The sequence below is a fragment of the Pseudomonas wadenswilerensis genome (assembly GCF_900497695.1).
GTDB classification, from domain to species: Bacteria; Pseudomonadota; Gammaproteobacteria; order Pseudomonadales; family Pseudomonadaceae; genus Aquipseudomonas; species Aquipseudomonas wadenswilerensis.
The window spans coordinates 115343-230685 of record NZ_UIDD01000006.1 but is presented as its reverse complement, the minus strand read 5'-3'; the positions used below and the strand labels follow the sequence as shown (position 1 = coordinate 230685).

The window sequence follows — 115343 nt, the reverse complement described above, 5'->3', positions numbered from 1 at the left end:
ATGCAGTACCTGTGGGAGCTGGCTTGCCAGCGATGGGCTGCACAGCAGCCCCAGATCAACCTGACCTCCCAATCTTGTGGTGCCTTCTCCGTTGTCGATAACCGATGCATCTTCTTTGCCCTTGGTACTGGCCGGCCCGTTGCTGCGCCGCCTCGAACCCACGCGAATCGTGTTCTGGCTGGTAGCCTCCGAGCCCCTGCAAGCCGAGCTGCAACTGAGCTGCGCAGGCGTTAGCGCCGATATCAACTGCACGGTTATGCCGATCGGTCGCCACGCTTTTGTCCATCTGCTCGACATCACCCTCGACAACCCGCTGCCGCGCGATGAGCAGATCGACTACGACCTGATCCTCAACACCCAAGGCATCGCCCAGTACGCCCCGCACCTGCTATATCCGGGTGCGCAACGGCCGAACTTCGTGTTGTGTTCGCAGCTGGAGCAATTGCTCCACGGCTCATGCCGTAAACCCCATCACCCGGCAGCAGACGGCCTGCTGTGCGCCGACCGCCTGTTGCTGGAAAACCCCGCGCCATTGCAGCGCCCTGCCCTGCTGATGATGAGCGGCGACCAGGTGTATGCCGACGATGTCGCCGGCCCCATGCTGCGGGCCATTCATGCGCTGATCGAGCGCCTGGGGCTGTTTGGCGAGCACCTGCAAGGGGCGGTGGTGGACAACAGCGCTGCGCTTTACCAGCATCCGGCCAGCTATTACCACCGCGCCGACCTGTTGCCCGCACTGGAGAGCAACGAAACCCTGCGCGAGCGATTTTTCGGCGGCACGCGCAAGCCGATTTTCACCAGCAGCAACGCCGACAACCACCTGGTGACCTTCGCCGAAGTCATGGCCATGTACCTGCTGGTCTGGTCACCGGTGCCCTGGGGCCTGATCGAGCCGCAGATGCCGCCCGGCCTCAGCACCGAGCGCCAGGCGCGCTATCGCCAGGAACAACAGCTGATCAACGGCTTTACCAGCGGCCTTGGCGGGGTTGCCCGGGTGTTGGCACACTTGCCGAGCCTGATGATCTTCGACGATAATCCGAACTAACGAGAATAGACATCTTAATCCGCACTCATTAGCATATGGACAAATAGGAGTTTTGTGAGCGGACGGGAAGAATGCGATATCGGGTCAGGAGCAAAACAGGCCAAGGACGCTATGACTCCAAAGCGCGGCGAATCCTCATTCCTGAGTTCCGCCTGCTCAGCCTAAAATTCCTCGAAAATGATCAAGACGGGAACTCTGAGAGTCTCCCTAGTCATGAATTCAATCCGATAGAACCTAGATACTTTCCAAACTTTCCAGTACTAATTCAAAGCGACGGCGAGCCCTGGACCATCGGGAACCTGTACCTGACCGCGAAGCTCCAGCGTGAGGTAGGCTACGAGTCAAGGACATTCCGGGGGATTGCAGATCATCTGCTCGACTTCCTGCGTTTTGTCGAAGAAGAAGGCCTCGATTATCTCTATTTTCCTACAAATGACCGTCTAAAAGTCACCTACCGCTACCGTCAGCGTTTGATTGATTTTGTATCGAGCGGCCAGCTTTCTGCAAGCACAGCCAGCGCCCGAATCAATGCCGTGGTCAATTTTTATCGAGGGATAGTGCATTGGTATCTCGTCGATGATGCTCATATAGAGAACGTCGCATTTACCGAGATCAAGAAATATGTCAGCGTCACCACAGCATATGGCATCCCGAAAAACCTGAGGATCAATTCGCATAATCTTGCCATTCAAAATCCGAAAAATCAGCGACAGGCCGAATACATCAATGACGGTGGTGATCTGCGCCCTCTTACTCTTGATGAGCAATCAAGTATTTTGAAAGTGCTTCTTGAGTCACCACGCGAATATCAACTGATGTTCTATTTATCCCTATTCACAGGCGCGCGAGTTCAGACGATTGGGACTCTCAGGCTTAAGCATCTAGATGGCGTACTAGACAGCAACGGCTACCTGCGACTTCCCATAGGTGCCGGCACACAAGTTGATACGAAGCGTGGCAAGTGCATGACGCTGCTTGTTCCCGGGTGGCTTGTCCAAGACCTGCGAATTTATGTCAACAGTAAAGAGGCTAAAAAGCGCCGTGCGCGGTCTTTTTACCGTGAGTCCGCCGATAACTATGTGTTTCTGAGCAATAACGGTGTTCCCTACTACACGAGCAAGCAGGAGCTGTTTGATCGCCGCAATGAAAACGTAAATGAGTATGCCAGGCTTGTTACCCGAGCCGAAGGCGTTGCAATTCAGGATGGTGGCTCTCTGCGCAAGCACATCAGAGAGATGCTCGTACCGCGCACTCGAAGGGAAATTCAAGATTTTCAAGATTTTACGTTCCATGACCTGCGTGCAACCTTCGGCATGAACCTACTCGAAAGCCAGTTGCGCCACTTAGGCGAGCAACAAATTACTGCCGCATTGGAGTATGTTCGGCAGCGCATGGGGCATGCAAATATAAAAACGACCATGCAGTACTTACAGTACAAGTCGCGCCTAAAATGGAAGAATAGTGTTCAGCATGAGTTTGAAAGAAAGCTATTCGAGCATGTAAACACATCAGCCAATGTGGACAGACTTGCATGAAAAATGATTTTACTCAGCGACAGATCGTGATTATCGACGCAAAGGACGAAAATTTTTTGATCATCCAACCGCAACTCGCGGTACTGATGATTGATAATCCGAGCAATGTGGGCAAACGATACCTAGATGTAGGGTCGCTGTGCTATAGGCGCCGGGGTAAGTCAGACCCTCATAATGTTGGCTGTCCGGTCGATCTGTCCTCGCTCGACAAAGCAAGAAATCCTTTCGTGCAGACACTAGTCGAGATCTTAAGAGAAAAACGCAGCGCGTCGTCTGCAATTCAAGCGTTTAGGAATATAAACGCTTTTATTAGTTGGATTGACGCTCAAAAGCAGCCCTACGCTTTTGATGACATGCCGGCCCTTAAACAAGCCTATAGCGAATACACCCGATATTTGCTGCATCGCTTGAGTAGCTCGGGCATCCGTGGCCAGCGAATTAAACAAAGCACTGCATGCGGCTATCAAGCTGCCGCGCGAATAGCGGTAATGTGCGCAACTGGCCTCAGTGAAGCCGAAGCCAGAAGCGTCGCCACATATATTCCTCATAAAATCAATAACGCGAACCACGTAAACCTGAATTTCCCGAATACCGATATCCAAGCACGAACATTTGCCGCACTTATTTATTACATTGATGAAGCATATCGCATCCTGATTGGGGGGCGGTTCGCTTCCGCTGCATTTCGTTTCACCCAACGGTGAGTCATGTTATCAGTACTCAAAGCTAATTTTTAGCGAGAAGTGCAAAGCCGCAAACTTTAAACTTTCGTCCATGCTGATTCAGTCGCCGGAATTCCCTGACTGGGGTAAGGTAAAGGCACACTTCGGCCTGGTGGGTGATAGTGCTGCGTTGGAAATCGAAAGAGCCATTTACGACAACACAAGAAAACGTCTTAAAAAAAACGACAAGGACTTGCGATCTGCTCTGAGGCAATGGATCGGTGCTCAGGCTGTGGTAGCGGGCATGCTGGCATTCATCGCCGCTACGGGCTGCAATCTTAGTGTCGCTCAAAATCTTGAAGTCGATACGCTTAAATTCATACCCAGCACACAGGGTAAGCGCTTCTCAGGAACCAAGGCGCGGGCGGGCGGAAAAACCGTTAACCCAGAGTTCGGCGTAAGGTTCACACCCGTATTCAAGAAATATCTTGAGTTGCGCAAGTGGGTTTTGAATGGCAGCGATAGTGCACTGGTGTTTCCGATTTACTCACAGGAATATGGGAAGTCGTCAGTGGGCAGCCAGCAGATTGCTCGCTTGAAGACATACTTCGCTAAAGCGTTACCCAAGACGGCTTGGGTAACTCCAACGCAGTGGCGGAAAAACGTCAGTTATCAATATGTGAAGCTCAGTGGCGGCGACATGGCGTTGACCGCCGAAAAGCTGGGCAATACCGAAGATACGGTTCGCCAATCGTATAGCCGACCAGCACTGGAAGACTTCGCAGCGGAAATGGCCGGCTTCTTTGAGTTGATGCACCAGGCGGCGATTGATCGCACGCGCTCTAAAGAGCGAATTCCAGTGCGTATTATCGAAGAAAGGAGGCTGGAGGCCACCACTGGTACAGGGTTGTGTGAAAAAACGCCTGAAGCGGAGCCTGAGCGTGCACAGGGGTTTACTGCACTGGCCCCTGCACCCGCTTGCCGTGACCCAGAAACCTGCCTGTTTTGCGCGCACTACGCCGTTCACGCCGATGAAGAGGATATTCGTCGCTTGCTCTCGTTACGCTATCTAATTCATGCGACAAAAGCAAAACAGCCGATTGACCATTGGCAAAACAAATTCAGCCCGACGGTCCATCGTATTGACGAAGTGCTATCAGCCATACGAGACGCCGACCCCGGCAGCGCGGAAACTATTAACCGGGTGCGAATTGAGGTCGAATGCGGTGAGCTTGATGATTTCTGGGCTATTCACTTCGATACATTCGTTACGCTTGGAGCGGTATCGTGAGCCTTATTGCCCATCTGCAGCTCAACCAGTGGCAAGAGCATCAGTTGCCCGATAGCTGCGCCAGTCCATCGCACTACCTCTCTGTTGAAGGCGACTTTGTCATTTCGCGCACGACGGATGGATCGGTCGCTTCGTATTATAAACATAACTCGTGGAATATGAAACCGTACGACGCGCAAGGGAGATGCGTCTATAACTTCGTTAGGTGGACCGAGGATTCGACGAATAATCAGCTAGCAACATTAATTATCGAGGAAATGAAGCGAACTCAACTGGCGCGAATGTATTTATATCGCAGACCACGCAAGCCCAACTCCATTAAAATTTCAGCAATTAATAATCTGGCACGCCTAGCGTTCAATAACAACCTGTCACTGAGCGAGCTATTCGAGGACGCAAACTTAAATCAATTGCTGCTGCCAAGCTTTGCCGAGCTAGGCCGAGGCCAGATGCGCGATATACTGAAGCTGTTCAAAGAACTCTTTGATGTGCGACTAAAGCACCGGGAGTTTAACCTTGCGCCGGCAGAATATGTGCTTATCGAGCGTATGCAAGCCCTATACGATGAGTATCCTAAAACACAAAGAGATGAGCCTAAACAAACGAAGCTTATTCCGTCGCGCCTCTACGCTGCGCTTATTTCTGCGCTTGATGCTGAACTCGATGCCTTCAATGACAATGGCAAAGCAATAGTTGAGTTTTGCCGGCGGAGAAAGGACAACCCACATTTCGGCATGTCTATGCATGACAACGCTCGTTACAAAGACACTATTCACTGGGCTAAGGCAGTTTCACAAACGATGTTGGGTTCGATTTTTGAGAGATTTTCAGTTAAGGACTGGCGTGGACTATTTGGATATCTTGGTCAAATTCAACTAGCCGCAAAATACTGGATTCATTTGTTCTCAGGCATGCGAGATAATGAAGCCCTGCATCTGCCTGCCGACACGTTTACAAAAATATGCGCAGCTGGCGTGGATATTACTATTTTGCGCGGTTATACGTCGAAGATCGCCGGTGAAAATCAAACAGAAACATTTTGGATTACGACCCCCATTGTTGAGAAAGGCGTCATCGCGGCCCGATATGTTGGTAAGGTCGCAGCACTGCGACACGAGTTTGATGAATCTGATTTGAGCCAGTACCCGCTCTTTCCGACGCTCGGTCGACCCGGTGACTATCAAGTATTTAGTGGCGCCGCTATTGCGGGGGGCAGCCCAACTTACCGCCTAAATACTATCATGGCCCGATTGCCTGATATGGTTATTCAGGAAGCAGATATTCGTGAGTTGGAGCAGTTTGACGGCTTTCGGAATTGGCGTAATGATCCTGACGTTAAAGTCGGCCAAGCGTGGCCGCTGGCAACTCACCAGTGCCGGCGCTCGCTGGCCGTTTATTCAGCGCGCTCGGGAATGGTTTCCGTGGGCTCGTTAGGGCTGCAATTTAAGCAACTGACTGAGGTTATGGCCTCGTACTATCGCAGGGGGAATGCCTTTGCCGTTAACTTCCTCCAGACCGAAGAGTCGCAGCTTTGGTTGGATGAATTGGAGTACGAGCGCCGCAAAGCCCAGTTTATCGACTACGAAGTAAATGTCATCAACAGCACGAGCCGGCTTTGGGGTGGCGAAGGTAGTCGTATTCAGGCAGCACGCGATAAGGGTCGGCCGCTCATTATCACAACAGATCGGGGAGCCACACAAAAGAAGTTCGAAAAGGGTGAGATGGTTTACAAGCCTGGCCCGAATGGTGGCTGTACGAGTCTAGAACCGTGCGACAAGCTTTCGTTCACCAGTATCTTTGCTTGTCTGGATTGTGAGAAATCTATTCTCGATGATGACCGCAGCCTGAAGAATATCAAGCGTGGACTGAACAACCTGAAGCGTGGACAATCCCTGTTCGTTCCAGAGAACCCGCAGCATAAACAGATTGAATCCGAGATCAGGGCGATATATGAAAAACTGGAAAAGTACGGTCTACTGGGGAAGGTCAGGGAGTTGGCATGAGCGCTCTTGAAAACTATCGTGCGGCACTGTGCCGGCTGATTGAAAATAAACCGCAGATTGTCCCGAAAGGCTCGGCGATCAACAAGGATACGGTGGCTCTTGAAGCCGGCCGCAAGCGCGGCTCAATTAAAAATAGCCGCGTTTCAAACGCGTCACTAATCGCTGAAATCGAAGCTGCCGCCGTCGTTCAGCAGGCACAATCAAAGCCAACGTCTGCCCAAGAAGTCAAAAAGCAAAAAAGCCTTAAGAAAGCTGCTCAAGAGCGTTTGGACAACATTAGAGATGACTACAACATAGCGTTGATGAAAATAGTTTCACTAGCACATGAAAACCATGCTCTACAGCAAGAGATCAAACACCTGAAGAAAGAACTCCAAAGAAGAAATGTTATTAAAATCCGATAGTAATGATGGAAGATTTTCACCAAGAAGCGGAAGATCGACTTCGACGGTTATTTCAAGACGCTAAATACAAAGCTCAGTTAGTGTTGCTCAGTAACACCTGCGACATGTTTTGGGACAGCTCGCGACACGAACCAACCACTCAAGCCCTACTTGATAAACTCGAGCGCAGGGAGAGCCTAGATGCTTTGGCAGCGCTGATTGCGATAGTGGTCGAAGCTCATCATCTGGGTCGAAGATCTCTTGCTGTAAAAGCAGCAAGCTCGCTGCATAAAGTCCTTCTAATGCTAGCAATGGAGCTCCGGTGGCGTGGGATTGCCGTCGGCTTGATCGATGGTTCCACCCGCCTGTTCCGAGACTACTACCGAGGCGATCGAGGCAAAAGCGTATGAGGCTGGCACTTGAGTTGAAAGTAAGCGCTCCATAAACTCCACCGGCTTCAGGCTGGTTGGCGCGCTTAATCAGGCGATACTCAGATTCACCCAGCATGGCCGTAGTACTAAGTCAGGTATCAGGATTGGATGCATGCCCCCACTTGAGCTCTCACCCCAAATAACTGGTCGGCTATCTGTCGACCCCGCTCCAGCCGTTCCTCCGTCAACCAGATCGATTTCTTCTTATTCACCGGGTCACTGATGAAACCATGTTCATGCAATCGATTCATGGTCTCGAAGTCGAACCCTTTCCAGGCATTGCCTTTGTCGGAACTGAAGGTTGCCAACAGGGCAAGCACGGCGTCTTCAATCAGTTTATCGTCGTATTCCATGATCGTTGCTCCGCTCATATTTGACAGGCATCGTCGAGTTTGTGATGGACAGTCCATAATCCCACCGACGCCCATCTGAGTAGTGCGCTCAGCTAGGCGATATCGGCGAGCAGTTCCATGGCAACAAAGCTTCGTAATCTTCAACCGAAGCCGCCATTGGCAGGCGCTCAAGTGCGTGGCGCAGCCACGCATAGGGCTCTTGGCCGTTGGCTTTAGCAATCTCGACCAAACTGTAAATTTGAGCACTGGCCGTCGCGCCTTTGGGTGTGTCGCTGAACAACCAGTTCTTTCTTCCGATAACAAAGGGGCGGATTGCACGTTCGGCGGCGTTGTTATCGATCGGCAAGTAGCCTTCCTCGATATACCGTTCCAGCTTGTACCAGTTGCTCGCTAGATAGCTGATGGCTTTGCCCAAGGCGTTCTGAGCAGTGACCTGCGGTTGTGTCTTTTCAATCCAGCTCTTCAACTGAGCCAGGATCGGCAGGCTTTGTTCGTGACGCCCGGTTTTACGTTCAGCGTCGCCGCTAGCCTTGAGGTCGCGTTCGATCCCATACAGCTTGTTGATCAGGTTTAGCACGATATCAGCGCGCCCGGTCTTGCCTTTGGGCTGCACTTTTTGTGCTTCAACGAACTTGCGCCGTGCGTGAGCCCAGCAGCCTAGGCGATAAACTCCAGCCAGCGCGTTGTAACCGGCGTAATCATCGGTCATCACATAGCCGCAATAGCCATCGAGCAGGCGCGGCGGTACCTCCTGCGCTCTGCTGGTGGAGTAGTCGAAAAGGATTACGGGCTTGTCGGGCGGGCCGGTTTGCACCCACATCCAGGACTGGCTGCTCGGCTCTCGGTCGGGCTCCTTCAGCACCTGCACACGTGTTTCATCGCAGTGGATGACGAGACTGGTCAACAGGCTATCGCGCATTAAATTCAGCAGCGGTTGGAAGTGCTCGCCGCACTGGATAACCCATCGAGCCAGGGTCTGGCGCGGGATATCGATGCCATGCCGGCCCAGTACTTTTTCAAAGCGGTGAAGGGGCAAGCCATCCACGTACTTGGTGGTCAGCAGCATCGCCAGAACACTGGGGCTTGCCATACTTTTTTCAATCAGTCGAGCCGGCTTGTCCGCAGTGACTGGTGCCGTTTCGCAGTCGCGGCAACCGTAGGCTTTACGAACGTGTTTGATCACCCGGATCTGCATCGGCACGATTTCAAGTTGCTCGCTGACTTCCTCGCCAATGGCGTGTTTGCGGCAGCCGCAGACGCAAGTCAGTTCGTGCTCGGGAAGCTCGTGGATAACTTCGATACGTGGCAGGTCGGCAGGTAGCGGTTTGCGTTTGCCGCGGCGCTTGGCGGGTGCGACGACCTCTTCTTCAGCGTCTTCGCCGACAGGCTCGGCGATGCTTTCCGCTTCGTTGAAAAGGGCTAGCTGCGGTGTGGTCGGATCGGCTGTTTGCTCGGACTTGCCTCCGAACAAACGCTGGCGCAGCAGCGCCTTTTCTTCTTCAAGATGAACAATGCGGCCCTTATTAGACTCGCGCTCAAGCAGCATTTGCTCTAGCAGTTGCTTGAGCAGCACAGGGTCGTCAGGAAGATCTTTGGGCATTGAAATCATGCCCTGGATTATACCGAATCAGGCCACGAATCGCGGTGTCAAAACCTGATGAGGGCGGTTTCGCCAGAGGTCGAAACCGTCAAGCATCCAGTTGAGTTCCTGCACAGTCAGAACAATCGCCTCGTCGGTGACATCAGGCGGTGTTTTGAATCGCTCAGATTCCAGGCGCTTGAGCCAAAGGCAGAAGCCGTTGCGTTCCCAGTACAAACTCTTCACCCGGTTGCGCGACTTGTTGAGGAAAACGAAAAGTACGGGGTCGAACACGGCGACCTTGATATCCAACTCGACCAGCGCAGCCAGGCCATCAATGGATTTTCGGAAGTCGACAGGTTTGGGATAGAGATACACTTTTTCGACTTTGGCGTCGAGTCGCATCATGGCGAGCTGGCTCCTGAGAGAAATCGGGAGCACAGCTTCGGGGATGAGGTGTCAGCTTTGAATGTGGGGTTAATGGAGCGGTTACGCTGTTCTTTACCAGCCACCCGTGCCAAGGGCGGGGTCACGCCGAAGGGTACGGAGGTCGCATCGGGGGCGTCGCTATCAACCCATGACTGGATCAACACGTCTTCACCGCTGTAACGCACAGTGATGCTGGCTTCCTTGTGCTTTCCATCAAAGTCAAGACGGCTAGCGCTCAAGGAAATGCTGGCATTGGCCTGAGTGGCGATGAGTACACGGAGGATGTCCAGGCAAAACGAAATGGAGTGACGACGGGACATGGTGCTTACCGCTTGATTTCAAAGGAGATGTCGAGGCCTGCAAGCCCCGCACATCGTCAGATCCGACCCTGTGGTTATTCGTATTGCAGGGTGAACGCCAGGGTGGCGTCACCGCGACCGGCGGCGGCGGTGCCCGTTGCGCCAGTGGTGACGTAAGCGGCCGAGAATTTCAGCGAGGTACCACCATCTTACAAGGTGTTCTCGACTTTGGCAGTGGAGGGCGAGTTCAGGTCGATCAGTGCGCCATTAGCGTCGAGCAGAGCGATACCTATGTTTTTTGCTGCACCAAGGCCGTCGATAAACTTCAGTACGCCGGTGCCGTCGACGATGCCCGAACCTGCACCTTGATGTGACCCCATAAAGGCTAATTTTCAAATTCCAAATAGTGACCACTTTAAGAATCGTCTTAGATAACTTGATAGAGCTCTTTGCTATAAATGGCTAGGTGCCGCGTACGACTCCCCATCCTAGCTTTCTGTGCGCAGCCCTAACTCAACTTTTTATAAAGAAGGATCAAGATCATGAGTCTTAACAAGACTGCTTTAGCTATTATTGGCGCACTGGCTCTGGGTAGCACTGCTGTTCAGGCCGCGCCAGGTGGTGGGAAAGTAAACTTCGAAGGCTCCATCATTGATGCGCCCTGTTCTCTGGATGCAAAGAGCGTAGATCAGACCGTTCGGCTGGACCAGATTTCCAACAAGGTTCTGGCTAATAATGGCATGTCCGACACTGCAAACTTCAACATTGAACTGCGGCAGTGCGATATTACTACAATGAAAAAAGTCAAAATCACATTTGGCGGCGACATTGACACTACCGACCCAACACTGCTGGCCATCGCGGGCACTGCGCGTGGCGCAGGCATTGAGTTGAGCAAGGGTAACCAAAAGGTCAAGCTCGGCGAGACACTGCCTGCGCACACACTGATTGAGGGTGACAACTCGCTCTTGTTTGGCGCACGTCTGAAAGGCACTACCGCCAAAGATGTTGCCGTTACCCCAGGTGAATTTAATGCGGTTGCCAACTTCCAGCTTGCATATGAATAACGTCCAAGAGCACCATTAGCTACTTCTTGGCCTTCCATAAGTGCGCGTTGGCAGAGCATGCCGGCGCGCCAGAGAAGCGAGCGCGACTCAACAACACTTATGCGTCTCGCTCTCCAAAAAGCCATGCTCAACTTTAAACGGGAATCAAGAATCAGCCTGAACAAAAGAAATTAAATTCTTTCGCTTGCGGCTTGATCCTCACGCTATTTATTTCACCAGCCACAACTATTGCCACATTCAGAAAAGAACGCAAATACTTTTCAAATCTGCACCATATCTAACGAGACCCACAGAAATCTCTATCTATTGGCAGCGCATGAAAACTATGAGATTGATCTTATTTGTAGTTATTCTGATAAATCTACTCAGTCATTCCGAGACTTCGTACGCTGTCGTTTTTAACCTCGACGTGATGGATGTTGAAGACCGTGGAAAAATCGACTTAACACACTTCAGTACGGCGCATTACATCGTACCCGGAGAGTATTTAATGAACGCGCGGATCAATGATCGGCATCTTGCGGAGCAAAGCTTCAATTTTTATGCCACTGATGAGGATGAAAGTCAGGTGCGTGCGTGCGTTCCCTTTGAATTGGTCCGCAAGTTTGGCCTCAAGCAGGAGGCTCTGGAGATGCTGGGTCGCTGGCACCAACAGGAGTGCGTAGCTATGGAAAGCGTGTCCGGCATCACGGTTAGGCCGGACATGGAAAGCACCACCCTGATTGTCACTATTCCACAGGCCTGGATGGAGTACAGCGACCCGAATTGGAGCTCGATCGAGGAGTGGGACCATGGCATTCCCGGTTTCCTGCTGGATTACAACGTCAATACCTCTGTTAGCAAATACCGGAATTCTGGGCGCTCCCAGCAAACAAGCGGCAATGGAACGGCCGGTTTCAACGTCGGCGCTTGGCGAATTCGGAGTGACTTTCAGGGCAGCAATCAACGCCGCAGTGGTTACTCTGGGAGTAATTTCTCCTGGAACAACCTCAATGCCTTTCGCCCCATCCCTAGCCTGGGAGCCAAACTCCAGGTCGGCGAGAACCAACTGAACTCCAGCTTATTCGATTCATTTCGCTACATCGGTCTCAACTTGGCTAGCGACGATCAGATGATGCCGCCCAACCTGCGCGGCTATGCACCTGAAGTGACCGGTGTAGCAGACAGCACCGCGCGCGTTACGGTACGCCAGGGAGAACGGGTGCTGTATGAAACCATGGTGCCACCTGGACCGTTTCGAATTCGCGACCTCAACAGTGCGGTGAGCGGCAAGCTGGATGTGGAAATAACCCAGGACAACGGCCAAGTTCAGAAATACCAGATGGAAACGGCCAACATTCCCTACCTGAGCCGCCCTGGCCGTTTTCGCTACAACATGACAATCGGGCGCCCGTCGAGCTATGACCGGAAGATGACCGATCCAATGTTTGCCAGCAGCGAATTATCCTGGGGAGTTAACAGCGATTGGTCGGTATATGGTGGCAACCTGATGGCTAATGGTTACACCGCGATGGCCGCGGGCATAGGTCGAAACCTGCACCAATTTGGGGTTATTTCGACGGATGTTACCCACGCCCGTGCTGAAGTCTCTAACCAGGGACGCTACAAAGGCAGTTCGCTGAGGCTCAACTATGCAAAGCGATTTGACGAGTACAACAGCGAGATCACCTTTGCCGGCTACCGTTTTTCGCAGCGTGATTTCTTGACCATGGATGAATTCCTGCAGTCTCGGGATGAGCACACAACGACGCGCAACAGCAAAGCGGTATACACCGTGCTCGCCAACAAATCCTTTATTGACCTGGGGTTTAGTGGCCATCTTTCTTACACGCGCGAGGATTACTGGGATCAGAAACCTACCGAACGCTTCAGTACTTTTCTAAGCCGCTACTTTGAAGTAGGCGGCCTGAAGGGGGTGTCTGCAACGTTGTCACTCAACCACACCCGCTCCTATCGGAAGCAGGACAAAAGTCTGTCATTGTCGATCTCCGTGCCGTTCGGCGACGGTCGACGCGTCAGTTACGACACGTTTGCCAACGGAAAAGGTATTCGCCACGGTGCGAGCTACTCGATGTATGAACAGGACCAGAGCTATCTGCTCAGTGCCAATACAGGGCGAGGGGGAGACGGGGTCCAGGGCTACTTCAATCGGAGAACGTCGATGGCGGATATCAGCATGAACGGGTATCAGGCCGCAGATGGGCAAAGCGTGGGCGTCTCCCTTCAAGGCGGAGCCACAGTCACCGCCGAGGGGGCAGCGTTGCACCAATCAGCGTTCAATGGCGGCACACGGATCATGGTTGATACCGACGGTGTTGCGGGTGTGCCGTTGCAGAACAGCTCGGCACGCACTAACACCATGGGTATTGCAGTACTACCCGCGGTAAACAACTACTACCGCACAGACGTGCGGATCGATGTGAACACGCTGGCTGACGACATGGAAGCGGTGAAGTCCGTCACCGAAGCCACCTTGACCGAGGGCGCGATCGGCTATCGAAAACTCTCCATCATCCAGGGTAGCAAAGCCATGATCACCCTGAAGATGCCGGATGGCAGCTACCCGCCGTTCGGTGCAAGCGTCTACGACGCCTCGGCCCGGGAAGTGGCCATCGTCGCCGAAAGCGGCTTCGCCTACCTGACCGGCATCAATCCTGATGCGGTATTCGACGTCAGATGGGAAGGCAAAAAACAATGCACGGTGACGCTGCCAAAAAAACTGAAATCCGAACAGCGCTATGCGTTGTTATGCGAGCCATTAAGTAAATAGAGAACTCATTATGCGTATTGATATATTCCGGCTTACCCCCTTGTTCTTGGCAGGTCTTTTCATGCTGCCCTTCTCCCTGGCACAGGCTGCAATATCCTTGGATCGCACGCGTGTCATTTTTGGCGGGGATAATAAGTCGGTCAGCTTGAATATCCGCAACGACAATAAGGAATTGCCCTACCTGGCTCAAGCGTGGGTGGAGAACGAGCAATCCCAAAAAGTGTCGGGGCCGATAGTCGTACTGCCGCCTCTACAACGCGTAGAACCCGGCGCAGGCGGTCAGGTAAAGTTAGTAAAAACTCCTGAAGTTGCGAGCCTGCCCGAGGACCGGGAGTCGCTGTTCTATTTCAACTTGCGAGAAGTGCCGCCGCGCAGCGAACAAGCGAACACCATGCAGATTGCACTACAGACAAAGATAAAACTGTTCTACCGGCCCAAGGCAATCACGCCCAACACGGGAGATGTATGGCAGGAAAGGCTCGCCGTAAGCATCGCGGGGCATGGTTTTCAAATCGAAAATCCAACGCCTTACTACGTGACCATCAGTGACATGCAAGACAGTTCCGACAAACGTGAAAGTAGCGAATTCACGCCTGTGATGCTGCCCCCGTTTTCCTCCCGGCAGATCGCCCTCACAGCGGGGATTATCACAAGCCCGGTGCTAACATTTATCAATGACTACGGCGGTTATCAGAAGCAGAAGTACGCCTGTGAGGCGACACGCTGTCAGATTAAAAAGAGTCGGTGAGAAGCGATCGCGATAGCGAACATATTAGAGAGCCCATCAAATGAAGACGTCTTCCCTGCGCGCCCTTACCTTTTTTACTGGCCTGTACGTATGCAGCCTTTCGTCTTTGGCTGAGGATTTAAAAATCAACTTTTCCGGAGCTCTGGTGGTGCCGACATGTGAACTGGTCATTGAGAAGTCAGAGCAGACCGTCAACCTTGGCGACTACAACAAGAAAGACTTGTCGCGCATGGAAAAAACACCGGGTAAGGCGTTCTATATCGATATCGTTACCTGTGCAACAGCCAATAAAGTGAGCTTTGTCTTCACGGGACAGGAAGCGGCGGGTTTATCAGGAATGCTCGCGATTGAAGGTGACACGTCCGGAGTTGCCATTGGCATCGAGAACGAATCCGGCAAACAGATAAAAATCAACGGCGACGCCCTTCAGTACGACGTAACAGGTGGTGAACATAAACGTTTGCCCTTCAAGGCCTATCTGCAGCTGCTCAAGGGGCAAGATCTTCAGGCCGGCAGGTTCAATTCTGTCGTCAACTTTGAAGTGGCATACCCATGAGCAACAACCTCAAGCTGTGTGTCCGCCTAGGCATCAGTTCCTTGATCATTATCCTATGGCTGCTAGCCCCCCCAGCTTGGTCTGCCGAGTTGGGCAGGGCAACAGTGACAATTTCGGGGTCTGTTATGAAGCCCACCTGCAAGATTAATTCAGGCGGAAAGGTCGATGTGAGTTTCGATAATGTCGATACATCCCGGATTTCTGATGGGCATTATAAAAAACTAATTGGTCTGGATGTAAAATGCGGCACGCAAGATACGTCGATTTTACTGACAATTAAAGGCGCAACTGGGTTCAGTGCAGACATTGTAAAGACTAGTGTAAGTGGACTGGGAATTAAGGTGCTACGCCTTAAAACAGGGGAGGTGTGGAAACCTAATAGCAGCGTTAAATCTCACACCTCATACAATAATGATGTCGCGGCCGAGTTGGTTGCTCAGCCCGGGATTGAACTGCAAGCCGGAGGTTTTACTTCAACCATAACAATTTCCGTTGCTTATAACTAAAGAAGGGTAGTTGATGGTCAGCCCAATCCTCCGCCAAATTCAAAAATTGCTAAAGGCTGCGCCTTTGCTTTCGTTTTTTCTTTTTAACATTAATGCCAATGCCGAAATACGAATTGGCAAGGACCAGACCACTAATAATTACTTCATTTATGGTGATATTTATAGGGGGCGCATAGGTCTAACCAGTAGCAAAAACAGTATACCCAACTCCCGAAATATGAACTGGCCAGCAAAAAGCGGAATATATTTATTTGTGACATACAAAAGCCTGTACGGGGATCCATTTAATCCAACTCTTTTGCGGGATAAAAATCTCGACCCCTCAAGTGAAAATGAACGCGATATATTAGCGAGAATACTTGATCAGCATGGAACTCTTCTAAGATACTATATCCGAGATATTGATGACACTGCATTGGATAGTGTATCGGTGCTCGTTTGTGACTATAAGGTAAATAAACCTACTTGGCGTTGTGACGGCGCTGAAGAGGGGGACGGTCAAATAGTCGCGCCCCCCCCTGTCGAACCACCGTTAGCCTGCAGCATCTCAAACGCCATTGACCTGCGCCATGGCAGCGTTTCCATGGAAGCATTGGACGGTAATCGCGCCATCACAACGGCGTACGTTTCTTGCAATCGGCGCGCGACGGTTAACGTCGCAGTGGCACCAAATACGCAGGGGCGCGTGCAACTGAGTGGCATCAGCGGATTGCACTCCGAACTCAGCGTCAATGGCAAGGGGGGGGGCAACGCTGTTTCGATTTCCGCCAGCACGGTTTCACAGCCTCTCATTATTCAATCAGTGTTACGTACCGATGGTGCTATCACGGCCGGGGCATTCCGGGGAAGTTCATATGCGCTACTTTCAATTCCCTAAACTGGCCAGCAAATGCATGAATACTTGTCTGATGTTTTCCAAACGCATCCAATGCCGACGGTAAGCTGTCGCTGACAGGCCAAGAAACACCCGACTATCGCTAATTACCACTATCACTATATTAGTCCCGACGATAGCAATTATAGGATCTATCAAATGAGCACTTCAAACAAGCAAAATCGAATGCGCACTTGTCTTAGCATCGCTTGTGTAATGACACTTGCATGCGGTCCAAGCGCAATGGGCAAATACTTTAGCAATATCCCTCCCAAATCGTACACATAGGAAGATACCTGGCCAATACCGGCATGCCCCTCCCCTCCCCGAAAGATACGCCCATCAATACAATTGTATACCAAGAAAACGTTCCGTTGCTAAAGCTTGACGTCGTTTGCCCTAAAGATTATTGGTTTCCATTTGGCTTAGTCACCAGTCCGGCATTTGGTATTTCCGATAAGGTAGGACCTACTACGTCCCCACTAGGAAAGATAGGGTTCTCCTACCGAGTTCACTATTCTTTCGGAGGGAGTACGGGTTGCTTATACAAAACAACGATGACTTATGCATCTTCTAGGGCCATAACCTATAAGCCAGGAACCTAACGGCTTGAAATTGGCATCGGGGGAGCAGTCCTTACAAAATCAAATTCCCATCGGCAACCTAGATAAGTTTCACGTCGATGAGGTGATGGTTACAGAATTCAATCTGATCAGCCCCACCGTAGTGATCCCTCCCTCCTGGCAAGCCTCCTTCGTCAGGGTAGCCATGGTCGACGACTAGCGTCTCGAAGAGTTTAACAAAAGCGGCGATACCCCTTGCGCGATCAAATTCAATATCGCCATCAACCAATGCCAAGGCGACATCCAGAAGATGACCTATCAGCTCTAGGCCACTACCCGGGTGACAGACCAAGAGAAGTGTACCGTGGTGTTCAACACCGGCTCGACAGCCAAAGGCATCGGCCTGCAGTTGATGAACGGCGCAGGGAAACCTAGGAAACTAGACACCGTCTATCGGCTCCTTGATTTCAACCCCTCTGAAACTAACTTCAACATTCCATTGTCTGCGGCCTACTACCGTCTGACCAACGAGAAACTTCAAGCCGGCACCGCGAACACTGAAGTCACGTTCACCATGAATTACCTCCAACCAATTAAGGATCGTCTTATATCGCGCGCGCGCGGCCCCGCCTAAAGTGCGCGAATGAGATTGAAAACGCGCCTGCATCAAATCAACCCAGTCCTTTCCACACCCACTGCCGCCCGACGCTTGCTGCGCATCTTTGCCTTGGTGTTGCTGATCGGCATCCTGGGCGGCGTCTATAACTTCCTGCTGTATACGTTCAACAATGAGATCTCCCAGCGCCGCGGCTACATGAGCAGCGCGATCGCCGAAGCTCATACCTTTTTCACCACCCGTGAAGCCTTGCTGGAAAGCCTGAGCCTGTCGGCCATCCGTAAGCCCAAATTCGCCCCGAAGGTTGCTGACGAAGAAGTTTACCTGTCACTGGGCCATACACCCGGCCGGCAATGGGGCATTTGGCTGAGCCAACGCATGCGCGACTTCCTGAAGGCCAAACAAGTCAACCTGTTGTACGTGAGCAACGGGATCAATGACCAAGTGTCACGTTTGTATAGCGCTACACCTGTGGTCGGCGCGCTGTCCAAAACGATCTTGAGTCATCTGGAAGCCTTGAAACACAACGACGCCCCAGCGCTTGAAGAGTTATGGCTGACCGAGCAATCGAGCCTCCACCCGCGACTCTACATTTTCATTCGACTGGATGAGCGCGACCGAGAGTCCGGCTGGCTGGGCCTGGAAATGGACAGTCAGGAAGTCTCCACCGCCCTGAGCGATCAAAGCGCCGGTGAGTTCATGATGCTTAATTCCCAGGGCATGCTGGTGTTCACCAACAGTCATGTGACGCCACTGAGCGAGAAACTGTTGCAGCTTCAGGGTCAGAACTTTTTCGGTTTTTTAGGCGCTGGTTGGTGGCCCGATCATTTGGTGATCCGCAAGCAATTGAAATCTTCGGACTGGCAGTTGGTGTACTCCATCGATTTGCGGGCCGTCATTTCGGCGTTATGGCGGCAATTGAGCGGCGCATTGTTGTTCTGCCTGCTCAGCATCAGTCTGGTGTGGGTGCTGACCCGTCGTATGGAACAACGCTTCATCACCCCGGCAATCCATCGTATTCAGGCGTTGGTCGAAAGCGAGCTGTTCAGCCGCGATGTTATCCAGACCGCGCCGGTGGCCCTGTGCGTATTACGCCGCACCGATGGCCAGGTAGTACTGGAAAATACCTTGTCCCTACAATGGCTGGGCCAAGGACACGAACGTGAACAACTATGCCCTGGCTGGATCCGCCGCGCCTTTGATTCGGTCGATCCGATTCTCACCGATTACTTTGAAACCGCCGATGACCGGCATCTTTACCTGAGCTGCGCGCCTACACGCTACAAGGGCGAAGACGTCTTGCTGTGTGCCTTCAGCGACATCAGCATCCGCACCCAGATCGAAGATACACTGGAACAGGCACGGCAGCTGGCCGATGCTGCCAATGAGGCCAAAACCTTGTTTCTGGCCACCATGAGCCATGAAATTCGCACGCCGCTGTATGGTGTACTCGGCACTCTGGAGCTGCTGGCACGCACTCACCTGGATGCCCAGCAGAAAGGCTATCTGCAAGCTATTGAAGGTTCTTCGGCCACTTTGCTTCAACTGATTTGTGATGTGCTGGATGTATCGAAAATCGAAGCCGGGCAACTGGAGCTGGAGTTGAGCGGGTTTTCTGTACTGGAACTGGTGCAGGAGGTGGTCCAGGGCTATGCGGCCGCGGCGCAGAGCAAGGGTTTGCAACTGTACGCTTGCCTGGCCCCGCAGTTGCCGGATTGGGTTATCGGCGATGTCACCCGAATCCGTCAGATTCTCAACAACCTGCTGAGTAACGCCGTAAAATTCACCGACTCCGGGCGGGTAGTGGTGCGAGCCAAACTGCTGAGCTGCGAAGGCGAGCGTGTGAGCCTGCAGTGGCAAGTCTCGGACACCGGAAAAGGCATCGCACAGGACGATCAACCGTTCCTGTTCGAGCCCTTCTACCAGACCGAAGGCAACGCCCACGTGGTGGCCGGTACCGGTCTGGGCCTGCCCATCTGCCAGCGCCTGACCCATCTGATGAATGGGGATATTCGCATGGTCAGTGAACTGGGACTGGGCAGCAGCTTTTCCCTGACCCTGCCGCTCGAAAAGCCCTCAACCGGCTCTCGGCCTACCGCCATGACGAAACTGTTGCCGGAAGTCGTCTACGTGGTCTCGCCGATTCGGGAACTGGCCGAAGTTATCAGCGGCTGGTTGCGTCGCTGGGGGGGCCGTCCGCACGTCGGCCGTCCGTCACACTTGGACCTCACCTCGCAAAAGGTATTGATTGAGCTGCATCCTGGCATTCTCGACCAGCGTCTGGTACCCGAGTGGAGCGGCCCGCTGGTGCTGGCCACCGGTGATGGCTGCAACGAGCCGCAGATCATGTCCGGCGGCTGGAAGGTCAACCTAAACCACCTGCAAGCCATTCATGAGGCAGTCTGCCAGGCTCAAGGCCTGTGGGTAACCAAGCCCAACGAGCACGGAGAGTCACAACAATTGGAAAAGCTTCACCTGCACATCCTGGTCGCCGAAGACAACGTCATCAACCAGTTGATCCTGTGCGATCAACTGGAAGAGCTCGGCTGCACTGTGAAACTCGCGTCCAATGGTGAAGAGGCGCTGGCGATCTGGCGCAGCGAACAATTCGACATTGTTCTGAGCGACGTGAACATGCCCAGACTCAATGGCTACGAACTGGCTCGAGAACTGCGCCGACAAGGTTGTACAACTCCGATCATCGGGGCTACCGCCAACGCCATGCGCGGTGAAGAAGCGTTGTGCCTGGCGGCAGGAATGAATCACTGCCTGGTCAAGCCCTTTACGTTGCGGGCCTTGTTCAATTGCCTGGTGCCTTATGAAAGAGCAGTCCATGAAGCTGTGTAGCATTTTGATTGTTGAAGACCATCCCTTCCAGCATTTGCACTTGCAGCACCTGTTCAGTGAACTGGGGAATTTCCATCTGGAATGCGCGCGAGACGGCGAGGAAGCCCTTGCCCGTTTGAAAAACCGTGAGTTCGACTTGGTACTCACCGACCTGCTGATGCCCGGCATGGATGGCGTGCAGTTCATCCAGGGGCTGGCCGGCCTACACTCCAGGCCTGCTCTCGCCATCATGAGCGCCACCTCGCGGCGCATGCTGATGGGGGCAAGCCTGGTAGCCCGTAACCTGGGGGTGAAAGTGATCGGTTTAATCTCCAAACCGGTGCGGGCCACCGCACTGCGCAGCCTGACCGATCAACTCATCGGCCTGCAACATGCCGCCCTACCCGCTCCCGAGCCGGGCATTGACCATCAGGCAATCCTCAAGGCTCTGGACAACGGTGAACTGCAGGCCTGGTTTCAACCCAAGAAAGCCTTGGTCAATGGTCGCATTGTTGCTGCCGAAGCGCTCGTGCGCTGGATACATCCCGAGCACGGAATGCTGCTACCGGGAATTTTTCTGCCAGTACTCAAGGCATTCGATCTGGAGGAACCCCTGTTATGGCGAGTACTGGAGTACGCGATCAACTCCCAGGCGCAGTGGCGTCGACAGGGCTATGACATTCCAGTGTCGATCAACCTGCCGACTCACCTGCTTAACAGCTATGATCTGGCTGACCGTATTCTTGAATTTGTCCTTCAGCATCAAGGGATCCCCGGGAAAATTTGCTTCGAACTGATGGAGTGCTCGGTGCCTCAGGACATCAGCAATTTCTACGCTGGAGCCTGCCGTTTGCGGATCAAGGGCTTCGGCCTGTCGCAAGATGATTTCGGCAAGGGCTACAGTTCTTACATGAACCTGGTGTCGACTCCGTTTACCGAGCTGAAGATCGACCGGGCGCTGGTGCAGGGTTGCAACGATAACGCGGAACTGGCTCAGGCATTGACCAGCATTGTCACCCTTGGTCGGCAATTGGGGTTGACGGTAGTGGCCGAAGGTGTGGAAACCGCGCAAGAACTTGCTCTATTGCGTAAAATCGACTGCACTCAGGTTCAGGGTTTCCTGATATCCCGCGCCGTGTCTTCGGATCAGTTCCAGCAGTTGCTAACCTATGACGGTCCGGCAGGCGCGTATTAATCCGCAAACGTGCTTTTGAACATGTCTTGCTTCAGAGGTCACAGTGCACAACCGCTATCAACTCTCCACTTGCGTGGCTGCACGATGAATCATTCCCACGTCTTTTTTGAGAAACTGGCCAACAGTTCCCTGCGCGTAAGCAAGAGCCTGATGGTGCTCTGCGCGATAGTGTTGCTGTTGATTGGTATCAGCTACTGGGGTATGCAGCGCATGCTCGACGAACAGTACGATACGGTGAGGTTTCACTTTACGAGGCTGATGGAGAATATCCGCGAACAGGAGAGTTTTCTCAACACGCTATCCAGGCAAAGTGCCCAGGGCGACCTGCTGGACTCGCAGAGTTCACGGTTACTGATGCAAAAACCGCTGCCCAACGAAGGGCCGGATATCTATGAAGCGCTGGAGTTCTCGTACTCTTTGCCGTTCAGTGTGAAAATCAGTCCAACCAGGATCGCCGCCAGCCAACGCGCCAAAGTCTTTGCCGTTGGCGCGCACCTGGCCAATTACTACAGCGCGTTCTGGTCCGCATCACACTATCAGTCACCGCAGGTTTTACTGTTCAACGTCCCGGATAATTTCGACATTAGTGTGCCCTCCGCCGGGCGACTGCGTGGCGCAGGACAGATACAGGGCGGGGAGTTTGTCGAGGTAGTGAAGCAGGTACTGAAACGACTGCACGACAAAAACCCGAAGCCGTTGGACGGTCAGGTTCACTGGGACAAATACAGCGCTGCGTTCGATAACACTACGCCCCCAACCATCCTCGCGTACGTCAATATTGATATGCCAGAGGAACGGTTGAACATTCAAGGGGCCAGCCGCTGGGTGGTGGTCGCCTCACTGTTGAACCTTTCTCAGGTGAACAACATCGAGCGCATCATGCAATGGTCGATCTACGATCATTTCAGCCTGATTGCACCGTCCGGTGTGCCGTTAGTCGGTTCCATCAAGCCTGAGTTTATCTTGAGTGAAGGGTTGAACTTCAACAGTGACGGACTGGTTTTCAAAGTAACGAGCTCAGGTGAGAAACCCTGGACGGCCATTTACGTCATCAGTCTCAAGAGCTTTCTGGATTACGCCTTATGGCCCTTGCTCAGCCTGCTTGCGTTAGTGCTCGCGGGGCTGGGTTGTGGCTTGACTTTTAATCGCTGGTACAAAACCCAAGTGGTACTCCCCGCGCATCGGGCCCATAAGAGCATTGCCGAAAGCGAGGCGTTCAGCCGTGCAGTTATCGACACTGCGCCGACCGGCCTATGCGTCATACGCCGCAGCGACCATAAAGTGCTGCTGGAAAACCAACACGCCCAACAATGGCAAGACACCGCCAAATTGGTTGCCGCCCTCGACCTGCAGCATGACCTCATCGAGTCTGGGCAGACCGACCTGGAGATCGACGGTCGCCACCTGCACATCGGGTTCATTTCCACCCGCTACCAAGACCAGGATGCCTGGCTCTGTGCCTTCCATGATGTCACTCGCCATATCGAAGACGCTGCAGTACTTGAAGAAGCCCGCCGGGCCGCCGATTCGGCCAACGAAGCCAAGACCCGGTTTCTGGCGACCATGAGCCATGAAATCCGCACTCCGCTGTACGGTGTACTCGGTACCCTGGAATTGCTGGGGTTGACGTCTCTCGAGCCGCGGCAGCAAGCATACCTGCACACCATCCAACGCTCCTCTGCGACCCTGTTTCAGTTGATCAGCGATGTGCTGGACGTATCGAAGATAGAAGCCGGGCAGATGACTATCGAAACCCAGGAGTTTTGCCCCCTGGAACTGACAGAGGACACCCTGCGCACCTACAGTGCCTTTGCCCAGGCCAAGGGGTTGCAACTCTATGCCTGTATCGACGCTGCGCTACCTGGCCGGGTGCGTGGTGATCCGCTGCGCATCCGACAAATCCTTAACAATCTACTGAGCAACGCTATCAAGTTCACCGACAACGGAAGGGTTGTACTACGGTTGCGAGTACCGGAAAAAGGCGCCGGGAAAGCCAGTCTGGAATGGCAGGTCAGTGACTCGGGCATCGGCATTTCCCAAGCCCAGCAAGCGCAACTGTTCGACCCGTTTTATCAGGTCCGCGACGCCTCCAGTGAAGCCGGTGCGGGGTTGGGGCTGGCGATTTGCTGGTGGCTGTGTGAACTGATGGCTGGCCAATTGAAGGTGGTCAGCGAACCAGGCCTGGGCAGCAGCTTTTCTCTGCAGTTGACGCTTGAGCACTTTGCGGGAGAATTGGCCGACTGCCCTGAATTTGAGCCAGGAACGCCAGCTGTTTATGTCCAGGCGCCGGCTCTCGAGTTAACGCAAAGCATCTGTGCCTGGCTCAACCGCCTGGGTGTGGAGGCCAGGACGGTAAGCGCCGATATGAAGCAAGCACATGTTTCGGCATTGCTGGTGGATGTGTTGCCGTCCGGCAACAACGCGCCCTGGCCCGGCCCACGGATAATCGCCACGACAGAAGGGCCTAACCCGGCAGAGTACTCAAACGATGGTTGGAACGTCGACGCCCATGATGTCCGTGCAATTGCCTGGGCCGTCTACCTCGCGCAGCAAGATGCCAGAGGACCACACCACCGCGCATTACCCAAGAAAATCCGCAGCCTGAACCTGCATATCCTGGTGGCCGAAGACAACCCCATTAATTCGGCGATCATCAAGGAGCAGCTGGAAGCGTTGGGCTGCTCGGTAGTGGTCGCGGCCAATGGCCAGCAGGCACTTGCCTTGTGGCAGCCTGGACTGTTCGACCTGGTGCTGACCGATGTCAACATGCCGATCATGAATGGCTATGAATTGGCGGAGGCCTTGCGCCAACACGACCTGGGCTTGCCCATTATTGGCGTGACCGCGAACGCGTTACGCGAAGACGGTGAACGTTGCGTCGCCGTAGGCATGAACGCCTGGATCGTCAAACCGCTGACCCTGCACACCTTACGCACGCAGTTGTTGAAACACTGCAAAATAGCCGTGCCCGCGCCAACGATTACCACTGATGAAAGCCTTGCGACTGGGGGCGCCGCCGACCAGATTCAGCTATCGCCTAAAATGCGTGAGTTGTTTATCAGCACCATGCAACAGGATAGACAAGCCACACTTGCCGCGCTAGACAGTGGCGATGCCAGTGCCGTTGCGCGCCAACTGCACAGTATGGCCGGTGCATTGGGTGCTGTGCAGGCCAGCGCCATGGCCACGGCCTTCACCGAGCTGGAGTGTCGGTTGATGGGGTTGACGGTCACTCCAGCCCTGGGGCTGGAGGTCAGGCAAAAACTGGAACGGCTGACGATTTTACTGCATACCCTTGAATAGCTCAACTTTCCCCAACGACACACTACGGATAGCCAGCCATGAAAAAACTAAACGTTGTCATCGCTGACGATCACCCCATCGTGCTGCTGGGGGTACGTGAGCTGATAGAACGTGATGAGCGCTTTACCGTGGTGGGAGAAGCCGTCTGCTCAAACGAGCTGATCGACCTGCTTGAGCGCCAACCTATTGACCTGGTCATCACCGACTTCAACATGCCCGCGGACTCGCCCTACGGTGATGGCATCAAGCTTGTGGGGTATCTGAAACGGCAATTCCCGTCGGTGAAAATCCTGGTACTGACCATGATTTCCAACCCCTTGATTCTGACCCGACTGTATCAACTGGGTGTGGTCGGGGTCATTCAGAAAAACCAGTTGCACAACGACATTCAAGTTGCGCTCAAGGCTGTTGCCGGTGGTAATCCGATAAAAAGTACTGGACAGAAACCAACTTCGGTGACAGCCGCTCTAGACGAACGGTTCGCTAAACTATCACCCAAAGAGCACGAAATACTGCGCCTGTTCGTGGCTGGACAAAGTGTCAGCGATATTGCCCGCAGTCAGAATAGAAGTGCCAAGACGATCAGCACACAAAAAACATCAGTAATGCGCAAGCTGGAGGTTAATAGTGACCAAGACTTACTGACTTACTGCATAGAGCGAAAACTTTTCAACTAAACAGGCTATTCCCATCGGCACCACCACAACGAAGCATAGGCGCAACCGTTACTCTGTTTCGCACCTAGCTGCAAAAAGCCTATCCGAACAATAGGGTAAAGGTTTCGCCCAACAGAAGCGCACAGGTCCGCGTTAAGGACCTCACTGCCGCGGGAGGGGGCACGGGGAACTGGCGGCATAAGAGAGTTGAGGTGGTGATTCAGCTCTTTCTGCCAGATTTTCAAGAAGAGACCCTTAAGGCACTTCCTAACGGTTCACTCTACGCACCCATCAGCAACGAAGAAACAGACCACACTCCCAAGCCATTTCAATCAATGGACCTCCCTGAGCAAGCCCGAGAGTGACAGCAAGCAACGCAAGGTATCTGTAGGTAGCCCGGTGTGTCACCAGTACTTAGTGACTGAGGCAAAGGTCTGCCAACGTGTTGCATGTCATCGTATAGCCCTTCTTTGAGCTGGGTAGTGGATTGCTGCGATGTTGCCAATACTGAATTTTAAGAATCGTCTGAAGGACGCAACGATGAAGATCGATTATTATTTTAGGACATATGTTTTTCTTTTGAGTTAAGTGCAATGTCAATTCGTCCGATTAGACTTTTTGTGTTCTGGCTATTGCTTCAGCTCTGTTCTAACGAGGCAATGGCAGCCCTTTGCAAAGGAGTAGGTACTGGTGCTGTAAATTTTCCTGCGCGCAATCTGGTTGTTGGTAAAGATATACCAATTAATACGGTTATTTATGAGAGTGAAGTGACTATTCCTGACGTTTACATTCAGTGTAACAGCCAACAACCTTTCGGACTAAAGCCCAACGTTAAGTTCGGTGCCCATCCGACTCACGGGACCACGGTCTTTCCCATAAATGATACAGGCTTGGGGTTTTCGGTGAGTTACATTGGTCAGCACGCGACCCAGGATAGAACATTCTCTAGTTATGGCTCAACACTCTACGGCCCTAATACAAGTCCTGGTCAATGGCTTGGGCGGAGGGCACGTTTATCGATCATAAAGATCTCTGACTCTCATGAAGGAAGACCGATCATACCCGGCGGCCATTTAGGGAAGGTGATGGCTGGCGACTTCGTGGCGTTTGATTTTTATCTTTCAGGTGATGTGCAAATGGTTTACGGGAGCTGTGAAACTCCTGATGTTAGAGTGCGCATGGGGGATGACTACAAACTATCTGACTTTGATGGTGAGAATGAGCTTTCTTCGGTAAGCTTTAGTATTGGTTTGCTTGAATGCCCTAAAGGATTAAAGTCTGTAAGTTATCGAATAGAAAATGCACCTGGAACTCCTGTTGTTAGTGGTGTCAGTGGAGTGATTGGTTTAAATAATGGATCTGGTGCAAAAGGTGTGGCTTTAAAAATAATGGATCATTTAGGACAAGCAGTTATTTTGGGTAAAACCTACAAGGTCAGTGGTTATCAAGGTGGTGCCGGTGATTTTGAAATTCCGCTCAATGCTTCATATGTCAGATTGCCAGGAAAAGCTTTAGAGGCAGGTAGTGCTAATGCGGAAGCCATCTTCATTATGAGCTATCTGTAAGTTGCGACCAGCTAAACAGATGCAGCTTTCATTTTGTGATAGCTCTGTAGTCATGAGCGTTTTGGTTGTTTCTTCTGTGTTGGTAGGTCCTTAAAGAACCTCTGAAGAAGACCTCCAAATCTGGTAAAATACCCGCCTGACACGAACACGACAGTTGAGCCCTATCAAACAGATGTCCTTCGCCGATGCCGAGTACGCCGGCGAACGTAAGCATACACACACGCCGCGAGCGCTTCCTGATCGAGAGATCAGGTAGTGCCCTGGAGGGGTTTGATTACCTTGATCGAACTACATTATCCAAAGGGCGGAGGTTGCCGTCTGGCGTATCCGCTGATGGCGATGTTGCGGGCTCATCTGATGCAGAAATGGTTTGGCTATAGCGATCCGGCTATGGAAGAAGCACTTTACGAGACCAGGATCCTGCGCCAGTTTTCCGGGCTGCATCTGGATCGGATATCCCGATAAACCACAATCCTCAACTTCCGCCGCTTGCTGGAAAAATGTGAACTGGCGGGCGGAATTTTTCAGGTAATCAACGGCTATCTGGGTGCCCGTTGTTTGTAAGCGCTCCAGAAACCCCACCGGCTTCAGGCTGGTTGGCGCGCTTAATCAGGCGATACTCAGATGCACCCAGCATGGCCGTAGTACTAAGTCAGGTATCAGGATTGGATGCATGCCCCCACTTGAGCTCTCACCCCAAATAACTGGTCGGCTATCTGTCGACCCCGCTCCAGCCGTTCCTCCGTCAACCAGATCGATTTCTTCTTATTCACCGGGTCACTGATGAAACCATGTTCATGCAATCGATTCATGGTCTCGAAGTCGAACCCTTTCCAGGCATTGCCTTTGTCGGAACTGAAGGTTGCCAACAGGGCAAGCACGGCGTCTTCAATCAGTTTATCGTCGTATTCCATGATCGTTGCTCCGCTCATATTTGACAGGCATCGTCGAGTTTGTGATGGACAGTCCATAATCCCACCGACGCCCATCTGAGTAGTGCGCTCAGCTAGGCGATATCGGCGAGCAGTTCCATGGCAACAAAGCTTCGTAATCTTCAACCGAAGCCGCCATTGGCAGGCGCTCAAGTGCGTGGCGCAGCCACGCATAGGGCTCTTGGCCGTTGGCTTTAGCAATCTCGACCAAACTGTAAATTTGAGCACTGGCCGTCGCGCCTTTGGGTGTGTCGCTGAACAACCAGTTCTTTCTTCCGATAACAAAGGGGCGGATTGCACGTTCGGCGGCGTTGTTACCGATCGGCAAGTAGCCTTCCTCGATATACCGTTCCAGCTTGTACCAGTTGCTCGCTAGATAGCTGATGGCTTTGCCCAAGGCGTTCTGAGCAGTGACCTGTGGTTGTGTCTTTTCAATCCAGCTCTTCAACTGAGCCAGGGTCGGCAGGCTTTGTTCGTGACGCCCGGTTTTACGCTCAGCGTCGCCGCTAGCCTTGAGGTCGCGTTCGATCCCATACAGCTTGTTGATCAGGTTTAGCACGATATCAGCGCGCCCGGTCTTGCCTTTGGGCTGCACTTTTTGTGCTTCAACGAACTTGCGCCGTGCGTGAGCCCAGCAGCCTAGGCGATAAACTCCAGCCAGCGCGCCCAGCGCGTTGTAAACGCATGAAACGAAGCCCGATGCCGACCTGGTGATCAAGGCCTTGGACATGGCCTATGAGCAGCGTGCTCGGCCTCAGAACGTTCTGTTTCAAAGCGACCAAGGAAGCCAATACGGCAGCCGAAGCTTCCGTCAGCGACTGTGGCGCTATGGTTTCAAGCAGAGCATGAGCCGACGTGGAAACTGCCACGACAACGCGCCGATGGAACGGTTGTTTCGCAGTTTGAAAACGGAATGGGTACCGACCGTGGGTTACATGAGCGCTTCGCTGGCACAGCAGGATATCGGCCGGTTTTTGATGCAGCGCTACAACTGGCAACGTCCACATCAATTTAACAGCGGGCTCGCGCCCGCTGTGGCCGAGGAAAAACTTAACGCAGTGTCCGGGATTAGTTGACCACTACATAGGCCTAAAAATGAATTTTAGGAATTTTCCTATATATCTGCGCATTGCCTCCCAGCTAGCATTCGCTGAGAACCACACTAGGTTCGGAATTATAAACTTAAGGATTCAATATGATGAAGCTCAAGACCACCTTGGCTATTGTTGCAATTTCCGGGGCGGCTTTTCTTGCTGGCTGCACAGGCCAAGTATACAATCAGCAAAAAAACTGTTCTTATGACTATCTTTTCACACCATCAGTTTCCATCTCAAAAATTATTGGTGGCTGCGGCCCTATTGACAAGCTGTCTCCGCAGCAGTAATTATATAGTTTAACAGCGGCCTTTTCTATGGCATTAGGAAACACCCGCCAAGATAGTCTTGCAATCTGGTTCTCTTCGCAGAACGAGGCATCCAAGCGGAATCGATCGACTACGCACCTGTGAAAGAGGGTATGTTGTCGAACGGCGAAACAGCAATAGAGTTTTTAGATAGTCTAGGTGTATCCCTAGGGTGAAACAAAACCGGGCCTCCTTCCGGAGGCTCGGCTTACTGCCCAGGCTCAAACGCATTTATAAAGTCACGTTTGATAATTTCAACGGCAGCGTCGTTATCTAGAAGCTCATACCGAGTTACCACATTCTCGGGTTAGCCAAGACTTGAGCAATCCATTTTGCTGACCAGATGTTGAGCCAAAAAATTCATAGCCTCCGTATCGGCTGGATCAATATCTAGTTCGCTGATCAGCTTTGCAATCACCGGTCTTGGCTTATTCTTTGTAAATTGGAACGAAGGGTAGTATTTACGGCGATTGCTTTTGTTTGTATACGCCAACACGAAGCCAGCTTTAGCTTTTTGGCTCAGCGCTTATTTAGTGATGCCAAGAATATCGTGGGCTTCTTGGGAAGTAAGCAATTCACAACGACCGCCAATTCGTTCAAACGCACGAGCCCGCATATTAGCCGCAGCCGTTTGATTGCGTGCTTCGATGCTTAGCTTCTTGTCAGTGTCCGCTTTGGGTACTGCGGTATAGGCTTTTTCATCGGGCAGAGTAACAGCCTTCAATACAATGGCTTCCGAAGCTAGCTCGAGTATTTTCTCAAAGCGTCTGCGCAGGTCGGCCTTGGCGGCTTCGATTCTGGCTGTGGACTGAGTTCTCTCGGGGGTTGCAACTGACATGGCTCCTCCTCACGGGCTAGGCTCTGTACGAAATCAGCCGAAACCAATTTGAATTCCATGAGCGTTGAGATTCAGTAAAGTCCGCGACCATCAAAGGCAGGAGCCCACGATGGCCAAACGGTACGAACTCCCCGACGCAGCCTGGGATTTGGTTGCAGACATCTTCTATGAACCTCGCCGCAGCGGGCGCCCACGAACAGATGACCGCTTGATGCTCAACGGCGTCCTTTGGGTGCTCTGCTCTGGCGCTGCCTGGCGAGATATGCCTGAGCGCTTTGGCCCGTGGTCGACGGTTTATCAGCGCTTTCGTGAGTGCTACACCTGCGGGGCATGAGATTTTTGATGCGCTCATAAAGCGATTCGAGAACCGGTACCCGCAGCACAAGCTGCTCGCACACTTTCTCACGAGCGCAGAACACCTGGAGATGGACGCAGAAGATTTCGAGGAATGACGAAAAGGTCGTTGCGTTCGCTTCTCGCTGCTTGTGTCAAACTATGTTGCTGAACGTCGAGGTGCTTTTTTGCGTGCTCAGTAGGTTGTATCAATCTATGTTGTAGTTAAGATAATCGGCTTGCGAGCTAGAACCCGCTGTTTCCGCGGCCCGCTGTGTCAAACTATATTGTGAGATCCCAATACGCCGGACGCCCCCCCTTCGCCCTTCGGGTAATGCGGCTCGATCAAAGCAATCAAGCCCTTCCAGGGCACGACCTGATCCATCTCGATCAGGAAGCGCTCGCGGCGGGTCTGCTTACGTTTGCCGGCGTACTCGGCATCGGCGAAGGACATCTGTTTCATGGGGCTCAACCGTCGTGTTCGTGTCTGGCGGGTATTTCACCAGAGAGGGGAGTCTTTTTCAGAGTTTTCTTAGGAAGCTTTGCCAATCTGAGCTGCTGAACTGACTACCTTGGTATGAGTGAATCATCACTTCTTGCTTCGGTTTACGCCGCCATCCCGAAATGCACCAAACCAAGAAAGGAAACCAATACTTTTTTGGAATGAAATCGCACATTGGCGTCGATGCCGAATCCGGCCTGGTGCATAGCCTGGTGGGCACAGCGGCGAATGTGGCGGACATCACTCAAGTCGATCAATTGCTGCATGGCGAGGAAACTTACGTCTGCGGCGATGCCGGTTACACCGGGGTGGACAAACGCCCGAGCATCAGAACCGAACCATGATCTGGTCAATTGCCGCACGGCCCAGCACCTATAAGAAGCATGGCAAGAAGAACTTGATCGCTCAGGTGCGCCGAAAAATCGAATACGCCAAGACCCAGGTACGAGCCAAGGTTGAACACCCGTTTCGAGTGATCAAGTGCCAGTTTGGTTATACAAAAGTGCGCTTTCGCGGCCTGATGAAAAACACCGCGCATCAGACCACGCTCTTTGTGCTGTCGAACCTGTGGATGATACGAAAACGGCTGCTGGTGGCGGGAGAGGTGCGCCTGTGATGCGCGAGATGCGCGGAAAAAAGGTGCTGCACAAGGAAAAGTCATGAATTAAGAAGAAACAGCGCCTGATTTTTGGCAGGACACCGATTTTTTGAATTCCAGATGGCTGGAGGGTCAAAAAAACGGTGGGTACTTCAGACCGTCCCTAAATCTCTAAGTTGATAATCCGCTACAGCTTGTAATAGCGCCTCTGCCAACAGCCGAAGACGTGTTCAGGTGCGACAGCAGCGGTTTCAAAGGATTTCGTACGGAACCTAGACGAACGGGGTTTGGGACAATTGGGCTGGGCGAGGCTCGACGTGCGGGAGCCGTACGCTGGCCGAGATGCTTGAGGGCGGAAACAAAATTTAGCAGGCGGGAAGGATGAGTTGAACTTGACCTAACAGCTACGGTTGACATCCCGGCAACTGTCGGATCAAGTCTGAACTTCTACAAAGTAACAGCGCCCGCGCGACGAGGCAGGCAGTGAGGAGGACGCTTCAGAGCACCCAATTTAAATTGAGCCCTGTGCCATGGGTCTTCTCATCACTCGACAATTGGCCATTGTAACTCAGGCTAATGCTGACATCCTTCGTCAGCGCCATACTGGCTTGAGCGCCAACCACCGCAGTATTTCGCTCCATCGGCATGCTCCGTACTGAAAAAGAGGGGCCACCTGTGGCAAACTCGAGGTTATTTTCAGAGTTGATCCCGCTCAGGTTTCGTTGCCAGCCCAGCGTCGCAAAAAGGTCAACTTTCTGATGCTCCGTAAGGTTGACCGTCTTTTTCATCCGTGCCCCCAAGGTACTAGCGACTGCCTCACGGCTATGGTTACGGCTCTTTAACGCCGCCGCCGAACCTGTTTCGGTCAGGCCATCCAAGTTTATGTTCACATACGACAAATTGGCGAATGGCTCCAGCACTGCAGCCTGCAGATCCAGGTTATAGGCGGCTTCGCTGAAAAGCTGAGTGGTACTCCCTGTAACCTTAGCCTTAGGTCTGGCAGAGACGGCATCGTACTGCAGATTCCTTTTAACGTCGCCTCGGTTCCAACTATGGGCCACCCCAGCGCTCATTTGCAGAGCCCCTAGGTCATGCTTTGCATAGATGCCCAAATGATAGCTATTGATCGAAGCTGAAGAATGAGTACTGCCGCTCATGTTCAACGATGAACGGTGATACCCCGTCAATACACCAACCTGAGTGTTGTCGGTCAGTTGAGCATCGACGCCTGCCAGCAGGCCACGGACGGAATGGGTATTACCGGCATTGTCGCTATTGCCGTCCGACTTGCCCCAGGCGCCGAGTGTCTTGAGCCAGGCGTTACTGTCAGCGGCAGCATCACTTATTTCGTTGCGCAAACGCTCACCTACTGTGTCTCGAACATAGCGGCTGTCTTTGAGCAGCAAAGTATCAACTGCCGGATAGATTTCACCTGACAGCTGCTGAAAAGCCTGACGGGCTGAAGCGACTGATTGCGTGAGCAAGATACTTTCATGCACCGGATTACTGGCATTAAACTGGTCTATTGCCCTCGCCACTGCGCGCTGATTGGGGGTTGCTGCAGTGCTGGCGAAGGAGGTGCCGTTGCGCCCGACATTCAGTTGGATGTCAAAGGGAGCATAGTTAAGGGTACCACCGAGGAAAAGGTAGTCAGGTAATACCGATTCGAAGTGCCCGCTGATACCGCCTGTCGCAGACAGGATATTGTACTGTCGGCCAATCAGGCTCAATACTTGTTGTTGGTCGAGCAGTGTCGGAGAGTGTTCCATCGCCAGCTTCACCGTACCGCCAGTGAGACTGGCCCTGCCATCTGCCACAATCTGATCGTTGCTGTTGGCCGACAACTCCACTTCATAGATTGAACCGCTGTCGAAGGCCACATCACCTGCTACCCGCAGTGTGCCAATTGAGTTTCCAGGAGCAACGGTTCCTCCACGGGAAGCCGCCAGAGAGCCCACGTACCCCGATCCCGCCAAGGTTCCTTGATCGATAACTGTAACGTCCGAAGCGAGAGAGCCGTCGACAGTCAATAGGCCGGCTTTGACCAGTGTGGACCCACGATAGGTATTGTTCCCTGTCAGCGTCAGGCTACCAGCCCCGATCTTGACCAGGCTGCCTTCGTATTCTCGTTGTTGCATGGCCCGCTCACGGGCCGTGCCCACTTGGTAAGTAACTTTATCCTCGTCACTCGCCCCCTCGGGCAAGCCCTGCTCCCAACCCCTGGCAAGCAGTGTTTGTTGCCATTGAACCTGTTCCGCGGCCTCTTCGCGCTGGCGTTGAGTTAAGGCGACGTCGGAAATATCGTTCGACCAAACGTCGTTGATACCTTGGCCCAGATTGGCGTCAAAACGCCCTAACAGCTGTCCAGGCCCACCGAGGGCTGCGCCGAGGTCAAGCCGCCCCCAACCATAAACATCATCAACACCGACCTGTTCTTCAACCTGGGAAGCAGTCGTTAGCATGAGCTCACGAATTTGAGCCATGCTCATATAAGGAAAACGTTGTTTGAGCAAAGCCGAAGAGCCGCTGACCAATGGCGCGGCATAGGAGGTTCCTTGGCCAGTTGACAGGCCATAGATGACCGGGCCGTCTTGGACGTCGTTAGCCGCGCCAGCGACCATCGCGGTACCAGGCGCAGCAAGGCACCAATGTTTGCTGATACCACACTGGTTCGAATAGCTATCATCGAAAGTGTTATTCCTGTCCAGGGCAACAACCGAGATGACGTGGTTCCCCAGCTCGGGCACGTAATGAGGCAACGCGGCCATCAGCCCAGGTTGCGAGCTCTCTTCGTTACCTGCTGCAAAGACAAGCAGTACATCCTTGGCAGCCGCCTCACGCAAACTTTCAACAAGTGGAGATTTCCCCTGACTCAAGCGCATAGCTCTTTGAAAGGTAAAGTCGACGTCTGCTTTATCTGGTCCCGCAGGGTCTTCATTCCAGCTGTTGTTGATCACCCGAAGATCTGGAACTGTTTGAGTAAGGGTTTGAATATTTTGGCCGATGAATGTCTGTACTTCTCTTTGGAATACGCTCGCATCATCGCTTTTAACATCAATGCCGGAGGCGTCCGGGTCATAAGGTGTGGGTAGTGTGTTTAAAGGTTTGATCAAAGTTTGATAAAGGTGCGCTCCGGGGGCAACCCCGCCAGCATAGTTGTAATTTGGGTTTTTGGAACCGACCAGTATGGAGCTAACCTCAGAACCATGAGTCGAATATCTCTCGACCTCAGAATCATCACCCTCGTCTTCGAGCAGTTCCATCTCTGTCTGTATGCGTTCGGCGCCGTTTAGGGGCGTGATTTTACTCGTCGACAACACACTATGCTGGTTCAGGTATCCTACGTCGAGCATGCCAATGTTCACATTTGTTCCATCAATCCCCAATGAGTGTGCGGCAGGCGCGTTAATCAACGCCAGTGAGTTGTCTGGGAGCTCTGTGTTTGTATCTGCTGCAAAAGCATTAAAAGAGTATATGCATATGAGTGAGGTGCACGCTTTATTGCGTGCCAGAAAACGAAATATGGCACGTGTAAACTTGATATCCATGTAAATCCTAGATTATTTCCCGGTTACTCGGTCAGAGGGGCGCCCTTGAAGCATTAATAGGGGCAGTGGGCTTGGGTGCAAATCGCGCTGCCTGCTATTCTGTCTGCTCTTCATTTTTTATCAGGCAGCGAGCGTTCCAAAGGGAAAGAACGGCAACGCATCTAAATGTGCAGCTGTTTAATCAAGAAGGTATCAGCCCTCCGATAACGCATATTCTTATTTTTTATTCGCCTTATTCCCCCCAAAAAAGGAATACGTATTCTGCTGGTGGTCGTCGTTATTTGTCTTTAGGGATTTTCCTAAAGATGGTGCTCCCGGGGGAAGCTCCGTGTACTGCCTAGATGAGGCTTCATAATCATGCCGTTAAGCAGCGTGTAGCCGATATGGGCATGCTAAGCCTATAGCGGAAGCGCCTTGGCACTTAAATGTGCCGGTGGGTGGGCACCGGCGAATCCGCTGCATCCGCCAGGGCAACTACTATGAGGAGAACCGAACGGAGGCATTCAGCTGCGACGGCATGGTGATCCAGGAGCCGGATCGCCTTCGAGTCGTGCTGCGCACCTCAGGTGAGCTGGGGGTGATCCAGGGACTGCAGCTGGTTGGTGCCGACGGCAGGGTCTACCGCCTGGTTGAGACCACGAGGATGATTGAAGGCAGGATGCTGCAGGGTGTTGATGCCCCTGATGCATACCGGATACTGATTGATTCAGCGCAGGAAGCGTTTGAGGAGAAAGAGTGGGCGCGGTACCGCCTGTTGCGGGACCGGGTGAGGTACATACCGTTCGAATGTTGTTCGGCGTACTGTGATTCGTTCGCTCAGCGCGAAGACTGTGAGACCTGCCAAGGGCAGGGATTTGTTGCGAATAACCTCAGAGAACCGGGATGTGCGGAAGACTGAGCCAGTACCGTGGCATTCATGATTTCGTAGACGCCTTGAGCATGAGCCACCCGCTGGCCAACTCTGCCGGCGAGCGGCCACTCGGTCGATACAATGCTGCCCCAACCACCCGTGTTGCTTTGCTGCTGGGTGATGGTGTGCTTCATGCTGACTTGGTGCGATGGGGCTGGCGGCCACACTGGGCAAAAGGACCGCGCAGTGCCGATCAATGCTCGAGTAGAGAAGGTGGCCCACGGCCCCTTCTTCCGATCGATCTGGCCGCACCGAGCTATCGTGCCGATAGACAACTGGTTCGAATGGGTCGATGAAGACGGACCGAAAAAGCAGCCCTACCTGATTAGGCGAAAGGATGGCCACCCTTCCCTGTGCGCGGGTACCGCCGTTGATTTTCTTGGTGATGGCGAGAAATTCGTCCTTGTCGGCCAGGGAGTTGAGCCCCGCCCGCTGCCAGAACCAACCCGCAGACATCGCGGCATAGACCGGTTGTTCGAGCAGTTCAGGCGTGTTGAGCAATCGGCTGTCGCCGAACAGAGCTTCACTACAGGCTTCGTAGCTGGCACGCCCGGTAACTTGAATCAACCCACGCCCGCGATACTTCTGGCCGTCGCCGTCAGCCTCAGGCGTGTTTCCCAAGTGCTGGGACAGCTTGCCGGTTTCGTACTTCGACAGGTAAGCGAGCTGGATGGGATCATGAGACCGCCTCAAGCGCAGGCGTTTGGTGCCCCAAAGCTTTTAGGAGAAAGCACAGGGACTGGCGAGTCATACTCCAATGTGAAGCACATCCCTACGCGCGCGTGGCGAGGATGTAACGAAAGCTGTGCTCGTGACTCACGAAGCTTTTCCTACCAGAGAGCCGCCACTCCAGCAACATGAGGGCAGGCCATGTTGGTTCCTCCAATCGCTTGGAGCTGGTCTCCCTGAGCTGGATTACAGCACCCATAGACAAATATGGGTTACTGAAGCCTCCGACGCCTTTCAGTTGGACTGGACGACGGTAGACAAGCGTACCAAGGGAAGTGATGGCGCTGCAGCAGATCTGGACCATTCCGGCCAGGTGACATCAATCCACAAGTCATTCCGGTGCTCGCTAGATAAACTTCCGCTCTCAACCGCGAGGATACGCTTGTACTCGCCACCTTTCACGTCACGAAAAAACCTGCAAAAAAATCTGCAAAATTATGACGCCTCCCCCACTGCAGCCCAAGCACATCAGGGCTTTCAGAGTTTCAAAATATGTGCAACAACGGTAAGCGCACCCAGAGTGGGATGGCAGGGTAAGCATGCGCCCAACTCACCTTGCGTAAGTCATGCAGGCAACCATTGATGTAGGAGCACTATCTCCATGCATAATTTTTGTAGGTGGAACCTTCCACCGCGCACAGGTTATGGCCAATTGCCTTCATCCGACAAGAATTTGCGGACTCGGTTATGGGTAAGCCGATGAAAGGCATTTTTGTGCCTCACAGACACAAACGAAGGGCTTGCAACGCAACCAAGTGCCCAGGATAGAACCAATACCCCCACTGGCGAACCGGTTGCACATTGAAATGCAGGCTCTGACGTAGCAGCCACAGTCCTAGAAACGGAGCAGTAAAAGCAGTGCCCAAGGCTAAAATCGACGGAGGGTCGAGATCTAGAGCCTTGGCAACGATGCTGCTGCGCGTATTGATCAACACACACAGGAGCGCAGGCAGTAACCACAGTATGCCTGGCCGCCTAATCGAAATGAGCACTGCCGCAGGTACAAGGACGCCGTAGAGCCCGTACATCAGCGTATCGTCAAGCAGGTAAGCAAACACGCCCGCGGTTATAGCCATGGCTCCGGCCAGCCATGTGCGGTGGTGAATTCCCCAGGTGACCAGCAGTCCCAATGTCAGGGTAACCAGAACATTGAACAAGCCAGACGTGCTGATGTAGCGATATGGCATCTCGGAGATGATCGCGAACAAGACCATCAAAATGAGGTATCGGCCGTTGGCTGCTGTCAGTAACTCACCGGGTGTCGTACGCGCCACATTGGCAGCAATCGCTACGCAAAACAGTGGAAAAGCGAGCCGTCCAACGATAAACAGGTCGCCCATTTCAGGCCATACCAAGCGCAGGTGATCGATGACCATTGTGGACATTGCCAACCACTTGATCAGGTCCTGGCCAGCATTGCGATGTTTGATGAGCGGTGCTGTTGGCTCATATGCGCTCATCACGAGCCTCCCAGAACCAGTACAGTTAGCAGTAGGTACCGCCCGCCCTTGGCCAGGGTGACAATCAGAAGGAAACGCCACAAAGGCTCACGCATGATGCCTGCGACCAATGTCAGTGGATCACCAATGATGGGGGCCCAGCTGAGTAGCAAGGACCAGTGGCCGTAGCGCTGATAGGACTGTTGGGCTTTTTCGAGCTTGCTCTCACTGACCGGAAACCAACGCTTATGCCGAAAGTGCTCGATGCTGCGCCCAAGTATCCAGTTCAGCAACGAGCCCAGGACGTTGCCAGCAGTAGCCACCAGTAGCAGTGTCAAGGGCACGTATTTGTCGGAGACCAGCATGCCGACAAGCACTGCCTCTGACTGCATGGGCAGCAGGGTGGCGGCCCCGAGTGCCGCCAGAAACAGGCCGATGTAGCTGGTCAGTTCGAACACTGTGCAGCCCCCTCAGCTGTTCAGACCGATCCAGCCATGGAAGCCCACATAGAGGCCGACACCGATGATCAGGACGCTGGAGAGGTAGGGCGCACGCCGCGCCACGGTACCCAGCCATGGCCAGCGATTGGAGGCTTGTCTTGCGCCAATTGCTGCTGCGCTTCCTACGACCACTAGGGTAAGCGCCAAGCCAATGCTGAAGCACAGAACCAGCATGCCGCCCAGTGCGACCTCTTTAACCTGAAGGCAGAGCAGCAGTACTGTGATGGCTGCGGGGCATGGAATAAGGCCACCGGTCAGGCCAAACATGATGATCTGACCTGTTGTCACATCCCGATTGGTAAAGCGCTTACGAATGTCGTTGGCATGGCCACGTTCATGCGTGTCCTGGTAGCCATCGACTGACAGTTCTAAACCCTCAAGCTCGGAATGGGCGTGGCCATGATCGTGCTCGCGGTAATCGAGATCATAGTCATGCGAGTGACCTGAATGGCCGAGGCTGAGTCGTGCGCTGAATTCATGGGGTTCAGGAATATCAACCGTGGACTGGAGGTACCCCTCTCGTTCGACGAAGGCAAATTGCTGGGTCTTCCCATCTGGCCGAGTGGTGGTTAATTGAACTTGGGCAGCCGGCCAAGCATGGCCGCTGAGCACTTTCATCCGCCAGTGCGGGGGTACACCGTCTTCGAAGATGAAAAGCTCAATCCGGCCATGTCCGGTATCAATACGGTGAGTCTCATCATGATGGCCGTGATCATGATCGCCATGATGGTGATCATCGCCTTGCTCGAACTTGAACATCTGCTCGCCATGCCACGTCCGCCAGAGCATCCACAGGGCAATCACAATGATCAGGGCAGAAGACGCGAGCTGGAAGTAAGGCTCAGTAGTCTGTGCATCCAACCCCTTACCCAGGTACATCCCTCCGATTGCAACCAGCCATACCACCAACGTGTGGGAGATCGTGGCGGCAAGGCCCAACAGAATCGCCTGTTTCACCGATCCATGAATAGCAACGATGAACGCGGCCATCATGGTTTTAGAGTGACCAGGCTCAAGCCCGTGGAGTGCACCAAGTAGGATGGCACTGGGGAAATAAAGCCAGGCGTGGGCTCCGCCCTGCTGTAGCAACTCTGCGAAACTCGGCATGAGGAACCTAAAGGTACTTAGTGATTTGCTTGAATTCTTCAAGCGAGGAGCGATCACCGTTACTCAATGCCGCAACGGTGTCTTCCAGACAGTGGTCGATGTGATCCTGAATGAGTGTCCGCTTGGCTTGGCAAACCGCTTTTTCAACAGCATGCAACTGCTGTGCGATGTCGACGCACTCCCGGCCCTCCTCGATCATCGTGATGATGCTTCGCAGGTGGCCGTCCGCACGCTTGAGGCGCTTGATGATTGCTTCGTGGCTTTGGTGAGTATGTGTATGACCATGCGGGTGGTCATGGGCATGGAGGTGCTCATGCTCAGTCATGACTTGAGTCTCTGGTTCCGATGAATTGCGCTGGCATCGTATCCCCCCTGGGGGGATAGGTCAAACAAGCTTCACATTCTATGGAATTGGCCTGAAAGGCACCTGTGATGTTTAGTCGCTCTCTCTCAACGATGGTGATTCTTGCTCTCGCTCTGGCCGTTATCACGGCTTGGGCGGGGCATGCCTATTCGCTGTCAGTGCCCGGCAAGCATCCTGCGCCAGAGGTGGTGCAAGGAGCGGAGCATGATCACAGTCATGGAGCATCGTCCTGTGCCCAATGTGCCGACCATTACCACTCGCCACTAACCCCTGACCACCAGCACGAGCCCCCTCAGCTGAGCTCTACGGTGCAACTTGCTGCACAGCAGAAGCCATTCGTGCGCCTCGCCGCGCCAGGGCATTCACTTCCCCGATCGCCAATATTCCTGATCGAGCGCCCCCCCGTCCTCCGATTGCATCCTGACCATGGCCGCACAGCGGCTCACGATCATTGCAACGTAGGATTGATCCATGCAATTGCACCCAACGAGTGGCGGGGATGTGTTCGCTATGCGCTCACGCCGACCGCTATTGCTGCTCTTTTTACTTATCTCATCGCTTTGTTTAGGCATGCCCGAGACGTTGGCTCATGCCGTCGCCGAGGGGAATAAAGGCTTTATCCAGGAAAGCTCAGGCGTGATGTTGTTGCCGTTCATCTACATGGGCGCCAAGCACATGATGACGGGGTACGACCACCTGCTCTTCCTCTTCGGAGTGATCTTCTTCCTGTACCGAATGAAGGATGTCGGGCTCTACATCACCCTATTTGCCGCTGGGCATTCGATCACCCTGTTACTGGGCGTATTCACCGAAATCAGCATTAGCTCGTACGTGATTGACGCCATCATCGGTTTCTCTGTGGTGTACAAGGCGCTCGACAACCTTGGCGCGTTTCAACGCTGGTTTGGCTTCCAGCCAAATACCAAGGTGGCCACGCTGGTGTTTGGCCTGCTGCATGGCTTCGGCCTGGCGACCAAGATCCAGGAGTACGAAATCTCTGCGGATGGCCTGACCCCCAATCAGGTGCATCTCACGCGTAGAAGGTCGAATGATCGTCCGATACTAGAAATCTGGATCCATGGGGTTCACACCTATAGCGTTTGGGAAAAATACAAGCGGGTAATCAACCAAACGAAACGGTGCTTTTGTGGAGCATCTGGTTTGCGCCGCCCAAAAAGACTTCGTCGATGTATTGACCATACAAGACAAGCGTCCGAACTGGCTCTTGCTATGCGTGACTGGGAAGATGAGGAGAAACGTTTTTGGGATAGCATGCAAGGCCTAACGTGTTGCGGAACGTGCGATAGCTGCCCTCTTCTACGTGCACGTTGAGCTGTTCCAAGCAACTGACTTTTTAGAGAAGTTGCAGGGGCATGTTAATGCACCGCACGTCACTCCGGAGGAAGTTGTTCAGCACTAGAAGTCAAAGCAAGCGAAATGGTTGCTGGGCGAAAAGCCGTAGGGCGTCTAGGGCAGGCACCTGTTGAATCTCAAGTTGGGGCGGCGCCGAGTCCAGTTCACGCGCCACCTCAGCATCGCTGCTTCAGAGCGCGGGTGCTGCTCATTCAACTGATCCCGATAACAAGCCTAACCGTCGCCGCCAACTAGGCCTCAACAAGCCAGGAAGCCATGGCAACCGACTTCATGCTGTACTTGATTGAACCGGCCTCAAGGTGTCATTTTCGAAAAGTCCGCTTTGGGTTGTGGATTCAACCGGTGGATGCAACACATTGCCCACTCGTTTGCCTGGCCCGAGTCTATTTTTGCCGGTTTTCTACCTGTCACCTGTGGTTAGGAGCGATAAAAGCAGTCCGGAGTGATTGTTTTGGCCGCTTGCTGTCCTCCGCCAAGGGCCGCTATGGGTCCACAACTGACGGTCACGAAAGGCAGGCCGGCGGCCGGTTCGCCGCCCTCTTCGGCTGCGCCAGGGGGACCGCAAGCGTCGGCTCGCCGGCGCCTCTCCCCGCGAACACCTCATGCCCACAGTCGCCAGTGAAGCCCGAATCTCCATCACCCTGTCCATCGGACTGGGACGGCGAACCCGCCGTGTACCTGCCCGGACGTTCTGCAACGCAACGATCTCCAAGTTGGGAATACGCTGTACCTGTTCGTGGCTTGGGTCGGCTACGGGGTAAGTCTGGTTCTGTCGAAGACACCGCTGCCCCCGGCTGAGTCGACGTCCTAGTCACCCACTGGAAGCGCGAGCGCGCAGAGGAACAGGACCGGGCCGCCACGCCACAGTCTCCCAAGGATGAAGAGCAGGGGCGCATAGGATATGGACATTGATCGCGTTTCTGTCCACATCCTTCTCATGTCCATATGGATTTGTATGGCGGGTATCAAAAACCGCGCGTATTCGGGCCCAGAGGCGATGTCCATACGTCCGTCCATATCGACTGCTTCTGCCACGACATCACCGATGACTGGAACCTGTCAGCGCAATGGGAAGAAACCGCCTACGGCCACCCTTTCTCCAAGCGCATCATCGGCAACGCCCTGCTCGGCTACCTGCTGTGCCAGGGCTGGGGCAACAACCCGGATGCCTTTACCAGGCTGCTGGAGCACTGCCAGGCCTTCAGCCACAGTGCCGACGCCGACGACTACCTCGACACGCCGCTGCAGGATGCGCTGATCAACGAGGTGCTGCGCTTTCAGGGCTGGCAGTTCGTCCTGCCCAGCAGCCCGGCGCTGCTGGTGCTCGATACACGCACCCGGCGCTGGCGCAGTGAAAGCAACTTCAACAAACCCTCAGGCCTGCTCGACTGGGAAGCCCTCAGCGAGCTGCAACAGGCGCTGCTCGACCATCCTTCGGCGATCATCGTCTCGCCGGCACCGATCTTCGGCGTCAAGCTGATCGAGAGCGTGCAACGGGTGTTCAGCTGGCTGGGCTATCCGCTATTGGTGGATGCCGAGAACTGGATGGCCCATCGCGGTGCGGCGCAGGTGATTCTGAACATCTTCCGCCACTCGCGCACACCGGGGCACTACGTGATTCTCTCCGGTGACGTGCACTACTCGTTCGTCTATGAGGTGCTGATTCGCCACCGCCAACGCGCCCCGCACCTGTGGCAGATCACCAGCAGCGGCATCAAGAACCAGTTCCCCAAGCGCCTGCTGGACACCTTCGACCGCCTCAACCGCTGGCTGTACTCGCCCCGCTCACCGCTCAACTGGTTTACCAAGCGCCGGCAGATGCAAGTGATCCCGCGTACACCCGCCCACAGCAAGGCCGGCGAGCGGCTGTGGAACAGCGCGGGCCTTGGCCAGGTGTTTTTCAATGAACAGGGGCAACCGGCGCGGATTTTCCAGCTCAACGCCGATGGCAGCGAGGCAACGGAATTTCCACCACGGCAAGCTGACTGCAAAGAGGTTTGACCGGCACCAGAACGGCGCCCTGGTCGGTGATCAGGTGCGCTCGAGGGCGTTGACCAGGTCGTGGAAGGCTTCGCGGTTGGAGTCGTTCAGACCCATGAGGATCTTGTGCGCTTCCAGTACCTTGGAACGCACCACGTCTTCGTTCTGGTCCTGGGACGGCAGGTCGGTCAGGCACTCCGGGCACGGGATTGGCCGGTCAACGATGTTGAACACCTGGTCGAAGCCCATCGACTGCAGCAAGCGGGTGATGTCGGCGTGGGTGGTGACCACCGTTGGCAACAGCCCGACCTTTTGCCGCGACAGGATCGAGAGCTTGGCCAGCAAGCCCAGGGTGGTGCTGTCGATGCTGTTGGTTTCTGTCAGATCGATGACGATCGCCGAGAAATTTAGCGCCGTGAAGATCTTTTCAATCGTCGCATCCAGCGCCGAACACAAGGTCAGGCGCACTTCACCGACAAACTTCAGCACGAAGGTGCCATTCTGCTCGGCGAACTGGATTCTACCCGTACTCATTGAAGGTTCCTGCTCAACACCAATAGGGCGATATCATCCGGCATCTCCCCAAGCGTAGCTAATCCGAATCGTTGGCGCAGCCCATCCAGACTACCGCCTGCGGCCTTGATGATTTCAGGCAGGGCCGCCTCTTTATCTTTGAGTGTTTCACCCGGCAAAAGGTCCAGAATGCCATCAGATAGCAGGGTCAGGCTGAACTGCGGCGGCAACTCCAGGATATGGTCCTGGTAGACAGCCTCCTCGAACAACCCGACCGGCAACCCACGGCCCTCCAGATAACGGCTCTGGCCCGGGGTATAAAGCACTGGCAACGGCAGGTGACCGCCGATGCTGTAGGTCATGATACCCGTATCTTCATCGATAACACCGCCGACCATGGTCACATGCTTGCCCAGCTTGCAGTTGATCAAGCCGCGGTTGATGTGCCCGAGTACTTCGGAAGGCTTGAAATCGCGCAACTTGCCGCCGCGCTTGAATTCAAACAGCAGGCGCGTGGTCATGAACTTCAGCAGCACGGTGACGAAGGCCGAAGAAGCGCCATGCCCGGAAACGTCTGCCAGATAAAAGGCGATTCGCCTTTCATCGACACGGAAATAGTCGGCAAAGTCGCCCGACAGGTACAACGACGGAATGATCTGGTGCTCGAACGACAGGTCGTCGGCCACCCAGGGGCTTTCCGGCAGCATGTTCATCTGCACCTGACGCCCGGCAGTCTGGTCCTCCTGCAGCAGGTGCAGGCTGGCCTCGAGCTCGCGGTTGGCGGTTTCGAGCTTTTCCCGGTAGCGCTGGTTTTCCAGCACCAGTCGCGCGCGGTCCAAGGCCCGGCGAACCGAATGCTCGAGTACCGCGAGGTCTTCCAGCGGTTTGATCAGGTAGTCGGCCGCACCCAGGCGCAGGGCTTCGACGGCGTCGTTCATCACCCCGGCACCCGAAACCACGATTACCGGTAATTCCGGCGCGCGCTCGGTCACCTGGCGAATCAGCTCCAGGCCGCCCATTTGCGGCATGCGCAGATCGCAGATCACAAGATCAGGGTGTTCCTGTTCGAAGACCTGGAGGCCCTGCTGGCCATTGGCTGCCTGCAGGACGCTGAAACCGCTGTCTTCCAGGTAGGCGGCAAGACTCGCACGTACGACGTCGTCGTCATCGATTATCAGCAGCGTTGCACTGGTTTTCTGCATGTGGGCAAACGGCGCCAGGAATAAGTTGGGCGTAGGTGAGCATCGGCCCACGTACTGGATTCACTTCGAGCTACTCTTCTATGAGTTGTAGGACATGAAAACCTGTCCGGCAAATAGCAGAGGTGCCTTGTAAGGCGCAGACGGTACTCCCATCCGCCGGGCGTTTCAAGGGCACACCGATGGTCGCCGATGCTCTTTACAGCCGAAAGCACCGGGAGTTATAAAAACCTCTCCAACCGCAACGCAATGAAAGGATGCAGACATGAGTTCAGTGCACATGGACTACAGCGAGAAGCGCGATTTCATTCGCATGCGGGTGGATGCAGATGTCAGCCTGATCCACGCAGGCCAAGTCATCACTGCGGTCTGCCTGGACCTCTCCAGCAGCGGCATGCAGGTCCAGTCGCCGCGCCAGTTCAAGGTCGGCGATAACCTCGAGGTGCGTATCGATTCCGAGCACACGGCGCTGAAAGGCCTGGAAGCAAGCACCGAAGTGGTGTGGATCGCCGACCATGCAGACGGCGGACAGAAGCTCGGCTTGCGCATCCTCAGCATGAAATAAATGCAGACACAAAAAAGGCGACCTGAAGGTCGCCTTTTGCTTGCCCGCCCGGATCAGAAGTCGTCGACGACTTCGCCATCCTTGACCTTGAATTCGCGATTCTGCAGATAAGCGTTGCGAATGAAGATGTATTTGTCGCCATTGATCAGCTTTTCTGCCGACAGCAGGCTCGCGCGGGTGTCGACCACATCGACGGCGGCGGCGGTGTTGCGGGTCGGTACGTGGTCGATGTAGCGGTAGGGTTCGGTGTAGGTGTCCGGGTACTTGGCGATGGCATCACGCACGGTGCTCGGGCCGAGCAACGGCAGCATCACGTACGGACCACTGCCCACGCCCCAGTAGCCGAGGGTCTGGCCGAAGTCTTCGTCGTTGCGCTGCAGGCCCATCTTGGTGCCGACATCGAAGAAGCCGCCGATGCCGAAGGTGGTGTTGACGATCAGCCGCGCAGTGTCGACGCCGGCCGCGTGCGGCTTGAGCTGCAGCACGTTGTTGGCCAGGTTGGTGACATCGCCCAGGTTACGGAACATGTTGTGGATGCCGTCTTCGAGGAACTGCGGGGTGACCGCCTGGTAACCCTGCGCCAGCGGCTTGAGGGCATAGGTGTCGACCGTGTCGTTGAAGCGGAAGATCGGCCGGTTGATGCTTTCCCATGGATCTTCCTCAGTCGCCGCCTGGGCCGCGACTACAGGCGCCAAAAGCAGGCCGGCACAGACACAGGCCCGGGTCATCCGATCGATCAGGCCGATCCTAAGCATAGAGTTACTCCTCGAACTGGGGCAGACGCTGCGCGTCCTACGCCGAAAAATGAAGCCAGTATAAAGCCTCCGCTGCCGTTAAACAGCTTGGCATAAACAGCGTCGCAAAAATGTGAACAACTGTGTATCGGCAGCGTCACCAAAAGGTCACAACCCCAGCGTAGCCTGCAAGTTATTTCAGGGACGTTGCCATGTCAGACTCCCCCGCCATCACTGCCCTGCTGTTCGGCTTGCGCGGCTGCCTTGTCGAAGTGAATCCGGGTCCTGATGCTCGAACCCCCTGCCCGACTCCCGGCGCGCTACCCACCCTTGACTGGCTGTACCAGCAAAAGGTTCCTTGCGCCTGGCTCGATGAGCTGCCGGCAGCGGATGGCAACCATCTGGCAAGCCCCTTGCCCGCCTGGCTCAGTGGCTACCCCGATTGCCAAACACCCTGGCCTGCTCCAGATGCCTGCTGGCGGGCGCTCATGCAGCTGAAGGCGAGCAAACTCGACGGTTGCGTGCTGGTCAGTGACGAACCGCGCCTGTTGCAATCAGGCCTCAATGCCGGATTGTGGACCATCGGCCTGGCGTCCTGCGGGCCCAGCAGCCAGTGGCAGGCCCTGAGCCCCAAGGAGCAGGAACGCCAGCGCGGCCAGGCCACCTTGCAGTTGTTTGCCCTGGGCGTGCATTCAGTGGTCGACCACCTTGAAGCCCTGGCCGATTGCCTGGCGGATATCGGCCAGCGCCGGCGCAAAGGCGAAAAACCCTGAAACAGCGCCATTGATCAGGGTCATGCAAAGCGCTGGCCGGTGGATTACTCTAGTAGACAGGGCATGGACCTTTCACCCACTGCCGGGGTCCATGACTGTGCCTATTCATAGAGGGAGAACACCCATGCCTGCCCGCGAACTGCAAGAGCAACTTGACGCCCTGCGCGAGCAACTGGAGCAAAATCCACCGCTCTCGCTGGAAGAGCGTGATCATCTGCAAGAACTGATGCAAAAGATCGAGGCCGAGATGAAACTTGAGGCCGCGACCCCGGACAACAACCTGGTCGATGGCGTCAACCTCGCAGTGGAGCGCTTTGAAGTCGAGCACCCGGGCCTGACTGCTACCTTGCGCAATATCGTTCAGAGTCTGCAAAGCATGGGCATCTAAGCCCACCTGAATAAAAAAGCCCCGTCATCGAACGGGGCTTTTTCGTTACTGGCGAACCAGTCGCAGGTTCGCCAGGGTCACCTGCCCGGTGCTGCGGTACGGGTTGATGTCCAGCCCGCCGCGGCGCACGTAACGGGCATAGACCGTCAGGTGCTCGGGGTTGAGCAGGCGCTTGAGGTCGAGGTAGATACGCTCGACGCACTGCTCATGGAAGTCGGCATGCTGACGGAAGCTGATCAGGTAGGTCAGCAGGCTGGCATGATCCAGCGCCGCGCCGCGGTAATGCACAGTGACACTGCCCCAGTCCGGCTGGCCAGTGACCGGGCAGTTGGACTTGAGCAAATGGCTGTGCAGGGTTTCTTCCACAATGTTGCTGCTGTCGCAACGCAGCAGCTCCGGTTGTGGCTGCTCGTAATTGCTGATGCTGACATCCAGCTCATCGATGCACACACCTGGCAAGCCGACCACGCCCTGCCCTTCGACCTCGGCCAGGCTGCGGATCTGCACGCCCACCGGCTTGCCGGCAGCAGCGGACAGGTCCTTGACCAGGCACGCCTGCAACGCCGCTGGCGACTCGAACACGGTCTGGTTCAGCGAATTGAGGTACAGCTTGAAGGACTTCGACTCGATGATGTTCGGCGAATCGGCCGGGATGGCGAACTCGCCAATGGCCACCACCGGCTTGCCCGACGGCAGCAGCCAGGACAGCTCGAAGCAGTTCCAGAAGTCGACACCCAGCCATGGCAGGGTCTCGGCGCTGACGCCCAGCTCGGCCCATTTCGCCGCCCGCGGGATCGGGAACAGCAGCGAGGGTGTGTAAGTGGCGACGTATTCGCTGGATTTACCCAGCGGAGAATGTTCGGCGGCAGGATGCATGGCTAAAACCTGTAGGAGCAAATGCGCCTAGTTTATCGGTTTTAGACCATGCATTGGGCAATCGGCTGTTATTGGCCGATGGTCAGCTTGCCGACCATGCCCGCCTGGTAGTGGCCGGGCACGTTGCAGGCGAACTCGATCGGCGTCGACTGGCTGAAGGTCCAGGTCAGCTCAGCGCTTTTGCCGGGCTCGACCATCACCGTGTTCGGATCGTCATGCTGCATGCTTGCGCCATGGTCCATACCGCCGTGCCCCATGGCGGAATGGTCCATCTGGCCTTGCATGGCGAGCATTTCTTTCTGGTGCCTGGCATGCATTACAGCATCGCCCAGGCTGAATTCATGGACGACCGCCCCCTTGTTGACCAGTACGAAACGCACGGTCTCCCCGGCCTTGACCTCAAGGCTGCGCGGCGCGTAGTACATGTCGCCCATCACCACCTCGACGGTGCGAGTCGCCTTGCTCGCTGGCGCAGGCTGCCCGAAGGCGTAGGAATGCGCGGGTGATGCCAGGACCGGAAGGCTGAACAGCGCCAGAGCGCCAACAATAAAAAGGTGTTTCATTTCAAGCCCACTCCAGGGTTGCGACGATTCAGCCTTCACTGTAGAAAACCGCCGCTGGCAGTCACCTGACAAAAAGATTACAACTTTGTCAGCTTGGCCACCCGGCACACCCGGCGCGGTATAACCCTCCGGCAATTCACGCTAAAGAGCCAGCCGATGAAACTGTTGATCGTCGAAGACCAAACCAAGACCGGCCAGTACCTGTGCCAGGGCCTCAGTGAAGCGGGCTTCGCCACCGAGCTTGCCAGCGACGGCAATACCGGCCAGCACCTGGCCCTGACCGGCGACTACGATTTACTGATCCTCGATGTCATGCTGCCCGGCCGCGATGGCTGGCAGATCCTCCAGGCCGTGCGCGCCGCCGGCCTGGAAATCCCGGTGCTGTTCCTCACTGCCCGCGACGCCGTGGAAGACCGCGTGCACGGCCTGGAACTGGGCGCCGACGATTACCTGGTCAAGCCTTTCGCCTTTTCCGAGCTGCTGGCGCGGGTGCGCAGCCTGCTGCGCCGTGGCAGCAGCCCGGCACAGGAAACCACCCTGGGCCTGGCCGACCTGCGCCTGGACCTGATCCGCCGCCGGGTCGAACGCGCAGGCCAGCGCATCGACCTGACCGCCAAGGAGTTCGCCCTGCTCGAACTGCTGTTGCGCCGCCAGGGCGAGGTGCTGCCCAAGTCGCTGATCGCCTCGCAAGTGTGGGACATGAACTTTGACAGCGACACCAACGTCATCGAAGTGGCGATCCGCCGCCTGCGCCTGAAGATCGACGACGCCCATGACAACAAGCTGATCCATACCGTGCGCGGCATGGGTTATGTGCTTGAAGAGCGCGGCGCCTGATGCGTCGCTTGTCCCTCGGGAGCCGCCTGGCGTTGCTGTTTGCCGCCTGCACTGCAGTGGTGTCGCTGACCGCCGGCATCCTCTTCAGCCGCGCCAGCGCCACTCACTTCATCGAACTCGACCAGCAATTGCTCAACAGCCGCCTGTCGCTGTTGCGCCAGATGCTCGAAGGCGTAGATAGCCCAGCCAGCCTCGCCCCGCGCCTGCCCGCTCTGCAGACCGAACTCAGCCACCAGGCCGACCTTGCCGTGCGCATTGGTGGCCGTGACGGGCGCATCTGGTTCGACAGCCAGGCCGGCCTGCCCGACTCGCCGCAGGTGGTCGGGCTCAGCACCTTGCACGCCAGTGGCGTCGACTACCGCAGCCTGTGCGTCAACCTCAACGACGGCGACGCACAGCTGACGCTGTTTCTCGACATCACCCACCACCAGCATTTTCTCCAGCGCATGCAGCAGTTGATCTGGCTCACCGTCGGCCTCTCGGCCCTGGCCACCGCACTGCTCGGTGCCTGGGCAGCGCGCAGCGGGCTACGGCCATTGCGCCAGATGGGTGAAGTGGCCTCCGGGGTTTCGGCGCGTTCGCTGACCACGCGCCTGCCGGAGGGGCAGATGCCAGTAGAGCTGGCGGAGCTGGCGCAGACCGTCAATGCCATGCTCGAACGCCTGGACGATGCCTTTCAGCGCCTCTCGGCGTTCTCCGCCGACATTGCCCATGAGCTGCGCACGCCACTGTCCAACCTGCTGACCCACACCCAGGTGACCCTGACCCGGCCGCGCAGCCTGGATGAATACCGCGAGGCGCTGCACAGCAACCTCGAAGAACTGCAATGGATGGCGCAACTGGTCAACGACATGCTTTACCTGGCCAAGGCCGACCACGGTTTGTTGATGCCCAGCCGCCAACAGCTGGCGCTTGAGGACGAGGCCGATGCCTTGCTCGAGTACTACGCCCCCTTGGCCGAAGATGCCGAAGTGAAGTTGAGCCGTGAGGGGCAAGCACCCTTGGCAGGCGATCGGCATATGCTGCGCCGGGCCCTGTCCAACCTGCTGGACAATGCCTTGCGCTTCACCCCGGCCGGTGGCGAGATTCGCGTGACGATTGAACAACGGGAAGGCCTGGTGCGGCTGCAGGTGGCCAACCGTGGCGAGCCGATTGACCCGGCGCTGCTGCCGAAGTTGTTTGACCGCTTCTACCGGGCGGATCCGGCGCGGCGCGAAGGCAGCAGTGAACATGCGGGATTGGGACTGGCGATTACCCGCTCGATCGTGCAGGCGCACGGGGGGAGTATTCGTGGGGAGTCGGCTGGGGGCTGGACGCGGTTCGTGATCGACTTGCCGACGGTGTAACCCTTATCGCCGGCAAGGCCGGCTCCCACAATGGCTCTTGTGGGAGCTGGCCTTGCCAGCGATCGGCCGCAGTGCGGCCGTAACGGCCATCACTCGTAACGCAAGGCGTACGCCGGTTCCACCTGCGATGCCCGCCACGCCGGGTACAGCGTCGCCAGGAAGCTCATGATCAAGCCGGCACTGCAGATCAGCGCCACGTCGCCCCACTGCAGCTCCGACGGCAAGGTGCTGATGAAGTACACGTCCGAGGTGAAGATATGCTGGCCGCTGACCCGCTCCAGCCAGCCGACGATCTGGCTGACGTTCAGCGCCGCGACCACCCCGAGCACGCCGCCAATCAAGGTACCGACGATACCGATCAGGCTGCCCTGCACCATGAAGGTGCCCATGATCTGCGCCGGCGTGGCGCCGATGGTGCGCAGGATGGCGATGTCGGCACCTTTGTCGTTGACCACCATGATCAGCGTGGCAATGATGTTGAACGCCGCCACGGCGATGATCAGCAGCAGCAACAGGCCGATCATGGTCTTTTCCATCTTCATCGCGCTGAACAGGCTGCCCTGGGTGTGGGTCCAGTCATCGGCGCGGTACTGCTCGCCGAGGCTCGCGGTAATCGCCTTGGACACCTGCGGCGCCGCATACAGGTCCTTGACCTTCAGGCGCACGCCCTGCACCTGGTTCGGCGCCCAGCGCTGCATCTGCGCGGCGTCAGCCATGTGCATCAGGCCCAGCGAGCCATCCAGCTCGGCGCCCACCTTGAATACTCCGACCACGTTCAGGCGCTGCATGCGCGGGGTGATGCCACCTGGCGCGCTGCTGACTTCCGGCACGATCAGGGTCAGCTTGTCGCCGACGTTGAGGCGAAAACGCCGCGCGGTGATTTCGCCGATGACCACGCCGAACTCGCCCGGCTTGAGGTCTTCGAGGCGGCCCTGAACGATATGCTGGGCGACGATCGAGACCTTGCCCTCCTCGGCCGGGTCGATGCCGCTGACCTGGATCGGCTGCATCGAGCCTTTGTAGGAAAGCATGCCTTCCATCTCGGTCAGTGGCGCGGCGGCGATCACTTCAGGGTTCTTCAAGGCTTCGGCCGCCACCGGCCGCCAGTCGTCCAGCGGCTGGGCACCGAGCACGCTGGCGTGCGGCACCATGCCGAGGATGCGCGAACTCATTTCGCGCTGAAAGCCGTTCATCACCGACAGCACCACGATCATCGCCAACACGCCCAGGGACAGGCCGATCATCGAGGTCATGGAGATGAACGAAATGAAATGGTTGCGGCGCTTGGCGCGGGTGTAGCGCGCGCCGATGAAAATAGACAAGGGTCTGAACATGAACGAAGCACCCGGGTAAAGAAAAGAAACCAGGTGCCCGCCTAACCCGGCGGGCACATTGCGCGGGCCGTCAGATCGGGACCAGGTGCCCGTCTTCCAGACGCAGCACACGGTCCATCTGCCGCGCCAGGTTGAGATCGTGGGTCACCACCAGGAAGGCCGTCTGCGAAGCGCTGCTCAGCTCCTGCATGAGGTCCTGGATGCCCTGGGCGGTGTGGTGATCGAGGTTGCCGGTCGGCTCGTCAAGCATTACCAGCCCCGGACGGTTGACCAGCGCCCGGGCGATGGCCACGCGCTGGCGCTCACCACCGGACAACTCGGCCGGCTTGTGGCTCAGGCGATGGCCCAGGCCGACGCGCTTGAGCAACGCTTCGGCGCGCTCGCGAGCTTCAGGGATGGCGGTGCGGCCGATCAGCAGCGGCATGCACACGTTCTCCAGCGCGGTGAACTCCGGCAGCAGGTGGTGGAACTGGTAGACAAAGCCCAGGGCGCGGTTGCGCAGCAGGCCACGGGCGCGTTCGCCCAGCGCCGAGAGCTCTTCGCCGGCCAGCCAGACGCTGCCTTCGGAAGGCGTGTCGAGGCCGCCGAGCAGGTTGAGCAAGGTACTCTTGCCCGAACCCGAACTACCGACGATCGCCACCCGCTCGCCCGGGTGCAGCTCCAGCTGCAAACCGGACAACACCTGGACCTTCTCCGGGCCTTCCTCGTAGGACTTGCCCAGGTTGCGGCAACTCAGCACTGCTTTATCACTCATGCCCAACTCACTCATAACGTAGCGCCTCCGCAGGCTGGGTGCGTGCCGCACGCCAGGCCGGATACAGGGTGGCGAGGAAACTCAGGACCAATGCCGCGCCGCAGACCATCCACACGTCCTCGGCCATGATCTGCGAAGGCAGGTAGTCGATGAAGTAGACGTCGGCATTGAGGAACTTGTGCCCGATCAGGGTCTCGATGCCGGCAATCGCGGCGCTGACATTGAGCGCGGCAAAAATGCCCACCAACGCGCCGATCAGGGTGCCGACCACGCCGATCACCGTGCCCTGGACCATGAAGATGGCCATGATCTGCCCAGGCGTCGAACCCAGGGTGCGCAAGATGGCGATATCGCCCTTCTTGTCGTTGACCACCATCACCAGGGTGGAAATGATGTTGAACGCCGCCACCGCGACGATCAGCAGCAACAGCAGGCCGATCATGGCTTTTTCCATGCGGATCGCCTGGTACAGGTTGCCGTGGCTGCGGGTCCAGTCGCGGGCGTAGAACTCCTGCTCGCCGAGTTTCTGCGCAATGTCCCAGGCAACTCGCGGGGCCTGGAACAGGTCGTCGAACTTCAGGCGCAGGCCCTGGACCTGGTCGGACTTCCAGCGGTGCAGGCGGGACAGGTCCGACAGGTTGGTCAGGCCCAGGTAGCCGTCGATTTCGCCGGCGCCGACATGGAAGATGCCGACCACGGTGAAACGCTTCATGCGCGGGAACATGCCGGCCGGGGTCACGGTGACCTCCGGGGCGACGAAGGTCAGCTTGTCGCCGATGCCAACGCCCAGCTTGGTCGCCGCCTTGTCGCCGATCATGATGCCGAACTCGCCGGGAGCCAGGTCATCGAGCTTACCCTCGCGGATAAAGTCGTCGATGATCGAGACCTTGCGTTCCTGGGCCGGGTCGATGCCATTGAGCAGCACCTTCTGCACCTTGCCGTCATGGGTCAGCAGGCCCTGCATCTGGGTGAAGGGCGCCACCGCCAGAACCTGCGGGTTCTGCTTTACTTGACTGGCAAGGGCGGGCCAGTCGTTGATCGGCTGGCCGGTTTCCAGTGTGGCGTGGGGCACCATGCCCAACACCCGGGTGCGCATCTCGTGATCGAAGCCATTCATGACCGACAACACCACGATCATCACGACAACGCCCAGGGCGAGGCCGATCATCGAGGTCAGGGAAATGAACGAGACGAAGTGGTTGCGACGCTTGGCACGGGTATAACGCGTGCCGATGAATACGAAGAGAGGTCTGAACATGTCGGGGCTTGTTCGGATGAAAGAGGAACGTCCTTGTGGCGGGGCTTGAATAGCAGCTTTACACTCAGACCACCGCCGCTACCATGGGTTCGCCATGTCGACATTAGATGAAGAAGATCGCCGCGAATACTACCGTATCGAGGATCAGATCGCACTGGAAATTAGCCCGTTGAGCGCCACCGAAGCGCCTGGCGCGGACTTGTTGCAAGATACTTCGCCGCTGTTCAACCTGCTCAGCGAACTGCACCTGAGCGAGTTCGAATCCCAGCACCTGCTGCGCCAGCTCAGTGACAAGGACCGCACCCTGGCCGCCTTTCTCAAGGCTCAGAACAAGCGCATCGACCTGCTTAGCGCGGTGGTCGCGCAGACCTTGCTCGGGCAACTGAGCGCGCCACAGACGGTGGTGCTGTCCGAGGGCGGCATCGAGTTCAGCCAGGCCGAGCCGGTGGCTGCCGGCGCACGTATCGCGGTGAAGATGGTGCTGATGCCCCAGGCCCTGGGCCTGTTGCTGCGCGCCAAGGTTACCCATTGCGATCGCAACGCCGATGGCCTCTACGAGATCGGCACCGAATTCGTCGACACCACCGATGCCCAGCGCCAGCTGCTGGCCCGCTACATCCTGCAACGCCAAGCGCAACAACGACGCCAGGCCCTGGAGCAGAACGAGCCAAGCGCCTCCTGAGTTTCACTTATTTGTTGAAGGAACAAACGTGACCACGATTTACGGCCACCGCGGCGCCAAGGGCGAAGCCCCCGAAAACACCCTCGCCAGCTTCCAGCAGTGCCTTGGGCACGGCGTGCGTCGCTGCGAACTCGACCTGCACCTGTCAGCCGACAACCAGCTGATGGTGATCCACGACCCCAGCCTCAAGCGCACCACCGGCCGGCGCGGCAAGGTCGTCGAACACAGCGCGGCAGACCTTGCCACCTATGACGCGCGCAAGGGCGGCCCGGGCTGGGTCTCGCCCTGCCCTGTCCCGCGCCTTGAGGAACTGTTCGAGAAGTGCGATTTCGAGCACTGGCAGCTGGAAGTCAAGAGTGCCTCGCGCACCCGCGCCGCCACCACCGTGCTGGCAATCCGCGAAATGGCCCAGCAGTTCGGCCTGCTCGACAAGATCACCATCACCTCGAGCTCACGGGAAGTGCTGGGCGCAGCGCTTGAGCTGACACCGGATATTTCCAGGGGGCTGGTCGCCGAATACGCCTGGCTCGACCCGCTGAAGGTCGCCCAGAACTATGACTGCAACTTGCTGGCGTTGAACTGGACACTGTGCACCCCCGAGCGCCTGATCAAGGCCCAGCGCCAGGGGTTGCACGTGTCGGTGTGGACAGTCAACGAGCCGGCGCTGATGCGCAGGCTCGCCGACTTCGGCGTAGACAGCCTGATTACAGACTTTCCCGGTTTGGCCAGCGCCACCCTCGAGAATCGCTGAAATCGGTCTCCCCGGCCGGCTCAGGCCACCGGCCGGAGCCGCTCAAAAAAGCCGGTTGAGGCCGTCGTAAGCCGCTACCCGATAGGCTTCGGCCATGGTCGGATAGTTGAAGGTGGTGTTGACGAAGTACTTCAGAGTGTTGTGCTCACCCGGCTGATCCATGATCGCCTGGCCGATGTGGACGATCTCCGACGCCTGGTAACCGAAGCAGTGCACGCCGAGGATTTCCAGGGTTTCGCGGTGGAACAGGATCTTCAGCATGCCTTGTGGCTCACCGGCGATCTGCGCCCGGGCCATGCCCTTGAAGAAGGCCTTGCCCACTTCATACGGCACCTTGGCCTGGGTCAGCTCCTGCTCGTTCTTGCCGATCGAGCTGATCTCCGGAATGGTGTAGATACCGGTCGGCACATCGTTGACGAAGCGCCAGCTGCCGTTGTCGACGATGCTGCCAGCGGCCGAGCGGCCCTGGTCGTGGGCGGCGCTGGCCAGGCTCGGCCAGCCGATCACGTCACCGGCACCGTAGATGTTCGGCACATGGGTGCGGTAGTTCTCGTCGACTTCGATCTGGCCACGGCTGTTGACCTTGATGCCGATGTTTTCCAGGCCCAGCTTGTCGGTGTTGCCCGTACGGCCGTTGCACCAGAGCAAGGCGTCGGCCTTGATCTTCTTGCCGGACTTGAGGTGCAGGATCACACCGTTGTCCAGGCCTTCGACACGCTCGTACTCTTCGTTGTGGCGCACGGTGATGTTGTTGTTGCTGAAGTGGTAGCTCAACGCCTGGGAGATTTCCGAGTCGAGGAAGCTCAGCAACTGGCCGCGGTTGTCCACCAGCTCTACCAGCACACCCAGACCACTGAAGATCGAGGCGTATTCACAGCCAATCACGCCAGCGCCGTAGACGATCAGTTTGCGCGGGGTGTGGCCGAGGCTGAGGATGGTGTCGCTATCGTAGATTCGCGGGTGGTGGAAATCGATATCGGCCGGGCGATACGGACGCGAACCGGTGGCGATGATGATGTGCTTGGCCACCAGCTTCTCGACCACGCCGTTGGCGCAGACCACTTCGATGGTCTGCTCGTCGGCGAAGCTGCCGGTGCCGAAGAATACGTCGACGCGGTTGCGCGCGTAGTAGCCGGTGCGCGAGGCGACCTGCTTGGAGATCACCTTCTCGGCGCTTTTCAGAACGTCAGGGAACGAGAACCAGCGCGGCTCACCAATGGCCCGGAACATCGGGTTGGTGTTGAACTGCATGATCTGGCGCACCGAGTGACGCAAGGCCTTGGACGGGATGGTGCCCAGGTGGGTGCAGTTGCCGCCGACCTGGCGACGGCTATCGACCATCGCCACCTTGCGTCCTGCTTTGGCAGCATTCATTGCCGCCCCTTCTCCTGCGGGGCCGGAACCCAGCACCACTACGTCGTAGTTGTAGACAGCCATGCGTACTCCTTCAGAACAGGCCCGCGCGCCACATCGGCGGGCGGGGCTACCTCATGTCGCCAGCGGCGCCATGAAAAAATTCGGGTGCAGTCTAATCAAGCTTGAACGCCGCGCACATTAACCCTTGGTCGCGTCGTAGGCTATTTTTCTCTGCACTACATGTCATTTACACAAACCCTGTGGGAGCCGGCCTTGCCGGCGATGGCATCAGCGCAGTGTCAGCGATTGCGCGTCGCCTGCATCGCTGGCAAGGCCAGCTCCCACAAAAACTGGTTACTGCTTGTTCACCTGGGCAAACGCCGGCGTACTGCGGGAGACGAAACCATCGGCAACCCGGGTCACGAACACTGCAGCAATCTCGTGCTGGAGGGCAAATTCCCAGCCCCGCTCAGGCCCGAGGATAAACAACAAGGTCGAATACCCATCGGCCATCAGCGTCGATCGGTCAAACACCGTCACCGCCGCCAGGTCGTGTTTCACCGGTTTACCCAGACGCGCATCGAAGGTGTGCGAATAGCGCTGGCCATTCTCCTCGAAATAATTGCGATAGTCACCGGAGGTAGACACACCAAAACCGTCCACCGCCAGCACTTGCTGGGCAATCTGACGATCATCGCGGGGCAATTCCAGGGCCACGTTCCAGTGACTGCCGTCCGGTTTGCGCCCGATGGCCTTGAGCTCGCCTGTGGCTTCGACCAGCAAATCCGCGACACCCAGGGCTTTTAGCCGCTCCACCAGCAAGTCCACCGCATGCCCGGCAGCGATGCTGTTGAAGTCCACTTCCACCGGCGCATCCTTGCACAACTGCTCGCCAACTATGCGCAAATGCCCATGCCCGACCCGCTGGCGAGTGGCTGCCAGGGCCTGGGCATCCGGTACTTTTTCACTGCGCGACTGCGGGCCGAAGCCCCACAGGTCGAGCAACGGCTCCACGGTCAGGTCAAACGCGCCGTCACTCTGCTGCGCCAGTTGCTCGCCAACCCGCACCAGCTCAAGCACATCAGCCGGCATTGGCTGGCAACTGTTCGCTGGCAGTCTGTTAAAGGCTTCGGTCAACGAATCACTGCGGTAGGTGGAAAAGCGCTTATCGATGCCCTCGAGAATCCGCTCCACCTCGCGCCTGACCTGCTCCGGCGCCGGCCCCCAGGGTGTACGCACATACTGCACGGTATAGCTGCTGCCCATGGTCGGGCCACTGATGCGCTCGAGACTGTCGCCTTGCCCGCATCCGGCCAGGCTCAGCAACACGCCTGTCAACACTGCCTTGCGCATCCAACCTCCTGGAGAAATTCAGGCAAAAAAAACGGGAACCCTGAGGTTCCCGTCTTTCACGACCAAGCCAAGCTTAGCGTGGGAAAGCAGGCGGATTGACGCCAGCCATGTCTTCCATCACGCGCACTACCTGGCAGCTGTAACCGAATTCGTTGTCGTACCAGACGTACAGGACAACACGGTTATCGTTGCAGATGGTGGCTTCGGCATCGACCACACCGGCGTGGCGCGAGCCGACGAAGTCGGTGGAGACCACTTCCTGGGAGCTCACGTAGTCGATCTGCTTGTGCAGGTCCGAGTGCATGGCCATCTGGCGCAGGTACTCGTTGATCTCTTCGCGGTTGGTGGCTTTTTCCAGGTTCAGGTTCAGGATGGCCATCGACACGTTCGGCGTAGGTACGCGGATCGCATTGCCGGTCAGCTTGCCCTTGAGCACTGGCAGTGCCTTGGCGGCTGCAGTGGCGGCACCGGTCTCGGTGATAACCATGTTCAGCGGCGCGGCGCGACCACGACGGCTGCCCTTGTGGAAGTTGTCGATCAGGTTCTGGTCGTTGGTGAACGAGTGAACGGTTTCAACGTGACCGTTGATGATACCGAACTTGTCGTTGACCGCCTTCAGCACAGGAACGATGGCGTTGGTGGTGCAGGAAGCCGCGGAGATGATCTTGTCATCGGCGCTGATCTCGCCATGGTTGATGCCGTGCACGATGTTCTTCAGCGCGCCCTTGCCAGGTGCGGTGAGGATCACGCGAGCAGCGCCCGGGCAGGCCAGGTGCTGGCCCAGGCCGTCGGCGTCACGCCATACACCGGTGTTGTCGACGATCAGGGCATTCTCGATGCCGTACTGGGTGTAGTCGACTTCGCTCGGGTTCTTGGCGTAGATAACCTGGATCAGGTTGCCGTTGGCGGTGATGGTGTTGTTGGCTTCGTCGATGGTGATAGTGCCATCGAACGGGCCGTGCACCGAGTCACGACGCAGCAGGCTGGCACGCTTGACCAGATCGTTCTCGGCGCCTTTGCGCACGACGATGGCGCGCAGACGCAGGCCGTCGCCACCACCGGTTTTCTCGATCAGGATACGCGCCAGCAGACGGCCGATACGACCGAAGCCGTACAGCACGACGTCAGTGCCTTTGCGCGCCGAAACGTTTTGCTGGCCAACCACGTCAGCCATTTCTTCACGCACGAACTGCTCGGCGCTACGGCCGTTGCCTTCTTGCTTGAATTTGTTGGCCAGCTTGCCCAGGTCGACCGAAGCGGCGCCCAGTTTCAGCTCGCTCATGGCTTTGAGCAGCGGGAATGTCTCGTGTACAGACAGTTCGGTTTCGTCGGTCTGGCGATGACGGGCAAAGCGGTGTGCTTTGAGGATCGAGATCACCGAGCGGTTGATCAGGCTACGGCCATAGATCGAGCTCACCACATTGTTATTGCGGTAGAGCTGACCGATAAGCGGGATCATCGCTTCTGCAAGCGCTTCACGATCAATCCACTCACCAAGACACTGGTCGGGCTTCTGAGTCACGGGAACCTTCCACATGTAGGGACAGAAAAAAGGGGCTACATTATGACGCCCCGCAGCCCATCGGGCAATGAGCGCCTGTCGCCGGCAATTCACTACATGCTTTTAGCCTGCACAAACCTGACAGCGCGGGCCTGTGCCCGCTACAATTGGCGTCTTTGTCGCAACGCTTGGAGCTCGACCTCCCGTGCCTGTTCTGCGTCTACCGCACCTGCCGGCCACTGCCGGCAAACAAACCTGGGGCAACCTGCCGGGCGCCGCCCTGAGCCTGGCCATTGCCGAAGCGGCCAGTGCCGCCAAACGCTTCACCCTGCTGCTGACCGCCGACAGCCAGAGCGCTGACCGCCTCGAGCAGGAGCTGCGTTTCTTCGCGCCCGAGCTGCCGGTGCTGCCGTTCCCCGATTGGGAAACCCTGCCCTACGACCTGTTCTCGCCGCACCAGGACATCATTTCCCAGCGGATTTCCAGCCTGTACCGGCTGCCGGAGCTCGATCACGGCATTCTCGTGGTACCGATCACCACGGCCCTGCACCGCCTGGCGCCGACGCGCTTCTTGCTCGGCAGCAGCCTGGTCCTGGACATCGGCCAGAAGCTTGATGTCGAGCAGATGCGCACGCGCCTTGAAGCCAGCGGCTACCGCTGTGTCGACACGGTGTACGAGCATGGCGAATTCGCCGTGCGCGGCGCCTTGATCGACCTGTTCCCGATGGGCAGCAAGCTGCCGTACCGCATCGATCTGTTCGATGACGAGATCGAGACCCTGCGTACCTTCGACCCGGAAACCCAGCGCTCGATCGACAAGGTCGACTCGGTGCGGCTGTTGCCGGCCCGCGAGTTCCCGCTGCAAAAAGATGCAGTGACGCGCTTCAAGGCGCGCTTTCGCGAGCGTTTCGATGTCGATTTTCGCCGCTGCCCGATCTTCCAGGACCTGTCCAGCGGCATCACTCCGGCCGGTATCGAGTACTACCTGCCGCTGTTCTTCGAAGACACCTCGACCCTGTTCGACTACCTGCCCCAGGACACCCAGGTGTTCTCCCTGCCGGGCGTCGAGCAGGCTGCCGAGCACTTCTGGAGCGATGTGCGCAACCGTTACGAGGAGCGCCGCATCGACCCGGCGCGGCCATTGCTGCCGCCGGCCGAGCTGTTCCTGCCGGTGGAAGACTGCTTCGCCCGGCTGAAAAGCTGGCCACGGGTGGTGGTCAGCCAGGATGACGTCGACAGCGGCGTCGGCCGCGAGCGCTTTGCCGCCCAGGTCCTGCCCAACCTTGCCATCGAAGCCAAGGCCAACCAGCCATTGGCGGCGCTGTCGGGCTTTCTTGAGCAATTCCCCGGCCGCGTGCTGTTCACCGCCGAGTCGGCGGGCCGTCGCGAAGTGCTGCTGGAGCTGCTTGAGCGCCTGAAGCTGCGCCCGCAAACCGTCGACAGCTGGAGCGCCTTCGTTGCCGGCAAGGAGCGCCTGGCAATCACCATCGCGCCGCTGGACGAAGGCCTGCTGCTGGATGAGCCGGCCATTGCCCTGGTCGCCGAGAGCCCGCTGTTCGGTCAGCGGGTGATGCAGCGCCGGCGCCGCGACAAGCGCAGCGACGCCAACAACGATGCGGTGATCAAGAACCTCACCGAGCTGCGCGAAGGCGCGCCGGTGGTGCATATCGACCACGGTGTCGGCCGCTACCTGGGCCTGGCCACCCTGGAGATCGACAACCAGGCCGCCGAGTTCCTCACCCTCGAATACGCCGAGGGCGCCAAGCTCTACGTGCCGGTGGCCAACCTGCACCTGATCGCCCGCTACACCGGTAGCGACGACGCCCTGGCGCCGCTGCACCGGCTCGGCTCCGAAACCTGGCAGAAAGCCAAGCGCAAGGCCGCCGAACAGGTGCGTGACGTGGCCGCCGAACTGCTCGACATCTATGCCCGCCGCGCCGCGCGCAAAGGCTATGCCTTCGCCGACCCGTCGGTGGATTACGCCACCTTCAGCGCCGGTTTCCCCTTCGAGGAAACCCCGGACCAGCAGAGCGCCATCGAAGCGGTGCGCGAGGACATGCTCGCGGCCAAGCCGATGGACCGCCTGGTGTGCGGCGACGTCGGCTTCGGCAAGACCGAAGTGGCCATGCGCGCCGCGTTCATCGCCGTACACGGCGGCCGCCAGGTAGCGATCCTGGTCCCCACCACCCTGCTCGCCCAACAGCACTACAACAGCTTCCGCGACCGCTTTGCCGACTGGCCGGTAACGGTCGAGGTGATGAGCCGCTTCAAGTCGCCCAAGGAAGTCGCCGCTGCGGTGGCGGACCTGGCCGAAGGCAAGATCGACATCGTCATCGGTACCCACAAGCTGTTGCAGGACGACGTCAAGGTCAAGGACCTGGGCCTGGTGATCATCGACGAAGAACACCGTTTCGGCGTGCGCCAGAAAGAGCAGCTCAAGGCCCTGCGCAGCGAGGTGGACATCCTCACCCTGACCGCCACGCCGATCCCGCGCACCCTGAACATGGCCGTGGCCGGCATGCGCGACCTGTCGATCATCGCCACGCCGCCGGCGCGCCGGCTGTCGGTGCGCACCTTCGTCATGGAGCAGAACAAGAGCACGGTCAAGGAGGCACTGCTGCGTGAGCTGCTGCGCGGCGGCCAGGTGTATTACCTGCACAACGATGTGAAGAGCATCGAAAAATGCGCCGCCGACCTTGCCGAGCTGGTACCGGAAGCCCGCATCGGCATCGGCCACGGGCAGATGCGCGAACGCGAACTCGAACAGGTGATGAGCGACTTCTACCACAAGCGCTTCAACGTGCTGATCGCCTCGACCATCATCGAGACCGGCATCGACGTGCCAAGCGCCAACACCATCATCATCGAGCGTGCCGACAAGTTCGGCCTGGCCCAGTTGCACCAGTTGCGCGGCCGGGTCGGGCGCAGCCATCACCAGGCCTATGCCTACCTGCTCACCCCGCCGCGCCAGCAGATCACCCCGGACGCCGAGAAGCGCCTGGAAGCCATCGCCAACACCCAGGACCTGGGGGCTGGCTTCGTCCTGGCCACCAACGACCTGGAAATCCGCGGCGCCGGCGAGCTGCTCGGCGAAGGCCAGAGCGGGCAGATCCAGGCGGTCGGTTTTACCCTGTACATGGAAATGCTCGAGCGCGCGGTCAAGGCCATTCGCAAAGGCACCCAGCCGAACCTCGACCAGCCGCTGGGCGGTGGCCCGGAAATCAACCTGCGTTTGCCGGCGCTGATTCCCGAGGACTACCTGCCGGATGTGCATGCGCGGCTGATCCTCTACAAGCGCATCGCTTCGGCGGTGGACGAAGACGGCCTCAAGGACCTGCAGGTAGAGATGATCGACCGCTTCGGCCTGCTGCCGGAGCCGACCAAGAACCTGGTGCGCCTGACCCTGCTCAAGCTGCAGGCAGAGAAACTCGGCATCAAGAAGGTCGACGCCGGGCCCAATGGCGGCAAGATCGAATTCGAGGCCGAGACCCCGGTCGATCCGCTGGTACTGATCAAGCTGATCCAGGGCCAGCCCAAACGCTACAAGTTCGAAGGCGCCACCCAGTTCAAGTTCCTGGTGCCGATGGAGCGCCCGGAAGAACGCTTCAACAACCTTGAGGCGCTGTTCGAGCGCCTGACCCCACAATCTGCGTGAAGGAAGATCCATGCGTGCAATGCGTAGCCTGACCCTGCTGCTGGCGCTGATTGCCCCGGCGGCATTTGCCGATGGCACTTTTCAGGTCGAAATGATCCTGGTGCGGCAGAACGCCGTGCCGGCAATCACCAGCAAGTCGGCCCCGGAAGACTGGCGCAACGGCGCCCAGGTCGTCGCCGAGGCTGACCTGCGCCAACCGGTACTGAATGACGAGGCGGCCAAGCTTGCGGCCGACCCACAGTACACCGTGCTGCTGCACAAGGCCTGGAAACAGGACGCCGGCACGGTGGCGATCAGCGATGGCGAAGAACACTTCGGCCAGTTCCCCATCGCCGGCAACCTGACCCTCAAGGAAGAGCGTTTCATCGCAGCGGATGCCAACTTCTGGGTCAACCAGTTCGACGGCAATGGCAGCGTGATCCAGAGCGAGCCGCTCAAGCAGAGCAACAGCAACATCAAAAATGGCGAGCTGACCTTTCTCGACGGCGGCCACCTGGCCCTGCTGCTCAAGGTCACAGCCAACCGGCCAGTGAGCGCGCCGACGCCTGCGCCGGAGATGATGGAGCAGTAGCCGGATGCCCGCCCTTGGAAAACTGGCTCGACAGACTGGCCAAGCCGTCAGCCACGTCGGGCGCATGCTGGTGTACGAGCTGGACCTGATGCCAGAGGGCAAAGCCTCGATTACCCCGTACACCTGCAACCGCCGCAAGGATGGCAGTACTACGTTGATCCGGCCGAGGAAAGGATTGGCCGCCTGCGCCACAGCTATGATCAAGTCATTGCTTCGTACCTCGCTTCGGCGCCGGTGGTTCCGCAAAGCCAGGTGGTAAAATTCAGCCACCGGATCCACACCCTCAATCGGCAGATCCCCACCCCCAGAACATTGAGCGAGAAGATCATCGACGGTATTGCCCCCACGCCCCACCTGATTCTGGGCAGCCACGAATTCAGCGCCTACGTGCCGCAAACCGGCAGGATGCAGCGCCAGCACCAGCACCGGGCGGCGCTGTCGTTCAACTATGACGGCATTCGCGCCAGCGGCAGGCAAGGCAAGGAAGTCACCCGCCTGGATGGCACCACCAGCCAACGCATACAGCGCCACACCGAGATCGAAAGCCAGATCCGCCAGACCCTTCAGCGCCTGGGTTTCAAGGTCGCCACCCGGCAGAGCAAGGCCTTGCCGGAGAGCGCCGGCGACCTGCTGGAACTGGCTTCCGAAGCGGCCTGGCTGCGCTTCATGCTCAACGACCTGCCCGCCCTGCGCGAGCAAGGCTGGGAGATCGAGTACACCGACGACTTCGCCTTCAATCTCGCCGAGGTTGACGACTGGTACGCGCAGATCGACGAGGCCAGCGGCCGCGACTGGTTCGACCTGGAACTGGGCATCGAGGTCAATGGCCAGCGCCTGAGCCTGCTGCCGATCCTGCTCAACGTACTGCGCAGCCATCCGGAACTGCTCAACCCGGCGCAATTGCACAAGCGCCGCGATGATGAACAGTTGCTGGTGCAGATTCCCGCCCCTGCGGGCGAAGCACGGCGCAGCCTGCAAGTGGCCCTGCCCTACGGCCGCCTCAAGCCGGTACTGGCAACCCTCGGCGACTTCTACCTGCGTGAGCCCGGTGAAACCAGCGTGCGCCTGCCCACCCTCGACGCCACCCGCCTCAACGCCCTGGAAGACCTGCCGCTGAGCTGGCAAGGCGGCGAGCGGGTACGCGGCCTGGGCGAGCGCCTGCGCGATATCCGCCTGCAGCCGGCGCAAACCCCGGATGGCCTGAATGCTATCCTGCGCCCCTATCAGATCGAAGGCCTGAGCTGGATGCAGGCCCTGCGCGAGCTGGAGGTCGGTGGCATCCTCGCTGACGACATGGGCCTGGGCAAAACCCTGCAGACCCTCGCCCACCTGCTCAGCGAAAAGAACGCCGGGCGCCTGACCCGTCCGGCCATGGTGGTGATGCCCACCAGCCTGATCCCCAACTGGCAGGACGAAGCCGAACGCTTCGCCCCCGGCTTGCGGGTTCTGGCCCTGCAGGGCATCGGCCGGCGCAAGCATTTCGACAACCTGCAGGACTACGACCTGCTGCTGACCACCTATGCCCTGCTGCCCAAGGACCTGGCGCACTTCAAGGGCCTGATGCTGCATGTGCTGATCCTCGACGAGGCGCAGTACATCAAGAGCCCGGGCAGCAAGGCGGCCCAGGCGGCGCGTCAGCTCGAAGCCCGCCAGCGCCTGTGCCTGAGCGGCACGCCGCTGGAAAACCACCTGGGCGAGCTGTGGTCGCTGTTTCACTTCCTGCTGCCTGGCTGGCTGGGTGATGCCAAAGCCTTCAACCGCGACTACCGGGTGCCGATCGAGCGCCAGGGCAATGGCGAACGCCTGCAGCACCTCAACGCCCGGATCAAACCCTTCCTGTTGCGCCGCACCAAGGAACAGGTGGCCACCGAACTGCCGGCCAAGACCGAGATGATCCACTGGGTCGAGCTCAGCGATGCGCAGCGCGACGTGTACGAAACCATGCGCCTGGCCATGGACCAGAAAGTCCGTGCGGAAATCACCCGCAAGGGCGTGGCGCGCAGCCAGATCATCATCCTCGAAGCGCTGCTCAAGCTGCGCCAGGTGTGCTGCGACCTGCGCCTGATCAACAGCGAGGCCTCGACCGCTCGGGGCGCTCATTCAGGCAAGCTTGCGAGCCTGATGGAGATGCTCGAAGAGCTTCTCGCCGAAGGCCGGCGGGTGCTGCTGTTTTCGCAGTTCACCAGCATGCTGCGATTGATCGAGGCAGAGCTGCAGCAACGCGGTATCGCCTACGCCCTGCTGACCGGCGAAACCCGCGATCGCCGGGCGCCGGTGCAGGACTTCCAAAGCGGCCAGCTGCAGATCTTTCTGATCAGCCTCAAGGCCGGCGGCGTTGGCTTGAACCTGACCGCGGCTGACACCGTGATCCACTACGACCCGTGGTGGAACCCGGCAGCGGAAAACCAGGCCACCGACCGCGCTTATCGCATTGGCCAGGAGAAGCCGGTGTTCGTCTACAAGCTGATTACCCGGGGCACGGTGGAAGAGAAGATCCAGCAGTTGCAGCAGGAGAAATCGGCGCTGGCGGCGGGTGTGCTGGATGGACGGCAGGCGGGGGACTGGCGTTTGGCGGCGGAAGATATCGATGCGCTGTTGGCGCCGTTGCCGGGGAAGCGGCACGGCGCTAGTGCGCGGTGAATCCATCGCTGGCAAGCCAGCTCCCACACGGACCCTGTGGGAGCTGGCTTGCCAGCGATGGGCTGCAACGCAGCCCTGCAATCAATCTACCAGTTGAGCTTCCTTGAGCGCCCCAAGCGCCTCCAGCCAGCGCGGCTGTTGACGATAGTCGGTACGGGCAAAGCCCTGCCCGCGCATCTGCGCGATACGTGGCGAAGGTTTGACCTTCAGGCGCTGGGCCGCTGTCAGCGCAAGCTCGGCTGCTGCCCGGTCATTGCACACCAGGCCCATGTCACAGCCGGCGCTCAGCGCCGCCTCGATTCGACTGGCCGCGTCACCGACCACATGGGCACCGGCCATGGACAGGTCGTCACTGAAGATCACCCCATTGAAACCCAACTCGCCGCGCAGGATGTCCTGCAGCCAGCGCCGGGAGAAACCGGCCGGCTGGTTGTCGACCTGTGGATAGATCACATGGGCCGGCATCACCGCCGCCAGCTGCCCACTCAAACGAGTGAACGGCACCAGATCGGCCGCGCGGATCTGCTCCAGGCTGCGCTCATCGGTGGGAATCGCCACATGGGAATCGGCCTCGGCCCAGCCATGGCCGGGGAAATGCTTGCCACAGGCGGCCATGCCCGCGGCGTTCATACCGCGGATAAAGGCACCGGTCAGTAGCGTGGCGCGCTGCGGATCACCTTCGAAGGCGCGGCTGCCGACCACGGCGCTGCGCTGGTGATCGAGGTCCAGCACCGGAGCGAAGCTCAGGTCCAGGCCCACCGCCAGCACTTCGGTGGCCATCAGCCAACCGCATTGCTCGGCCAGGTATTCAGCATTGTCGTTATCGGCAATCGCACGCATCGCCGGCAGGCGTACAAAACCCTGGCGCAGGCGCTGGACCCGACCACCCTCCTGGTCCACCGCCAGGATCAGCTCCGGGCGAATGGCGCGGATCGAAGCGCACAGCTCGCGCACCTGGCGCGGGCATTCGATGTTACGGGCGAAGATAATCAGGCCGGCCACTTCGGGCTGGCGCAAAAGCTGGCGGTCCTCGGCGGTCAGCCAGGTACCGGCGATGTCGACCATCAGGGAGCCTTGCAGGCTGGCACTCATAATTGATCCTTCAGTTGACGCTGATGTGAGCCCATTGGGGGCATGCGGCTTCGTCGATCTGCACCGGGCAATGCACCGGCACCTGGTCGAACAGGCTCAGCAGGTCGGCGTTGCGCAAGCGCACGCAGCCATGGGACAACGGCACGCCCATAGGTTCACTATCGGGAGTGCCATGCAGGTAGATGTAACGACGAAAGGTGTCGACCGGCCCCAGGCGATTGATGCCCGGCTCACAACCGCTGAGCCAGAGTATGCGCGTGAGGATCCAGTCGCGACCGGGAAATTGTTCGTGCAGTTCAGGCGACCAGGTTTCGCCGGTCCAGCGTCGACCTCGCAACACCGCGCCTTGCGCCAGGCCGGCACCGATCTTGGCGCGCACCTGATGGCGCCCACGCGGCGTGCAGCCCGAACCTTTGAGCTCACCGGCACCGTTGCGCGCGGTGGACACCTCAAGACGCAGGCGCAACTGCCCCTGGGCGAACCCATAAAGGCATTGATCAGCGAGGGAAATGTGCAGGAAATCGAGACTGGCCATGGGGCGCTAGCTTAGCCGATGCGGCTCGCCGCGCCCAGCCGTGACGTCAGGCCTTGGCGGCGACCGGGGTGCTGCCGGACTTGCTGCGTGGGCGCAGTTGTGCGGCAGCCATGGCCTCGTCGGTGACGCCACTGTCGGCGCGCATGCCGGCGGCCAGGAACGGCACCATCAGGCGCATGACCTGTTCGATCGAGGTATTGATACCGAAATCGGTTTCGGCAATGGCGCGCAACGCCTTGATCCCGGACATGCTGAACGCCGCGGCGCCGAGCATGAAGTGCACGCGCCAGAACAACTCGATCGGCGGAATACGCGGTGCGGCTTCGTTGACCAGCAGCATGTAGCGGCGGAACACCTTGCCGTACATGTCTTCAAGGTAACGCCGCAGGTGGCCCTGGCTCTGGCTGAAGGCCAGGCCCAGCAGGCGCATGAAGATCGACAGGTCATTGCCGCTGCGTGGCTGCACCACCAGCGCCTGCTCAACCAGCATCTCCAGCAGCTCTTCAAGGGTGGGCTTTTGTTCGGGGCGCGCCTGGCGGCGCTCCAGCTCGCGCTCAAGGCTCGCGCAGAAAGGCCCGAGGAAGCGCGAGAAGACCGCCTGAATAAGGGCCTTCTTCGAACCGAAGTGGTAGTTCACCGCAGCCAGGTTGACGCCGGCCTTGCTGGTGATCAGCCGTAATGAGGTTTCGGCAAAACCTTTTTCCGCGAACAGCTGCTCGGCAGCATCGAGAATGCGTTCTACGGTTTCCGACTGGGCCATGACTACTCCGCCTGACAAACACTTGTTTGAAACATACGTTTCAAAGCGGTGTTTTGTCAAGTCCGTGCAGCCGTTTTGCGGCCATGCGGTCACGTATTAAACCATAGCTGCAAGCCACAAGCTGCAAGCTGCAGGAGCGCCCATGCGCCGTTTCTTGAAGCTTGGCGCTTGCAGCTTGCCACCCACTGTATATAATCCCAGTCACTGTATAAAAAGACAGAGCGATCGACATGCTAAAACTGACGCCACGCCAAGCTGAGATTCTGGCTTTTATCAAACGCTGCCTGGAAGACAACGGCTTCCCGCCGACCCGCGCGGAAATCGCCCAGGAACTGGGCTTCAAGTCGCCCAACGCCGCCGAGGAACACCTCAAGGCCCTGGCCCGCAAGGGTGCGATCGAAATGACCCCGGGGGCGTCACGGGGCATTCGCATCCCCGGCTTCGAAGCCAAGCCCGACGACAGCGGCCTGCCGATCATCGGCCGGGTGGCAGCCGGTGCGCCGATCCTCGCCCAGCAACACATCGAAGAATCCTGCAACATCAACCCGGCGTTCTTCAACCCCCGCGCCGACTACCTGCTGCGCGTTCACGGCATGAGCATGAAGGACGTCGGCATCGTCGACGGCGACCTGCTGGCCGTACACACCTGCCGCGAAGCCCGTAACGGCCAGATCGTCGTTGCCCGCATTGGCGATGAAGTCACGGTCAAGCGCTTCAAGCGCGAAGGCAGCAAGGTCTGGCTGATTGCCGAGAACCCCGAATTCGCCCCCATCGAAGTCAACCTGAAAGACCAGGAGCTGGTGATCGAGGGCTTGAGTGTCGGCGTCATACGCCGGTAAAGGAGGCATCATGCAGTTTCCCCCTGCGTCACAGAACGTACCGCTGCAAGCACAATTGCCACTGTTCGAAGCATTCCTGGCCCAGCCGGTGCTGCCCGGACTGAAAAACGCCAAGCCAGCGCCCCACCCCGGCGCGGCCCAGGTTTTCAGCGAGCTGTCTTTGCGTGGCGCACTGGGTAGCTGCCAGAGCCTGCTGGCCCCGATGCTGCGTGAACTGAGCGAGTTGAGCGAAGAACATGACGCCCGCTGGCTAACCCTGATCGCCCCACCCGCCAGCCTGACTCAGGCCTGGCTGCGCGAGGCCGGCCTGAACCGTGAGCGCATCCTGCTGCTGCAACCACGCGGCAACCAGAGCGCACTGCAACTGGCCTGCGACGCCCTGCGCCTGGGCCGTAGCCACACCGTGGTCAGCTGGCTCAACACCGTCAGCAGCAGCGCCCGCCAGCAACTGAGCAATGCAGCTCGCGCCGGAGACGCACAAAGCCTGAACATCCGCCTCGGCTGATACTCAGGTCTGTTTCAACAGTTGATTTCGCCAGGCTTCCTCAGGACGAGGAAGCCGCACAGGCGATCAGTGCAGGACTCGCGGCCCTTCGTCGCGATCGATCTCGCCTTCTACCAGCTTGCCAGCCATCTGCACGCCAACACTGAGCATGGCCTTGGCCACTTCCACGTGCTGACCTTGCAAAAAGGCTTTGGCGTCCTCGGAGAAATCCAGGGTTACCAACGAACCCTCGTCCTCGGCGCGGCGCAGCTCGATCCGGCCATCAGGCAACTCGACAATTTCTAGAAAGGACGTTGGCATAAAGGGCTGTTCTCCACGAAAGGCCGGCATTGTACCAGCCACCGCCCCAATCAGCACTCACTCAAGCCTTCACGAAAACGAACCGTGAGGCCCTTGAGATTCTGCCGCCAGCTTTCCAGCTCTTCACGCGACAGCGCTGGCGCCTCGGGTTCATCGAGGCTCACCGCCTGGATCAGCGGCTGGGTAACGTCGGTTTTTGGCGCTTTTTTCGCGACCGGCGGTCGGAACAAATCGGCATAAGCGCTGAGCAGTTGCGCCAGCCAGGTTTCGCGTTGCTCGGCCAGTTCCACCAGTTCGGCCATTTCCGGGATGGCGATGGCTTCAAGGACTTCGCGGGTGAGCAGCAGCTCGGCACGGGGAGCGCCCGCCTGGGGTAAGCGGTAAAACCCGGCAATCTCGTGACATAAGCTCAACAGCGCGCCGTAGAGGTGGAACAGCGCCGATTCACGCTCGGCCTGGATCAGCGCCTGGGCATTCATGGCCCGGCTCTCCTGCGCCTTGCCAAGGGCTTCGAGGGCCAGGCCTGCGAAGAAAATCTTCTGGTTGGTGCGGGTGTAGAGTTCCTGGGCCATCTGGGTGCCCTCCGAAAGGCTGCAAGGCGGTCTGTGAGTGTCACGGATTGCCCTGCCCTACTGCAAGTCTAGGTGGCGACCGCTTTGCGGTCGATCGCCGGCAAGGCCGGCTCCCACAGAGTCGGCGGCGATTGCACTCCCTGTGGGAGCCGGCCTTGCCGGCGATGGGCCGCGAACAGCGGCCCCAAGCTCGATCAGCGCTTGTCTTCGACCTTCCAGGCATTGCCGTCGTAGAACGCACGCCAGCCAGTCGGCTTGCCATCAACCTCGGTCTGCACGTACTGCTCCTTGGTCTTGCGGCTGTAGCGGATCACCGCCGGGCGACCGTCCGGGTCTTTCTTCGGCGCTTCGCAGAGGAAGTGGTACTTCGGATCGATCTCGTCCTTGTGCGGGATGATCTCGATCACCAGCGGTGCGCGGGTCTCGCGGTTTTTCGGGAACTGACTGGCAGCCAGGAACAACCCCGAAGCGCCGTCACGCAACACGTAGGTGTCGTTGACTTTCTCGCACTTGAGCTCCGGCATCTTCACCGCATCCATCTTCGGCGGCGCCGCCTCGCCGCTCTTGAGCAGCTTGCGGGTGTTCTTGCACTCGGCGTTGGTGCAACCGAAGAACTTGCCGAAACGGCCGGTCTTGAGCTGCATCTCGCTACCGCACTTGTCGCATTCCAGGCTCGGCCCTTCATAGCCCTTGATGCGGTAGTTGCCCTCTTCGATTTCATAGCCGGTGCAGTCCGGGTTGTTACCGCAGATGTGCAGCTTGCGCTTCTCGTCGAGCAGGTAAGCATCCATGGCTGTCGAGCAGATCGGGCAACGGTGCTTGTTGAGCAGCACCCGCGATTCCGATTCACCCTCGTCGTCGGCCGCGATTTCATCGCCCGGGACCAAGTTGACGGTGGCCTTGCAGCGCTCTTTGGGCGGCAGGCTGTAGCCCGAACAGCCAAGGAACACGCCGGTGGAGGCGGTGCGGATCATCATCGGCCGGCCACATTCCTTGCAGGCAATGTTGGTCAGGGTCGGCTGGTTGGCACGCATGCCCTTCTCGCCGTCTTCGGCCAGCTTCAGCTTGTTGCTGAAGTCGCCATAGAACTCGTCCAGCACGTTTTTCCAGTCGCGTTCGCCCTGGGCCACGTCATCGAGGTTCTCTTCCATGCCGGCAGTGAAGCCGTAGTCCATCAGGTTGGAGAAGCTCTCGGACAGGCGCTCGGTGACGATGTCGCCCATCTTCTCGGAGTAGAAGCGGCGGTTGTGCAGGGTCACATAACCGCGATCCTGAATGGTCGAGATGATCGCAGCATAAGTCGAAGGACGACCGATACCGCGTTTTTCCATCTCCTTGACCAGGCTGGCTTCGGAGTAACGCGCTGGTGGCTTGGTGAAATGCTGGCTTGGGTCGATCTGGATCAGCTTGAGCACTTCGCCCTGGTTCATTTCCGGCAGCACATCGTCATCGCCCGGCTTGCTCTGTTGCGGCAGCACGCGGGTGTAACCGTCGAACTTGAGGATACGGCCCTTGGCACGCAGCTCGAAGTTGCCTGCGGTGACGCTGACGGTGGTCGACAGGTACTGCGCCGGTGGCATCTGGCAGGCCAGGAATTGACGCCAGATCAGCTCGTACAGACGCTCGGCATCGCGCTCCATGCCGCTGAGCTTGGTCGGATGGGTGTTGACGTCGGATGGACGAATCGCTTCGTGCGCTTCCTGGGCACCCTCTTTGCTGCCGTAGACGATCGGCGCTTCGGGCAGGTACTTCTTGCCGAACTCGGTTTCGATGTAGCTGCGGGCCATTTCTACCGCATCGACCGAGAGGTTGGTCGAGTCGGTACGCATGTAGGTGATGTAGCCGGCTTCGTACAGACGCTGGGCCATCATCATGGTTTTCTTTACGCCGAAGCCCAGGCGGTTGCTCGCGGCCTGCTGCAGGGTCGAGGTGATGAACGGCGCCGACGGCTTGCTGCTGGTCGGGCGGTCTTCACGCTTGGCCACGGTGTAGCTGGACGACTTGAGCTGCGCCAGCGCTGCCATGGCCTGGGCTTCATTCAGCGGCTTGAAGGCTTCGCCGTTCTCGCGGGCCACCTCGAAACGCACCTTGGCGTCCTTGGCAGTGCCCAGGTCGGCGTGCACTTCCCAGTATTCCTCGGGGATGAAGGCACGGATCTCGCGCTCACGCTCGACCACCAGCTTCACCGCTACCGACTGCACGCGGCCGGCGGACAGGCCACGGGCGATCTTGGCCCACAGCAGTGGCGAGACCATGTAGCCCACCACGCGATCGAGGAAGCGTCGTGCCTGCTGGGCGTTGACCCGGTCGATATCCAGCTCGCCAGGCTGCGAGAACGCTTCCTGGATAGCTTTCTTGGTGATTTCGTTGAACACCACGCGCTTGTAGCGGCTGTCGTCACCACCGATGGCTTCGCGCAGGTGCCAGGCAATGGCTTCCCCCTCGCGATCCAAGTCGGTTGCGAGATAGATGGTGTCGGCATCCTTGGCCAGGCGACGCAGCTCGTCGATGACCTTCTCCTTGCCCGGGAGAATCTCGTACTTGGCTTTCCAGCCGTGGTCAGGGTCGACACCCATGCGCGCGACCAGCTGCTTGCGCGCCTTCTCTTTCGGCGACAGGGCCGGCGCCTCGCCCGCGGCGGCCTTGCCGCGCTTGGCGGCAGGCTCCTTGCTGGCGCTGGCCGAACCGCTGGTGGGCAGGTCTCGGATATGGCCGATACTCGACTTCACCACGTACTGGCTGCCCAGGTACTTGTTGATGGTCTTGGCCTTAGCCGGGGATTCCACAATGACCAGCGATTTGCCCATGGATCGGAAAATTCCTGAATACTGAAAATAAAAACACGGCAGGTACCTGACGCGGCACCGCTATATATAGTGGCAACAGAGTGAGGTCAAGCGCGGGGCTTTAGCCACCCTTGGCTTCGGACCCGGAAATCAGCCCGGTTTCAGCCTTGACCAAAGCAAAGCGCGGCACTTGCTCGCCGTCAACCTCGACCGACTCGAGAAACATCGAAAGCGGTCGCACCCAAAGGCCGAATTCACCGTACAAGGCCTGGTAGAACACCACCCATTCCTCGGTTTCGGAATGGCGCGCGGCGCCGAACACACGATACTCAGGCCCCTTGTAATGCCGGTATACGCCTGGTTGTATCTGCATGTTGCTCACCCTCTTGAAAAAAAATTCCTGCAAAAACAAAAACCGGGGCACCAGGCCCCGGTTTCCATCCAGCGAACGGTTAAACGCGTTCGAAGACGGTGGTGATGCCTTGGCCCAGGCCGACGCACATGGTCGAAACGCCGAAGGTCCCGCCATTCTGCTTCATGACGTTGAGCAGAGTGCCGGAAATCCGCGCACCGGAGCAACCGAAAGGATGGCCCAGGGCGATGGCGCCGCCGTGCAGGTTAACCTTCTCATCCATCTTGTCGAGCACTTTCAGATCCTTCAGCACTGGCAGGGCCTGTGCGGCGAAGGCTTCGTTGAGCTCGAAGAAGTCGATATCGGCGATAGACAGGCCCGCACGCTTGAGCGCTTTCTGGGTCGCCGGCACCGGACCGTAGCCCATGATTGCCGGGTCGACACCGGCCACGGCCATGGAACGGATCACCGCCAGAGGCTGGATACCGAGGTCCTGGGCACGCTGGGCCGACATGACGATCATGCACGAGGCACCGTCGGTGATCTGCGACGAAGTACCGGCAGTCACGGTACCACCTTTGGGGTTGAAAGCAGGCTTGAGGGCAGCCAGGCTTTCCAGGGTGGTGTCCGGGCGAATGGTTTCGTCGTAGTCGAAGACCTTGAGGAAACCGTTCTCGTCGTAGCCCTGCATCGGGATGATTTCATCCTTGAACTTGCCTTCGACCGTCGCCTTGTGGGCGAGCCGGTGCGAACGCACGCCGAACAGGTCCTGCTGCTCACGGCTGATGCCGTGCATCTTGCCGAGCATTTCGGCAGTCAGGCCCATCATGCCCGAGGCCTTGGCGGCGTACAGCGACATGTGCGGGTTCGGATCGACACCGTGCATCATGCTGACGTGGCCCATGTGCTCGACACCGCCAACGACGAAGACATCACCGTTGCCGGTCATGATCGCCTGCGCGGCGGTGTGCAGCGCGCTCATCGACGAGCCGCACAGACGGCTGACGGTCTGGCCGGCGGCGGTGTGCGGGATCTGGGTCATCAGGGATGCCATGCGGGCGATGTTCCAGCCCTGCTCCAGGGTCTGGTTGACGCAGCCCCAGATGACGTCCTCGACTTCGTTCGGGTCGACCTTGGTGTTGCGTTCCAGCACCTTGCTGATCAGGTGCGCGGACATGTCTTCGGCGCGGGTATTGCGATGCATGCCACCCTTGGAGCGGCCCATCGGGGTGCGACCGAAGTCGACAATCACCACGTCTCTTGGATTCAGGCTCATATATTCACTCTCGCTCTATATCGTTGGGCGCTTAACCGAAGAAGCTCTGGCCATTTTTGGCCATTTCACGCAGCTTCGCGGTGGGGTGATACAGCGGACCCAGATCGGCGTATTTGTCGGCCAGGGCAACGAATTCGGCTACACCGATCGAGTCGATGTAACGCAGCGCGCCGCCACGGAAGGGAGGGAAACCGATACCGTAGACCAGGCCCATGTCGGCTTCGGCGGCGGTGTCGACGATGCCGTCTTCCAGGCAACGAACGGTTTCCAGGCACAGCGGGATCATCATCCAGTTGATGATGTCTTCGTCGCTGACTTCACGCTGCTCGTAGACGATCGGCTTGAGCACTTCGAGGACTGCCGCGTCAGCGACTTTCTTCGGCTTGCCGCGCTTGTCGGTCTCGTAGGCATAGAAGCCCTTGCCGTTCTTCTGGCCCAGGCGCTTGGCTTCGTAGAGCACGTCGATGGCCGAGCGACGGTCATCCTTCATGCGGTCCGGGAAGCCTTCGGCCATGACGTCACGGCCGTGGTGGCCGGTGTCGATGCCGACCACATCCATCAGGTAGGCCGGGCCCATCGGCCAGCCGAATTTTTCCATGATCTTGTCGATGCGCACGAAGTCGACACCGGCGCTGACCAGCTTGGCGAAACCGCCGAAGTACGGGAACAGTACACGGTTTACCAGGAAGCCCGGGCAGTCGTTGACCACGATCGGGTTCTTGCCCATCTTCTTGGCGTAGGCCACGGTAGTGGCGACGGCCACTTCGCTGGACTTCTCGCCACGGATGACTTCGACCAGCGGCATCATGTGCACCGGGTTGAAGAAGTGCATGCCGACGAAGTTTTCCGGACGCTTGAGCGCCTTGGCCAGCAGGTTGATGGAGATGGTCGAGGTGTTGGAAGCCAGGATCGCGCCTTCCTTCACCTGGCCTTCCACTTCAGCCAGCACCGCCTGCTTGACCTTCGGGTTCTCGACCACGGCTTCGACAACGATGTCGACATTGCCGAAGTCGCCGTAGGACAGGGTCGGGCGAATCGCATTCAGCGCTTCGGCCATTTTCGCCGGGGTCAGGCGGCCCTTCTCAACGCGCTTGCCGAGCAGCTTGGAAGCCTCGTTCAGGCCCAGCTGGATGGCGGCTTCGTTGATGTCCTTCATCAGGATCGGGGTGCCCTTGACCGCCGACTGGTAGGCAATACCACCCCCCATGATGCCGGCGCCGAGCACGGCGGCCTGCTTCACGTCGTGAGCGATTTCGTCGTGGGCCTTGGCCTTGCGCTTGAGCTCCTGGTCGTTGAGGAACAGGCCGATCAGGCTCTCGGCAACCGAGGTCTTGGCCAGTTTGGCGAAGCCGGCGGCTTCGACTTCCAGGGCCTTGTCACGACCGAAGTTGGCGGCCTTCTGGATGCTCTTGATCGCTTCGACCGGCGCCGGGTAGTTCGGGCCAGCCTGACCGGCGACGAAACCCTTGGCGGTTTCGAACGACATCATCTGCTCGATGGCGTTGAGCTTGATCTTTTCCAGTTTTGGCTGGCGCTTGGCCTTGTGGTCGAGCTCGCCGCTGATGGCGCGCTTGATCAGGTCCAGGGCCGCAGCCTGCAGCAGTTCAGGAACAACCACGGCATCGACGGCGCCGACTTTCAGCGCGTCTTCAGCACGGTTTTCCTTGCCGGCGGCAATCCACTCGATAGCGTTGTCGGCACCGATGATGCGCGGCAGGCGCACGGTACCGCCAAAGCCCGGGTAGATGCCCAGTTTGACTTCCGGCAGGCCGATCTTGGCGCTGCTGGCCATGACGCGGTAGTCCGCAGCCAGGCACATTTCCAGACCGCCACCCAGGGCGATGCCATTGATCGCGGCAACGGTCGGCACGGCCAGGTCTTCGAAATCGCTGAAAATCCGGTTGGCTTCCAGGTTGCCGGCGACCAGTTCGGCCTCGGGCAGCTTGAAGTTATCGACAAACTCGGTGATGTCCGCGCCGACGATGAACACGTCCTTGCCACTGCTGACAATCACGCCCTTGATCGATGCGTCGGCTTTGATGGTGTCTACAGCCTGACGCAATTCGTTCAGGGTAAGACGGTTGAACTTGTTGACGGACTCACCCTTGAGGTCGAACTTCAGTTCGACGATGCCGCTTTCAAGAGCCTTAACCGTGATGGCTTTACCTTCGTAAATCATCAACTGATCTCCACGATATGGAAGCTGAACTGTACACGCCGATCGCTGATGCAAGAGCCGGCCGGCCTTTGGCCGTTGCTGCCGAACCCTTGCTCCAGGCACACCCGCCAGCGCGATAGTCGGGATTCTGTAAGAGCCGTCTGACAATACAAACGCTCAATTCATACGCCCGTTTGATTTGGGTATGCACACATTCAACGAAAAGATCGCCGTTGTCAAATACCCAAAAGCTGCGTGAAAACGCGACTTTCCGGTCATTTTCTGCTGACAGGGGGGCAAACCGCCGCGCAGGTGATGGCGTGCCATTCAGTGACGCGATAGTGGTCAATGGCTTACACGCGTCGATCTTCGTTCAACGCGAAATCGGCGAGGAGATTTGCAGCAGATAGCTGCGCGATGGCTACACTGGGAGGGATGAAGTATTACGCCGGCCTGCCTGGCCTGTCCGCCCGATCTGCGAATCGGGCTTTTTATTGATAGCGATCAGGCCAGGGCCTTGAGCACCGCGGCAATATCCTGCAATACAGCCGCTTCGCCCCGCTCACCCCAGTACAGGGCAACCATCTGCGGGCCCGCCTCGACCTTGTAGACGCTCTCCGGCAAGCGCGCCAACTGCTCGGCATGCACCGCATCGGTGCAGGGCTCGCGCCACTGATTGAGCCACACACCGGGGGTGGTTTGCCAGTAGCACCAGCTGTCGCTACGGCCCTGGCGCCGCGGCCGCAGGTACTGTGCACAGGGGCTTGGCGGCTCCTTGGGCAGCCAGTGCGGCCACTCCTGGGGCGCCAGCTGCATGGCCAGGCCCATGCGCCGGGCTTCCATGCGCAGGGCCATCTGGCCGCTCTGCTTGCGCGAAGGACGCAGCCAGGCCAGGGGGCTGAGAATCAGCGCAAGGATTGACACCACTACCCAGACCGTCATATCTGTTGTTCCCATAAAGCTTTGCAAATGAGCTGGTTAGCCGGGGTTCGAAGCGATCAGCCTGAAACCGACCATACTTTAACTATCGCGACTGTCAGGAGAGCTTCTCATGCCCTACGAACACATACTGGTTGCCGTCGACCTGACCGAAGAATGCGACCCGGTCATCAAGCGCGCCCGTGAACTGGCCACGCCTGCCGGTACCAAGGTATCCCTGGTACACATTGTCGAGCCCATGGCCATGGCCTTTGGCGGCGACGTGCCGATGGACCTGTCCCAGCTGCAACAGCAACAGTTCGACCAGGCCAAGGAGCGCATGGAACGCCTGTTCAACAAGTACCCGGAAATCAACCGCGGCGATTCGCACCTGACCTACGGCCAGCCGCGCCAGGAAATCCACCAGTTGGCCAAGGACCAGAAGTGCGACCTGATCGTGGTCGGCAGCCATGGCCGCCACGGCCTGGCCCTGTTGCTGGGCTCTACCGCCAACGACGTGCTGCATGGCGCACCCTGCGATGTGCTCGCGGTACGCCTGCAGAAAAAAGCCGAGTAAAACCCTGGCGGGCCCGGCGCAGATTCATGCGCCGGGCCCAGCCCTTCAGCTGTCGAGCTCAGCCCAGCGCTCGACCAGCACATCCAGTTCAGCCTGCATTTTCTCCAGGCTTGCCAGGACGGCACTGGTTTGCTCGATCGGGCGCTGATAGAAGGCCGGGGCAGAAATCTCTTCCTGCACCGCCGCCATCTTCTGCTCCAGTGCGTCGATCTGGCCCGGCAAGGTTTCCAGTTCGCGCTGCAGCTTGTAGCTGAGTTTTTTCTTCGGTGCTTCAGCCGCTGCTGCCGCTACCGGCGCAGGCGCCACGGCCTCGACCACAGCGGTGTTGAGCTCGGACTTGCCCGACTTGCTCTCGGTTACACCGAGCAACTTCGGCGAACCGCCCTGGCGGATCCAGTCCTGGTAACCACCGACGTACTCGCGCACCTTGCCCTCGCCTTCGAACACCAGGGTGCTGGTCACCACGTTGTCGAGGAAGGCCCGGTCGTGGCTGACCATCAGCACGGTACCTTTGAACGCCGACAGCACTTCTTCGAGCAGCTCGAGGGTCTCGACGTCGAGGTCGTTGGTCGGTTCGTCGAGCACCAGCAGGTTGGCCGGCTTGCTGAACAGCTTGGCCAGCAACAGGCGCGCACGCTCGCCACCGGACAGGGCCTTGACCGGGGTCCGGGCGCGCTGCGGGCTGAACAGGAAGTCACCCAGGTAGCTCAGCACGTGACGGCTCTGGCCATCGATGTCGATGAAGTCGCGACCTTCGGCCAAGTTGTCGATCACGGTTTTTTCCAGGTCCAGCTGATGGCGCAGCTGGTCGAAATAGGCCACTTCCAGGCGCGTGCCGGACTCGACCTTGCCGCTGGTGGGCTCAAGATCACCGAGCATCAGCTTGAGCAAAGTGGTCTTGCCGGTACCGTTGGCGCCGAGCAGGCCGATGCGGTCTTCGCGCTGCAGGACCATGGAGAAGTCCTTGACCAGCTGCGGGCCGCCCGGATGGTTGAAGCTGACATTTTCCAGGACCATCACCTGCTTGCCGGATTTCTCCGCGACATCGAGCATGATGTTGGCCTTGCCCTGGCGCTCGCGGCGTTCGCTGCGCTCGACGCGCAGGGCCTTGAGGGCACGCACGCGGCCTTCGTTACGGGTACGCCGGGCCTTGATGCCCTGGCGGATCCACACTTCTTCCTGGGCCAGCTTCTTGTCGAACAGGGCGTTGGCGGTTTCTTCGGCCGCCAGCGCTGCTTCCTTGTGCACCAGGAAGCTGGCGTAGTCGCCGTTCCAGTCGATCAGGCCGCCGCGGTCCAGTTCGAGGATGCGTGTGGCCAGGTTCTGCAGGAAGGAACGGTCGTGGGTGATGAACAGCACGGCGCCGCCAAACCCGCTGAGGGCATCTTCAAGCCAGGCAATGGCGCCGATGTCCAGGTGGTTGGTCGGTTCATCGAGCAGCAGCAGGTCGGGCTCGGACACCAGCGCCTGGGCCAGCAGCACGCGGCGGCGCCAGCCACCGGAGAGCTCGGCCAGGGTCTTGTCGGCCGGCAACTGCAAGCGGCTCAGGGTGCTGTCGACCAGTTGCTGCAGGCGCCAGCCATCGCGCGACTCGAGGTCGTGCTGGACGTGCATGAGCTTTTCCAGGTCGGCATCGGTATGGATGTTCTGGCTCAGGTGGTGGTATTCGGCCAGCAAGGCGCCGACGCCGTCGAGGCCTTCGGCCACCACGTCGAACACGGTACGGCCGTCGGCCACCGGCAATTCTTGCGGCAGCTCGCCAATCTTCAGGCCCGGGGCACGCCAGACGTCGCCTTCATCAGGCTTCTGATCGCCCTTGACCAGGCGCAGCATGCTCGACTTGCCAGTGCCGTTGCGGCCGATGATGCACACCCGCTCACCACGGGCGATCTGCCAGGACACCTTGTCCAACAACGGCGTGGCGCCGAACGCAAGGGACACATCGCTTAATTTGAGCAGGGTCATGATCTTCTCCAAAAACCGGGCGCGCATTCTACCCGACTTGAGCCGGCTTCACATTAAGCAGCGCGCCCTACAGCACCTTCCGACGACAGGCCGCTTCTTTACAACCAGATACAAGCACAATGCTTTCATCCGCCTGTTGCAACCGGCTAAGCTAAGGCAATGCAACTCCAACAGTGCTGGCTTCGCCGTCACTTTTCATGGTCAAACTGCCCGGAAGTCTCATGCGCAGCCGCCTGTTCCGCCTAGTATCCAGCCTGCTTCTCACTGCCTCGGCGGTGGGTGTAGCCCAGGCCACCGACATCACCCAGCAACGTCAATATTACGATGAAGCCAAACGTGCCCTGGCCAAGGGCGACAAGGGTCCGTACCTGCGTTATGCCGATGCCCTGCGCGACTATCCGTTAACGCCCTACCTGGCCTACGACGAACTGACCGCCCGGCTGAAAACCGCCAGTAACGACGAAATCGAGAAATTCCTCGCCGCCCACGGCGACCTGCCCCAGGCCAACTGGATGAAGCTGCGCTGGTTGCGCTGGCTGGCCGAGCGCGGTGACTGGGCGCCCTTCACCAAGTACTACGATCCAAAACTGAACTTCACCGAACTGGACTGCCTTAATGGTCAGTACCAGCTCAGCCATGGCCAGCGCGCCGAAGGCTATGCCAGCGCAGAAAAACTCTGGCTGGTCGGCAAGTCGCAACCGGCAGCCTGCGATGCGCTGTTCGATCGCTGGGCTGGCGAAGGCCAGCTGACCGAGCAAAAACGCTGGGAGCGCGCCAAGCTGGCTGCGCAAACCCGCAACTATGCGCTGGCCAACACCCTGGTCAAAAGCCTCAACACCCTGGCACCCCAGGGCCGCCTGCTGATCGACGTGGCGCAGAAGCCCGAACTGCTCAACCAGCCCGGACGCTTCACCCCGGTCAACGAGGCGATGTCCGACGTGGTCAGCCTCGGCCTGCGCCGCCTGGCCCGCCAGGACCCGGAGCGGGCCATGAGCCTGCTTGACGATTACGCCAACCGCATGCATTTCTCCCGCGACGAGAAAGTCGCCATCGCCCGCGAAATCGGCCTGACCCTGGCGCGTCGCTACGACCCGCGGGCGCTGGACCTGATGACCCGCTACGACCCGGAGCTGCGTGACAACACCGTCACCGAATGGCGCCTGCGCCTGCTGCTGCGCCTGGGCCGCTGGGAAGATGCCTATGAGCTGACCAAGCGCCTGCCGCAAGACCTCGCTACCAGCAACCGCTGGCGCTACTGGCAGGCGCGCAGCCTGGAGCTTGCGCAGCCGAAGAACCCGCAAATCCCGCTGCTGTACAAAACCGTGGCTCGCGAGCGCGACTTCTACGGCTTCCTCGCCGCCGACCGCTCGCAAACCCCTTACCAGCTGAACAACAAGCCGCTGGTGCTGAGCCAGCAGCTCGTCAACAAAGTGCGCAACACCCCGGGGATCAAGCGCGCGCTGGAATTCCACGCCCGCGGCCAGATCGTCGACGGGCGTCGCGAGTGGTACCACGTCAGCCGTCATTTCAACCGTGACGAGATGGTCGCCCAGGCCAAGCTGGCCTACGACATGCGTTGGTATTTCCCGGCCATTCGGACCATCAGCCAGGCCAAGTACTGGGACGACCTGGACATCCGCTTCCCGATGGCCCACCGCGACACCCTGGTGCGTGAAGCCAAAGTACGCGGCCTGCATTCGAGCTGGGTGTTTGCCATTACCCGCCAGGAAAGCGCATTCATGGAAGATGCGCGCTCAAGTGTCGGTGCCAGCGGCCTGATGCAACTGATGCCGGCCACGGCCAAGGAGACCGCACGCAAGTTCAGCATCCCGCTGGCCACGCCTGCCCAGGTGTTCAACCCGGACAAGAACATCCAGCTGGGCGCCGCCTACCTGAGCCAGGTGCACAGCCAGTTCAACGGCAACCGCGTGCTCGCCTCCGCCGCCTACAACGCCGGCCCCGGCCGGGTGCGCCAGTGGTTGCGCGGTGCCGATCACCTGAGTTTCGATGTCTGGGTCGAGTCGATCCCCTTCGACGAGACGCGCCAGTATGTGCAGAACGTACTGTCGTACTCGGTGATCTACGGGCAGAAGCTCAATTCGCCGCAGCCGTTGGTGGACTGGCATGAGCGGTATTTTGACGATCAGTGATCGTCCAGCCCATCGCCGGCAAGGCCGGCTCCCACAATAGATTTGCATGCACCTGTGGGAGCTGGCGTTGCCAGCAATGAGGTCAGTCCAGCCAGCCTATTCGGCGTTGTCCGAATGACGACCGCTTCGCGCTCGATCGCCGGCAAGTCCGGCTCCCACAGGATTGGCAGTGCCCTCAGGGATAGTGCAACTCCTGTGGGAGCGGGCTTGCCCCGCGATAGAAGTCCACAGCCGAACTACTCCAGCACCGTCACCGCCATCCCCACCTCAACCACCCCTGCCCCATCCGCCACCAGGTTCTGGCCAAACAGCACATCCCCTTCCTTCTGCCGGTAGGTGCGCAAGGTCGCCAGCGGTTCACGGTCCGGGCTGCGTTCGCCGGTCTGCGGGTCGATGGTGGTCATGATGCAGCGCTCGCACGGCTTGAGCACACGGAACTCGACCGCGCCGATGCGGATGCGCTTCCAGCCATCCTCGGCGAACGCCGCGCTGCCCTCCACCACCAGGTTGGGGCGAAAGCGCAGCATCTCCAGCGGCCGCCCGACCTTGTCGACCAGGTCATCCAGCGACGCCTGGCCGATCAGCAACAACGGGAAACCATCGGCGAACGCCACGCGGTCGCTGTTCAAACCATAACCGCTGGGCAAATAGCGCGCGCGTTGCTCGGGCACATGCACCAGGCGCACGTCCTTGCCGATGAAATCGCTGAGCCACTGGGCAGCGGCGTCCCCGGCATCCGGGACGCGAAAGCTGTCGCGCCAGATGGTGATGCCGCGCAGGTCGTTATCCGGCTCCGGCACAGCGACGTGCAATGCGGGGTAACCCGGCGCCGCCAGGGTGAGGCTGCCATCGGTGTTGTGCAAGGCCGCCAACTGGCTCATCTGCGGGTACATGCGCTGGGTCAGGAAGCGCCCATTGTCACGCTCCACCAGCAGCCAGCGGCGGTCCCCGCTCAACCCCAGAAGGTCCAGCGAGGAAGTCTGCAGCGCCTCACCGCGCGCTGATTTGAGCGGGTATCGGTACAACGCACTCAGGCGCATCATGACCTGCCTTGTGTCGGTTAAAACCCTAGCTTATACCGACTCAGGCCGTGGCTTCATCCAGCATCAGCCGTTGGCGCACGACATCGACCAGCTTGTCGGGCTGGAACTTGGAGAGGAAGTTGTCGCAGCCAACCTTCTTCACCATCGACTCGTTGAAGCTGCCGGACAGCGAGGTGTGCAGCACCACGTAGAGCGCACGCAGACGCGGGTCATTGCGGATCTCGGTGGTCAGTCGGTAGCCGTCCATTTCCGGCATTTCAGCGTCGGTGAAGACCATCAGCAGCTTCTCGCAGACATCCTCGCCGGCATCGGCCCAACCCTTGAGCATGCGCAACGCCTTGAGGCCATCGCTGGCCACGTGCATCTTCACCCCCAGTTGCGACAAAGTGTCACGCAACTGCGCCAGGGCCACGGTGGAGTCGTCCACCAACAGCACTTCGCGACCTCGGGCACGTGCCAGCACCGGGTCTTCGAGCTTGTCGCGCGACACCTTGGCGCTGTAGGGGACGATTTCCGCCAGCACCTTCTCGACGTCGATGATTTCCACCAGTTGCTCGTCGACCTTGCTGATCGCCGTCAGGTAATGCTGGCGACCGGCACTGGTCGGTGGCGGCATGATGGCTTCCCAGTTCATGTTGACGATGCGGTCGACGCCGCCCACCAGGAAGGCCTGCACCGAACGGTTGTATTCGGTAACGATGATGGTGCTGCCCGGGCCCGGCTCCAGCGGGCGCATGCCGATGGCCTGGGACAGGTCGATTACCGGCAGGGTCTGCCCGCGCAGGTTGACCACGCCGCAGACATACGCATGACGCTGCGGCATCAGGGTCAGCTTGGGCATCTGCAGCACTTCCTGGACCTTGAACACGTTGATCGCGAACAATTGCCGGCCAGCCAGGCGGAACATCAGGATTTCCAGGCGGTTCTCGCCCACCAGCTGCGTTCTTTGGTCTACCGTGTCGAGAATGCCAGCCATCGAAGAGCCCCCAGGTGTGTCAAAAATGAATCCAATGGCCCTGTATCGGCCGCTTGCCGCAGAGCTTGACCCCTTGTAGAAAATGCTCTGCAGCCCATTGATGTCATTTTACCATCATGCTTTACTGCACTCACCTCTCCGCTGTCGCAAACGCCCGCAAAGGGTCGTATCGAAGACACCCCATCAGGGAATCCCCTAGTGACAATCGGGTGAGACCTGATGTTCGCAATATCCATAAGCCATTAATGTGACGCCATTCTCATTGCATGAACGGAGTCAGGCTTTTGTCAGCTATCGCCTCATGGTGGCCAGCCCCTGCTCCAGCCCTTCGCGCTGGAGCCAAATGATGGCTAACGACGCACCGCACAACAGCGCCCTGCAGGATTTCCTGGTCGACGCACAGGTGCTGCTGACCAAGGCAGAGGAATGCCTGCTGCACCTGCAACTGATCGACAACGATCCGGATGCCTGCCACTGCCTGAACGACACCTTGGGTACCCTGGTGACGCGGGCACACACCCTTGGCCTGGTCGAGGTCGCCGCCTACAGCCTGCAGTTGCAAACCCTGCTGGAGCCGGCACAGGTGCATCCAGCACTGCAAGGCGAAGCCCTGCAGGCCCTGGAAAGCTGCCTGACCCTGCTGGCCTGGCAACTGGAGCTGATCGATCCGCACACCGGCCGCCTGAGCCTGGACACCGAGGAACAGGTACAGCTGCTCGACACCCTGGCCACCGCCCTGAGCCCAGCAACCGCTCTGGCCTGCGCCTCCTGCATCGAAACCCGGTATCCCTGCGAACACCCTGCCCCCTCATTGACTGCGCCACTCACCGCGCAATCCAGTGCACTTTCCTCGCCAGCCAAGGGTAACTAAGGGACATAACAACAATGCCCTGGCGAAGATTATCCGCCCCCCGACGCGGCACACTAACGGCCAACTTAGTGTATTTTCCGGTGCTTCTAGTTAGCCCAAAGAAAACATTGCGCTTAATTGATATCGGACAAGATTGTATTTTCGCAAACTGATGGCAAAGTGCTAGATTTGCAGACAATCGGAACCGCCGTACCAGCCCGTAAAATCTGGCTATTCAGTCAGTTATCAGAGTTCGCGACCAATTGTATTTGAAGTGATACCATGCGCGCTGATGAAGTCATGCACACCTCCCGGCAACCCCAAGACACCGCGCGCAGACTTTCATCGCCGCAACCCCAGCGCCGACATTTAAACGTTATTGAAGGCAATTCGACAAAAGCCTCTAGTTCGACCTTTGCAAGGCTTTCAACAGCGATATTTCAGTGGCTTCATTTCCTATGTTCTCAAGCCTCAAGACACTCAAGCGCTGGCGCCCCGGAGCCTCTCTGCTGCGCTGGGCGACCGCACTGCTGTGCCTGGCTTCGGTTGCCGTCAACCTGGCCCTGTACCTGCTTGAGCAACCGCTGCCGGCCGCCGCCCTGGCCCTGCAGCTGATTGCCCTGCTGAGCATTGCCTGGCAACTGCGCCAGTGGGCCCGCTCGATTGCCCTGCGCCCGGCGGAACTCGCCGATCGGCTGCTCAAGGTGCAGGAAAGCGAGCGCCAGCGCCTTAGCCGCGAGCTGCACGACGATATCGGCCAGATGCTGACCGCCGCCAAGCTCCAGGCCGACTGGCTGCAACGCCGTGCCCCAGCCGAGTTGCAGGAGCACTGCAGCACCTTGCGCAGCACCCTGGACGACACCCTGGCCAATGTTCGCGATGTCTCGGCCATCCTCAACCCAAGGCAACTGTCCAGCCTGGGCCTGGAAGCCAGCCTGCGCGCACATTTGTTGCGCACCCTTGAAAACACCAACGTGCACTGGAGCCTGGAGTGCCGCCAGCGCCTGGGCGGCATCCCCGAAGACATGGCGATTGCCGCCTTTCGAATCACCCAGGAGGCGGTGACCAACATACTGCGCCATGCCAAGGCCAACAACCTGGTGGTGCGCATCCAGCGCCAGTCCGAAGGCCTGGCCCTGTCGATCAGCGATGACGGCCTGGGCTTCTCGCCCGCCAGCAGTCCCGCCGACGAAGGCCAGCGCGGCATGGCCGGAATGCTCGAGCGCGTCGGCCTGCTCAATGGCACACTGTCGGTCAACAGCCAGCCCGGCCTGGGTACCCAGATCGACGCCCTGATTCCCTGGCCTCCCCGCACCCTCGAACGCGCCAAGACAAATAACGCCCCATGACCTGTACATTGCTGTTGGTGGATGACCACTCACTGATCCGCGCAGGTGTTCGTGCGCTGGTGTCCGATATACCTGGCTATGCCGTGATCGGCGAAGCCAACGACGGCAGCCAGGTGCCTGAACTGGTCATGCAACTGGACCCGGATATCGTCCTGCTGGATATTTCCATGCGCTCCACCAGCGGCCTGGACGCCCTGAGCCGGTTACGCGCCCTCGGCTGTCGCTGCAAGGTGCTGATCCTCTCGATGCACACCGACCCGGAGCTGATCATGCAGGCACTGGAAAGCGGCGCCCATGGCTACCTGCTCAAGGACACTACCGCCACCGAGCTTGAGCAGGCACTGGCGGCGCTGCGCGGCAACGAGCGCTACCTGAGCCCGGCGATTGCCCACACGGTGATCAACCAGGCGCTGCTGCGCGCCCAGTCGAGCAAGCCGGAAGCGGTCGAGAATCACAACCTCACCGCCCGCCAACTGGAGATCCTGCGCCTGATCGTGCGCGGCAAATCGACGCGGGAAATCGCCCAGGGCCTGGGCCTGAGCATCAAGACTGTGGAAACCCACCGATCGCAGATCATGAAACGCCTGCAGATCTACGATGTCGCTGGCCTGGTGCTGTTTGCCGTGCGCGAGCAGATCATCAGCCTCGACGACTGAGTAGCGGCGACCCTGGCGGCAAGTGCACCCGCAGGGCCGCCGGCAGCGCCTGAAAGCGCAGGCTGTCGCCCTGCAACGGTTCGCCATCGAGGTTGATGTCCAGGCCTTGCGAGCTTTTGATCTCGACCCACGGCAGGCGCGCGCGGACGAACATGCTGTCCAGGCCCAGGCCATCGCTGAGCAAGCCACGCAGGGTGCCGACCACTTCCTGGGGCGCCGGCAGGATGCTGACATCGAGCATGCCGTCATCGACCTGCGCATCGGGGCACAACACATGTCCGCCACCGGCCTGACGGCCATTGCCGATGCCCAGGGCCAGCAACTCGCCCTGCCATTGAAAATCCGGACCATGCAACTCGACCGAAGCGGCACGCAGCTCGCTGAAGCGCGACAGCCCGGTGAACAGGTACGCCGCGGCGCCCAGAATCTTTTTCAGGTCTTCGGAGGTATTGGCGGTCACCTGGCTGCCGAAACCACCGGTAGCCATGTTCAGAAACACCTGCCCACCGACCTCGCCCAGATCGATGGCCTGCGCCGGCACTTCAAGCAGGGCCAGGGCCTGCCCCGGCTCCAGCGGCACCCCGGCTGCCCTGGCAAAGTCGTTGGCCGTGCCCAGCGGCAACAACACCAGGCTGGCAGCGCAATCGGCACCCGCCATGGCCTCGGCGACGTCGCGCAGCGTGCCATCACCGCCTCCGGCCACCAGGTACGGGTAGCCGGCTGCCAGTGCCTCCTTGACCAGGCGCTGGGCATCACCAGCTTCCCAGGTCAGGCGCACGTCCAGTTGCCAGCCACGCTCACGCAGGGTAGTCACCGCAGCCCGAACCGCTTCATTCATGGCTTGTTTGCCATGCAGGATCATCAATGCCTTTTGCTGCGCCATTTGTGCGTTCCCCGATGAATTGAGCGTCGAATATCTCGACCCTTTCTGGCTTGCCTTTACTGCATTGCACTTAACGATTCAGCGATCTTTCGCACACCATTCATACAAATATCATTGAAAGCTTGGCCGCCGAGGGGCATCATTCGACAAATATTTGGCCTTCATGGACGACGCCAGTGGTAAAAGTCAGTTTATTGACTCATTGCGCAAAAGCCTGCCAGGTTGCTCTGTTTACTTTTGACTCGAGGCTGTGAGATGAGTGTTCTGATCCCTTGCATCATCGCTGGCGGCGCCGGCACCCGCCTGTGGCCGGTCTCCCGGGAGACCATGCCCAAGCCGTTCATGCGCCTGCCCGATGGCCAGAGCCTGCTGCAGAAGACCTTCGCCCGCGCCAGCCGGCTGGCCGATGTCGAACGAGTCCTGACCGTGACCAATCGTGAAGTGTTCTTCCGCACCCAGGACGAGTTCCGCCAACTGAACAAAGCCAACCTGGCCCTGGACTACATCCTCGAACCCGTTGGCCGCAACACCGCTGCGGCCATCGCCGCTGCCGCCCTGCACTGCGCCCGGCTGTACGGCGAAGACGCACAGCTGCTGGTGCTGCCGGCCGACCACCTGATAACCGACCTCAGCGCTTTCGACCAGGCGGTCAGCCAGGCCCGGGCGCTGGCTGCCCACGGCTGGCTGACCACCTTCGGCCTGGTACCAACCCGCGCCGAAACCGGTTTTGGTTACATCGAAAAAGGCCAGGCCCTGGACGCCAATGGCTTCAAGGCGGCGCGCTTTGTCGAAAAGCCCGACGCCGAAACCGCACAGCAGTACCTCGACGGTGGTCAGCACCTGTGGAATGCCGGCATGTTCTGCATGCGCGTCGATGCCATCCTCCATGAACTGGAGCAGCACACCCCGCAACTGCTGGCAGCGGTCAATCACTGCCTGGCGCTTAGCCCCTACAAGGAAGGCGCGCGCGAGTGCCAGGTGGAACTGGACCCGGACAGCTTTGCCCAGGTACCGGACATTTCCATCGACTACGCAGTGATGGAGGTCTCGCAACAGGTCGCGGTATTGCCCAGCCAGCTGGGCTGGAGCGATATCGGCAGCTGGGAAGCAGTGCGCGAGCTCAAGGCCGGCGACCATCAGGGCAACCGCTGCACCGGTGAAACCGTGCTGCACGATGTGCGCAATTGCTACATCGACTCGCCGCGGCGCCTGGTCGGCGCGGTGGGCCTGGACAACCTGATCATCATCGACACCCCCGACGCCCTGCTGATCGCCGACGCTGCGCGTAGCCAGGAGGTCAAGGTGATCGCCCAGCAGCTCAAGCGCCAGGGTCACGATGCTTTTCGCCTGCACCGCACCGTCAACCGCCCCTGGGGCACCTACACGGTGCTCGAGGAAGGCCCGCGGTTCAAGATCAAGCGGATCATGGTCCGCCCCGACGCCTCGCTGTCACTGCAGATGCATCACCACCGCAGCGAGCACTGGATCGTGGTCAGCGGCATGGCCTGCGTGACCAATGGTGAAGAGGAATTTCTGCTCGACACCAACGAATCGACCTTCATCAAACCCGGTCGGGTGCACCGCCTGACCAACCCGGGGGTGATCGATCTGGTCATGATTGAAGTACAAAGTGGCGAATACCTGGGCGAGGACGACATCGTGCGCTTTACTGATATCTATGGACGCGCCCCGGAGCCAGCCGCAAGCTGACTGCCACGACGCGTCCATTTTTATTTGCATGCCGTTACCCGCTTGCTCACAGAGGAAAAGGGGTCATGCGCGTACTCTGGACACTACCCTACCTGCCCTGGCCGACCACCAGCGGCGGTAAAACCCGACAATATCACCTGCTGCGCAACCTGGCGCAGCGCGGTCATCGCATCACCTTGCTGGTGCAATCGAAAATCCCCCCCAGCGAGGCCGCGCGACAGGCGTTGGAGCCCTTGCTCGAACGCCTGATCGTGCTTCCCCGGCGCCCCTTGCACAGCCCGCTGAACCTGCTGGCGGCGATCTACGCCAGCTACCCGATGCGCGCCAGCATCAACGGCCTGGCGCCGCACTTGCGCCACTGCTTCGAGCAATTGCTGGAAGAGCCATGGGACGTCATCCAGATCGAACACAGCTACAGCTTCCAACCCTTCGAAAAAGCCCTGCAGGCGCGCGGGCTGCCGTTCGTGCTCAGTGAACACAACATCGAATCCGTCAACGGCGCCGCCTGTCACGACCGTTTGCCGTTGTGGCTGCGGCCATTCAATGCCTTCGATCGCTGGCGCTACCGGCGCTGGGAGAACCGCGTACTCGGCCAGGCCCACGAAGTAGTGGCGGTCAGCCCCACTGACGCCGAGCATATCGGCCAGGTGACTGGCTCACCGGTTTCGGTGGTGATCAACGGCGTTGACTGCGCGCATTACCAGGACATCCAGCCCTCGCTGCACAGCCAGCGCCTGCTGTTTGTCGGTAACTTCGAGTATGGCGCCAACCTTGAGGCCATCGAATGGGCGCTGGAAGACATTCTTCCGCAAGTCTGGCTGAGCAATCCAGCGGTGCGCCTGGCGGTGGTGGGCCACGCCCTGCCACCTAGCTGGAAGCTGCGCTGGAGCGATCCGCGGATCGAATGGGTAGGGTATCTGCCTGACCTGCGCGAAATTCAGCGTCACTCGGCGATCTTCTTCGCCCCGCTGCGTTACGGCGGCGGCTCGAAGATCAAGGTGCTGGAAGCCATGGCCGCCGGGCTGCCGGTGGTGACCACGGCCAAAGGCGTATCAGGCCTGCAGGTGACCCAGGGCGAGCACTACCTGGCCAGCGACGATGGCGACCAGCTGGCCCTGATGATTACCCAGCTGTTGAACCAGCCGTGGCGCCTGCGTCAGATGTCGCAAGCGGCGCGGGAGTTTGTCTGCAGCCGGCACGACTGGAGCGTCGCCGCTGCCCAGCTGGAAAGCGTGCATGCGCGCCCCAGCTTGCGTGCGCCGAGTGGCGCCGCCCTGGTGGGCGGCACCTTGCTCAGCCGCTCAGCCAAGTAGTTCACTCAAGGGAATGAACTGGACGATATCGCCTTTGCCCGGGGTGTGGCCTTCACGCACCTCGACCAGACCCTCGGCCCAGGCGGCACTGCGCAGCACTCCCGAACTCTGGTTCTTGTAGATCAGCGCACTGCCCTGCTCCAGCCGGCCGCGCAGGTACTCGCGACGACTGCCAGCCTTGGGCCAATCGAAACCGGCCGGCACCGGGAACTGCAGCGGCGTGACCTCGGCAACGCCCTGGCGGCGCAGCAGGTAAGGCCGGGTCAGCAGGCCGAAGGTCACCAGGGTCGAGGCCGGGTTGCCGGGCAAGCCGATGACCGGCACCCCCTTGTAGTGACCGAAGGTCAGTGGCTTGCCGGGCTTGATCGCCAGCTTCCACAGCGACAGCTCGCCCTCTTCACGCAGGGCGATGCCCAGGTAGTCCGCCTCGCCCACCGAAACGCCGCCAGTGGAAAGAATCAGATCGACTTCCTGCAACCCGGCCAGGCAGTCGCGGGTTTTCTCCAGATCGTCGGCCAGAATGCCGGCATCGATCACTTCGCAACCCAAACGTTGCAGCCAGCTGCCGAGCAGGCGGCGGTTGCTGTTGTAGATCTGCCCGGGACCGAGGGGCAAGCCGGGTTCGACAAGCTCGTCACCGGTGGACAGCACCGCCACCTTCACGCGCCGCACCACGGTCAGTTCGGCGCAACCCAGAGAAGCTGCCAGGCCCAGCTCGATCGGCCCGAGGCGCGTGCCGGCGGCCAATACCGCCTCGCCAACCCGGGTCTCCTGCCCTTGCGGGCGAATGTTCTGGCCGATGCGCAGGGGCTCGGTGAAGCGCACACGCTGATCGTCCAGCACTTCGGCGTTTTCCTGCATTTCTACACAATCGGCTCCCACCGGCAGCGGCGCCCCGGTAAAGATCCGCGCACAGGTGCCCGGCAGCAACGGCTCGGGCGAATGCCCGGCAAATACCCGCTGACTGACCGGCAGCGGCTCGCCGGTCCAGTCAGCCAGGCGCAGGGCGTAGCCGTCCATGGCACTGTTGGGCCAAGGCGGCAGGTCAAGGCTCGACACCAGCTCATGGGCCAGCACGCGGCCTTCAGCGGCGGCCAGGGCGACTTGCTCGGTGTCTTTGATCGGCGCGGCTTCGGCCAGCGCCAGCAATTTGCTCAGGGCTTCTTCGACAGGCATCAAGGGTGTGTGCATGGCCGCCTCAACCACGGCTTTCGCAGGGCGCGGCCTGCTTGAGATGGGTGACGAAGTTGCACGGGCGATGACGGGCATCCAGCTGCTCGGCGAGGATGCCGTCCCAACCGGTGCGCACCGCATTGGTCGAGCCCGGCAGGCAGCACACCAGGGTGCCATTGGCCAAGCCCGCCAGGGCCCGGGATTGCACGGTGGAGGTACCGATATCGGCCAGGGAAATGTGCCGGAACAGCTCACCGAAACCATCGACCTGCTTGTCCAGCAGGCAGGCCACTGCCTCGGGTGTGCTGTCACGCCCGGTGAAGCCGGTACCGCCGGTGATCAGCACCACCTGCACTTGCTCATCGGCGATCCAGGTAGCGACCTGGGCGCGGATCTTGTACAGATCGTCCTTGAGCAGCACCCGCGCCGCCAGGGCGTGGCCGGCCTCGGTCAAGCGGTCGACGAACACCTGGCCGGAGGTGTCGGTTTCCAGGGTGCGGGTATCGCTGACGGTCAATACGGCAATGTTCAGCGGCACGAAAGGTACATCAGCCTTGGCTTTCATGGGACCTAGAATCCATTGATAGAAACGAATGAGCGGTGTTATATCACAGCCCTGCCCGCCCGCGCCCGCCACCGGCCCAGGCATTGTTGCCGGTCAATAATGCTGGATTGCCGCTATGCTGCAATCTGCACGGAACTTGCGCAGGCGCCACGCGTCTCAAGAAACATTACGCACCATCCTTTACTGGAGAAACACAATGATTCAACGGACTCTTCCCGCTTTCCTGCTCGCCCTGGGTCTTGGCACGCTGGCTGGTTGCGCTTCGCCGACCGTCATCACCCTGAACGACGGCCGCGAGATCCAGGCGGTCGATACTCCGCAATACGATGAAGACTCGGGCTTCTACGAATTCGAACAGCTGGACGGCAAGCGCACCCGCATCAACAAGGATCAGGTCCGCACCGTCAAGGACCTGTGACCTGATCGACAAGCCGCTGTCGGGGGCTTGTCGAGGAGAGAGTTTTGAGTAATATTTTCTCCATCGGAGTGTAGCGCAGCCAGGTAGCGCGTCTCGTTCGGGACGAGAAGGCCGCAGGTTCGAATCCTGTCTCTCCGACCAGTTTACTCAGCGAAAAGCCCGCCCACGTGCGGGCTTTTTCGTGCCCGGCAGACGAGCTGCAGTGGCCAGCATTGCGCGGCGGCGGCGCTACCAGCAGAATGCGCGCCTTTCGAATATCGAGGTTGATTCACATGCGTAAGACTCTTGCCGCCCTGACCCTGGGCCTGCTGTGCGCACAAGGCGCCATGGCCGGTGATGGCCAGACCGCTGTAGGCGGTGGCCTGGGTGGTGTACTGGGTAACGTGGTCGGGCAGAAGCTTGGCGGCAGCACCGGTGCGGCCATTGGCGCCGGCGTCGGCGGTGCAGCGGGCAGCGCCATGGGCGCGAAGAAAGGCAACAAGACCAAGGCGGCCATTGGTGGTGGCCTGGGTTCGGCCGGTGGTTCGCTGGTGGGTGGCAAGCTGGGTGGCAGCACCGGGTCGGCGATTGGTGCCGGCCTGGGCGGCGCGGCCGGTGGTGCGCTGGGTAATAACCTGGCGGACAGCCATCGCAAGAAGCGGCACTGATCCACAACCGAGCAGCCCCCAATCGCCGGCAAGGCCGGCTCCCACAGGTGCAAGCCAAATCCACCGTGGGAGCCGGCCTTGCCGGCGATTCTTTTGGCGGGCCAGAAACAAACAAGCCCCTGAACAGGGGCTTGTTTGTTTCCAGCAAAGCGAAAGCTTACAGCGCAGGCTCAGCCTGTACCGCAGCGGCTTCTTCCGGCAGTACCGGAACGTACAGCAGGTTCAGACGCGAGCTGCTCCACTCGCGGGTCTTGTTGGTCAGCTCAAGGTTGTTGTTGAGCTTCTGGCCATAGGTCGGAACGATTTCCTTCAGCTTGGCCTGCCATTCAGGGGTCTTGATGCGATCCTTGAAGGTCTTTTCCAGCACGGTCAGCATGATCGGCGCAGCGGTCGAAGCACCTGGCGAGGCGCCCAGCAGTGCGGCGATGGTGCCGTCCTGGGCAGCAACGACTTCGGTACCGAACTGCAGGATGCCGCCGTGCTCAGGGTCCTTCTTGATCACCTGGACGCGTTGACCGGCCTGCAGCAGTTTCCAGTCTTCGTTCTTGGCATTCGGGAAGTATTCGCGCAGGGCCGCCATGCGGTCATCGAAGCTCAGCATCAACTGACCCATCAGGTAGGTGCTCAGGTCGATGTTGTCGATACCGGCGTGGGTCATCGGCATGATGTTGTGGGTGGTCAGCGCAGCGAACATGTCCAGCAGCGAGCCGTTCTTCAGGAACTTGGTCGAGAAGGTGGCGAACGGGCCGAACAGCAGCACTTCCTTGCCGTCGATCACGCGGGTGTCCAGGTGCGGAACCGACATCGGCGGCGCACCGACCGAAGCCTTGCCGTACAGCTTGGCCTTGTGGCGGGCAACGATGTCCTGGTTGTCGGTCATCAGGAACTGGCCACCGACCGGGAAGCCGGCGTAGCCGTCAGCTTCAGGGATGCCCGATTTCTGCAGCAGCTTCAGGGCGCCACCACCGGCACCGATGAAGACGAACTTGGCCTTGATGCTGCTCTCGACACCCTTGTTGGCCAGGTCAGCGACGACCACGGTCCAGGTGTTGTCGGCATTGCGGACGATGTCGCGCACTTCGTGCTGGACGTGCAGCTTGACGTTGTCATGCTTGGTCAGCGAGGCGATCAGCTGGCGGGTGATCTCGCCGAAGTTGACGTCGGTGCCGATCGGCATGCGGGTAGCGGCGATCTTCTGGTCGGCAGCGCGGCCTTCCATCACGATCGGTACCCACTTCTTGATCTGCTCGTGGTCTTCGGAGTACTCCATGCCACGGAACAGCGAGCTGTGCTGCAGGGCTTCATGACGCTTCTTGAGGAACTCGACGTTCTTGTCGCCCCAGACAAAGCTCATATGCGGCACGTTGTTGATGAACGACTTCGGGTTGCTCAGCACGTTCTGCTCGACCTGATAGGCCCAGAACTGCTTGGAGATCTCGAACTGCTCGTTGACACCAACGGCCTTGCTGATGTCGATCTTGCCGTCGGCACCTTCGCTGGTGTAGTTCAGCTCGCAGAAGGCAGAGTGACCGGTACCGGCGTTGTTCCAGGCGTTGGAGCTTTCTTCGGCGACCTTGTCCAGGCGCTCGTAGATATCGATCGACCAACCGGGTTCCAGCTCATTGAGGTAGGTACCCAGGCTTGCACTCATGATGCCGCCGCCGATCAGCAGCACGTCTACGGTTTTCTCGGGCTCACTGGGCTTGGAGCAACCGATGACACTCAGGCACAGGAGCGTCAGCAGGATTTTTTTCATAGTTCAATCCAATTGAAGTGAAGTAATTGGCAATGACCGCAGGTCCCGTAGTGCACGCCCGGATTCTTGTTGTTGCTCGCGCAGTCCAAGGCTTAGCGTAGCTGGTGCTCAGGCAATCGGCCTGAACACACGCGCAGTGGATGGCGGCTGGGGTTGTTCGATGGATCGGGAACGGTCGTCACGCCAGACACGGGGCATTGACGCCGGTGTCAGGGTGGGTCGCCTTAAAGCAGGAAGCGGGCCAACTTTTACAAGACCAACGACTAATAGCTAGGACGAGTCGTCGCACCCCAACTTTAACGGTTTAGCTGGCGACAATCCGCCACATTGCCAGCCTCAGGACGCTGGATGTGGCGGATTTCCCCCTTTTTTGCTCAGGCACTCAGGCGCGCGGTCACTTCACCGAGCTGTCCGGACAACCCGTGCAAGTGCTGCCCGGCCTGCTCGGTCTGCTGCACTGCCTGCTGGTTGGTGGTGGCAATGCGGGTGATCTCCACCAGGTTGCGGGATATGTCCTCGGCAACGCTGGTCTGCTCTTCCGCCGCCGTGGCGATCTGCCGGTTCATGTCGCGGATGGCTTCCACCGCCACAGTGATGCGCTGCAGCATCTGCCCGGCCTGCTGCACCTGCTCGGCACCCTCTTCGCTGCGCTGCTGACCACTTTCGATGGCCTTGACCGCTTCCACGGCGCCGGACTGCACGGCGCTGATGATCTGGTTGATTTCGGCAATGGAGGCTGCGGTGCGCTGGGCCAGGCTGCGCACTTCATCGGCGACCACGGCAAAGCCGCGCCCGGCCTCCCCGGCCCGCGCCGCCTCGATGGCGGCATTGAGGGCCAGCAGGTTGGTCTGTTCGGCAATGCCGCGAATCACTTCCAACACCTTGCCAATGCGGCCACTGTCGGCTTCCAGGTGGCGAATCACCGCCGCGGTACTGGCGATTTCCTGGTTGACCCCGGCAATGGTATCGATAGTCGCCTGCATCACCTGCTCACCGGCCTGGGCGCTGTGGTCGGCTTCATCAGCGGCGCGCGCGGCGGCGGCAGCATGGCGGGCGACTTCTTGGGCGGCGGCGGACATCTCGTGCATCGCCGTCGCGACCTGGTCGGTACGCTGGAACTGGTCGTCGGTGCCGCGAGCCATGTTGCCGGCAATGCCGCGCAGGTCGCCACTGGCGCTCTCCAGCTCCCCGGCGTTGCGCTGCAGGCGGCTGAAAGTGTCGGCAAGAAAGTCACGCAGGGTGTTGGCCGCCACCGCCAGCCGCCCCAGCTCATCCTGGCGGTCGCTGGCGACCCGTGCCGCGAAGCGCCCCTGGCTCAACTGGGCCACGTAGTCGATCAAGCCACGGATCGGCTCGATCAGGCTGCGGTTGACCAGCCACAGGCTGAACAGCCCGACCAGCACGGCCGAGCCGAACATCACCAGCAGCCCCAGCCAGACCGTGCGCCCAGCCGACTGGCTGATGGCCTGGGCGCGCGCCTGGGCATCACTGCGCAGTTGCATGACCAGTTCGCTCATCTGCTCACTGGCCGCACGGTCGACGCCCTTTACTGCCTGATCGCCAGCTACCGGATCGCCGCCCGCCGCCAGAAACGCCTGGCGACCGCGTGCATACGCCTCACCCAACTGCCGATGGCTGCCCTTGAGCTGCTCGGCGCGGGCCTTGAGCGGCTGCTCGCTGTGTGCGATCAACTGGTCAAGGATGCCTTGCACCTGCTGTTCGCGGGCCAGGAACTGCTGCCAGTACTTGTCCAGCTCGGCGGGCTGCTTGCCGCGCAGCAGCACGTTCTTCCACTCCTGGACCTGGACCTTGAACTGCAGGTTGGCCTCATCGATCAACTGCGACGCCTGCAACGGCCCGTCGATCAACTGGCCATAGCCACGCACGCTGGACGACAACAACTGAAAGCACACCAGGGCAATCAGCAGGATCGCCAACAGGCTACCGCCGAGCAGGGCGAGAATTTGCACTCTGAGGGATTTACGCAACATCGGAAGAGCCCCGGAACAAGGAATAAGGGAGCGACGCCATCGGCGTCGACCAGGCAAAGACGTCCCTGTCCTCGTTCACTGGCCATAGACGGCAGGCCAAAAAAAAGCTGCCATCGATCGATAGCAGCCAGGTTCGAGCATTACGCAACAGCTGGAACAAATAGTCTCAAGGGATTGCTACAGAAATGTGACAACCCGCAGGAAGCTGTCACAAATCCGTCACGGTGTTGAACTGCAATGCCGCCAGCCGTGCGTACAACGGGCTCTCGGCAATCAATTGGCGATGCGTGCCGATGGCCACCAAACGGCCTTGGTCGATCACCGCAATGCGATCAGCGTGCTGCACGGTAGCCAGGCGATGGGCAATCACCAGGGTGGTACGCCCGCTCATCAAGGTCGGCAGCGCCTGCTGGATAAGGTGCTCGCTCTGGGCGTCGAGGGCGCTGGTGGCTTCGTCGAGCAACAGGATCGGCGCATCCACCAGCAAGGCCCGGGCGATCGCCAGGCGCTGGCGCTGGCCACCCGACAGGCCCAGGCCGGCATCGCCAAGGTGGGTCTGGTAACCATTGGGCAGTTGCAGGATGAACTCATGGGCATGGGCACTGCGCGCGGCGGCCTCGACTTGCTCGACCGTGGCATCGGCGCGTCCGTAGCGGATGTTGTCTTCCACCGTGCCGAAGAACAGCGCCGGGTTCTGCGCTACCAGGGCAAAGTGGCGGCGCAGGTCCTGGGGGTCGAGGTGGCTGAGGTCCTGGCCGTCGAGCAGGATGCGCCCTTGCTGCGGGTCATAAAAACGCAGCAACAGATCAAACAGCGTCGACTTGCCCGCCCCCGACGGCCCGACCAGAGCCAGGGTTTCGCCTGGTTCGACCGTCAGGCTCAGGCCATCGATGGCGGGCGGCGTTGGCCGTGACGGATAGGCGAAACGCACGTCCTGCAACTCGACCCGACCACTGACCCGCGGCGCTGTACGCTGCAGATCGTGCACGGGCGCAACAATCTCGCTGCGCGCCGCCAGCAGTTCGGCAATCCGCTCGGCCGCACCGGCCGCCCGCTGCAACTCACCGATCACTTCGCTGAGGGTGCCGAAAGCACCGCCGACGATCAGGCTGTAGAACACGAAGGCCGCCAGCTCACCGCCGGAAATACGCCCGGCGATCACATCCATGCCACCGACCCAGAGCATCACCCCGACAGCGCCAAGCACCAGCACGATCACCAGGGTGATCAGCCAGGCGCGCTGGAGGATGCGCTTGCGCGCCACAGCAAAGGCCGCCTCGACGGTTGTGCCGAATCGCTGCTGGTCACTGGCCTGGTGGTTGTAGGCCTGCACGGTCTTGATCTGGCCCAGGGTTTCAGCCACGTAGCTGCCGACGTCGGCGACCCGGTCCTGGCTTTGCCGCGACAAGCTGCGCACGCGTCGGCCGAAAATCAGGATCGGCGCCAGCACCAGCGGCAAGGCCAGCACCACGATACTGGTGAGCTTGGGGTTGGTGACAAACAGCAGGACGATCCCGCCCAGCACCATCAAGGCATTGCGCAGGAATAGCGACAGCGACGAGCCGATCACCGATTGCAGCAAGGTGGTATCGGCGGTCAGCCGCGACTGGATCTCCGAACTGCGGTTACTCTCGAAAAAGCCCGGGTGCAGGTAGATCAGGTGATCGAACACCTGCTGACGGATGTCGGCCACACAGCGCTCGCCAATCCATGACACCAGGTAGAAGCGGCTGAAAGTGCCGATCGCCAGGGCCAGTACCAACAGCAGGAACAGGCCGATGGATTGATTGAGCAGGTGCGGCGACTGGGTCATGAAACCCTGGTCGACCAGAAGGCGGATGCCCTGGCCCATGGACAAGGTGATCGCCGCAGTGACCACCAGGGCCAGCAAGGCCAGCAGCACTTGCTTGCGGTAAGGGCGGATGAAATACCAACCCAGGCGCATGGCCTGGCGCTGGCGGGGAGAAAACCGGTTGAGCATGGGGGTACGCCGTTTGTCCGCTGTTTGCAGCAGCCTACACCGGACCGCTCGTCCAGCGCCAAGGAACTCCCGGTAATGGCAGGCGTCGGAACCAGAACCTGGGCATATAAGATCCAGGGCACAGCTGACTAGACCGTTTCGGTCTAAAGTACCACTGGAGGTTTACTCGGCTTTCTGGTGGACTGGACGCGTCGCACAGTGATAACCGAAGGAGCTGTCACAGGCCGGTCACGAGGCGATTCTAGTCTGAGCTTGCAACCTGATGAGGAGACAGGAAATGAGCTTGCAACAAGGCAATACCCAGGAAAAACCCGTGCCTAACCCGCAGGCATCGGTAGGCGGCACGATCATCGACAAGGATGGTAACGAAATTACCATCACCGAAGAGATGATCCAGCATGCCTGCGAGGAGCTGGAAAAAAGCCGGGTAGAACTCGCCAAGAAAGACTGACCCACCCGAATTCTTCAACCCGGCGCACGCGCCGGGTTTTTATTGCCCGCGATTCAGACCAGCACGCCGCCCAGGGCCCGAACCATCTGCACCAGCTGCGCTGTTTCACCGTGCAAGCGAACGGCCAGGCCTTCGATCTCGCGGCGCGGCGGATAGTGTTTGCGCAGGCTGTCGAAGGCGGCTTTCTGCAGCGCCGGGTCGCGGCTCAAGCTACGGCGAAAATCGGCATCGTCACGGCGCGGGTCATACACCGCGCGGCACAGGGTGGCCAGGGCCCAGGCTGGATCGGTCTCGGCCTGCAGGGTGATTTCGGCCAGCCACGGCTGAGGCAACAGATCGGCCAGGCGTACCTGCTCAGGCTCGCCACGCCAGGCACAGAAGGCCTGGTAGATCTGCGCCGTACCGCGCTGCTTGCCGTCCAGGCTGTAGCCGGCAATATGTGGGGTAGCGATCACGCAGAGGTCGGCCAGGGCCAGGTCGACCTGGGGCTCACCTTCCCAGACATCAAGCACCGCCTGGATATCATCGCGCTCGCGCAGCAGCTGGCGCAGGGCCTGGTTGTCGACCACCGGGCCACGGCTGGCATTGATCAACCAGGCACCGGGGCGCAGGCGGGCCAGTTGCTCCTGGCCAAGCAGGTGCCAGGTCGGCAGCTCGCCGCTGCGGGTCAGCGGGGTGTGCAGGCTGATCACATCGCACTGCTCAAGGATCTGCTCCAGGCTCACATAATCGCCGCCTTCGCGCGCCTGACGCGGCGGATCACAGACCAGCACCTGCCAGCCCAGACCACGCAGCACCTCGACCAGGCGCCCTCCTACCTCACCGGCGCCCACCACCCCATAGGTGCGTGCAGGCAAGCTGGCGCCGTCGAGCTCGGCCAGGGTCAGCAGGCTGCCCAGCACATAATCCACCACGCCGCGGGCATTGCAGCCTGGCGCGCTGGACCAGTGAATACCCGCCTCGGCGAAATAATCCAGGGCCAGGTGATCGGTGCCGATGGTGCAGGTGCCGACAAACTTCACCTGGCTGCCGTCGAGCAGAGCGCGGTCGACCTTGGTTACCGAACGCACCAGCAGCACGTCGGCATCCTTGACGCAGGCGGCATCGATCGCACGCCCGGGGTAGCGGCGGATCTCGCCGAAGCCGGCAAAGAAGGCATCGAGCAGCGGGATATTCTCGTCAGCAACAATCAGCATGGCGCTCTCCTATCGGGGTGCGCAGTGTAGGCCGATACGGGTGGGCTGATCCACAGGCAGGCGAGGTTCCTGACTACTGCGTCAAGGCGTAGACTAGCCGGCTTTGCCCATCTTTTATGTGGACACCTGCCTTGTGACACCGATGACCGCCGATACCCAAACCCCCTCCCTGTCGCGCCCGGCGCGGATCCGCACCGAGCTGCGCGACCTGCTGATGCTGGCGACGCCGATCATCATCGCCCAGCTCGCGACTACCGCCATGGGCTTTGTCGATGCGGTAATGGCCGGCCGGGTCAGCGCGCGTGACCTGGCAGCAGTGGCCCTGGGCAACTCGATCTGGATCCCGGTGTACCTGCTGATGACCGGCACCCTGCTGGCAACCACGCCCAAGGTCGCCCAGCGCTATGGCGCCGGCCAGCACGCCGAGATCGGCCCGCTGGTGCGCCAGGCCCTGTGGCTGGCCTTGAGCGTCGGCCTGATCGCCAGCGGCCTGCTGCTCAGCGCCGAGCCGATCCTGCAGGTGATGAAAGTCGACCCGCAGCTGGTGGCGCCGAGCATGGGCTATTTGCAGGGCATTGCCTTCGGCTTCCCGGGCGTCGCCCTTTATTACGTGTTGCGCTGCTACAGCGATGCCCTGGGGCGCACTCGGCCAAGCATGGTCATCGGCCTGTCCGGCCTGCTGCTGAACATTCCGCTGAACTATGTGCTGATTTACGGCCACTTCGGCCTGCCGGCCCTGGGCGGCGTCGGTTGCGGCTGGGCCAGCGGCATCGTCATGTGGTTCATGGCCCTGAGCATGGCCGCCTGGACCCGCTGGGCCCCGGCCTATGCCATGAGCCGGGTGCTGGTGCGTGTCGACAAGCCGCAATGGCCGGTGATCAAGCGCCTGGTCGGGGTCGGCCTGCCGATCGGCATCGCGGTGTTCGCCGAGTCGAGCATCTTCGCGGTGATAGCCCTGCTGATCGGCAGCCTCGGCCCTACCGTGGTTGCCGGGCACCAGATTGCCCTGAACATCAGCTCGCTGCTGTTCATGATTCCGTATTCGCTGGGGATGGCGGTGACCGTGCGGGTTGGCCAGGCCGTGGGCGCCGGGCTGCCCCGCCAGGCGCGCTTCGCCGCCCTCGTTGGCCTGGGCGCGGCGCTGGTGTTTGCCTGCTTCTCGGCCAGCTTGATCCTGCTGATGCGCGAGCCGATCGCCTCGATCTACACCCCGGATACGGCAGTGATCCAGATTGCCGCGATGCTGATCGTGTATGCCGCACTGTATCAGTTCTCCGACGCCATCCAGGTGATCGCTGCCGGCGCCCTGCGCGGCTACCAGGACACCCGGGTAACCATGATCCTGACCCTGTTCGCCTACTGGGGGATCGGCTTGCCGGTGGGTTATGTGCTGGGCCTGACCGACCTGTTCGGCCCGGCCAGCGGCCCTAACGGCTTGTGGGAAGGCCTGATTGCCGGCCTGACCTGCGCGGCGCTGATGCTGGCGATCCGCCTGGCGCGTAGCAGCGCCAAACACATTCGCCGGGCCGAAAAGCGCTAGTCGAGCTTCTTGCGAATCCAGTACAGGTAAGTGCCCGCCTCTTCCTGCTGCTGGACCAGCTGGTGGTCGAGGAACACGCAGAACTTGGGGATATCGCGACGGGTCGAGGGATCGGTGGCGATCACCTTGAGCAAGCCGCCGGGGGCCAGGTCGCGAATGTGCTGGTGCAGCATCATCACCGGCTCCGGGCAGTTCAGGCCGGTGGCGTCGAGGGTGGCGTCGGGGGTGAGGTCAGTCATGTAGAACTCCGGAAACAATCAGCTATTGTCGCTCATGCACGCGGCAGGGTCATCTTCGCTGGCCTGATCGCCGGCAACGCCGGCTCCCACAGGTTTTGCAGCCACCCTTGCCCCTGTGGGAGCTGGCTTTGCCAGCGATGGCCTCAGCGCGGTTTCAGATCCAGGCGACGCAGGTGGCAGGTCACCTCTTCGCGGTCGTGATACAGCTGCTTGCAGCCAATCGACACCTTGACCTTGCGCGCCTTGAAGCCTTCCTCGATGCGTTCGAGCAAGCGCCGCACTTCAGCGTAACGCTGCTTCATCGGCAGCTTGAGGTTGACCACCGCCTCCCGGCACAGGCCCTCGCCCAACCAGGTTTCCAGCAAGGCGGCACTGCGTGCCGGCTTCTCGACGATGTCGCAAACCATCCAGTCCACGATCTGCTTGGGCTTGTAGGTAAACCCGTCGGCCATCAGGTGCTGGACCAGGCCGGTGTCCATCAGGCTTTCAGCCATCGGCCCGTTGTCGATGGCCGTTACCAGCATGCCGCGCTTGACCAGTTGATAGGTCCAGCCACCTGGCGCCGCGCCGAGGTCAACCCCGGTCATGTCATCGGACAGCCGCGCATCCCACTGGTCACGGGGGATGAAATGGTGCCAGGCCTCTTCCAGCTTCAGGGTCGAACGGCTCGGTGCCTCGCGGGGGAACTTCAGGCGCGGGATGCCCATCGGCCACATCGCCGAGTTGTCCGCCGCCGCCAGGCCGACAAACACCCGTCGGCCGCTGACGAAAGTCAGCAGCAAACGTGGTTTGTGCGCATCCTCGACCAGTCGCCCGGCCTTGCTCAAGGCTTTACGCAGCGGCACTTCGAACTTGCGGCAGAAGGTCGAAAGCTCCTTGCCGTCGTTGGTGTCCATCACCTCCAGCCACAGGCTGCCGCACTGCGGATAATCGGCCAGGGCCTCGAGCAGGACACTGATGCGGTCGGTTTCCGGCAGTTCGATGAAAGTACCGCGGGCCCATTGCCGGGGGAAAATCAGCTGGGCAAAACGCAGCTCGCGCATCAGTTGCTCGGCGCCTTCGGCGTCGTTGCAAATGAATTCGGCGCAGGCGCTCTGCGGCTTGGCCTTGGCGTAGCCGGCGACGTTCAGGCGTGCGGCGTGCTCGGCGATTTCGGCACAGACTTCACTTTCGAAACCGGGCCGGCAATGCATAAACAGGGTATTCATCTTCACTCCAGGACGGCTGGCGCCCAATCACGCCAACCCTGACCGGGCGCAATACGCAGCGCCGGTAAATCGGCGAATGATAAAGGAAGTTCGGAACCTGCGACACGTCCCGCCGGTCCAGTACATGGTCAGGTCCGCCAAACAGGGCTAACCTGACCGTTCAGCCAGGTCCGTGCCGTGCGGACTGTCACAGAGGCGGTGAACCGGCGACAGCAGGGAAGATTGCCGTTCACCGGCGCAGAAGGAGTTGGTAATGCCCTCGCTCGATAGCCTGAAAACCCTCAAGACCCTGACGGTCGATGATCGTCTCTACCACTATTACAGCCTGCCCGACGCCGCCCTCAGCCTCGGCGACCTGCAGCGCCTGCCGATGTCGCTGAAAGTGCTGCTGGAAAACCTGCTGCGCTGGGAAGATGGCAAGACCGTCACCAGCGGCGACCTCTCGGCGCTGGCCAACTGGCTCAAAGAGCGGCGTTCCGACCGCGAGATCCAGTACCGCCCGGCACGGGTACTGATGCAGGACTTCACCGGCGTTCCGGCCGTCGTCGACCTGGCCGCCATGCGCGCGGCCATGGCCAAGGCCGGCGGCGACCCGCAGCGGATCAACCCGTTATCGCCGGTTGACCTGGTCATCGACCACTCGGTGATGGTCGACCGCTACGCCAGCCAACAGGCCTTTGCCCAGAACGTCGACATCGAAATGCAGCGCAACGGCGAACGCTATGCCTTCCTGCGCTGGGGCCAGAACGCCTTCGATAACTTCAGCGTGGTGCCGCCGGGCACTGGCATCTGCCACCAGGTCAACCTTGAGTACCTGGGCCGCACCGTCTGGACCCGTGAAGAAGACGGGCGCACCTACGCCTTCCCCGACACCCTGGTCGGCACCGACTCGCACACCACCATGATCAACGGCCTGGGCGTGCTGGGCTGGGGCGTGGGCGGCATCGAGGCCGAGGCGGCCATGCTCGGCCAACCGGTGTCGATGCTGATCCCTGAAGTGATCGGCTTCAAGCTGACCGGCAAGCTGCGTGAAGGCATCACCGCCACCGACCTGGTGCTGACCGTGACGCAGATGCTGCGCAAAAAAGGCGTGGTCGGCAAATTCGTCGAATTCTACGGCGACGGTCTGGCCGACCTGCCACTGGCGGACCGCGCCACCATCGCCAACATGGCACCGGAATACGGCGCCACCTGCGGCTTCTTCCCGGTCGACCAGATTACCCTCGATTACCTGCGCCTGTCCGGCCGCCCGGAAGCGACAATTAAACTGGTCGAGGCCTACTGCAAGGCCCAGGGCCTGTGGCGCCTGCCCGGCCAGGAGCCGGTGTTTACCGACACCCTGGCGCTGGACATGAACGAAGTCGAAGCGAGCCTCGCCGGACCAAAGCGCCCGCAAGACCGGGTAGCCCTGTCTAATGTCAGCCAGGCCTTCGATGACTTCATCGGCCTGCAACTCAAGCCGTCGAGCAAGGAAGAAGGCCGCCTGGAAAGCGAAGGCGGTGGCGGCGTGGCAGTGGGCAATGCCGACCAGGCCGGCGAAGTCAGCTACGAATATCAGGGCCAGCAACACCTGCTCAGAAACGGCGCTGTCGTGATCGCCGCCATCACCTCCTGCACCAATACCTCCAACCCCAGCGTGATGATGGCTGCCGGGCTGGTGGCAAAAAAAGCGGTGGAAAAAGGCCTGCAGCGCAAACCCTGGGTCAAGAGCTCCCTGGCCCCCGGCTCCAAGGTGGTGACCGACTACTACAAGGCTGCCGGCCTGACCCAGTATCTGGATGCCCTGGGCTTCGACCTGGTCGGCTACGGCTGCACCACTTGTATCGGCAACTCCGGCCCGCTGGACGAAGCCATCGAAAAAGCCATCACCAGCGCCGACCTCACCGTCGCCTCGGTACTGTCGGGCAACCGCAACTTCGAGGGCCGCGTGCACCCGCTGGTGAAAACCAACTGGCTGGCCTCACCGCCGCTGGTGGTCGCCTATGCCCTGGCCGGCAGCGTGCGCATCGATATCAGCCGCGAACCGCTGGGTATCGGCAAAGATGGCCAGCCGGTGTACCTGCGCGACATCTGGCCAAGCCAGCGGGAAATCGCCGACGCCGTGGCCAGCGTCGATACCGCGATGTTCCACAAGGAGTATGCCGAGGTGTTCGCCGGCGACGCCCAGTGGCAAGCCATCGAGGTACCGCAGGCGGCCACTTATGTATGGCAGGACGATTCCACCTACATCCAGCATCCGCCATTTTTCGACGACATTACCGGACCGCTGCCGGTGATCGAGGATGTCCACGGCGCCCGGGTGCTGGCGCTGCTGGGCGATTCGGTGACCACCGACCACATCTCCCCGGCCGGCAACATCAAGGCCGACAGCCCGGCCGGACGTTACCTGCGTGAAAAAGGCGTGGAACCCCGCGACTTCAACTCCTATGGCTCACGCCGCGGCAACCATGAAGTAATGATGCGCGGCACCTTCGCCAATATCCGCATCCGCAACGAAATGCTCGGCGGTGAAGAAGGCGGGAACACCCTGTATGTGCCCACGGGCGAGAAGCTGGCGATCTACGACGCGGCCATGCGCTACCAGGCCGACGGCACGCCACTGGTGGTGATTGCCGGCCAGGAGTACGGCACCGGTTCCAGCCGCGACTGGGCCGCCAAGGGCACCAACCTGCTGGGGGTCAAGGCGGTACTGGCCGAGAGCTTCGAACGTATCCACCGCTCCAACCTGGTTGGCATGGGCGTGCTGCCGCTGCAGTTCAAGCCCGGACAGAACCGCAAGAGCCTGGCCCTGGACGGCCGCGAGCGTATCGATATCCTCGGCCTGAGCCATGCCCAGGTGCAGCCGCACATGACCCTGAACCTGAAAATCACCCGCGAGGATGGTCGCCAGGAACAGATCGAGGTCCTGTGCCGGATCGACACGCTCAATGAAGTGGAGTACTTCAAGGCGGGGGGTATCCTCCACTATGTGCTGCGGCAATTGATCGCAGCCTGAAGTGATGGCCCGGTCCCTGGTGACCGGGCCTTTGCCTTATGCAGCAGACAACGTAGGATAAGCAGTAATGGCCAAAGGATGGCCGAAAGGCGTGTCTCCGACCGCGGCAGCGCAGTCGAAGGGTTCACGTTGTGCTTTTCAAAGGATTTCTCATGCTTGCCCCGCAATGGATCGGCCTGGCGCTGCTCGGCCTCGGTTACATCTTCGCCCTGTTCAAAGGCAACCTCGGCCTGCTGGCCCTGCCCACCCTGATTGCCCTGCTTTGCGCCGGCTTGCTGGTACGCCGTGCCAGCCTGTGGCAAAAGCTGGTCGGCCATGCCCTGTTCGTGCTGCTGGCCATCGCCCTGGCCCTGCATATGCTGCCGGGCTTCAGCGGCGCCAAGGTCATCGACAAGGTGCGCTTTAGCAGCGACGCCCTACCCTTCTCCATGTACCTGAACCTCGACAAGCCGCTGATCGGCTTCTGGCTGCTGTTGGCCTGTCCTTGGGTACTGGCGCTGAAGAACAAGCGTCCATTCGCCAGCCTCGCCCTGACGTTGCCGTTGGTTATCGTGGTGTGCCTGGGCGGCGCCTGGCTGCTGGGAATGGTTGCCTGGGCGCCGAAGTGGCCAGAGCAGGGCTGGATCTGGGCCCTGAACAACCTGTTGCTGGTGTGCCTGACCGAAGAACTGCTGTTTCGCGGTTACATCCAGGGCGGCCTGCAACGCTTGCTGAAAAACCAGAACCTGGCCCTGCTGCTGGCCGCGACGCTGTTCGGCCTGGCCCACCTGGGTGGCGGCTGGCAATGGGTGCTGCTGGCCGGCCTTGCCGGTGTCGGCTATGGCCTGGCTTACCGATATGGCGGCCTTTTCGCTGCACTACTGTGCCATTTCGGCCTGAACCTGGCGCACTTTGCCGGCTTTAGTTACCCGATGCTGGCACCGCTGTGAACATGCGGTCATTAGCTGACTTTTGTGTCAAAAACATGAAAGAATGCAGCTAATTTGTTGAACTTTGCACGAATGTCTTAGCGCAGGTCAGATCAAGACTCCTTGATCGAAATCAAGCCCTGCAAATATTCATTCAACAAAACCCCCGGCGTGCCGATACCATTCGAAAGCCTTGCGGATTGAACAGCTAATGCGTAACAACCAGCCGATTACCCAACGCGAACGGACTTTCCCAGCTCAGCAACGGTTGATCTCGACCACTGATGCCAAGGGCGTGATCACCTACTGCAACGACGCCTTCGTCGAGATCAGCGGCTTCTCCCGCGAGGAGCTGATGCGCGCGCCGCACAACCTGGTGCGTCACCCGGATGTGCCGCCGGCCGTGTTCGCGCACATGTGGACCACGCTCAAGCAAGGCCTGCCGTGGATGGGCATCGTCAAGAACCGCTGCAAGTCGGGTGATCATTACTGGGTCAACGCCTATGTCACGCCGGTGTTCGAAAAGAACCAGGTCGTAGGCTTCGAATCGGTGCGAGTCAAGCCGAGCGCCGAGCAAGTGCGTCGCGCCGAGGCCTTGTACCAGCGTATCAACCAGGGCAAACCGGCGATTCCGCACCGCGACAAGTGGCTGCCGGTAGTGCAGGACTGGCTGCCGTTCATTCTGGTCAGCCAGATCGGCTTTTTGATCGGCAACTGGCTGGGGCATTCCTGGGGCTTCGCCCTGGCCGCCGGCCTCTCGGTACCGCTCGGCCTGCTGGGCCTGAGCTGGCAGCAACGCGGCCTCAAGCGCCTGCTGCGCCTGGCCGAACAGACCACTTCCGACCCGCTGATCGCGCAGATGTATACCGACAGCCGCGGCGTGCAGGCGCGCCTGGAAATGGCCATGCTCAGCCAGGACGCGCGGATGAAGACCTGCCTGACCCGCCTGCAGGACACCGCCGAGCACCTCAACGAACAGGCACGCCAGTCCGACACCCTGGCCCACAACAGCTCCTCGGGCCTGGAGCGCCAGCGGGTGGAGACCGAGCAGGTCGCCGCCGCCGTCAACCAGATGGCCGCCACCACCCAGGAAGTGGCCAACCACGTGCAGCGCACTGCCGACGCCACCCAGGAAGCCAATCGCCTGACCGGACGCGGCCGCGACATCGCCGGAGAAACCCGCGAGGCCATCCAGCGCCTGTCGGCTGCCGTCGGCGAGACCGGCCTGACCGTGACCCAGCTGGCCCGCGACAGCGACGAGATCGGTGGCGTGGTCGATGTGATCAAGGGCATTGCCGACCAGACCAACCTGCTGGCCTTGAACGCCGCCATCGAAGCGGCCCGAGCCGGCGAGATGGGCCGCGGCTTTGCCGTGGTGGCCGACGAGGTGCGCCAGCTGGCGCAACGCACTGCCGAGTCCACCGGGCAGATCCACGGCCTGATCGCCAAGCTGCAACAGACCGCCAACAGCGCCGTGCAGACCATGGAAACCGGTCACCGCCAGGCCGAAGAAGGCGTTGCGCGGGTGATGGAAGCCGACCAGGCCCTGGTAGGTATCAGCGAAGCTGTGGCCAATATCACCGACATGGCCACGCAAATTGCCGCTGCCACCGAGGAGCAGACTGCGGTTGCCGACGAAATCAGCCGCAACATCAGCACCATCGCCCAGCTGGCCGACCAGACCTCGGAACAGGCCCAGCATTCGGCGCTGCTCAGCGAAGAGCTGACCCGCACCGCTACCACCCAGTACTCGCTGGTGGAGCGCTTCAACCGCTAAGCCTCACCGCGCATCGCCACTGGCGGTGCGCGGCTCCCCGCCCTACCAGTCGAGCGTCAGCCGGCTTTCGAAGTAACGTTCTTCACCGCTCAATGGGTCGTTGAAACGCAGGCTCTGCGCCAACAGCTTCAACGGTTTGTTGTAGTCATCCTGCTCCTGGGCGATGTCCGGATAGAACGGATCATTGCAGATACTCGCGCCCAGGGCGGTCATGTGCACCCGCAGCTGGTGGGTTTTGCCAGTGACCGGCGAGAGACCGTAGCGCCACAGCTCGCCGTTCTTCTCCAGCACCTGGGCCAGGGTTTCGCTGTTGCTTACCCCTTCGACTTCCTGCATGCGAAAAAATGGCTCGCCGTTGACCAGGCGGCTCTTGTGCACCAGCGGAAACTCACGCTCGGGCAAGGCGCGTGCAATGGCCTGGTAGCGCTTGTCGATCTGCCGGTTGGGGAATAGCGACTGATAGGCCGAACGACTCTGGGGGTTGGCCGAGAACAGCACCAGCCCGGCAGTGTGCCGGTCAATGCGGTGCAAGGGCACCAGATTGGGATTGTCGAGGCGGCGGATCAGCCGGCGCAGCAAGGTCTGTTCGACGTACTCGCCGGTCGGGGTGACCGGCAGGAAATGCGGCTTGTCCGCCACCACCAGGTGCTCATCGATGTGCAGGATGGACTCTTCGACCGGGATCGGCTTTTCGTTTGGCACTTCGCGAAAATAATGGATGCGCAGACCCGGACGGTAGGCAAGCGTGGCGCTGATCGGCGCGCCCTGAGCGTCCAGCACCCGGCCGCGGGCGATGCGATCGAGCCACTGCTCGCGGCCGATGGCCTTGAAGTGCTCGCTCAAGCAATCGACTACCGTCACCCAGTTGCCGGGCGGCAGGCACACGGTGCTGGCTTGATGCTGAGCCGGATCGAAGGGAGGCGTGGCCATGGGAACACTCTGGACAGATGGACCGGCCATTATCCCCCATGCTCGCCCGCTCAGCCAGCTTCGGCAGCCGCAGCCTCGGTGAACTCCTTAAGCCAGCGCAGCACCTCGACCGCCTCCCAGCGGCTGGGGTCGTAGAGGGCGTACAACAACCCCTGGTATCCGACCACATCCAGTGGCCGGTGGTAGCCGGCGCGCTGGAACAGGGCTTCGATCTCGGCGAAACAGGTGTTGAAGTGCACTTTATTGAACGGCGTCTTGCCTTCCAGCACCAGGCCGTCAAGGCGCAACTCGAGCACCGCTTCACTCACGACCTCGACAGCCATGCGATTGACGGAGTATTTCAGTTGTTCGACATTGACCATTGATCCGGACCCTCGACGCAAGCGCCATCCCTGTACTGTATTTATATACAGCATATTCAGAGATGTCGTCTGCGTCAATCAGACTGCAGCTATCAGACCAGACCTGGGAGATAGCCGGACCCTTTGCGCACCGTGAGCAATTGACGGCGCGGCCGGCCCGCAGCAAGGCTCAGGTGCACCCATTGGTCGTACTCGAGAATCAACTGGTCGAACTGCAGGTTGCTGTCGGCCACCCGTCGCGCCAGCGCTGCCGGCGTCAGCCCGGGCACATTGAAGTCAGCTGCCAGCCCTTCGGTATGCGCACTGGCGGCGGACCCGCCAATCACCGCGTTGAGTTCGACCGAGCGAAAGCCGCTGCTGACCAGCACCGGCGCGCCCACCAGCTCGCGGACCTGTTCGAGCGTCGCGCAGAGGCGGTGCAGGTTGTCCAGGGCACGGCTATCGGGCTGGTTATCGATGTCCTGGCGTGCTGCGGTCTCCGAGAGGGTCATTTCCTCGAGGGTGAAGTGTTCGGTCAGGTACATGGTGCCGCTCCTTGGCGAGGTAAGAGAAGCCAAGGATTGTCCACATCAGCACAGCGTTGCGCACGACGGGAAAGATACCCGCCAAGACCGAACCATCACCCCAGGAAGGTCACGACCTGCTCGGCATCGAAGGGCCAGCGCAGCTCGGCCCCGGTATCGCAACGGCGCAACACCGGAATGAGCAGGCCATAGGTGTCGATCATCCCCTCGTGCTCGGCGATATCGACCAGTTCGACCAACAGGCCATGCTCGACAAACGGCATCAGCAGCGCCTCGGCCACTTCGCACAGGTGACAGCCCAGGGTGCCGAACAATTGGCATTCAGGTGGCATTTATGGGTACCAGCAACTGTAGGAACGGATCATTATTCTAGGTCTGCAATCGGGGCCAGTCGAGCGCCGCCCCTGAAACCGGCCAATGACATTGAAGTGCTGATGCACATCAACGGCCAAATGGCGTAAGTCGTTCAGACTTAATGGTTTTTTCGCTGTTTTCGCAAGGGAGTGTTTTGTGTTTGCCAACCTGTTGATCATCCTGGCCTCATCGCTGGTCGTCATCGCGTTCTTCCGGCGCCTGAAGTTGCCGCCGGTACTTGGCTATTTGTGTGTCGGCCTGTTCGTCGGCCCTACCGCCCTGGACTGGGTCAACGAAAGTGAAGAGCTGCCGGACCTGGCTGAAATGGGCGTGGTCTTTTTGCTGTTTTCCCTGGGACTGGAATTTTCCCTGTCGAAAATGCTCGCCTTGCGCAAGGTGGTGTTTGGCCTCGGCAGCCTGCAGGTGATCTGCACCAGCCTGCTCCTCGCCGGACTGCTGGTTCTGCTCGGCATGCAACCCAACGTGGCCTTGATGCTGGGCGCGGGCCTGGCGCTGTCGTCGACGGCGATCGTCAGCAAGGAGCTGACCAGCCTCGGCGAGATTTTCAGCAGTCATGGTCAGAATGCCATCGGCGTGCTGCTGTTCCAGGACGTGGTGGCAGTGTTGCTGCTGACCCTGGTACCGGTGTTTGCCGGCCAGGGCGGCCAGGCCTGGTACTGGGCTTTGCCGCTGACCCTGGGCAAGACCGTGATCCTCTTCTTCGGCCTGCTGCTGGCCAGCCGCTGGCTGCTGCCGCGGCTGTTCCATGAGGTGGCCAGCTCGCATTCGGCCGAGCTGTTCGTCCTGCTGGCCCTGGTGATCGTGCTGTTGACCGCCTGGTTGACCCACCTGCTGGGCCTGTCGCCGGCCCTGGGCGCGTTCCTCGCCGGCATGTTGCTGGGAGAAAGCAATTACCGCCATCAGATCGAAGCCGATATCCGCCCATTCCGGGACATTTTGCTCGGGCTGTTCTTCGTCAGTATCGGCATGCTCATCGACCTGCAGCTGTTCGCCACCCATGGCTGGCAGCTCCTTGCCCTGACCCTCGCCCTGCTGCTGATCAAAGGCTCTGTGGTGGCCGCACTGGTGCGCTTGCGCGGCAGTGATGCCGAGACCGCCTGGCGCAGCGGCCTGGCCCTGGCCCAGGGCGGCGAGTTCTGTTTCGCCCTGATGGCGCAGATGCAACAGACCCGCCTGCTGCCCGAGGAACTCGGTCACCTGCTGCTGGCCGCGACCTTCTGCTCGATGCTGGTCACCCCGCTGCTGCTGCGGGCCGCTCCGACAATCGCCGCCCGCCTGCACC

At 59.3% G+C, this 115343-nt stretch carries 94 protein-coding genes, 1 tRNA gene and 13 pseudogenes (1 of these 108 cut by a window edge); 54 read left to right on the top strand and 54 right to left on the bottom strand.

The features are described from left to right. Window positions 1-97 precede the first annotated feature (97 nt). From CCOS864_RS09890 to CCOS864_RS09865, 6 genes and pseudogenes are all read left to right on the top strand, one after another. Window positions 98-1036 (top strand): annotated as a pseudogene (locus CCOS864_RS09890) (alkaline phosphatase family protein); the annotation flags it as partial. 80 nt (window positions 1037-1116) lie between these two features. Next, window positions 1117-2580, top strand: a complete 1464-nt coding sequence (locus tag CCOS864_RS09885) for a tyrosine-type recombinase/integrase (protein ID WP_115086133.1) — start codon at window positions 1117-1119, stop codon at window positions 2578-2580. After that, window positions 2577-3284 (top strand): hypothetical protein, encoded by a 708-nt coding sequence (locus tag CCOS864_RS09880; protein WP_115086132.1) that lies wholly within the window; start codon window positions 2577-2579, stop codon window positions 3282-3284. The genes CCOS864_RS09885 and CCOS864_RS09880 overlap by 4 nt, the downstream gene beginning before the upstream one ends. A 70-nt stretch (window positions 3285-3354) precedes the next feature. Next, the gene (locus CCOS864_RS09875; protein ID WP_115086131.1) at window positions 3355-4533 is read left to right on the top strand and encodes a hypothetical protein; all 1179 of its coding nucleotides are present in this window, start codon (window positions 3355-3357) and stop codon (window positions 4531-4533) included. Then, a complete protein-coding gene (locus tag CCOS864_RS09870) occupies window positions 4530-6536 on the top strand; it encodes a hypothetical protein (RefSeq protein WP_115086130.1) in 2007 nt (668 codons plus the stop codon). The genes CCOS864_RS09875 and CCOS864_RS09870 overlap by 4 nt, the downstream gene beginning before the upstream one ends. Continuing rightward, window positions 6533-6940 (top strand): hypothetical protein, encoded by a 408-nt coding sequence (locus CCOS864_RS09865; protein WP_115086129.1) that lies wholly within the window; start codon window positions 6533-6535, stop codon window positions 6938-6940. Before CCOS864_RS09870 ends, CCOS864_RS09865 begins: the two co-directional genes overlap by 4 nt. 508 nt (window positions 6941-7448) lie before the next feature. Here CCOS864_RS09865 and CCOS864_RS09855 read toward each other — a convergent pair. From CCOS864_RS09855 to CCOS864_RS09835, 5 genes and pseudogenes are all read right to left on the bottom strand, one after another. After that, window positions 7449-7703, bottom strand: a complete 255-nt coding sequence (locus CCOS864_RS09855; RefSeq protein WP_115086348.1) for a DUF6429 family protein — start codon at window positions 7701-7703, stop codon at window positions 7449-7451. 88 nt (window positions 7704-7791) lie between these two features. After that, the gene (gene tnpC / locus CCOS864_RS09850; RefSeq protein ID WP_115086128.1) at window positions 7792-9312 is read right to left on the bottom strand and encodes an IS66 family transposase; all 1521 of its coding nucleotides are present in this window, start codon (window positions 9310-9312) and stop codon (window positions 7792-7794) included. Between the two features lie 18 nt (window positions 9313-9330). Continuing rightward, complete coding sequence (gene tnpB, locus CCOS864_RS09845) at window positions 9331-9690, bottom strand: IS66 family insertion sequence element accessory protein TnpB (RefSeq protein WP_244211895.1); 360 nt, start codon at window positions 9688-9690, stop codon at window positions 9331-9333. Between the two features lie 83 nt (window positions 9691-9773). Further along, window positions 9774-10031: pseudogene (locus CCOS864_RS09840) on the bottom strand (fimbrial biogenesis chaperone); the annotation flags it as partial. Between the two features lie 74 nt (window positions 10032-10105). Then, window positions 10106-10375: pseudogene (locus CCOS864_RS09835) on the bottom strand (fimbrial protein); the annotation flags it as partial. 177 nt (window positions 10376-10552) lie between these two features. Here CCOS864_RS09835 and CCOS864_RS09830 point away from each other — a divergent pair. The 11 genes from CCOS864_RS09830 (at window position 10553) to CCOS864_RS09785 (ending at window position 25711) form a co-directional block, all read left to right on the top strand. After that, window positions 10553-11077: a fimbrial protein gene (locus CCOS864_RS09830; RefSeq protein ID WP_115086126.1), complete on the top strand. Its 525-nt coding sequence runs from the start codon at window positions 10553-10555 to the stop codon at window positions 11075-11077. Window positions 11078-11393: 316 nt separating this feature from the next. Beyond that, window positions 11394-13847 (top strand): fimbria/pilus outer membrane usher protein, encoded by a 2454-nt coding sequence (locus tag CCOS864_RS09825; protein ID WP_115086125.1) that lies wholly within the window; start codon window positions 11394-11396, stop codon window positions 13845-13847. A gap of 10 nt (window positions 13848-13857) precedes the next feature. Beyond that, window positions 13858-14595 (top strand): fimbrial biogenesis chaperone, encoded by a 738-nt coding sequence (locus CCOS864_RS09820; protein WP_115086124.1) that lies wholly within the window; start codon window positions 13858-13860, stop codon window positions 14593-14595. Between the two features lie 40 nt (window positions 14596-14635). Then, window positions 14636-15151: a fimbrial protein gene (locus tag CCOS864_RS09815; protein ID WP_115086123.1), complete on the top strand. Its 516-nt coding sequence runs from the start codon at window positions 14636-14638 to the stop codon at window positions 15149-15151. Further along, window positions 15148-15657, top strand: a complete 510-nt coding sequence (locus CCOS864_RS09810) for a fimbrial protein (protein WP_115086122.1) — start codon at window positions 15148-15150, stop codon at window positions 15655-15657. The genes CCOS864_RS09815 and CCOS864_RS09810 overlap by 4 nt, the downstream gene beginning before the upstream one ends. Before the next feature lie 13 nt (window positions 15658-15670). Continuing rightward, entirely contained in the window at window positions 15671-16534 is an 864-nt protein-coding gene (locus CCOS864_RS28020) for an MrpH family fimbial adhesin (RefSeq protein ID WP_148708523.1), read from the top strand. A 924-nt stretch (window positions 16535-17458) separates the two neighbouring features. Further along, window positions 17459-17728: a fimbrial protein gene (locus tag CCOS864_RS28395; protein WP_244211894.1), complete on the top strand. Its 270-nt coding sequence runs from the start codon at window positions 17459-17461 to the stop codon at window positions 17726-17728. A gap of 9 nt (window positions 17729-17737) precedes the next feature. Next, entirely contained in the window at window positions 17738-20557 is a 2820-nt protein-coding gene (locus tag CCOS864_RS09800) for an ATP-binding protein (protein ID WP_115086121.1), read from the top strand. Further along, complete coding sequence (pvrR, locus tag CCOS864_RS09795) at window positions 20544-21731, top strand: response regulator cyclic di-GMP phosphodiesterase PvrR (protein ID WP_115086120.1); 1188 nt, start codon at window positions 20544-20546, stop codon at window positions 21729-21731. The genes CCOS864_RS09800 and pvrR overlap by 14 nt, the downstream gene beginning before the upstream one ends. 84 nt (window positions 21732-21815) lie before the next feature. Beyond that, a complete protein-coding gene (locus CCOS864_RS09790) occupies window positions 21816-25034 on the top strand; it encodes a hybrid sensor histidine kinase/response regulator (protein ID WP_115086119.1) in 3219 nt (1072 codons plus the stop codon). A gap of 38 nt (window positions 25035-25072) precedes the next feature. Further along, the gene (locus tag CCOS864_RS09785) at window positions 25073-25711 is read left to right on the top strand and encodes a response regulator (protein WP_115086118.1); all 639 of its coding nucleotides are present in this window, start codon (window positions 25073-25075) and stop codon (window positions 25709-25711) included. 270 nt (window positions 25712-25981) lie between these two features. Here the strand turns inward: CCOS864_RS09785 and CCOS864_RS28705 are convergent, their stop codons facing one another. After that, a complete protein-coding gene (locus tag CCOS864_RS28705; protein WP_415842547.1) occupies window positions 25982-26098 on the bottom strand; it encodes a hypothetical protein in 117 nt (38 codons plus the stop codon). 185 nt (window positions 26099-26283) lie between these two features. Here CCOS864_RS28705 and CCOS864_RS09780 point away from each other — a divergent pair, with 185 nt between their 5' ends. Together CCOS864_RS09780 and CCOS864_RS09775 are read left to right on the top strand one after the other, a co-directional pair. Then, the gene (locus CCOS864_RS09780) at window positions 26284-27255 is read left to right on the top strand and encodes a fimbrial protein (RefSeq protein WP_115086117.1); all 972 of its coding nucleotides are present in this window, start codon (window positions 26284-26286) and stop codon (window positions 27253-27255) included. 163 nt (window positions 27256-27418) lie between these two features. After that, a pseudogene (locus tag CCOS864_RS09775) lies at window positions 27419-27816 on the top strand (transposase); the annotation flags it as partial. A 98-nt stretch (window positions 27817-27914) separates the two neighbouring features. On the opposite strand, the gene CCOS864_RS09770 reads toward CCOS864_RS09775, so the two are convergent. Next, a complete protein-coding gene (locus CCOS864_RS09770) occupies window positions 27915-28169 on the bottom strand; it encodes a DUF6429 family protein (RefSeq protein WP_115086348.1) in 255 nt (84 codons plus the stop codon). 88 nt (window positions 28170-28257) lie between these two features. Next, window positions 28258-28866 (bottom strand): annotated as a pseudogene (gene tnpC, locus CCOS864_RS09765) (IS66 family transposase); the annotation flags it as partial. A 13-nt stretch (window positions 28867-28879) separates the two neighbouring features. Between tnpC (CCOS864_RS09765) and CCOS864_RS09760 the strand changes: the two are divergent. Both CCOS864_RS09760 and CCOS864_RS09755 read left to right on the top strand, forming a co-directional pair. Next, window positions 28880-29263: pseudogene (locus CCOS864_RS09760) on the top strand (DDE-type integrase/transposase/recombinase); the annotation flags it as partial. A 122-nt stretch (window positions 29264-29385) separates the two neighbouring features. Continuing rightward, a complete protein-coding gene (locus CCOS864_RS09755; protein WP_462938202.1) occupies window positions 29386-29571 on the top strand; it encodes a DUF4223 family protein in 186 nt (61 codons plus the stop codon). 544 nt (window positions 29572-30115) lie between these two features. Here the strand turns inward: CCOS864_RS09755 and CCOS864_RS28320 are convergent. Next, window positions 30116-30427, bottom strand: a complete 312-nt coding sequence (locus CCOS864_RS28320) for a hypothetical protein (protein WP_208644366.1) — start codon at window positions 30425-30427, stop codon at window positions 30116-30118. A gap of 109 nt (window positions 30428-30536) precedes the next feature. Between CCOS864_RS28320 and CCOS864_RS09745 the strand changes: the two are divergent. Next, a pseudogene (locus CCOS864_RS09745) lies at window positions 30537-30740 on the top strand (transposase); the annotation flags it as partial. A gap of 333 nt (window positions 30741-31073) precedes the next feature. Here the strand turns inward: CCOS864_RS09745 and CCOS864_RS09740 are convergent. After that, window positions 31074-31223 (bottom strand): annotated as a pseudogene (locus CCOS864_RS09740) (IS5/IS1182 family transposase); the annotation flags it as partial. Between the two features lie 146 nt (window positions 31224-31369). Here CCOS864_RS09740 and CCOS864_RS09735 point away from each other — a divergent pair. Next, window positions 31370-31878 (top strand): annotated as a pseudogene (locus CCOS864_RS09735) (IS5 family transposase); the annotation flags it as partial. Between the two features lie 479 nt (window positions 31879-32357). On the opposite strand, the gene CCOS864_RS09730 reads toward CCOS864_RS09735, so the two are convergent. Further along, window positions 32358-35408, bottom strand: coding sequence for an autotransporter domain-containing protein (locus CCOS864_RS09730; RefSeq protein ID WP_115086115.1), 3051 nt, complete (start codon window positions 35406-35408; stop codon window positions 32358-32360). An 882-nt stretch (window positions 35409-36290) separates the two neighbouring features. On the opposite strand from CCOS864_RS09730, the pseudogene CCOS864_RS09720 reads away from it, so the two are divergent. Beyond that, window positions 36291-36714 (top strand): annotated as a pseudogene (locus tag CCOS864_RS09720) (SOS response-associated peptidase); the annotation flags it as partial. On the opposite strand, the pseudogene CCOS864_RS09715 reads toward CCOS864_RS09720, so the two are convergent. From CCOS864_RS09715 to CCOS864_RS09690, 5 genes and pseudogenes are all read right to left on the bottom strand, one after another. Then, a pseudogene (locus CCOS864_RS09715) lies at window positions 36679-36981 on the bottom strand (glycoside hydrolase family 19 protein); the annotation flags it as partial. The pseudogenes CCOS864_RS09720 and CCOS864_RS09715 overlap by 36 nt on opposite strands. Window positions 36982-37766: 785 nt before the next feature. Further along, window positions 37767-38507, bottom strand: a complete 741-nt coding sequence (locus tag CCOS864_RS09705; RefSeq protein ID WP_115086112.1) for a TraX family protein — start codon at window positions 38505-38507, stop codon at window positions 37767-37769. Further along, window positions 38507-38944 (bottom strand): YqaA family protein, encoded by a 438-nt coding sequence (locus CCOS864_RS09700; protein WP_115086111.1) that lies wholly within the window; start codon window positions 38942-38944, stop codon window positions 38507-38509. Before CCOS864_RS09700 ends, CCOS864_RS09705 begins: the two co-directional genes overlap by 1 nt. Before the next feature lie 12 nt (window positions 38945-38956). Beyond that, entirely contained in the window at window positions 38957-40093 is a 1137-nt protein-coding gene (locus CCOS864_RS09695; protein ID WP_115086110.1) for a nickel/cobalt efflux protein RcnA, read from the bottom strand. A gap of 7 nt (window positions 40094-40100) precedes the next feature. Further along, the gene (locus CCOS864_RS09690) at window positions 40101-40418 is read right to left on the bottom strand and encodes a metal-sensing transcriptional repressor (protein ID WP_115086109.1); all 318 of its coding nucleotides are present in this window, start codon (window positions 40416-40418) and stop codon (window positions 40101-40103) included. A gap of 510 nt (window positions 40419-40928) precedes the next feature. Between CCOS864_RS09690 and CCOS864_RS28390 the strand changes: the two genes are divergently transcribed. After that, window positions 40929-41789, top strand: a complete 861-nt coding sequence (locus tag CCOS864_RS28390) for a HupE/UreJ family protein (RefSeq protein ID WP_244211893.1) — start codon at window positions 40929-40931, stop codon at window positions 41787-41789. 1074 nt (window positions 41790-42863) lie between these two features. Beyond that, window positions 42864-43832: pseudogene (locus CCOS864_RS09675) on the top strand (metallophosphoesterase family protein); the annotation flags it as partial. A gap of 30 nt (window positions 43833-43862) precedes the next feature. Here the strand turns inward: CCOS864_RS09675 and rssC are convergent. Both rssC and rssB read right to left on the bottom strand, forming a co-directional pair. After that, window positions 43863-44345 carry an anti-sigma factor antagonist RssC gene (gene rssC / locus CCOS864_RS09670; protein WP_010227140.1) on the bottom strand — a complete coding sequence of 161 codons (483 nt, stop codon included), beginning with the start codon at window positions 44343-44345 and terminating at the stop codon, window positions 43863-43865. Then, window positions 44342-45526: a two-component system response regulator RssB gene (gene rssB / locus CCOS864_RS09665; RefSeq protein ID WP_115086107.1), complete on the bottom strand. Its 1185-nt coding sequence runs from the start codon at window positions 45524-45526 to the stop codon at window positions 44342-44344. The genes rssC and rssB overlap by 4 nt, the downstream gene beginning before the upstream one ends. A 262-nt stretch (window positions 45527-45788) precedes the next feature. Here rssB and CCOS864_RS09660 point away from each other — a divergent pair, with 262 nt between their 5' ends. Continuing rightward, window positions 45789-46088, top strand: a complete 300-nt coding sequence (locus CCOS864_RS09660; RefSeq protein WP_115086106.1) for a PilZ domain-containing protein — start codon at window positions 45789-45791, stop codon at window positions 46086-46088. A 53-nt stretch (window positions 46089-46141) separates the two neighbouring features. On the opposite strand, the gene CCOS864_RS09655 is transcribed toward CCOS864_RS09660, so the two are convergent. Next, the gene (locus CCOS864_RS09655; RefSeq protein ID WP_115086105.1) at window positions 46142-46843 is read right to left on the bottom strand and encodes an MlaA family lipoprotein; all 702 of its coding nucleotides are present in this window, start codon (window positions 46841-46843) and stop codon (window positions 46142-46144) included. Between the two features lie 191 nt (window positions 46844-47034). Between CCOS864_RS09655 and CCOS864_RS09650 the strand changes: the two genes are divergently transcribed. Together CCOS864_RS09650 and CCOS864_RS09645 are read left to right on the top strand one after the other, a co-directional pair. Then, window positions 47035-47595, top strand: coding sequence for an HAD superfamily inactivated hydrolase PcrP (locus CCOS864_RS09650; RefSeq protein WP_115086104.1), 561 nt, complete (start codon window positions 47035-47037; stop codon window positions 47593-47595). A 124-nt stretch (window positions 47596-47719) separates the two neighbouring features. Further along, entirely contained in the window at window positions 47720-47983 is a 264-nt protein-coding gene (locus CCOS864_RS09645; protein ID WP_115086103.1) for a DUF4404 family protein, read from the top strand. 45 nt (window positions 47984-48028) lie between these two features. Here the strand turns inward: CCOS864_RS09645 and queF are convergent, their stop codons facing one another. Together queF and CCOS864_RS09635 are read right to left on the bottom strand one after the other, a co-directional pair. After that, window positions 48029-48859, bottom strand: coding sequence for an NADPH-dependent 7-cyano-7-deazaguanine reductase QueF (gene queF / locus CCOS864_RS09640; RefSeq protein ID WP_115086102.1), 831 nt, complete (start codon window positions 48857-48859; stop codon window positions 48029-48031). Between the two features lie 68 nt (window positions 48860-48927). After that, window positions 48928-49422 carry a cupredoxin domain-containing protein gene (locus tag CCOS864_RS09635; protein WP_115086101.1) on the bottom strand — a complete coding sequence of 165 codons (495 nt, stop codon included), beginning with the start codon at window positions 49420-49422 and terminating at the stop codon, window positions 48928-48930. Window positions 49423-49578: 156 nt separating this feature from the next. On the opposite strand from CCOS864_RS09635, the gene CCOS864_RS09630 reads away from it, so the two are divergent. Next, window positions 49579-50259 (top strand): heavy metal response regulator transcription factor, encoded by a 681-nt coding sequence (locus CCOS864_RS09630; protein ID WP_115086100.1) that lies wholly within the window; start codon window positions 49579-49581, stop codon window positions 50257-50259. Further along, the gene (locus CCOS864_RS09625) at window positions 50256-51605 is read left to right on the top strand and encodes a heavy metal sensor histidine kinase (RefSeq protein ID WP_115086099.1); all 1350 of its coding nucleotides are present in this window, start codon (window positions 50256-50258) and stop codon (window positions 51603-51605) included. Before CCOS864_RS09630 ends, CCOS864_RS09625 begins: the two co-directional genes overlap by 4 nt. A gap of 89 nt (window positions 51606-51694) precedes the next feature. On the opposite strand, the gene CCOS864_RS09620 is transcribed toward CCOS864_RS09625, so the two are convergent. The 3 genes from CCOS864_RS09620 to CCOS864_RS09610 form a co-directional block, all read right to left on the bottom strand. Beyond that, the gene (locus CCOS864_RS09620; protein WP_115086098.1) at window positions 51695-52939 is read right to left on the bottom strand and encodes a lipoprotein-releasing ABC transporter permease subunit; all 1245 of its coding nucleotides are present in this window, start codon (window positions 52937-52939) and stop codon (window positions 51695-51697) included. Between the two features lie 70 nt (window positions 52940-53009). Further along, window positions 53010-53693, bottom strand: a complete 684-nt coding sequence (lolD, locus tag CCOS864_RS09615) for a lipoprotein-releasing ABC transporter ATP-binding protein LolD (protein WP_177414845.1) — start codon at window positions 53691-53693, stop codon at window positions 53010-53012. Window positions 53694-53700: 7 nt separating this feature from the next. Further along, window positions 53701-54951 (bottom strand): lipoprotein-releasing ABC transporter permease subunit, encoded by a 1251-nt coding sequence (locus tag CCOS864_RS09610; protein ID WP_115086096.1) that lies wholly within the window; start codon window positions 54949-54951, stop codon window positions 53701-53703. 94 nt (window positions 54952-55045) lie between these two features. Here CCOS864_RS09610 and CCOS864_RS09605 point away from each other — a divergent pair, with 94 nt between their 5' ends. Both CCOS864_RS09605 and CCOS864_RS09600 read left to right on the top strand, forming a co-directional pair. Further along, on the top strand, window positions 55046-55633 hold the full coding sequence (locus CCOS864_RS09605) for a PilZ domain-containing protein (RefSeq protein WP_115086095.1): 588 nt from the start codon (window positions 55046-55048) through the stop codon (window positions 55631-55633). Window positions 55634-55661: 28 nt separating this feature from the next. Beyond that, window positions 55662-56384 (top strand): glycerophosphodiester phosphodiesterase, encoded by a 723-nt coding sequence (locus tag CCOS864_RS09600; protein ID WP_115086094.1) that lies wholly within the window; start codon window positions 55662-55664, stop codon window positions 56382-56384. A gap of 42 nt (window positions 56385-56426) precedes the next feature. On the opposite strand, the gene sthA is transcribed toward CCOS864_RS09600, so the two are convergent. The 3 genes from sthA to CCOS864_RS09585 form a co-directional block, all read right to left on the bottom strand. Beyond that, entirely contained in the window at window positions 56427-57821 is a 1395-nt protein-coding gene (sthA, locus tag CCOS864_RS09595; protein ID WP_115086093.1) for a Si-specific NAD(P)(+) transhydrogenase, read from the bottom strand. A gap of 273 nt (window positions 57822-58094) precedes the next feature. After that, window positions 58095-59093 carry an FAD:protein FMN transferase gene (locus CCOS864_RS09590; protein WP_115086092.1) on the bottom strand — a complete coding sequence of 333 codons (999 nt, stop codon included), beginning with the start codon at window positions 59091-59093 and terminating at the stop codon, window positions 58095-58097. 73 nt (window positions 59094-59166) lie between these two features. Next, window positions 59167-60630 (bottom strand): glyceraldehyde-3-phosphate dehydrogenase, encoded by a 1464-nt coding sequence (locus CCOS864_RS09585; protein ID WP_115086091.1) that lies wholly within the window; start codon window positions 60628-60630, stop codon window positions 59167-59169. A 169-nt stretch (window positions 60631-60799) separates the two neighbouring features. On the opposite strand from CCOS864_RS09585, the gene mfd reads away from it, so the two are divergent. From mfd to CCOS864_RS09565, 3 genes are all read left to right on the top strand, one after another. Beyond that, window positions 60800-64249, top strand: a complete 3450-nt coding sequence (gene mfd / locus CCOS864_RS09580; RefSeq protein ID WP_115086090.1) for a transcription-repair coupling factor — start codon at window positions 60800-60802, stop codon at window positions 64247-64249. Between the two features lie 10 nt (window positions 64250-64259). Beyond that, window positions 64260-64820 carry a CsiV family protein gene (locus CCOS864_RS09575; protein ID WP_115086089.1) on the top strand — a complete coding sequence of 187 codons (561 nt, stop codon included), beginning with the start codon at window positions 64260-64262 and terminating at the stop codon, window positions 64818-64820. A gap of 294 nt (window positions 64821-65114) precedes the next feature. Beyond that, window positions 65115-67460 carry a DEAD/DEAH box helicase gene (locus CCOS864_RS09565; protein WP_415842529.1) on the top strand — a complete coding sequence of 782 codons (2346 nt, stop codon included), beginning with the start codon at window positions 65115-65117 and terminating at the stop codon, window positions 67458-67460. A gap of 81 nt (window positions 67461-67541) precedes the next feature. On the opposite strand, the gene nagZ is transcribed toward CCOS864_RS09565, so the two are convergent. The 3 genes from nagZ to CCOS864_RS09550 are packed head-to-tail and all read right to left on the bottom strand — an operon-like array spanning window position 67542 to window position 69847. Next, a complete protein-coding gene (gene nagZ, locus CCOS864_RS09560) occupies window positions 67542-68540 on the bottom strand; it encodes a beta-N-acetylhexosaminidase (RefSeq protein ID WP_208644370.1) in 999 nt (332 codons plus the stop codon). Window positions 68541-68562: 22 nt separating this feature from the next. Beyond that, entirely contained in the window at window positions 68563-69087 is a 525-nt protein-coding gene (locus tag CCOS864_RS09555) for a L,D-transpeptidase (RefSeq protein ID WP_115086085.1), read from the bottom strand. 46 nt (window positions 69088-69133) lie between these two features. Further along, on the bottom strand, window positions 69134-69847 hold the full coding sequence (locus CCOS864_RS09550) for a TetR/AcrR family transcriptional regulator (protein WP_115086084.1): 714 nt from the start codon (window positions 69845-69847) through the stop codon (window positions 69134-69136). A gap of 230 nt (window positions 69848-70077) precedes the next feature. Here CCOS864_RS09550 and lexA point away from each other — a divergent pair, with 230 nt between their 5' ends. Together lexA and sulA are read left to right on the top strand one after the other, a co-directional pair. Continuing rightward, the gene (lexA, locus tag CCOS864_RS09545) at window positions 70078-70686 is read left to right on the top strand and encodes a transcriptional repressor LexA (protein ID WP_115086083.1); all 609 of its coding nucleotides are present in this window, start codon (window positions 70078-70080) and stop codon (window positions 70684-70686) included. A gap of 10 nt (window positions 70687-70696) precedes the next feature. Further along, window positions 70697-71191 (top strand): SOS-induced cell division inhibitor SulA, encoded by a 495-nt coding sequence (sulA, locus tag CCOS864_RS09540; RefSeq protein WP_115086082.1) that lies wholly within the window; start codon window positions 70697-70699, stop codon window positions 71189-71191. A gap of 66 nt (window positions 71192-71257) precedes the next feature. On the opposite strand, the gene CCOS864_RS09535 is transcribed toward sulA, so the two are convergent. The 7 genes from CCOS864_RS09535 to CCOS864_RS09500 form a co-directional block, all read right to left on the bottom strand. Continuing rightward, on the bottom strand, window positions 71258-71491 hold the full coding sequence (locus CCOS864_RS09535) for a hypothetical protein (protein ID WP_115086081.1): 234 nt from the start codon (window positions 71489-71491) through the stop codon (window positions 71258-71260). 50 nt (window positions 71492-71541) lie between these two features. Continuing rightward, a complete protein-coding gene (locus tag CCOS864_RS09530) occupies window positions 71542-72063 on the bottom strand; it encodes a DUF6586 family protein (RefSeq protein WP_115086080.1) in 522 nt (173 codons plus the stop codon). Window positions 72064-72257: 194 nt separating this feature from the next. Further along, window positions 72258-74870 (bottom strand): type I DNA topoisomerase, encoded by a 2613-nt coding sequence (topA, locus tag CCOS864_RS09525; RefSeq protein WP_115086079.1) that lies wholly within the window; start codon window positions 74868-74870, stop codon window positions 72258-72260. A 100-nt stretch (window positions 74871-74970) separates the two neighbouring features. After that, window positions 74971-75222 (bottom strand): DUF1653 domain-containing protein, encoded by a 252-nt coding sequence (locus CCOS864_RS09520; protein WP_038999245.1) that lies wholly within the window; start codon window positions 75220-75222, stop codon window positions 74971-74973. A 79-nt stretch (window positions 75223-75301) separates the two neighbouring features. Beyond that, window positions 75302-76477 carry an acetyl-CoA C-acyltransferase FadA gene (gene fadA / locus CCOS864_RS09515; protein WP_115086078.1) on the bottom strand — a complete coding sequence of 392 codons (1176 nt, stop codon included), beginning with the start codon at window positions 76475-76477 and terminating at the stop codon, window positions 75302-75304. A 31-nt stretch (window positions 76478-76508) separates the two neighbouring features. After that, window positions 76509-78656, bottom strand: a complete 2148-nt coding sequence (gene fadB, locus CCOS864_RS09510; RefSeq protein ID WP_115086077.1) for a fatty acid oxidation complex subunit alpha FadB — start codon at window positions 78654-78656, stop codon at window positions 76509-76511. A gap of 483 nt (window positions 78657-79139) precedes the next feature. After that, window positions 79140-79577, bottom strand: coding sequence for a hypothetical protein (locus CCOS864_RS09500; protein WP_115086076.1), 438 nt, complete (start codon window positions 79575-79577; stop codon window positions 79140-79142). A 109-nt stretch (window positions 79578-79686) separates the two neighbouring features. On the opposite strand from CCOS864_RS09500, the gene CCOS864_RS09495 reads away from it, so the two are divergent. Beyond that, window positions 79687-80130 carry a universal stress protein gene (locus CCOS864_RS09495; RefSeq protein ID WP_115086075.1) on the top strand — a complete coding sequence of 148 codons (444 nt, stop codon included), beginning with the start codon at window positions 79687-79689 and terminating at the stop codon, window positions 80128-80130. A gap of 45 nt (window positions 80131-80175) precedes the next feature. On the opposite strand, the gene CCOS864_RS09490 is transcribed toward CCOS864_RS09495, so the two are convergent. Beyond that, window positions 80176-82095, bottom strand: coding sequence for an ATP-binding cassette domain-containing protein (locus CCOS864_RS09490; RefSeq protein WP_115086074.1), 1920 nt, complete (start codon window positions 82093-82095; stop codon window positions 80176-80178). Window positions 82096-82316: 221 nt separating this feature from the next. On the opposite strand from CCOS864_RS09490, the gene CCOS864_RS09485 reads away from it, so the two are divergent. Next, a complete protein-coding gene (locus CCOS864_RS09485) occupies window positions 82317-84245 on the top strand; it encodes a transglycosylase SLT domain-containing protein (protein ID WP_115086073.1) in 1929 nt (642 codons plus the stop codon). Between the two features lie 236 nt (window positions 84246-84481). Here the strand turns inward: CCOS864_RS09485 and CCOS864_RS09480 are convergent, their stop codons facing one another. Beyond that, window positions 84482-85288, bottom strand: a complete 807-nt coding sequence (locus tag CCOS864_RS09480; RefSeq protein ID WP_115086072.1) for an MOSC domain-containing protein — start codon at window positions 85286-85288, stop codon at window positions 84482-84484. Window positions 85289-85328: 40 nt separating this feature from the next. After that, window positions 85329-86264, bottom strand: coding sequence for a chemotaxis protein CheV (locus CCOS864_RS09475; RefSeq protein WP_115086071.1), 936 nt, complete (start codon window positions 86262-86264; stop codon window positions 85329-85331). Window positions 86265-86607: 343 nt separating this feature from the next. On the opposite strand from CCOS864_RS09475, the gene CCOS864_RS09470 reads away from it, so the two are divergent. The 3 genes from CCOS864_RS09470 to CCOS864_RS09460 all read left to right on the top strand — a co-directional run bounded on the left by CCOS864_RS09470 (window position 86608) and on the right by CCOS864_RS09460 (window position 89119). Continuing rightward, on the top strand, window positions 86608-87135 hold the full coding sequence (locus CCOS864_RS09470; RefSeq protein ID WP_415842528.1) for a histidine kinase: 528 nt from the start codon (window positions 86608-86610) through the stop codon (window positions 87133-87135). 437 nt (window positions 87136-87572) lie between these two features. Next, window positions 87573-88463 carry a sensor histidine kinase gene (locus CCOS864_RS09465; RefSeq protein ID WP_115086069.1) on the top strand — a complete coding sequence of 297 codons (891 nt, stop codon included), beginning with the start codon at window positions 87573-87575 and terminating at the stop codon, window positions 88461-88463. Continuing rightward, on the top strand, window positions 88460-89119 hold the full coding sequence (locus CCOS864_RS09460; RefSeq protein WP_115086068.1) for a response regulator: 660 nt from the start codon (window positions 88460-88462) through the stop codon (window positions 89117-89119). The genes CCOS864_RS09465 and CCOS864_RS09460 overlap by 4 nt, the downstream gene beginning before the upstream one ends. On the opposite strand, the gene yegS is transcribed toward CCOS864_RS09460, so the two are convergent. Further along, window positions 89103-90002, bottom strand: a complete 900-nt coding sequence (yegS, locus tag CCOS864_RS09455) for a lipid kinase YegS (RefSeq protein WP_115086067.1) — start codon at window positions 90000-90002, stop codon at window positions 89103-89105. The genes CCOS864_RS09460 and yegS overlap by 17 nt on opposite strands. A 255-nt stretch (window positions 90003-90257) precedes the next feature. Between yegS and CCOS864_RS09450 the strand changes: the two genes are divergently transcribed. Together CCOS864_RS09450 and CCOS864_RS09445 are read left to right on the top strand one after the other, a co-directional pair. Continuing rightward, window positions 90258-91712, top strand: coding sequence for a mannose-1-phosphate guanylyltransferase/mannose-6-phosphate isomerase (locus CCOS864_RS09450; protein WP_115086066.1), 1455 nt, complete (start codon window positions 90258-90260; stop codon window positions 91710-91712). Window positions 91713-91777: 65 nt separating this feature from the next. Continuing rightward, a complete protein-coding gene (locus CCOS864_RS09445; RefSeq protein ID WP_115086065.1) occupies window positions 91778-93025 on the top strand; it encodes a glycosyltransferase family 4 protein in 1248 nt (415 codons plus the stop codon). Here CCOS864_RS09445 and CCOS864_RS09440 read toward each other — a convergent pair. Beyond that, the gene (locus CCOS864_RS09440) at window positions 93014-94216 is read right to left on the bottom strand and encodes a molybdopterin molybdotransferase MoeA (protein WP_115086064.1); all 1203 of its coding nucleotides are present in this window, start codon (window positions 94214-94216) and stop codon (window positions 93014-93016) included. The two genes, CCOS864_RS09445 and CCOS864_RS09440, sit on opposite strands and share 12 nt — an antisense overlap. A 7-nt stretch (window positions 94217-94223) precedes the next feature. Continuing rightward, the gene (moaB, locus tag CCOS864_RS09435; protein ID WP_036996416.1) at window positions 94224-94763 is read right to left on the bottom strand and encodes a molybdenum cofactor biosynthesis protein B; all 540 of its coding nucleotides are present in this window, start codon (window positions 94761-94763) and stop codon (window positions 94224-94226) included. 196 nt (window positions 94764-94959) lie between these two features. Here moaB and CCOS864_RS09430 point away from each other — a divergent pair, with 196 nt between their 5' ends. The 3 genes from CCOS864_RS09430 to CCOS864_RS09420 all read left to right on the top strand — a co-directional run bounded on the left by CCOS864_RS09430 (window position 94960) and on the right by CCOS864_RS09420 (window position 95828). Further along, the gene (locus CCOS864_RS09430; RefSeq protein WP_010223359.1) at window positions 94960-95181 is read left to right on the top strand and encodes a YgdI/YgdR family lipoprotein; all 222 of its coding nucleotides are present in this window, start codon (window positions 94960-94962) and stop codon (window positions 95179-95181) included. Between the two features lie 64 nt (window positions 95182-95245). Further along, a tRNA-Pro gene (locus tag CCOS864_RS09425) sits at window positions 95246-95322 on the top strand. Window positions 95323-95453: 131 nt separating this feature from the next. Continuing rightward, on the top strand, window positions 95454-95828 hold the full coding sequence (locus tag CCOS864_RS09420; protein ID WP_038994310.1) for a bacteriocin: 375 nt from the start codon (window positions 95454-95456) through the stop codon (window positions 95826-95828). Between the two features lie 157 nt (window positions 95829-95985). Here CCOS864_RS09420 and mqo read toward each other — a convergent pair whose 3' ends face one another. The 4 genes and pseudogenes from mqo to CCOS864_RS09405 all read right to left on the bottom strand — a co-directional run bounded on the left by mqo (window position 95986) and on the right by CCOS864_RS09405 (window position 101556). Beyond that, on the bottom strand, window positions 95986-97584 hold the full coding sequence (gene mqo / locus CCOS864_RS09415) for a malate dehydrogenase (quinone) (protein ID WP_115086063.1): 1599 nt from the start codon (window positions 97582-97584) through the stop codon (window positions 95986-95988). 374 nt (window positions 97585-97958) lie between these two features. Continuing rightward, entirely contained in the window at window positions 97959-98663 is a 705-nt protein-coding gene (locus tag CCOS864_RS28700) for a methyl-accepting chemotaxis protein (protein WP_420849221.1), read from the bottom strand. 228 nt (window positions 98664-98891) lie between these two features. Further along, window positions 98892-99002: pseudogene (locus tag CCOS864_RS28695) on the bottom strand (hypothetical protein); the annotation flags it as partial. A 781-nt stretch (window positions 99003-99783) separates the two neighbouring features. Beyond that, window positions 99784-101556, bottom strand: coding sequence for an ABC transporter transmembrane domain-containing protein (locus CCOS864_RS09405; protein WP_115086061.1), 1773 nt, complete (start codon window positions 101554-101556; stop codon window positions 99784-99786). A 277-nt stretch (window positions 101557-101833) separates the two neighbouring features. On the opposite strand from CCOS864_RS09405, the gene CCOS864_RS28205 reads away from it, so the two are divergent. Further along, window positions 101834-102007 carry a PA1571 family protein gene (locus CCOS864_RS28205; protein ID WP_166675663.1) on the top strand — a complete coding sequence of 58 codons (174 nt, stop codon included), beginning with the start codon at window positions 101834-101836 and terminating at the stop codon, window positions 102005-102007. A 53-nt stretch (window positions 102008-102060) separates the two neighbouring features. On the opposite strand, the gene pdxB is transcribed toward CCOS864_RS28205, so the two are convergent. After that, window positions 102061-103203, bottom strand: coding sequence for a 4-phosphoerythronate dehydrogenase PdxB (gene pdxB, locus CCOS864_RS09400; protein WP_115086060.1), 1143 nt, complete (start codon window positions 103201-103203; stop codon window positions 102061-102063). Between the two features lie 142 nt (window positions 103204-103345). On the opposite strand from pdxB, the gene CCOS864_RS09395 reads away from it, so the two are divergent. Further along, window positions 103346-104743, top strand: coding sequence for an MATE family efflux transporter (locus CCOS864_RS09395; protein WP_115086059.1), 1398 nt, complete (start codon window positions 103346-103348; stop codon window positions 104741-104743). Here the strand turns inward: CCOS864_RS09395 and tusA are convergent. Next, a complete protein-coding gene (gene tusA, locus CCOS864_RS09390) occupies window positions 104740-104982 on the bottom strand; it encodes a sulfurtransferase TusA (RefSeq protein WP_038994304.1) in 243 nt (80 codons plus the stop codon). The two genes, CCOS864_RS09395 and tusA, sit on opposite strands and share 4 nt — an antisense overlap. A gap of 143 nt (window positions 104983-105125) precedes the next feature. Next, the gene (gene rlmM / locus CCOS864_RS09385; protein WP_115086058.1) at window positions 105126-106190 is read right to left on the bottom strand and encodes a 23S rRNA (cytidine(2498)-2'-O)-methyltransferase RlmM; all 1065 of its coding nucleotides are present in this window, start codon (window positions 106188-106190) and stop codon (window positions 105126-105128) included. A 253-nt stretch (window positions 106191-106443) separates the two neighbouring features. Here rlmM and acnA point away from each other — a divergent pair, with 253 nt between their 5' ends. The 3 genes from acnA (at window position 106444) to CCOS864_RS09370 (ending at window position 111870) form a co-directional block, all read left to right on the top strand. Next, a complete protein-coding gene (acnA, locus tag CCOS864_RS09380; RefSeq protein ID WP_115086057.1) occupies window positions 106444-109185 on the top strand; it encodes an aconitate hydratase AcnA in 2742 nt (913 codons plus the stop codon). A gap of 152 nt (window positions 109186-109337) precedes the next feature. Next, window positions 109338-110114 carry a CPBP family intramembrane glutamic endopeptidase gene (locus CCOS864_RS09375; RefSeq protein ID WP_115086056.1) on the top strand — a complete coding sequence of 259 codons (777 nt, stop codon included), beginning with the start codon at window positions 109338-109340 and terminating at the stop codon, window positions 110112-110114. A gap of 190 nt (window positions 110115-110304) precedes the next feature. Further along, window positions 110305-111870: a methyl-accepting chemotaxis protein gene (locus tag CCOS864_RS09370; RefSeq protein WP_115086055.1), complete on the top strand. Its 1566-nt coding sequence runs from the start codon at window positions 110305-110307 to the stop codon at window positions 111868-111870. A gap of 42 nt (window positions 111871-111912) precedes the next feature. On the opposite strand, the gene CCOS864_RS09365 is transcribed toward CCOS864_RS09370, so the two are convergent. The 4 genes from CCOS864_RS09365 to CCOS864_RS09350 all read right to left on the bottom strand — a co-directional run bounded on the left by CCOS864_RS09365 (window position 111913) and on the right by CCOS864_RS09350 (window position 114018). Continuing rightward, complete coding sequence (locus CCOS864_RS09365) at window positions 111913-112800, bottom strand: pseudouridine synthase (RefSeq protein WP_115086054.1); 888 nt, start codon at window positions 112798-112800, stop codon at window positions 111913-111915. A gap of 50 nt (window positions 112801-112850) precedes the next feature. Continuing rightward, window positions 112851-113162, bottom strand: a complete 312-nt coding sequence (locus tag CCOS864_RS09360; RefSeq protein ID WP_115086053.1) for a transcriptional regulator — start codon at window positions 113160-113162, stop codon at window positions 112851-112853. A 92-nt stretch (window positions 113163-113254) separates the two neighbouring features. Beyond that, complete coding sequence (locus CCOS864_RS09355; protein ID WP_115086052.1) at window positions 113255-113686, bottom strand: D-Ala-D-Ala carboxypeptidase family metallohydrolase; 432 nt, start codon at window positions 113684-113686, stop codon at window positions 113255-113257. 95 nt (window positions 113687-113781) lie between these two features. Continuing rightward, window positions 113782-114018: a glutaredoxin family protein gene (locus CCOS864_RS09350; RefSeq protein WP_038994296.1), complete on the bottom strand. Its 237-nt coding sequence runs from the start codon at window positions 114016-114018 to the stop codon at window positions 113782-113784. 178 nt (window positions 114019-114196) lie between these two features. On the opposite strand from CCOS864_RS09350, the gene CCOS864_RS09345 reads away from it, so the two are divergent. After that, window positions 114197-115343 carry the 5' portion of a monovalent cation:proton antiporter family protein gene (locus CCOS864_RS09345; protein ID WP_115086051.1) on the top strand. The gene runs 812 nt beyond the window's last position, so the window shows 1147 of its 1959 coding nt (coding positions 1-1147); its start codon is at window positions 114197-114199; its stop codon lies off the right edge, out of view.

Excerpts from the sequence above, each read along its gene's own strand:
- CCOS864_RS28205 (WP_166675663.1), top strand. The coding sequence starts at position 101,834 with ATGAGCTTGCAACAAGGCAATACCCAGGAAAAACCCGTGCCTAACCCG.
- acnA (WP_115086057.1), top strand. The coding sequence starts at position 106,444 with ATGCCCTCGCTCGATAGCCTGAAAACCCTCAAGACCCTGACGGTCGAT.
- CCOS864_RS09520 (WP_038999245.1), bottom strand. The coding sequence starts at position 75,222 with ATGCAGATACAACCAGGCGTATACCGGCATTACAAGGGGCCTGAGTAT.
- CCOS864_RS09550 (WP_115086084.1), bottom strand. The coding sequence starts at position 69,847 with ATGGCCCAGTCGGAAACCGTAGAACGCATTCTCGATGCTGCCGAGCAG.
- fadA (WP_115086078.1), bottom strand. The coding sequence starts at position 76,477 with ATGAGCCTGAATCCAAGAGACGTGGTGATTGTCGACTTCGGTCGCACC.
- CCOS864_RS09770 (WP_115086348.1), bottom strand. The coding sequence starts at position 28,169 with ATGGAATACGACGATAAACTGATTGAAGACGCCGTGCTTGCCCTGTTG.
- CCOS864_RS09660 (WP_115086106.1), top strand. The coding sequence starts at position 45,789 with ATGAGTTCAGTGCACATGGACTACAGCGAGAAGCGCGATTTCATTCGC.
- CCOS864_RS09370 (WP_115086055.1), top strand. The coding sequence starts at position 110,305 with ATGCGTAACAACCAGCCGATTACCCAACGCGAACGGACTTTCCCAGCT.
- CCOS864_RS09825 (WP_115086125.1), top strand. The coding sequence starts at position 11,394 with ATGAAAACTATGAGATTGATCTTATTTGTAGTTATTCTGATAAATCTA.
- CCOS864_RS09610 (WP_115086096.1), bottom strand. The coding sequence starts at position 54,951 with ATGTTCAGACCTCTCTTCGTATTCATCGGCACGCGTTATACCCGTGCC.
- CCOS864_RS09430 (WP_010223359.1), top strand. The coding sequence starts at position 94,960 with ATGATTCAACGGACTCTTCCCGCTTTCCTGCTCGCCCTGGGTCTTGGC.
- moaB (WP_036996416.1), bottom strand. The coding sequence starts at position 94,763 with ATGAAAGCCAAGGCTGATGTACCTTTCGTGCCGCTGAACATTGCCGTA.
- sthA (WP_115086093.1), bottom strand. The coding sequence starts at position 57,821 with ATGGCTGTCTACAACTACGACGTAGTGGTGCTGGGTTCCGGCCCCGCA.
- CCOS864_RS09450 (WP_115086066.1), top strand. The coding sequence starts at position 90,258 with ATGAGTGTTCTGATCCCTTGCATCATCGCTGGCGGCGCCGGCACCCGC.
- CCOS864_RS09575 (WP_115086089.1), top strand. The coding sequence starts at position 64,260 with ATGCGTGCAATGCGTAGCCTGACCCTGCTGCTGGCGCTGATTGCCCCG.
- CCOS864_RS09630 (WP_115086100.1), top strand. The coding sequence starts at position 49,579 with ATGAAACTGTTGATCGTCGAAGACCAAACCAAGACCGGCCAGTACCTG.
- CCOS864_RS09555 (WP_115086085.1), bottom strand. The coding sequence starts at position 69,087 with ATGGCCAGTCTCGATTTCCTGCACATTTCCCTCGCTGATCAATGCCTT.
- CCOS864_RS09655 (WP_115086105.1), bottom strand. The coding sequence starts at position 46,843 with ATGCTTAGGATCGGCCTGATCGATCGGATGACCCGGGCCTGTGTCTGT.
- CCOS864_RS09465 (WP_115086069.1), top strand. The coding sequence starts at position 87,573 with ATGTTCTCAAGCCTCAAGACACTCAAGCGCTGGCGCCCCGGAGCCTCT.
- CCOS864_RS09780 (WP_115086117.1), top strand. The coding sequence starts at position 26,284 with ATGTCAATTCGTCCGATTAGACTTTTTGTGTTCTGGCTATTGCTTCAG.
- CCOS864_RS09475 (WP_115086071.1), bottom strand. The coding sequence starts at position 86,264 with ATGGCTGGCATTCTCGACACGGTAGACCAAAGAACGCAGCTGGTGGGC.
- CCOS864_RS28020 (WP_148708523.1), top strand. The coding sequence starts at position 15,671 with ATGGTCAGCCCAATCCTCCGCCAAATTCAAAAATTGCTAAAGGCTGCG.
- CCOS864_RS09360 (WP_115086053.1), bottom strand. The coding sequence starts at position 113,162 with ATGGTCAATGTCGAACAACTGAAATACTCCGTCAATCGCATGGCTGTC.
- CCOS864_RS09495 (WP_115086075.1), top strand. The coding sequence starts at position 79,687 with ATGCCCTACGAACACATACTGGTTGCCGTCGACCTGACCGAAGAATGC.
- CCOS864_RS09590 (WP_115086092.1), bottom strand. The coding sequence starts at position 59,093 with ATGCGCAAGGCAGTGTTGACAGGCGTGTTGCTGAGCCTGGCCGGATGC.
- CCOS864_RS09535 (WP_115086081.1), bottom strand. The coding sequence starts at position 71,491 with ATGCCAACGTCCTTTCTAGAAATTGTCGAGTTGCCTGATGGCCGGATC.
- lolD (WP_177414845.1), bottom strand. The coding sequence starts at position 53,693 with ATGAGTGATAAAGCAGTGCTGAGTTGCCGCAACCTGGGCAAGTCCTAC.
- CCOS864_RS28700 (WP_420849221.1), bottom strand. The coding sequence starts at position 98,663 with ATGTCCGCCGCCGCCCAAGAAGTCGCCCGCCATGCTGCCGCCGCCGCG.
- yegS (WP_115086067.1), bottom strand. The coding sequence starts at position 90,002 with ATGGCGCAGCAAAAGGCATTGATGATCCTGCATGGCAAACAAGCCATG.
- CCOS864_RS09480 (WP_115086072.1), bottom strand. The coding sequence starts at position 85,288 with ATGATGCGCCTGAGTGCGTTGTACCGATACCCGCTCAAATCAGCGCGC.
- tnpC (WP_115086128.1), bottom strand. The coding sequence starts at position 9,312 with ATGATTTCAATGCCCAAAGATCTTCCTGACGACCCTGTGCTGCTCAAG.
- CCOS864_RS09820 (WP_115086124.1), top strand. The coding sequence starts at position 13,858 with ATGCGTATTGATATATTCCGGCTTACCCCCTTGTTCTTGGCAGGTCTT.
- CCOS864_RS09620 (WP_115086098.1), bottom strand. The coding sequence starts at position 52,939 with ATGTTCAGACCCTTGTCTATTTTCATCGGCGCGCGCTACACCCGCGCC.
- tusA (WP_038994304.1), bottom strand. The coding sequence starts at position 104,982 with ATGACTGACCTCACCCCCGACGCCACCCTCGACGCCACCGGCCTGAAC.
- CCOS864_RS09395 (WP_115086059.1), top strand. The coding sequence starts at position 103,346 with ATGACCGCCGATACCCAAACCCCCTCCCTGTCGCGCCCGGCGCGGATC.
- pvrR (WP_115086120.1), top strand. The coding sequence starts at position 20,544 with ATGAAGCTGTGTAGCATTTTGATTGTTGAAGACCATCCCTTCCAGCAT.
- CCOS864_RS09730 (WP_115086115.1), bottom strand. The coding sequence starts at position 35,408 with ATGGATATCAAGTTTACACGTGCCATATTTCGTTTTCTGGCACGCAAT.
- lexA (WP_115086083.1), top strand. The coding sequence starts at position 70,078 with ATGCTAAAACTGACGCCACGCCAAGCTGAGATTCTGGCTTTTATCAAA.
- CCOS864_RS09650 (WP_115086104.1), top strand. The coding sequence starts at position 47,035 with ATGTCAGACTCCCCCGCCATCACTGCCCTGCTGTTCGGCTTGCGCGGC.
- CCOS864_RS28390 (WP_244211893.1), top strand. The coding sequence starts at position 40,929 with ATGCAATTGCACCCAACGAGTGGCGGGGATGTGTTCGCTATGCGCTCA.
- CCOS864_RS09880 (WP_115086132.1), top strand. The coding sequence starts at position 2,577 with ATGAAAAATGATTTTACTCAGCGACAGATCGTGATTATCGACGCAAAG.
- CCOS864_RS09440 (WP_115086064.1), bottom strand. The coding sequence starts at position 94,216 with ATGCACACACCCTTGATGCCTGTCGAAGAAGCCCTGAGCAAATTGCTG.
- CCOS864_RS09865 (WP_115086129.1), top strand. The coding sequence starts at position 6,533 with ATGAGCGCTCTTGAAAACTATCGTGCGGCACTGTGCCGGCTGATTGAA.
- rlmM (WP_115086058.1), bottom strand. The coding sequence starts at position 106,190 with ATGAATACCCTGTTTATGCATTGCCGGCCCGGTTTCGAAAGTGAAGTC.
- CCOS864_RS09530 (WP_115086080.1), bottom strand. The coding sequence starts at position 72,063 with ATGGCCCAGGAACTCTACACCCGCACCAACCAGAAGATTTTCTTCGCA.
- CCOS864_RS09815 (WP_115086123.1), top strand. The coding sequence starts at position 14,636 with ATGAAGACGTCTTCCCTGCGCGCCCTTACCTTTTTTACTGGCCTGTAC.
- CCOS864_RS09810 (WP_115086122.1), top strand. The coding sequence starts at position 15,148 with ATGAGCAACAACCTCAAGCTGTGTGTCCGCCTAGGCATCAGTTCCTTG.
- CCOS864_RS09365 (WP_115086054.1), bottom strand. The coding sequence starts at position 112,800 with ATGGCCACGCCTCCCTTCGATCCGGCTCAGCATCAAGCCAGCACCGTG.
- CCOS864_RS09790 (WP_115086119.1), top strand. The coding sequence starts at position 21,816 with ATGAATCATTCCCACGTCTTTTTTGAGAAACTGGCCAACAGTTCCCTG.
- CCOS864_RS09875 (WP_115086131.1), top strand. The coding sequence starts at position 3,355 with ATGCTGATTCAGTCGCCGGAATTCCCTGACTGGGGTAAGGTAAAGGCA.
- CCOS864_RS09355 (WP_115086052.1), bottom strand. The coding sequence starts at position 113,686 with ATGTACCTGACCGAACACTTCACCCTCGAGGAAATGACCCTCTCGGAG.
- tnpB (WP_244211895.1), bottom strand. The coding sequence starts at position 9,690 with ATGATGCGACTCGACGCCAAAGTCGAAAAAGTGTATCTCTATCCCAAA.
- CCOS864_RS09785 (WP_115086118.1), top strand. The coding sequence starts at position 25,073 with ATGAAAAAACTAAACGTTGTCATCGCTGACGATCACCCCATCGTGCTG.
- CCOS864_RS09445 (WP_115086065.1), top strand. The coding sequence starts at position 91,778 with ATGCGCGTACTCTGGACACTACCCTACCTGCCCTGGCCGACCACCAGC.
- mqo (WP_115086063.1), bottom strand. The coding sequence starts at position 97,584 with ATGAAAAAAATCCTGCTGACGCTCCTGTGCCTGAGTGTCATCGGTTGC.
- sulA (WP_115086082.1), top strand. The coding sequence starts at position 70,697 with ATGCAGTTTCCCCCTGCGTCACAGAACGTACCGCTGCAAGCACAATTG.
- CCOS864_RS09695 (WP_115086110.1), bottom strand. The coding sequence starts at position 40,093 with ATGCCGAGTTTCGCAGAGTTGCTACAGCAGGGCGGAGCCCACGCCTGG.
- CCOS864_RS09485 (WP_115086073.1), top strand. The coding sequence starts at position 82,317 with ATGCGCAGCCGCCTGTTCCGCCTAGTATCCAGCCTGCTTCTCACTGCC.
- CCOS864_RS09885 (WP_115086133.1), top strand. The coding sequence starts at position 1,117 with ATGCGATATCGGGTCAGGAGCAAAACAGGCCAAGGACGCTATGACTCC.
- CCOS864_RS09490 (WP_115086074.1), bottom strand. The coding sequence starts at position 82,095 with ATGACCCTGCTCAAATTAAGCGATGTGTCCCTTGCGTTCGGCGCCACG.
- CCOS864_RS09375 (WP_115086056.1), top strand. The coding sequence starts at position 109,338 with ATGCTTGCCCCGCAATGGATCGGCCTGGCGCTGCTCGGCCTCGGTTAC.
- CCOS864_RS09605 (WP_115086095.1), top strand. The coding sequence starts at position 55,046 with ATGTCGACATTAGATGAAGAAGATCGCCGCGAATACTACCGTATCGAG.
- CCOS864_RS09635 (WP_115086101.1), bottom strand. The coding sequence starts at position 49,422 with ATGAAACACCTTTTTATTGTTGGCGCTCTGGCGCTGTTCAGCCTTCCG.
- CCOS864_RS28320 (WP_208644366.1), bottom strand. The coding sequence starts at position 30,427 with ATGTCAGTTGCAACCCCCGAGAGAACTCAGTCCACAGCCAGAATCGAA.
- CCOS864_RS09405 (WP_115086061.1), bottom strand. The coding sequence starts at position 101,556 with ATGCTCAACCGGTTTTCTCCCCGCCAGCGCCAGGCCATGCGCCTGGGT.
- fadB (WP_115086077.1), bottom strand. The coding sequence starts at position 78,656 with ATGATTTACGAAGGTAAAGCCATCACGGTTAAGGCTCTTGAAAGCGGC.
- CCOS864_RS09460 (WP_115086068.1), top strand. The coding sequence starts at position 88,460 with ATGACCTGTACATTGCTGTTGGTGGATGACCACTCACTGATCCGCGCA.
- CCOS864_RS09470 (WP_415842528.1), top strand. The coding sequence starts at position 86,608 with ATGATGGCTAACGACGCACCGCACAACAGCGCCCTGCAGGATTTCCTG.
- CCOS864_RS09645 (WP_115086103.1), top strand. The coding sequence starts at position 47,720 with ATGCCTGCCCGCGAACTGCAAGAGCAACTTGACGCCCTGCGCGAGCAA.
- CCOS864_RS09830 (WP_115086126.1), top strand. The coding sequence starts at position 10,553 with ATGAGTCTTAACAAGACTGCTTTAGCTATTATTGGCGCACTGGCTCTG.
- CCOS864_RS09500 (WP_115086076.1), bottom strand. The coding sequence starts at position 79,577 with ATGACGGTCTGGGTAGTGGTGTCAATCCTTGCGCTGATTCTCAGCCCC.
- CCOS864_RS09350 (WP_038994296.1), bottom strand. The coding sequence starts at position 114,018 with ATGCCACCTGAATGCCAATTGTTCGGCACCCTGGGCTGTCACCTGTGC.
- CCOS864_RS09420 (WP_038994310.1), top strand. The coding sequence starts at position 95,454 with ATGCGTAAGACTCTTGCCGCCCTGACCCTGGGCCTGCTGTGCGCACAA.
- rssC (WP_010227140.1), bottom strand. The coding sequence starts at position 44,345 with ATGAGTACGGGTAGAATCCAGTTCGCCGAGCAGAATGGCACCTTCGTG.
- CCOS864_RS09585 (WP_115086091.1), bottom strand. The coding sequence starts at position 60,630 with ATGTGGAAGGTTCCCGTGACTCAGAAGCCCGACCAGTGTCTTGGTGAG.
- rssB (WP_115086107.1), bottom strand. The coding sequence starts at position 45,526 with ATGCAGAAAACCAGTGCAACGCTGCTGATAATCGATGACGACGACGTC.
- CCOS864_RS09855 (WP_115086348.1), bottom strand. The coding sequence starts at position 7,703 with ATGGAATACGACGATAAACTGATTGAAGACGCCGTGCTTGCCCTGTTG.
- topA (WP_115086079.1), bottom strand. The coding sequence starts at position 74,870 with ATGGGCAAATCGCTGGTCATTGTGGAATCCCCGGCTAAGGCCAAGACC.
- CCOS864_RS09705 (WP_115086112.1), bottom strand. The coding sequence starts at position 38,507 with ATGAGCGCATATGAGCCAACAGCACCGCTCATCAAACATCGCAATGCT.
- CCOS864_RS09690 (WP_115086109.1), bottom strand. The coding sequence starts at position 40,418 with ATGACTGAGCATGAGCACCTCCATGCCCATGACCACCCGCATGGTCAT.
- CCOS864_RS09800 (WP_115086121.1), top strand. The coding sequence starts at position 17,738 with ATGAGATTGAAAACGCGCCTGCATCAAATCAACCCAGTCCTTTCCACA.
- queF (WP_115086102.1), bottom strand. The coding sequence starts at position 48,859 with ATGCATCCTGCCGCCGAACATTCTCCGCTGGGTAAATCCAGCGAATAC.
- CCOS864_RS09755 (WP_462938202.1), top strand. The coding sequence starts at position 29,386 with ATGAAGCTCAAGACCACCTTGGCTATTGTTGCAATTTCCGGGGCGGCT.
- pdxB (WP_115086060.1), bottom strand. The coding sequence starts at position 103,203 with ATGCTGATTGTTGCTGACGAGAATATCCCGCTGCTCGATGCCTTCTTT.